This is a genomic window from Cellulosimicrobium sp. Marseille-Q8652 (assembly GCF_965112045.1).
This window is the reverse complement of sequence record NZ_CBCOPS010000002.1, coordinates 1,208,352-1,320,863: the sequence shown is the minus strand read 5'-3', so window position 1 is coordinate 1,320,863 and position 112,512 is coordinate 1,208,352. Positions and strand designations below refer to the sequence as shown.

At 73.4% G+C, this 112,512-nt stretch carries 109 protein-coding genes, 1 tRNA gene and 4 pseudogenes (2 of these 114 running past the window's edge); 63 read left to right on the top strand and 51 right to left on the bottom strand.

Annotated elements, in window-relative coordinates:
- The 3 genes in view from ACWPWV_RS15785 to ACWPWV_RS15775 are tightly spaced (each overlapping or abutting the next) and all read left to right on the top strand, a layout consistent with a single transcriptional unit that may run on beyond the window.
- Positions 1–167, top strand: partial view of a type III polyketide synthase gene (locus ACWPWV_RS15785; protein ID WP_454043892.1) — the end only. It extends 1,048 nt beyond the left edge of the window; only the last 167 of its 1,215 coding nucleotides appear in the window; its start codon lies off the left edge, out of view; it ends in the stop codon at positions 165–167.
- On the top strand, positions 164–715 hold the full coding sequence (locus ACWPWV_RS15780; RefSeq protein WP_454043891.1) for an isoprenylcysteine carboxyl methyltransferase family protein: 552 nt from the start codon (positions 164–166) through the stop codon (positions 713–715). Before ACWPWV_RS15785 ends, ACWPWV_RS15780 begins: the two co-directional genes overlap by 4 nt.
- A complete protein-coding gene (locus ACWPWV_RS15775; protein WP_454043890.1) occupies positions 712–1,839 on the top strand; it encodes an NAD(P)/FAD-dependent oxidoreductase in 1,128 nt (375 codons plus the stop codon). Before ACWPWV_RS15780 ends, ACWPWV_RS15775 begins: the two co-directional genes overlap by 4 nt.
- A gap of 48 nt (positions 1,840–1,887) precedes the next feature.
- Here the strand turns inward: ACWPWV_RS15775 and ACWPWV_RS15770 are convergent, their stop codons facing one another.
- On the bottom strand, positions 1,888–2,241 hold the full coding sequence (locus ACWPWV_RS15770; protein WP_454043889.1) for a hypothetical protein: 354 nt from the start codon (positions 2,239–2,241) through the stop codon (positions 1,888–1,890).
- Between the two features lie 130 nt (positions 2,242–2,371).
- On the opposite strand from ACWPWV_RS15770, the gene ACWPWV_RS15765 reads away from it, so the two are divergent.
- The 3 genes from ACWPWV_RS15765 to ACWPWV_RS15755 all read left to right on the top strand — a co-directional run bounded on the left by ACWPWV_RS15765 (position 2,372) and on the right by ACWPWV_RS15755 (position 4,075).
- The gene (locus ACWPWV_RS15765; protein WP_454043888.1) at positions 2,372–3,229 is read left to right on the top strand and encodes an SDR family oxidoreductase; all 858 of its coding nucleotides are present in this window, start codon (positions 2,372–2,374) and stop codon (positions 3,227–3,229) included.
- A 181-nt stretch (positions 3,230–3,410) separates the two neighbouring features.
- Entirely contained in the window at positions 3,411–3,641 is a 231-nt protein-coding gene (locus ACWPWV_RS15760; RefSeq protein ID WP_454043887.1) for a DUF6480 family protein, read from the top strand.
- 71 nt (positions 3,642–3,712) lie between these two features.
- Positions 3,713–4,075, top strand: a complete 363-nt coding sequence (locus ACWPWV_RS15755; RefSeq protein ID WP_454043886.1) for an ACT domain-containing protein — start codon at positions 3,713–3,715, stop codon at positions 4,073–4,075.
- A gap of 94 nt (positions 4,076–4,169) precedes the next feature.
- Here ACWPWV_RS15755 and ACWPWV_RS15750 read toward each other — a convergent pair whose 3' ends face one another.
- From ACWPWV_RS15750 to ACWPWV_RS15730, 5 genes are read right to left on the bottom strand one after another with little or no spacing between them, the layout of a single operon-like run.
- The gene (locus tag ACWPWV_RS15750; RefSeq protein WP_454043885.1) at positions 4,170–4,841 is read right to left on the bottom strand and encodes a GNAT family N-acetyltransferase; all 672 of its coding nucleotides are present in this window, start codon (positions 4,839–4,841) and stop codon (positions 4,170–4,172) included.
- Positions 4,838–7,123, bottom strand: coding sequence for a penicillin acylase family protein (locus ACWPWV_RS15745; RefSeq protein WP_454043884.1), 2,286 nt, complete (start codon positions 7,121–7,123; stop codon positions 4,838–4,840). Before ACWPWV_RS15745 ends, ACWPWV_RS15750 begins: the two co-directional genes overlap by 4 nt.
- A gap of 1 nt (position 7,124) precedes the next feature.
- Complete coding sequence (locus ACWPWV_RS15740) at positions 7,125–9,623, bottom strand: GNAT family N-acetyltransferase (protein ID WP_454043883.1); 2,499 nt, start codon at positions 9,621–9,623, stop codon at positions 7,125–7,127.
- A complete protein-coding gene (locus ACWPWV_RS15735) occupies positions 9,620–11,083 on the bottom strand; it encodes a lysine N(6)-hydroxylase/L-ornithine N(5)-oxygenase family protein (protein ID WP_454043882.1) in 1,464 nt (487 codons plus the stop codon). The genes ACWPWV_RS15740 and ACWPWV_RS15735 overlap by 4 nt, the downstream gene beginning before the upstream one ends.
- Positions 11,080–12,675 (bottom strand): pyridoxal phosphate-dependent decarboxylase family protein, encoded by a 1,596-nt coding sequence (locus ACWPWV_RS15730; protein ID WP_454043881.1) that lies wholly within the window; start codon positions 12,673–12,675, stop codon positions 11,080–11,082. Before ACWPWV_RS15730 ends, ACWPWV_RS15735 begins: the two co-directional genes overlap by 4 nt.
- A gap of 215 nt (positions 12,676–12,890) precedes the next feature.
- Between ACWPWV_RS15730 and ACWPWV_RS15725 the strand changes: the two genes are divergently transcribed.
- The 4 genes from ACWPWV_RS15725 (at position 12,891) to ACWPWV_RS15710 (ending at position 18,179) form a co-directional block, all read left to right on the top strand.
- Positions 12,891–14,567 (top strand): FAD-dependent oxidoreductase, encoded by a 1,677-nt coding sequence (locus tag ACWPWV_RS15725; protein ID WP_454043880.1) that lies wholly within the window; start codon positions 12,891–12,893, stop codon positions 14,565–14,567.
- A gap of 15 nt (positions 14,568–14,582) precedes the next feature.
- Positions 14,583–16,100 (top strand): ATP-binding protein, encoded by a 1,518-nt coding sequence (locus ACWPWV_RS15720; protein WP_454043879.1) that lies wholly within the window; start codon positions 14,583–14,585, stop codon positions 16,098–16,100.
- A gap of 258 nt (positions 16,101–16,358) precedes the next feature.
- Positions 16,359–16,832, top strand: a complete 474-nt coding sequence (locus ACWPWV_RS15715; protein WP_454043878.1) for an HNH endonuclease — start codon at positions 16,359–16,361, stop codon at positions 16,830–16,832.
- Between the two features lie 207 nt (positions 16,833–17,039).
- Positions 17,040–18,179 carry an endonuclease/exonuclease/phosphatase family protein gene (locus ACWPWV_RS15710; RefSeq protein ID WP_454043877.1) on the top strand — a complete coding sequence of 380 codons (1,140 nt, stop codon included), beginning with the start codon at positions 17,040–17,042 and terminating at the stop codon, positions 18,177–18,179.
- A gap of 55 nt (positions 18,180–18,234) precedes the next feature.
- Here ACWPWV_RS15710 and ACWPWV_RS15705 read toward each other — a convergent pair whose 3' ends face one another.
- Positions 18,235–19,293 carry a TIGR00341 family protein gene (locus ACWPWV_RS15705; protein ID WP_454043876.1) on the bottom strand — a complete coding sequence of 353 codons (1,059 nt, stop codon included), beginning with the start codon at positions 19,291–19,293 and terminating at the stop codon, positions 18,235–18,237.
- Between the two features lie 229 nt (positions 19,294–19,522).
- On the opposite strand from ACWPWV_RS15705, the gene ACWPWV_RS15700 reads away from it, so the two are divergent.
- Positions 19,523–19,867 (top strand): DUF6221 family protein, encoded by a 345-nt coding sequence (locus ACWPWV_RS15700; protein WP_454043875.1) that lies wholly within the window; start codon positions 19,523–19,525, stop codon positions 19,865–19,867.
- A gap of 53 nt (positions 19,868–19,920) precedes the next feature.
- Here the strand turns inward: ACWPWV_RS15700 and ACWPWV_RS15695 are convergent, their stop codons facing one another.
- The 3 genes from ACWPWV_RS15695 to ACWPWV_RS15685 all read right to left on the bottom strand — a co-directional run bounded on the left by ACWPWV_RS15695 (position 19,921) and on the right by ACWPWV_RS15685 (position 21,786).
- Positions 19,921–20,958, bottom strand: a complete 1,038-nt coding sequence (locus ACWPWV_RS15695; protein ID WP_454043874.1) for an alpha/beta hydrolase — start codon at positions 20,956–20,958, stop codon at positions 19,921–19,923.
- A gap of 101 nt (positions 20,959–21,059) precedes the next feature.
- Positions 21,060–21,431: a DUF5655 domain-containing protein gene (locus ACWPWV_RS15690; RefSeq protein ID WP_454043873.1), complete on the bottom strand. Its 372-nt coding sequence runs from the start codon at positions 21,429–21,431 to the stop codon at positions 21,060–21,062.
- Between the two features lie 73 nt (positions 21,432–21,504).
- Positions 21,505–21,786 (bottom strand): cytochrome b/b6 domain-containing protein, encoded by a 282-nt coding sequence (locus tag ACWPWV_RS15685; RefSeq protein ID WP_454043872.1) that lies wholly within the window; start codon positions 21,784–21,786, stop codon positions 21,505–21,507.
- Positions 21,787–21,819: 33 nt separating this feature from the next.
- Here ACWPWV_RS15685 and ACWPWV_RS15680 point away from each other — a divergent pair, with 33 nt between their 5' ends.
- From ACWPWV_RS15680 to ACWPWV_RS15625, 12 genes are all read left to right on the top strand, one after another.
- Entirely contained in the window at positions 21,820–22,014 is a 195-nt protein-coding gene (locus tag ACWPWV_RS15680; RefSeq protein WP_454043871.1) for a hypothetical protein, read from the top strand.
- A 186-nt stretch (positions 22,015–22,200) separates the two neighbouring features.
- Positions 22,201–22,587 carry a DUF1905 domain-containing protein gene (locus ACWPWV_RS15675; protein ID WP_454043870.1) on the top strand — a complete coding sequence of 129 codons (387 nt, stop codon included), beginning with the start codon at positions 22,201–22,203 and terminating at the stop codon, positions 22,585–22,587.
- 9 nt (positions 22,588–22,596) lie between these two features.
- Complete coding sequence (locus tag ACWPWV_RS15670; RefSeq protein ID WP_454043869.1) at positions 22,597–23,121, top strand: hypothetical protein; 525 nt, start codon at positions 22,597–22,599, stop codon at positions 23,119–23,121.
- Between the two features lie 505 nt (positions 23,122–23,626).
- Positions 23,627–23,830 (top strand): cold-shock protein, encoded by a 204-nt coding sequence (locus ACWPWV_RS15665; protein ID WP_251151039.1) that lies wholly within the window; start codon positions 23,627–23,629, stop codon positions 23,828–23,830.
- A gap of 160 nt (positions 23,831–23,990) precedes the next feature.
- Positions 23,991–24,497 carry a VOC family protein gene (locus tag ACWPWV_RS15660; RefSeq protein WP_454043868.1) on the top strand — a complete coding sequence of 169 codons (507 nt, stop codon included), beginning with the start codon at positions 23,991–23,993 and terminating at the stop codon, positions 24,495–24,497.
- Between the two features lie 19 nt (positions 24,498–24,516).
- Positions 24,517–25,353 carry a MerR family transcriptional regulator gene (locus ACWPWV_RS15655; RefSeq protein ID WP_454043867.1) on the top strand — a complete coding sequence of 279 codons (837 nt, stop codon included), beginning with the start codon at positions 24,517–24,519 and terminating at the stop codon, positions 25,351–25,353.
- 135 nt (positions 25,354–25,488) lie between these two features.
- Positions 25,489–26,838 carry a M12 family metallopeptidase gene (locus ACWPWV_RS15650; RefSeq protein WP_454043866.1) on the top strand — a complete coding sequence of 450 codons (1,350 nt, stop codon included), beginning with the start codon at positions 25,489–25,491 and terminating at the stop codon, positions 26,836–26,838.
- 11 nt (positions 26,839–26,849) lie between these two features.
- Entirely contained in the window at positions 26,850–27,809 is a 960-nt protein-coding gene (locus tag ACWPWV_RS15645) for an MvdC/MvdD family ATP grasp protein (protein WP_454043865.1), read from the top strand.
- Positions 27,806–28,144, top strand: a complete 339-nt coding sequence (locus tag ACWPWV_RS15640) for a hypothetical protein (RefSeq protein ID WP_454043864.1) — start codon at positions 27,806–27,808, stop codon at positions 28,142–28,144. Before ACWPWV_RS15645 ends, ACWPWV_RS15640 begins: the two co-directional genes overlap by 4 nt.
- A gap of 107 nt (positions 28,145–28,251) precedes the next feature.
- Entirely contained in the window at positions 28,252–28,830 is a 579-nt protein-coding gene (locus ACWPWV_RS15635; RefSeq protein ID WP_454043863.1) for a hypothetical protein, read from the top strand.
- Positions 28,827–29,597, top strand: a complete 771-nt coding sequence (locus ACWPWV_RS15630) for a glycosyltransferase family 2 protein (RefSeq protein ID WP_454043862.1) — start codon at positions 28,827–28,829, stop codon at positions 29,595–29,597. Before ACWPWV_RS15635 ends, ACWPWV_RS15630 begins: the two co-directional genes overlap by 4 nt.
- Positions 29,598–29,636: 39 nt before the next feature.
- Positions 29,637–30,830 carry an NAD(P)/FAD-dependent oxidoreductase gene (locus ACWPWV_RS15625; protein ID WP_454043861.1) on the top strand — a complete coding sequence of 398 codons (1,194 nt, stop codon included), beginning with the start codon at positions 29,637–29,639 and terminating at the stop codon, positions 30,828–30,830.
- Here the strand turns inward: ACWPWV_RS15625 and ACWPWV_RS15620 are convergent.
- On the bottom strand, positions 30,794–31,420 hold the full coding sequence (locus ACWPWV_RS15620) for a DUF4334 domain-containing protein (RefSeq protein WP_454043860.1): 627 nt from the start codon (positions 31,418–31,420) through the stop codon (positions 30,794–30,796). The genes ACWPWV_RS15625 and ACWPWV_RS15620 overlap by 37 nt on opposite strands.
- Before the next feature lie 115 nt (positions 31,421–31,535).
- On the opposite strand from ACWPWV_RS15620, the pseudogene ACWPWV_RS15615 reads away from it, so the two are divergent.
- Both ACWPWV_RS15615 and ACWPWV_RS15610 read left to right on the top strand, forming a co-directional pair.
- A pseudogene (locus tag ACWPWV_RS15615) lies at positions 31,536–31,799 on the top strand (alpha/beta fold hydrolase); the annotation flags it as partial.
- A gap of 88 nt (positions 31,800–31,887) precedes the next feature.
- On the top strand, positions 31,888–32,385 hold the full coding sequence (locus ACWPWV_RS15610) for a hypothetical protein (protein WP_454043859.1): 498 nt from the start codon (positions 31,888–31,890) through the stop codon (positions 32,383–32,385).
- Here the strand turns inward: ACWPWV_RS15610 and ACWPWV_RS15605 are convergent.
- Positions 32,352–33,848: an MFS transporter gene (locus ACWPWV_RS15605; RefSeq protein WP_454043858.1), complete on the bottom strand. Its 1,497-nt coding sequence runs from the start codon at positions 33,846–33,848 to the stop codon at positions 32,352–32,354. The genes ACWPWV_RS15610 and ACWPWV_RS15605 overlap by 34 nt on opposite strands.
- 115 nt (positions 33,849–33,963) lie before the next feature.
- Between ACWPWV_RS15605 and ACWPWV_RS15600 the strand changes: the two genes are divergently transcribed.
- On the top strand, positions 33,964–34,428 hold the full coding sequence (locus ACWPWV_RS15600) for a winged helix-turn-helix transcriptional regulator (RefSeq protein ID WP_454043857.1): 465 nt from the start codon (positions 33,964–33,966) through the stop codon (positions 34,426–34,428).
- Here ACWPWV_RS15600 and ACWPWV_RS15595 read toward each other — a convergent pair.
- From ACWPWV_RS15595 to ACWPWV_RS15580, 4 genes are all read right to left on the bottom strand, one after another.
- On the bottom strand, positions 34,392–35,288 hold the full coding sequence (locus tag ACWPWV_RS15595; RefSeq protein WP_454043856.1) for a phosphotransferase family protein: 897 nt from the start codon (positions 35,286–35,288) through the stop codon (positions 34,392–34,394). The genes ACWPWV_RS15600 and ACWPWV_RS15595 overlap by 37 nt on opposite strands.
- Before the next feature lie 4 nt (positions 35,289–35,292).
- A complete protein-coding gene (locus ACWPWV_RS15590; protein WP_454043855.1) occupies positions 35,293–35,868 on the bottom strand; it encodes a GNAT family N-acetyltransferase in 576 nt (191 codons plus the stop codon).
- Positions 35,869–35,873: 5 nt separating this feature from the next.
- The gene (locus ACWPWV_RS15585; protein ID WP_454043854.1) at positions 35,874–36,524 is read right to left on the bottom strand and encodes a hypothetical protein; all 651 of its coding nucleotides are present in this window, start codon (positions 36,522–36,524) and stop codon (positions 35,874–35,876) included.
- A 149-nt stretch (positions 36,525–36,673) separates the two neighbouring features.
- Positions 36,674–37,087: a VOC family protein gene (locus ACWPWV_RS15580; protein ID WP_454043853.1), complete on the bottom strand. Its 414-nt coding sequence runs from the start codon at positions 37,085–37,087 to the stop codon at positions 36,674–36,676.
- A gap of 112 nt (positions 37,088–37,199) precedes the next feature.
- Here ACWPWV_RS15580 and ACWPWV_RS15575 point away from each other — a divergent pair, with 112 nt between their 5' ends.
- The 3 genes from ACWPWV_RS15575 (at position 37,200) to ACWPWV_RS15565 (ending at position 40,157) form a co-directional block, all read left to right on the top strand.
- The gene (locus tag ACWPWV_RS15575) at positions 37,200–38,222 is read left to right on the top strand and encodes a helix-turn-helix transcriptional regulator (protein ID WP_454043852.1); all 1,023 of its coding nucleotides are present in this window, start codon (positions 37,200–37,202) and stop codon (positions 38,220–38,222) included.
- Positions 38,223–38,264: 42 nt separating this feature from the next.
- On the top strand, positions 38,265–38,555 hold the full coding sequence (locus ACWPWV_RS15570; protein ID WP_454043851.1) for a hypothetical protein: 291 nt from the start codon (positions 38,265–38,267) through the stop codon (positions 38,553–38,555).
- Between the two features lie 153 nt (positions 38,556–38,708).
- The gene (locus ACWPWV_RS15565) at positions 38,709–40,157 is read left to right on the top strand and encodes a DUF1254 domain-containing protein (RefSeq protein WP_454043850.1); all 1,449 of its coding nucleotides are present in this window, start codon (positions 38,709–38,711) and stop codon (positions 40,155–40,157) included.
- Positions 40,158–40,169: 12 nt separating this feature from the next.
- On the opposite strand, the gene ACWPWV_RS15560 is transcribed toward ACWPWV_RS15565, so the two are convergent.
- Complete coding sequence (locus tag ACWPWV_RS15560) at positions 40,170–41,387, bottom strand: AI-2E family transporter (protein ID WP_454043849.1); 1,218 nt, start codon at positions 41,385–41,387, stop codon at positions 40,170–40,172.
- 202 nt (positions 41,388–41,589) lie between these two features.
- Here ACWPWV_RS15560 and ACWPWV_RS15555 point away from each other — a divergent pair, with 202 nt between their 5' ends.
- A complete protein-coding gene (locus tag ACWPWV_RS15555; RefSeq protein ID WP_454043848.1) occupies positions 41,590–41,994 on the top strand; it encodes a VOC family protein in 405 nt (134 codons plus the stop codon).
- Complete coding sequence (locus ACWPWV_RS15550) at positions 41,991–42,293, top strand: winged helix-turn-helix transcriptional regulator (RefSeq protein ID WP_454043847.1); 303 nt, start codon at positions 41,991–41,993, stop codon at positions 42,291–42,293. Before ACWPWV_RS15555 ends, ACWPWV_RS15550 begins: the two co-directional genes overlap by 4 nt.
- Here ACWPWV_RS15550 and ACWPWV_RS15545 read toward each other — a convergent pair whose 3' ends face one another.
- Positions 42,294–43,142: a hypothetical protein gene (locus ACWPWV_RS15545; protein WP_454043846.1), complete on the bottom strand. Its 849-nt coding sequence runs from the start codon at positions 43,140–43,142 to the stop codon at positions 42,294–42,296.
- Positions 43,143–43,251: 109 nt separating this feature from the next.
- Between ACWPWV_RS15545 and ACWPWV_RS15540 the strand changes: the two genes are divergently transcribed.
- Complete coding sequence (locus ACWPWV_RS15540; RefSeq protein WP_454043845.1) at positions 43,252–43,629, top strand: VOC family protein; 378 nt, start codon at positions 43,252–43,254, stop codon at positions 43,627–43,629.
- 4 nt (positions 43,630–43,633) lie between these two features.
- Here the strand turns inward: ACWPWV_RS15540 and ACWPWV_RS15535 are convergent, their stop codons facing one another.
- The gene (locus ACWPWV_RS15535) at positions 43,634–44,302 is read right to left on the bottom strand and encodes a hypothetical protein (RefSeq protein ID WP_454043844.1); all 669 of its coding nucleotides are present in this window, start codon (positions 44,300–44,302) and stop codon (positions 43,634–43,636) included.
- A 125-nt stretch (positions 44,303–44,427) separates the two neighbouring features.
- A complete protein-coding gene (locus ACWPWV_RS15530; protein WP_454043843.1) occupies positions 44,428–45,300 on the bottom strand; it encodes a helix-turn-helix transcriptional regulator in 873 nt (290 codons plus the stop codon).
- Positions 45,301–45,401: 101 nt separating this feature from the next.
- On the opposite strand from ACWPWV_RS15530, the gene ACWPWV_RS15525 reads away from it, so the two are divergent.
- The 7 genes from ACWPWV_RS15525 (at position 45,402) to ACWPWV_RS15495 (ending at position 51,379) form a co-directional block, all read left to right on the top strand.
- Positions 45,402–46,166, top strand: coding sequence for an SDR family oxidoreductase (locus ACWPWV_RS15525; protein WP_454043842.1), 765 nt, complete (start codon positions 45,402–45,404; stop codon positions 46,164–46,166).
- An 84-nt stretch (positions 46,167–46,250) separates the two neighbouring features.
- On the top strand, positions 46,251–46,973 hold the full coding sequence (locus ACWPWV_RS15520) for a DUF2306 domain-containing protein (protein WP_454043841.1): 723 nt from the start codon (positions 46,251–46,253) through the stop codon (positions 46,971–46,973).
- Positions 46,974–46,996: 23 nt separating this feature from the next.
- Entirely contained in the window at positions 46,997–48,118 is a 1,122-nt protein-coding gene (locus ACWPWV_RS15515; RefSeq protein WP_454043840.1) for a sensor histidine kinase, read from the top strand.
- Entirely contained in the window at positions 48,115–48,765 is a 651-nt protein-coding gene (locus tag ACWPWV_RS15510) for a response regulator (protein WP_454043839.1), read from the top strand. Before ACWPWV_RS15515 ends, ACWPWV_RS15510 begins: the two co-directional genes overlap by 4 nt.
- Before the next feature lie 9 nt (positions 48,766–48,774).
- On the top strand, positions 48,775–49,575 hold the full coding sequence (locus ACWPWV_RS15505) for a LuxR C-terminal-related transcriptional regulator (protein WP_454043838.1): 801 nt from the start codon (positions 48,775–48,777) through the stop codon (positions 49,573–49,575).
- A 98-nt stretch (positions 49,576–49,673) separates the two neighbouring features.
- Entirely contained in the window at positions 49,674–50,768 is a 1,095-nt protein-coding gene (locus ACWPWV_RS15500) for an S-(hydroxymethyl)mycothiol dehydrogenase (RefSeq protein WP_454043837.1), read from the top strand.
- The gene (locus tag ACWPWV_RS15495; protein ID WP_454043836.1) at positions 50,765–51,379 is read left to right on the top strand and encodes an MBL fold metallo-hydrolase; all 615 of its coding nucleotides are present in this window, start codon (positions 50,765–50,767) and stop codon (positions 51,377–51,379) included. Before ACWPWV_RS15500 ends, ACWPWV_RS15495 begins: the two co-directional genes overlap by 4 nt.
- A gap of 63 nt (positions 51,380–51,442) precedes the next feature.
- Here ACWPWV_RS15495 and ACWPWV_RS15490 read toward each other — a convergent pair whose 3' ends face one another.
- From ACWPWV_RS15490 to ACWPWV_RS15475, 4 genes are all read right to left on the bottom strand, one after another.
- Positions 51,443–57,646 (bottom strand): GH92 family glycosyl hydrolase, encoded by a 6,204-nt coding sequence (locus tag ACWPWV_RS15490; protein WP_454043835.1) that lies wholly within the window; start codon positions 57,644–57,646, stop codon positions 51,443–51,445.
- Between the two features lie 140 nt (positions 57,647–57,786).
- A complete protein-coding gene (locus ACWPWV_RS15485; protein ID WP_454043834.1) occupies positions 57,787–58,572 on the bottom strand; it encodes an SCO1664 family protein in 786 nt (261 codons plus the stop codon).
- Positions 58,569–59,120 (bottom strand): DUF3090 domain-containing protein, encoded by a 552-nt coding sequence (locus tag ACWPWV_RS15480; protein ID WP_454043833.1) that lies wholly within the window; start codon positions 59,118–59,120, stop codon positions 58,569–58,571. The genes ACWPWV_RS15485 and ACWPWV_RS15480 overlap by 4 nt, the downstream gene beginning before the upstream one ends.
- Positions 59,121–59,197: 77 nt before the next feature.
- Positions 59,198–59,935 carry a histidine phosphatase family protein gene (locus ACWPWV_RS15475; protein ID WP_454043832.1) on the bottom strand — a complete coding sequence of 246 codons (738 nt, stop codon included), beginning with the start codon at positions 59,933–59,935 and terminating at the stop codon, positions 59,198–59,200.
- A gap of 118 nt (positions 59,936–60,053) precedes the next feature.
- On the opposite strand from ACWPWV_RS15475, the pseudogene ACWPWV_RS15470 reads away from it, so the two are divergent.
- The 4 genes and pseudogenes from ACWPWV_RS15470 to ACWPWV_RS15455 all read left to right on the top strand — a co-directional run.
- Positions 60,054–60,200, top strand: a pseudogene (locus ACWPWV_RS15470) (transposase); the annotation flags it as partial.
- A gap of 24 nt (positions 60,201–60,224) precedes the next feature.
- Positions 60,225–60,514 (top strand): annotated as a pseudogene (locus tag ACWPWV_RS15465) (IS3 family transposase); the annotation flags it as partial.
- Between the two features lie 137 nt (positions 60,515–60,651).
- The gene (locus tag ACWPWV_RS15460; protein WP_454043831.1) at positions 60,652–61,785 is read left to right on the top strand and encodes a DUF262 domain-containing protein; all 1,134 of its coding nucleotides are present in this window, start codon (positions 60,652–60,654) and stop codon (positions 61,783–61,785) included.
- Positions 61,786–61,791: 6 nt separating this feature from the next.
- Positions 61,792–62,310, top strand: a complete 519-nt coding sequence (locus tag ACWPWV_RS15455; protein WP_454043830.1) for a HEPN domain-containing protein — start codon at positions 61,792–61,794, stop codon at positions 62,308–62,310.
- A gap of 159 nt (positions 62,311–62,469) precedes the next feature.
- Here the strand turns inward: ACWPWV_RS15455 and ACWPWV_RS15450 are convergent, their stop codons facing one another.
- Complete coding sequence (locus ACWPWV_RS15450; RefSeq protein WP_454043829.1) at positions 62,470–64,287, bottom strand: glycosyltransferase family 4 protein; 1,818 nt, start codon at positions 64,285–64,287, stop codon at positions 62,470–62,472.
- Between the two features lie 348 nt (positions 64,288–64,635).
- Between ACWPWV_RS15450 and ACWPWV_RS15445 the strand changes: the two are divergent.
- Positions 64,636–65,022: pseudogene (locus tag ACWPWV_RS15445) on the top strand (hypothetical protein); the annotation flags it as partial.
- 7 nt (positions 65,023–65,029) lie between these two features.
- Here the strand turns inward: ACWPWV_RS15445 and ACWPWV_RS15440 are convergent.
- The 5 genes from ACWPWV_RS15440 to ACWPWV_RS15420 form a co-directional block, all read right to left on the bottom strand.
- A tRNA-Pro gene (locus ACWPWV_RS15440) sits at positions 65,030–65,106 on the bottom strand.
- Between the two features lie 57 nt (positions 65,107–65,163).
- Positions 65,164–66,531 carry an MFS transporter gene (locus ACWPWV_RS15435; RefSeq protein ID WP_454043828.1) on the bottom strand — a complete coding sequence of 456 codons (1,368 nt, stop codon included), beginning with the start codon at positions 66,529–66,531 and terminating at the stop codon, positions 65,164–65,166.
- Positions 66,528–67,172, bottom strand: a complete 645-nt coding sequence (locus tag ACWPWV_RS15430) for a GntR family transcriptional regulator (RefSeq protein ID WP_454043827.1) — start codon at positions 67,170–67,172, stop codon at positions 66,528–66,530. Before ACWPWV_RS15430 ends, ACWPWV_RS15435 begins: the two co-directional genes overlap by 4 nt.
- Before the next feature lie 426 nt (positions 67,173–67,598).
- The gene (locus ACWPWV_RS15425; protein WP_454043826.1) at positions 67,599–67,943 is read right to left on the bottom strand and encodes an Imm10 family immunity protein; all 345 of its coding nucleotides are present in this window, start codon (positions 67,941–67,943) and stop codon (positions 67,599–67,601) included.
- A gap of 50 nt (positions 67,944–67,993) precedes the next feature.
- Complete coding sequence (locus ACWPWV_RS15420; RefSeq protein WP_454043825.1) at positions 67,994–68,527, bottom strand: putative immunity protein; 534 nt, start codon at positions 68,525–68,527, stop codon at positions 67,994–67,996.
- A gap of 35 nt (positions 68,528–68,562) precedes the next feature.
- Between ACWPWV_RS15420 and ACWPWV_RS15415 the strand changes: the two genes are divergently transcribed.
- Positions 68,563–69,561 (top strand): hypothetical protein, encoded by a 999-nt coding sequence (locus ACWPWV_RS15415; RefSeq protein ID WP_454043824.1) that lies wholly within the window; start codon positions 68,563–68,565, stop codon positions 69,559–69,561.
- On the opposite strand, the gene ACWPWV_RS15410 is transcribed toward ACWPWV_RS15415, so the two are convergent.
- Positions 69,558–70,268 (bottom strand): hypothetical protein, encoded by a 711-nt coding sequence (locus ACWPWV_RS15410; RefSeq protein ID WP_454043823.1) that lies wholly within the window; start codon positions 70,266–70,268, stop codon positions 69,558–69,560. The genes ACWPWV_RS15415 and ACWPWV_RS15410 overlap by 4 nt on opposite strands.
- Before the next feature lie 56 nt (positions 70,269–70,324).
- A complete protein-coding gene (locus ACWPWV_RS15405; RefSeq protein ID WP_454043822.1) occupies positions 70,325–70,717 on the bottom strand; it encodes a hypothetical protein in 393 nt (130 codons plus the stop codon).
- A gap of 287 nt (positions 70,718–71,004) precedes the next feature.
- On the opposite strand from ACWPWV_RS15405, the gene ACWPWV_RS15400 reads away from it, so the two are divergent.
- The gene (locus ACWPWV_RS15400) at positions 71,005–71,334 is read left to right on the top strand and encodes a hypothetical protein (protein WP_454043821.1); all 330 of its coding nucleotides are present in this window, start codon (positions 71,005–71,007) and stop codon (positions 71,332–71,334) included.
- Positions 71,335–71,338: 4 nt separating this feature from the next.
- Here ACWPWV_RS15400 and ACWPWV_RS15395 read toward each other — a convergent pair whose 3' ends face one another.
- Positions 71,339–72,460: a DNA glycosylase AlkZ-like family protein gene (locus tag ACWPWV_RS15395; protein ID WP_454043820.1), complete on the bottom strand. Its 1,122-nt coding sequence runs from the start codon at positions 72,458–72,460 to the stop codon at positions 71,339–71,341.
- On the bottom strand, positions 72,457–73,095 hold the full coding sequence (locus tag ACWPWV_RS15390) for a dihydrofolate reductase family protein (RefSeq protein WP_454043819.1): 639 nt from the start codon (positions 73,093–73,095) through the stop codon (positions 72,457–72,459). The genes ACWPWV_RS15395 and ACWPWV_RS15390 overlap by 4 nt, the downstream gene beginning before the upstream one ends.
- A 235-nt stretch (positions 73,096–73,330) precedes the next feature.
- On the opposite strand from ACWPWV_RS15390, the gene ACWPWV_RS15385 reads away from it, so the two are divergent.
- The gene (locus ACWPWV_RS15385; RefSeq protein ID WP_454043818.1) at positions 73,331–74,098 is read left to right on the top strand and encodes a cohesin domain-containing protein; all 768 of its coding nucleotides are present in this window, start codon (positions 73,331–73,333) and stop codon (positions 74,096–74,098) included.
- Between the two features lie 53 nt (positions 74,099–74,151).
- Positions 74,152–76,005, top strand: coding sequence for an amidase family protein (locus ACWPWV_RS15380; protein WP_454043817.1), 1,854 nt, complete (start codon positions 74,152–74,154; stop codon positions 76,003–76,005).
- Between the two features lie 781 nt (positions 76,006–76,786).
- Here the strand turns inward: ACWPWV_RS15380 and ACWPWV_RS15375 are convergent.
- Positions 76,787–77,332: a PH domain-containing protein gene (locus tag ACWPWV_RS15375; protein WP_454043816.1), complete on the bottom strand. Its 546-nt coding sequence runs from the start codon at positions 77,330–77,332 to the stop codon at positions 76,787–76,789.
- Between the two features lie 266 nt (positions 77,333–77,598).
- On the opposite strand from ACWPWV_RS15375, the gene ACWPWV_RS15370 reads away from it, so the two are divergent.
- From ACWPWV_RS15370 to ACWPWV_RS15360, 3 genes are read left to right on the top strand one after another with little or no spacing between them, the layout of a single operon-like run.
- Positions 77,599–78,489 carry a hypothetical protein gene (locus ACWPWV_RS15370; protein ID WP_454043815.1) on the top strand — a complete coding sequence of 297 codons (891 nt, stop codon included), beginning with the start codon at positions 77,599–77,601 and terminating at the stop codon, positions 78,487–78,489.
- The gene (locus ACWPWV_RS15365; protein WP_454043814.1) at positions 78,486–78,836 is read left to right on the top strand and encodes a hypothetical protein; all 351 of its coding nucleotides are present in this window, start codon (positions 78,486–78,488) and stop codon (positions 78,834–78,836) included. Before ACWPWV_RS15370 ends, ACWPWV_RS15365 begins: the two co-directional genes overlap by 4 nt.
- 21 nt (positions 78,837–78,857) lie before the next feature.
- Positions 78,858–79,097, top strand: a complete 240-nt coding sequence (locus tag ACWPWV_RS15360; protein ID WP_454043813.1) for a hypothetical protein — start codon at positions 78,858–78,860, stop codon at positions 79,095–79,097.
- 19 nt (positions 79,098–79,116) lie between these two features.
- On the opposite strand, the gene ACWPWV_RS15355 is transcribed toward ACWPWV_RS15360, so the two are convergent.
- From ACWPWV_RS15355 to ACWPWV_RS15345, 3 genes are all read right to left on the bottom strand, one after another.
- Positions 79,117–79,659 carry a DUF4913 domain-containing protein gene (locus ACWPWV_RS15355; RefSeq protein WP_454043812.1) on the bottom strand — a complete coding sequence of 181 codons (543 nt, stop codon included), beginning with the start codon at positions 79,657–79,659 and terminating at the stop codon, positions 79,117–79,119.
- Between the two features lie 443 nt (positions 79,660–80,102).
- On the bottom strand, positions 80,103–80,720 hold the full coding sequence (locus tag ACWPWV_RS15350; protein WP_454044559.1) for an SCO6880 family protein: 618 nt from the start codon (positions 80,718–80,720) through the stop codon (positions 80,103–80,105).
- Positions 80,721–80,943: 223 nt separating this feature from the next.
- Positions 80,944–81,846, bottom strand: a complete 903-nt coding sequence (locus ACWPWV_RS15345) for a serine/threonine protein phosphatase (protein ID WP_454043811.1) — start codon at positions 81,844–81,846, stop codon at positions 80,944–80,946.
- Positions 81,847–82,027: 181 nt separating this feature from the next.
- On the opposite strand from ACWPWV_RS15345, the gene ACWPWV_RS15340 reads away from it, so the two are divergent.
- The 3 genes from ACWPWV_RS15340 (at position 82,028) to ACWPWV_RS15330 (ending at position 89,217) form a co-directional block, all read left to right on the top strand.
- The gene (locus tag ACWPWV_RS15340) at positions 82,028–82,339 is read left to right on the top strand and encodes a hypothetical protein (protein WP_454043810.1); all 312 of its coding nucleotides are present in this window, start codon (positions 82,028–82,030) and stop codon (positions 82,337–82,339) included.
- A gap of 304 nt (positions 82,340–82,643) precedes the next feature.
- On the top strand, positions 82,644–85,268 hold the full coding sequence (locus tag ACWPWV_RS15335; RefSeq protein ID WP_454043809.1) for a glycoside hydrolase family 43 protein: 2,625 nt from the start codon (positions 82,644–82,646) through the stop codon (positions 85,266–85,268).
- 55 nt (positions 85,269–85,323) lie between these two features.
- Entirely contained in the window at positions 85,324–89,217 is a 3,894-nt protein-coding gene (locus ACWPWV_RS15330) for a hypothetical protein (protein ID WP_454043808.1), read from the top strand.
- 154 nt (positions 89,218–89,371) lie between these two features.
- On the opposite strand, the gene ACWPWV_RS15325 is transcribed toward ACWPWV_RS15330, so the two are convergent.
- Genes ACWPWV_RS15325 through ACWPWV_RS15315 form a run of 3 tightly spaced genes read right to left on the bottom strand, consistent with a single transcriptional unit; the run spans position 89,372 to position 94,014 of the window.
- The gene (locus ACWPWV_RS15325; RefSeq protein ID WP_454043807.1) at positions 89,372–90,856 is read right to left on the bottom strand and encodes a family 43 glycosylhydrolase; all 1,485 of its coding nucleotides are present in this window, start codon (positions 90,854–90,856) and stop codon (positions 89,372–89,374) included.
- 54 nt (positions 90,857–90,910) lie between these two features.
- Positions 90,911–92,011, bottom strand: coding sequence for a substrate-binding domain-containing protein (locus ACWPWV_RS15320; RefSeq protein ID WP_454043806.1), 1,101 nt, complete (start codon positions 92,009–92,011; stop codon positions 90,911–90,913).
- Complete coding sequence (locus ACWPWV_RS15315) at positions 92,008–94,014, bottom strand: heparinase II/III domain-containing protein (RefSeq protein ID WP_454043805.1); 2,007 nt, start codon at positions 94,012–94,014, stop codon at positions 92,008–92,010. The genes ACWPWV_RS15320 and ACWPWV_RS15315 overlap by 4 nt, the downstream gene beginning before the upstream one ends.
- A 197-nt stretch (positions 94,015–94,211) precedes the next feature.
- On the opposite strand from ACWPWV_RS15315, the gene ACWPWV_RS15310 reads away from it, so the two are divergent.
- The 9 genes from ACWPWV_RS15310 to kduI all read left to right on the top strand — a co-directional run bounded on the left by ACWPWV_RS15310 (position 94,212) and on the right by kduI (position 104,113).
- The gene (locus ACWPWV_RS15310; protein ID WP_454043804.1) at positions 94,212–96,161 is read left to right on the top strand and encodes a DUF2264 domain-containing protein; all 1,950 of its coding nucleotides are present in this window, start codon (positions 94,212–94,214) and stop codon (positions 96,159–96,161) included.
- A 79-nt stretch (positions 96,162–96,240) separates the two neighbouring features.
- A complete protein-coding gene (locus ACWPWV_RS15305; protein WP_454043803.1) occupies positions 96,241–97,560 on the top strand; it encodes an ABC transporter substrate-binding protein in 1,320 nt (439 codons plus the stop codon).
- Positions 97,561–97,665: 105 nt separating this feature from the next.
- Positions 97,666–98,631 carry a carbohydrate ABC transporter permease gene (locus tag ACWPWV_RS15300; RefSeq protein WP_454043802.1) on the top strand — a complete coding sequence of 322 codons (966 nt, stop codon included), beginning with the start codon at positions 97,666–97,668 and terminating at the stop codon, positions 98,629–98,631.
- Positions 98,631–99,530, top strand: a complete 900-nt coding sequence (locus tag ACWPWV_RS15295; protein WP_454043801.1) for a carbohydrate ABC transporter permease — start codon at positions 98,631–98,633, stop codon at positions 99,528–99,530. Before ACWPWV_RS15300 ends, ACWPWV_RS15295 begins: the two co-directional genes overlap by 1 nt.
- Positions 99,531–99,535: 5 nt before the next feature.
- Positions 99,536–100,246 carry a DUF624 domain-containing protein gene (locus ACWPWV_RS15290; protein WP_454043800.1) on the top strand — a complete coding sequence of 237 codons (711 nt, stop codon included), beginning with the start codon at positions 99,536–99,538 and terminating at the stop codon, positions 100,244–100,246.
- A 52-nt stretch (positions 100,247–100,298) separates the two neighbouring features.
- Complete coding sequence (locus ACWPWV_RS15285; protein WP_454043799.1) at positions 100,299–101,474, top strand: glycoside hydrolase family 88 protein; 1,176 nt, start codon at positions 100,299–100,301, stop codon at positions 101,472–101,474.
- A complete protein-coding gene (locus ACWPWV_RS15280) occupies positions 101,471–102,424 on the top strand; it encodes a fumarylacetoacetate hydrolase family protein (protein ID WP_454043798.1) in 954 nt (317 codons plus the stop codon). The genes ACWPWV_RS15285 and ACWPWV_RS15280 overlap by 4 nt, the downstream gene beginning before the upstream one ends.
- On the top strand, positions 102,421–103,185 hold the full coding sequence (gene kduD, locus ACWPWV_RS15275) for a 2-dehydro-3-deoxy-D-gluconate 5-dehydrogenase KduD (protein WP_285821109.1): 765 nt from the start codon (positions 102,421–102,423) through the stop codon (positions 103,183–103,185). The genes ACWPWV_RS15280 and kduD overlap by 4 nt, the downstream gene beginning before the upstream one ends.
- A gap of 64 nt (positions 103,186–103,249) precedes the next feature.
- Positions 103,250–104,113, top strand: coding sequence for a 5-dehydro-4-deoxy-D-glucuronate isomerase (kduI, locus tag ACWPWV_RS15270; RefSeq protein ID WP_454043797.1), 864 nt, complete (start codon positions 103,250–103,252; stop codon positions 104,111–104,113).
- 111 nt (positions 104,114–104,224) lie between these two features.
- Here the strand turns inward: kduI and ACWPWV_RS15265 are convergent, their stop codons facing one another.
- From ACWPWV_RS15265 to ACWPWV_RS15220, 10 genes are all read right to left on the bottom strand, one after another.
- Complete coding sequence (locus ACWPWV_RS15265) at positions 104,225–105,403, bottom strand: zinc-dependent alcohol dehydrogenase (protein ID WP_454043796.1); 1,179 nt, start codon at positions 105,401–105,403, stop codon at positions 104,225–104,227.
- Positions 105,400–105,831 carry a hypothetical protein gene (locus ACWPWV_RS15260; protein WP_454043795.1) on the bottom strand — a complete coding sequence of 144 codons (432 nt, stop codon included), beginning with the start codon at positions 105,829–105,831 and terminating at the stop codon, positions 105,400–105,402. Before ACWPWV_RS15260 ends, ACWPWV_RS15265 begins: the two co-directional genes overlap by 4 nt.
- A 92-nt stretch (positions 105,832–105,923) precedes the next feature.
- Complete coding sequence (locus tag ACWPWV_RS15255) at positions 105,924–107,039, bottom strand: hypothetical protein (RefSeq protein ID WP_454043794.1); 1,116 nt, start codon at positions 107,037–107,039, stop codon at positions 105,924–105,926.
- On the bottom strand, positions 107,036–108,526 hold the full coding sequence (gene der / locus ACWPWV_RS15250; protein WP_454043793.1) for a ribosome biogenesis GTPase Der: 1,491 nt from the start codon (positions 108,524–108,526) through the stop codon (positions 107,036–107,038). The genes ACWPWV_RS15255 and der overlap by 4 nt, the downstream gene beginning before the upstream one ends.
- 85 nt (positions 108,527–108,611) lie before the next feature.
- A complete protein-coding gene (locus tag ACWPWV_RS15245; RefSeq protein WP_454043792.1) occupies positions 108,612–108,977 on the bottom strand; it encodes an iron chaperone in 366 nt (121 codons plus the stop codon).
- 72 nt (positions 108,978–109,049) lie between these two features.
- Positions 109,050–110,024, bottom strand: a complete 975-nt coding sequence (locus ACWPWV_RS15240; RefSeq protein WP_454043791.1) for an EamA family transporter — start codon at positions 110,022–110,024, stop codon at positions 109,050–109,052.
- Complete coding sequence (locus tag ACWPWV_RS15235) at positions 110,021–110,719, bottom strand: lysophospholipid acyltransferase family protein (protein ID WP_454043790.1); 699 nt, start codon at positions 110,717–110,719, stop codon at positions 110,021–110,023. Before ACWPWV_RS15235 ends, ACWPWV_RS15240 begins: the two co-directional genes overlap by 4 nt.
- Positions 110,716–111,489, bottom strand: coding sequence for a (d)CMP kinase (gene cmk / locus ACWPWV_RS15230; RefSeq protein WP_454043789.1), 774 nt, complete (start codon positions 111,487–111,489; stop codon positions 110,716–110,718). The genes ACWPWV_RS15235 and cmk overlap by 4 nt, the downstream gene beginning before the upstream one ends.
- 50 nt (positions 111,490–111,539) lie before the next feature.
- Entirely contained in the window at positions 111,540–111,902 is a 363-nt protein-coding gene (gene aroH / locus ACWPWV_RS15225) for a chorismate mutase (RefSeq protein ID WP_435736040.1), read from the bottom strand.
- Between the two features lie 44 nt (positions 111,903–111,946).
- Positions 111,947–112,512, bottom strand: the 3' portion of a protein-coding gene (locus ACWPWV_RS15220; RefSeq protein ID WP_454043788.1) for a pseudouridine synthase. The gene runs 433 nt beyond the window's last position; only the last 566 of its 999 coding nucleotides appear in the window; its start codon lies off the right edge, out of view; it ends in the stop codon at positions 111,947–111,949.

The window sequence follows — 112,512 nt, the reverse complement described above, 5'->3', positions numbered from 1 at the left end:
TCCTCGTCGCGTTCGGCCCCGGGGTGAGCACCGAGCTGGTGCTGCTGCGCCTCGACGGGCCGCCGCGTTCGGGCCCCGTCCGGGCGCGCGCCGCGAGCGCGGTCGCCACGGCCCGCCCGGGCTCGGCGAACCGGGCGGACGCGACGTCCGCGGAGGTCGCCCGGTGAGCCTCGCCTGGTACGTGGTGCTCGTCGGGGCCACCGCCGTCGAGCGCCTCGCCGAGCTGGTCGTCTCGGCGCGCAACGCGCGCTGGTCGTTCGCCCGCGGCGGGATCGAGACGGGCCGCGGCCACTTCCCCGCGATGGTCGCGCTGCACACCGGCCTGCTCGTGGCGTGCGTCGCCGAGGCCTGGCTCGCCGACCGCCCGTTCCTGCCGTGGCTCGGCTGGCCGATGCTCGCGCTCGTCCTCGCGAGCCAGGCCCTGCGCTGGTGGTGCATCGCGACCCTCGGTCCGCGGTGGAACACGCGCGTGATCGTCGTGCCCGGCCTGCCGCTCGTCGCCCGCGGGCCGTACCGGTGGCTGCGCCACCCGAACTACGTGGCCGTCGTCGTCGAGGGCTTCGCCCTGCCGCTCGTGCACACGTCGTGGGTCACGGCCGTCGTGTTCACCGTGCTCAACGCCGTGCTGCTCGCACGGTTCCGCATCCCCGCCGAGGAGCGCGCCCTCGACCTCCTGCCGCAGGCGGCCACCGGCACCGGCCCGGCCCGGTCGTGACCGAGCGCGTCGACGTCCTCGTCGTCGGCGGGGGGCCCGTGGGCCTCGCAGCAGCGGTCCACGCGCGCCGCGCCGGCCTCGACGTCCTCGTCGTGGACCGCCGCGGCGCCGTCGTCGACGGCGCGCTCGACAAGGCGTGCGGCGAGGGCCTGCTCCCGGGCGCCCTGCGCGCCGTGCGGGCGCTCGACGTCGACCCGGCCGGGCACACCCTCGCCGGGATCAGCTATCGCGGCGTGGACCGCCACGGACGGGTGCGCCACGCCGACCACCCGTTCGCGGCCGGTCCCGGACGCGGCGTGCGGCGCACGACCCTGCACGACGCGCTGCGTGCCCGCGCGGTCGAGGACGGCGCCGTCGTGCGGCACGCGACCGTGCGCGACCTGCGGCAGGACCACGACGGCGTCGACGTGACCCTCGCCGGCGCCGAGGTCGGCACCGGGACCGGGCACGTGCGCGCGCGGTACGTGCTCGGGTGCGACGGCCTGCACTCGACCGTGCGCCGCCTCGCCGGGCTCGAAGGAGCGCCGTACCGCGGCGCGGCGGACCGGTACGGGCTGCGCACCCACTACCGCGTCGCCCCCTGGTCGGACCTCGTCGAGGTGCACTGGGCGGCGCACGCGGAGGCCTACGTCACGCCCGTCGGGCCCCACCTCGTCGGCGTCGCGGTCCTCGGGCCACGCGCCGCCGACCCGCACCACCGGGACGCGGCGGACGACCCGCGGCCCCCGGGGACCGCGCCGCGGCTGGCCCCGTTCGGCGAGCTCGCGGAGCGTCTGCGAGGAGCCGAGGTCGTCGGCCGGGTCCTCGGCGCGGGACCGCTGCGGCGCCGGGCCCGACGGCGCACGGCCGGCCGGGTGCGTCTCGTCGGGGACGCGTCGGGCTACGTGGACGCGCTGACCGGCGAGGGCGTGCGGGTCGGCCTCGCCCAGGCGGAGGCGGCGGTCCGGCACCTGGACGACGCCGCGGCGTACGAGCGCGCGTGGGTGCGCGCGACGCGGGACTACCGCGTGCTCACCACGGGCCTGCTCGCCTGGGCCGCGAGCCCCGCGCGCGGTGCCATCGTGCCCGCCGCGAGCGCCGCCCCGTGGCTCTACGCGGCGGTCGTGGAGCGCCTCGCGCGCTGAGGCACGGCCCCCCACCCCTGGGGCCGACCTGCGGTGGCGCGCGGCGGGTCAGCGGCGCGGCTGGGCGGGGTTGGTCGGGACGCCGTGGGACGGAGAATTCTGCGCCGGTCCCTGCGTCGCCGGGCCGACGGGGCTCCCCGCGTCGGGCGCCGGGGCCCGCTGGGGCACGTCGGCCGTCGGGTCGCCGCCGGACGGCTCGGCGCCGCCGTCGAGCTGCTCCAGTCGCTGCTCGATCACGGTGCGGACGGGCAGCCGGTCGCCGTGGGCGCGCTCGTAGGCGAGCACCTGCTCGAGGCCGGCGCGGTCGAGGCTGCGGATGCGGTGCGTGACGGTGCCGAGCGACAGGTGGTCGTAGTCGGGCAGCGGCAGGTCGTCGTGGTCGGGTGCGGGCTGGTCGGTCATGCTTCCTCCCTCGGTCCGTGCGCCGTGCGGCGCTCCCCGCGACCGTAGGCACGGGCCCGCGCACCCGCACGCGTGCGGCAGGAGTCCCGCTCCGCGTGCGGGCGGGTCGGGCCGCGGCCAGGCTGGCGCGATGAGCCACGACCCCGCCGGCGCCCCCGACCTGGACCCGCGGACGTCGACCGGGCCCGGTGACGGCCCCGGTCGTCCCGTCGCCCTGGTGACCGGCTCGGAGTCGGGCATCGGCCGCGCGACGGCCGTCGCGCTCGCCGCGGCCGGCTTCGACCTCGCCCTCACCTGGTACGCGCCCGAGCGCGACCCCGAGCGCACGGCGCGCGAGGCGCGCGACGCCGGGGCGCGCGTCGTGCTGCGCCGGCTCGACGTCACGGACCTCGACGACCTCGGCCCGGCCGTGGACGAGCTGGTGGGCGAGCTGGGCCGCCTCGACGCCCTCGTCAACGTGGCGGGGACGGGCACGTCGACGCCGCTGCTCGACCTCGACCTGGCGACGTGGCGCCGCGTGCTCGAGACCGACCTCGACGGGCCGTTCCTCCTCCTGCAGGCCGCCGCACGGCACATGGTCGCCGGGGGGCGGGGCGGGCGCGTCGTCAACGTCACGAGCGTCCACGAGCACGCGCCCCGCGTCGGCGCGGCACCCTACTGCGCCGCGAAGGGGGGCCTCGGCCTGCTCACGCAGGTCGCCGCCCTGGAGCTCGCCGAGCACGGCATCACCGTGAACTCCGTCGCGCCCGGCGAGATCGCGACGCCCATGACGGGCCAGGAGGACGAGGACCCGCACACGACGCACCGCCCGGGGGTGCCGCTCGGGCGGCCCGGTGACGCACGCGAGGTCGCCGCGGTCGTCGCGTTCCTGTGCGGGCCGTCGGCCTCGTACGTCACCGGCGCGTCGTGGGCGGTCGACGGCGGCATGCTCCCGATGGGCCCGATGGCGGGCTCGCACCTGACCTCCGACGACTGGCGCCGCCCCTGAGCGCCGCGCGCGACCTCACGAGCCACCACGAGCCACACCGACCACACGACCCACGACCCACGACCCACGACCGACGAGGAGAGACCATGACGCACGGCAGCACGCCCGCCGACCCCGACCTGTCTCTTATACAATCTCCGAGCCCACGAGACGGACTCCTATCTCGTATGCCGTCTTCTGCTTGAAAAAAAAAAAATCGACGGGCCGCTCCCCCGCCGCCGACTTCTCCGCGACGGGCGACGTGCAGCCCGGCGAGACCCCGCCCGCGGAGGACCAGGTGAGCGCGCCGCAGGGCCACGAGGAGCACGGTCCGCACCGCGCGGTCCCGTGGGTGTGGATCGGGGTCATCGGGGGCGTCGCGGTGCTGACCGCGCTGTTCTTCGTCGGGTACGCCGCAGGGCTGCTCGACTGAGCGGTGACGCGGCCCGCGACCGTGCACCCGTGCCGGCGGCGCGTGTGGGCGACGAGCGCTAGCGTCCCCGGGTGCCCACCCTGCGACTGCGCGTCCTGCCCGACCGGTTCGTCCTCGCCCACGACCCGGGGGCGACGTTCCCCGAGGACGACGAGTGGGTCGCGCTCGTGCGTGCCCCGGAGGGGCTGACCGTCCTGCGGCACGCGTCCCCGTGGGGCGGCGACGGCGAGCGCTGGGCCGGGTTCTACGCCGAGCCGCACGGCCTCGACGTCCCGGGCGTGCTCGTGTCGCTCGTCGGCCCGCTCGCCGACGCGTCGGTCCCGGTGTTCGTCGCGTCGACGTTCCACGCGGACCTCGTCCTCGTGCCGCAGGACCGGCTCGAGGCGGCGGTCGACGCGCTGCGCGACGCGGGGCACACCGTCGCGCAGCCCTGAGCCGGGCCGCGCGCGGTCGTCCGGCACCGTGCCGGCGGCCACCGCCCTGCCGTCACCGTGCTGCCGTCACCGAGTTGGCGTCACCGACCTGGCGTCACCCCGCAGCGAGCGAGGTCGCGCGGTCGCGCGGCAGGAACGCCAGGAGGGCGTCCTTGTCACCGACGCGCACCGGCTCGCCGATCTCGAAGCCGAGGGCTCGCATGCGGGCGTGCGCGCGAGCGTTGTCGACGTCGGGCTCCACGACGACACGGCGCGCCGCCGGGTCGGCGAACAGGAACTCGACGAGGACGGCGCCCAGCACCGCCCACAGGTCCGTGCCGCGCGGCCCGCGACCGCCGAGGAGGAAGTGCACGCCGACGTCGCCGGGCAGCACGTCGTAGCACGCGCCGACCGGGTCGTGCTCGGGCTCGTACGTCTGCAGCAGCGCCACGGGCCGCTCGTCCCACCGCACGAGGAACGCGTGGTGCGTGGGCAGGGAGCCGACCTCGGCGTACAGGTCGCGCAGCTCCTCGCGCGGGAGGTCCCCGAGGCCCCAGAAGCCGGCCCACGGTCGGGTGACCCAGGCGTGCAGGACGTCGAGGTCGGCGTCGGGGTCGAGGACGCGGACGCTCACGCGGCCCGCGCCCGGCACCGCGCGCTCGAGCAGCAGCTCACCCGGCGCGCCCGTGGGCAGGCGCCCGACGACCGCCCCGGCCGGCGTGGCGCCACCGGGTGGCGTGGGCGACGGCACGGCCGGGGACGGCACGGCCGAGGACGGTGTGGTCATCGGTGCTCCTCGAGGTCGAGCAGGGTCCAGTCGGTGACGACCGGCACGGTCGCGGCGTCCGCCCACGCGGCGTGCTGGTCGTCGAAGTGCGGAGAGCGCGGGTCTCCGCTCGCGCCGAAGGGCACGCCCCACCGGCTCGCGTCCCGGTCGGCGAGGTCCCACACCCACCGCGCGACCGAGCCCCGCACGCACGTGTCGGTGACGCCCGGCGTGCTCGCGGTGCACCGGACGGTGTCGGTGTCCCCCGAGAGCGGCACCGGCCCGACCCGCGGCGCGTCGGCGCCCCGGACGTCGAGCAGCACGTGGAGTCCGAGCACCCGGTGCGTGTCACCCCATGTCGCGGCACCGTCATCGCCGGCCGTCCCCGACCGCACGACGTCCTCGAGCGCGGCCCACGCCTCCGCGCGGCCGTCGATCCCGAGCCACGACGCGCCCAGGACGGCGGGCAGGGCGTCCGCGACGCGCGCCGTCACGGAGAACCACGGCGCGAGGACCGGGTCGAGGCCGTGGGGCTCGTGCAGGGGCGCGAGCGCGGGGTGCGCGGCGACCCGACGCGCGAGCGCCGACCGCCACGCCGCGTAGAGGGCCGCGTCCGCGCTGTCGGCGTCCATGTGCCGGTCCCAGGCGAGCAGCCGTGCCGACGCGGCGCGTGCCGCCGCCCCGGGGAGACGTGCGGGGGGCGCGGCGTCGAGCCAGGCCAGGAGCGCGGCGGCGCTGCCGAGGAGCGTGTCGCCGTGGACGCGCCCCTGGTCCGCGGGCCCGAGCGGCCTCTCGGCGGCGTCGAGCACCGCGCGGACGCGGCGCGCCCGGTGCGGCGGGGCATAGGTGTGCCCGAGGGCGGTCCCCGGCCGGCGGGGCCGCTCGTTGGCGTCGACGGCGACGTCCTCGACCACGACGGCGTCCGGCAGCCCGACCCAGGACCGTGGCCGCGCGGCGTCGGACCACGCGGCCACGGGCAGCGCCCGCTCGTGGGGCGCGCGCTGCGGCACGCGCCCCGCGGTGAGGCTCAGCACGGTGTCCCGGTCCGCCGCCAGGACCCGGTTCACCGGGTCGACCCAGCCGGCGAAGGCGCCGGCGACGTCGTGCGCCGACCGGGCGCGCTGCAGGCGGCGCCAGGCGCTCACGCCGAGGTCCGCGTCGACCCGCGCCGCGAGGCGGACCGCGAACGTCCGGGGCGCGTCGTCCTGCGGCTCGTCGTCCTGCTCCGGGCCATCCGGCCCCGGCTCGCCCGTGACGACGACGCCGCGCCGCGTCTCCCACGTCTCGACCCGGTGCTCGACCGGTCCGCCCGCGGCACGCACCCGCACGGTCGCGGTCACCGTGTCCACGGGCTCGGGACCGTCCGGCCCCTGAGCCTGCACGGCACCGTCCGCCGTGCGCCGCAGCCGCTCGGCGAACACCTCGACGTGGTGGGCCATCGCGTTCGTGACGCCCCACGCCGCGTGGCCGGCGTGCCCGAAGTGGAGGACGCCGGGGACCCCGGGGAACGCGAGGCCGACGACGTCGTGCTCGGGGCACGCCAGGCGCACCTGCTGGTAGACACCGGGCAGCTCGAGCAGGCGGTGGGGGTCGCCCGCGAGGAGCGGTGCGCCGCTCGTCGTGCGGCCGCCCGCGAGCGCCCAGGCGTTCGACCCGGACGCGGGACCGCCGTCTGCGGCGAGCAGGTCGAGCACCCGGTCGACGGCGTCCGCCGGCCCGGGCCCGGTCGCCGCGGCGGACCGGCCGAGGGTGCGCGCCACGTGGTCGCGCCACAGCACGTGCGGGAACCCGGAGAACAGCACGTGCGCGACGAGGAAGACGCCCAGCGGCGCCCATGCGGGCCACGGCTCGTGCGGCGGCAGCTCGCCGCCGCCCGGCCACGACGCGTCCGCGAGCGCGTGCATCTCGGGGACGTCTCGTCCGCGCGCGAGCCCGGCGTCCACCCCGGCCGTGTACGCGTCGACCCAGGCGCGGTCGCCGTCCGCGAGCGCCGCGTAGGCGCGGCGGGCGGTGTCGGCGAGACGCACGCGGTGCGCGAACCGGTCCCACACGAGACCGGCGTCGCCCAGGCGCTCCGCGAGGCGCCCCTCGGCGCGCCACCGGTCCACCTCGATCTGCCACCCGCGGTCGAGCGCGGTCACGTAGCCCTGGCCGTGCGCGAGCGCGAGGTCGTCGCCCGCGCGCACGTGCGGGACGCCCCAGGAGTCGCGGAAGACCTCGAACGCTCCGGCCGCCGGCCACGGGCCCGGCCCGCCGCCGCGCGCCGGGTCGGGGTGGGGGTCGGGGGCGAGGTGCGGTGCCACGTCAGCGGCCTCGCGCGGCGGGGTTGGCGAGCGTGCCCGCGTACAGCAGCGACGCGGACTGGTCGGCGAGGTCGACCATCTGCAGGGTGTTGCGCAGCTGGAGCCGGTTGAGGCACGAGTGCGCGAACCGCTGGGCGCGCAGGTCCACGCCCGTCTCCAGGTCGGGGTGGTCGGCGCGGTGGTCGTCGAGGCACTCGGCGACCAGGGCCCAGAACCGGTCCTCGCCCAGCACCCCGTCGCCGGCGAGGATCGCGGCGAGGTGGCGCAGCACGCCGTCGAACACGTCGGTGAAGATCGCGAGCGCCTTCTCCGCGTCGTCGACGACGGCGCGCACGCGCTCGACGCCGGGCGGCAGGGCGCGCTCGCCGAGCACGGCGACCTCCTCGCCGATGTCCTTCATGACGGCGCGCACCACGACGTGGTCGCGCAGCACGAGGACGAGGTTCTCCCCGTGCGGCATGAAAGCGAGGTCGTGCGCGAGGAGGGCGTGCGCGAGCGGGCGCAGGTACGCGCGCAGGTACGACCGGACCCAGGCGGCCGGGTCGACGCCCGACGCGCGGACGAGGGCGGTGGCGTACGCGGCGCCGTCGGCGTCGCGGTGCAGCAGCGACGCCATGGTCGCGAGGCGCTCGCCTGGCGCGACGCGCGGCACCGGGCTCTCGCGCCACAGCGCGGCGAGCATCTTGCGGTGCGCCGAGGGCGTCGCGGTGCGGTGGTACACGTCTCCGGTGTACCCGACGGACGCGAGCTCGCGCAGCACCGAGAACCCGCTGCCGCCGAGCTCGGGGTCGCCCGCGACGAGGTCGGCGACCCAGTCGTTGATCGCGGGCGTCGCGCGCATGTAGGCGGGCGACAGGCCGCGCAGGAAGCCCATGTTCTGGATCGCGAGCGCGACCTTGACGTAGTGCCGTTCGGGCCTGGTGGTGTTGAACAGCGTGCGGATCGACTGCTGCGGCTGGTACTCGTCCGCGCCGAGGCCGACGGGCACGAGGTCGCCGCGCGCGACGTCGGCCGCGAACGTGATGGGCACGCGGTGCTCCCACTGCCACGGGTGCACCGGCAGGTACAGGTAGTCGGCCGGGTCGAGGCCCCGGGCGGCGAGGCGCTCCGCGAAGGCCGCGCGCTCGTCGGCGGTCAGCTCCGCGCCGTAGTGCGTCGCCTCGTCGAGCCCGGCGCCGAGCGCGAGGTGGGTGTGCGCGCGGCGCGCCGCGAGCCACACGAGGCGCACGCGACCGGCGTTCTCCGGGGCGTAGGCGCGGTACTCGGCGAGCCCGAAGCCGATGCGCCCGTTGTTCGCGACGAACGCCGGGTGCCCCTCCGTCATCGCCGCCTCGACGTCCTGGAAGGACGCGCCCAGCAGGTCCGCCGCGCTCGGTCCGCCGGCGGACCGCGCGCGCTCGAGCTTCGCCGTGGCGCTCGCGAGCGTGGAGGAGACCTCCTCGAGGTAGGTGGCGAGCAGGGCGTCGGGGATGCGCAGCGCGGGCTGGAGCTCGACGACCAGGTCGAGCACGTCGACCGGCGCGTCGGTCGGGGAGGCGTCCCGCCCGTCGTCCAGCACGGTGCGGCGCAGCGACGGCTCGTCGACCACCCAGTGCTCGAGCGCGTACCGCCGCGCGGTGAAGCGGTACTCGACCGTGCCGTCGCGGACCTGGAGCACGTACTGCCCGGGTCCGTCCGGCGTGACCGGCTCGACGAGGGTGCGCGGCGCGAGGAGCCGCTCGTGGGTCAGCTCGGCGATCGTCTTGGCGACGAGGTGACGGTGCGCCCGGTCGGCCAGGTCCGGCCGCAGGTGCGGCGCGGGGTCGACGCCGTCGCCGAGCGGGCTCGCGTCGAGGTCGGCGCGCGTGGCCACCGCGAGGTGCGCGCGCTTGCCGGGCAGGTCGACCTCGCGCAGCACGCGGAAGCCGGCGGCGGCGTTCTTCGCGGCGACCGCCGCGTTGCGCACGTCCGGCTCGACCACGACGCGGCGCGCGCCCCGCCCGTCCGGCGCGAGGCAGAACCGCACGACGGCGCCCATGACCGCGGACGTCAGCCCGTGCCGCACCGCCGCCGAGGCCGGCGGCGCGACGAGCAGGTGCATCCCGACGTCGCCCGGCTCGAGCAGCTCGACGGCCTCCGGCACGCCGGCGAGCGTCACGCGCGCCGGGTCGTACGTCTCGACGAGGAACGTGGGCGCGCCGTCCACGTGGCCGAGCCACGCGTCCTGGTGCGGGTCCGCGGCGACACCGGCGAGGTACTCGCGCACCCCGTCGACGTCCAGGTGGCCGAGCTGCCAGAACGCGGACCGCGGGTCGGCGAGCCAGCCCTGCACGAGCGCGGCGTCGCGCGCGGGGTCGACGGGATCGACGCGCACGTCCGCGCGACCCTCGCCGCAGCGCACCCGCACGGCGAAGGAGGCGACGGGCGCCACGCCCGTCGTCACGTCCGTCGTCGGGTCCGTGACCGTCCCGATGGCCGTCCCGGTGCTGGTCCCGGTCGTCGTCTCGGCCGTCGTGGTCATCGGGCCCCCTCCTTCGCGGTGGCCGTCCCGTCGACGGACGCGCCCGGTGGCGTCGTGACGGGGCGGGTGTGCTCGTCGTCGGGCAGGCCGAACTGCTGGAACGCGATGCGCTCCTCGACCGGGTAGACCTCGCGGCCGGTGACGGTGCGCAGCACGACGGAGTTGCGCCACGCCGCGAAGCCCAGGTCCGGCGCCGTGATCCCGTGCGTGTGCTCCTCGCCGTTGAGCACGTGCACGCGCCGCGCGGCGTCGACCGTGTAGTCGCGCGCCACGTCCAGACGGCCGAGCTCGTCGAACCGCAGCAGGTGGCGCACGGGGTCGAGGAACGCGGGGACGGTGGCGGCGTACCCCGTGGCGACGACGAGCGCCCGCGTCCGGCGCTCGACCTCGCGACCGAGCTGGGCGTGGCGCAGGCGCAGGACGTACTCCCCCGGGCCGTCCGTAGCGGACCCGAGCCCCGGGCCGGCCCCGTCGGCCGGCTCGTAGCGCGCGGCGACGACCTCGGTGTCGGTGAGCAGGGTCGTCGGGACCGGCCGGTCGAGGCTCAGGCGGTAGAGCGCGTCGTAGATGTCGTCGACCAGGTCGCCGCTGATCCCCTTGTACAGCCCGCGCTGCTCGCGCCCGAGGAGCTGGCGCAGCTCCAGCGGCAGGGCGTGGAAGTGGTCGGTGTACTCGGGCGACGTCATCTCGAGCGTCAGCTTCGTGTACTCCATGGGGAAGAAGCGCGGCGAGCGCGTCACCCAGTCGAGCCGGTAGCCGCCTGCGCGGCCGTCACCGTGGACGCCGTCGAGCAGGTCGCGGTAGACCTCCGCCGCCGACTGCCCGCTGCCCACGACCGTGACGGACCCGCTCGCGGCGAGCGCGTCGCGGTGCTGCACGTACTGCGCGCTGTGCACGAGCGGCCCGGCCCCCGGGTGCTCGCCCGCGGCGACCTCGTCGGCGAGCGTGCGGAGCGCGGGCGGCAGCACGGGGCTCGTGCCGACGCCCAGGACGAGGTGGCGACCGCGGTGCTCCTCGGAGGCGGTGACGCCACCGTCCGGGCCCAGGACCTCGGCCCGCACGACGAACGCGTCGGACGCCTCGTCGCGCGCGACGGCCACGACCCGCCGGCCCCACCGCAGCGACGGCAGCCGCTGCGCGACCCAGCGGCAGTACGCGTCGTACTCGGCGCGCAGCGGGTAGAAGGACTCCCGGATGTAGAACGGGTACAGCCGCCCGGTCGCCTTGAGGTACGCGAGGAACGAGTACGGCGACGTCGGGTCGGCCATCGTCACGAGGTCCGCGAGGAACGGGACCTGGATCGTCGCACCGTCGATCATCATGCCGGGGTGCCAGCGGAACTCCGGTGCCTGATCGAGGAACACGGCGTCGACGTCGTCCAGCGGCGCGGACAGCGCGGCGAGGCCCAGGTTGAACGGGCCGATCCCGACGCCGACGACGTCGTGCACGACGGCGGTCACCGGACCACCGCCGGGGCGTCGTCCGCGAGCAGCTCGTCGGTGTCGACGAGCGCCTGGGCGGTCGTGCGCACGAGGTCGAGCACGCGGCGCACGTCGTCGAGCGTGACGTCGGGGTTGAGGAGCGTGAGCTTGAGGCACGGCACGCCGTCGAGCACGGTCTTGGCGACGAGCGCACGACCCGACTCGAACAGCACGCGGCGCACGAGCGGCACGAGCCGGTCCGCGTGCTCGCGCGCCAGCCCCGCCGGCTCGTAGCGGAACAGGACCGTGGACAGGTCGGTGCGCGCGACGACCCGCAGGTCCGGGTCGTCCGCGAGGTCGGCGTGCACCGCGGCGGCGAGGTCGCACACCGCGTCGACCATGCGCCCGATCCCCTCGGCGCCGAGCGCCCGCAGCGTCGCCCAGAGCTTCAGCGCGTCGAACCGCCGGGTCGTCTGCAACGACTTGTCGACCTGGTTCGGCTCGGCGTTCTCGAGCGGGTTGAGGTAGTCGGCGTGATGCGCGACGCGCGCGAGGTCGGCCGGGTCGCGCACGAGCAGCGCGCTCGCGGACACCGGCTGGAAGAACGCCTTGTGGTAGTCGACCGTCACCGAGCGCGACCGCTCGATCCCGTCCAGGAGGTGGCGCCGCGTCGGGGAGACGAGCAGCCCGCACCCGTACGCGGCGTCGACGTGCAACCACGCGTCCGCCGCGTCGCACGCGTCGGCGACCGCCGCCAGCGGGTCGACGCAGCCCCGGTCGGTCGTGCCGGCGGTGGCCACGACGGCCATGACGACGTCGCCCGCCGCCAGCACGCGCGCGAGCGCCCCCGCGAGCGCCGCGGGGTCGACGCGTCCGTCGGCCCCGGCGGGCACCGTGACCACGGCGTCCTCCGCGAGGCCGAGCAGGAACGCCGAGCGCGCGACGCTGAAGTGGCTGGAGGTGCTCGTCAGGACGCGCAGCCGCGGGAGCACGGCGGAGCGGGCGGCGCCGCGGCGCCGCTCGCGCTCGACCGCGTGCTCGCGCGCGAGGAAGAGCGCCTGCAGGTTGGACTGGGTGCCGCCCGAGGTGAAGACGCCGTCGCCCGCCGCGTACCCGACGCGCTGCGCCGTCCACTCCACGAGGCGACGCTCCATGAGCGTCGCGACGGTCGACTGGTCGTAGGTGTCGACGGACGTGTTGACCGCCGCGAGCATCGCCTCCGCCCCGACGGCGGGCAGCACGACCGGGCAGTTGAGGTGCGCGGCGTACGCGGGGTCGTGGAACCACACGGCGTGCGTCGCGTAGAGGTCCGCGGTCTCGCGCAGCGCGGCGTCCGTGCCGACGCCCGGCGCGTCGAGGTCCACGGCGTCGACCAGCGCCGCGAGCTGGGCCCGCGACGCGCCGGACCAGGGCTGCGTCACGGCGGCGACGCGCGCCGCGACGTCGTCGACGACGGCGTGCAGCGTGGTCGCGTACGCGCCCGCGCTCGCCGTCGTGAGCAGGGACGAGGCGGCGGGGTCGCGCGACGGCGACGCGGCGCGAGCCGGGGTCTCGGAGGTCGCGACGGGCGCGACCGGCGCGACCGGCGCGACCGGCGCGACCGGCGCGACGAGGGGTCGTGCTGAGGGCATGACGAAGCTCCTCGGGACAGGGAGGAAAGGACCGGGCGCACGACGCGCACCGGGACGCTCTGAGGTTTGGCTTGCCTAACCTAGCGCACGGCGCGAGGGCGTCAAGTGTGGTCTGCGCCACGCTCCCCGCGTGGGCGCCGACGCCCAGCCGTGGACGTCCGCCGGCCCCGGGGAGAAGATGTCTGGGCCCGCACCGGGCCCTTCGAGGAGGACGCGTGGAACCGACCGCAGCGCCGTCACGACCCGCCATCGTCACCGTCGACGACGACCCCGGCGTCTCGCGCGCCGTCGCGCGCGACCTGCGCCGACGCTACGGCGACCGGTACCGGGTGGTGCGCGCCGAGTCGGGCGCCGACACGCTCGCCGCGCTGCGCGAGCTCGCCCTGCGCGGGGAGGACGTCGCCGTCATCCTCGCAGACCACCGCATGCCGCAGATGACCGGGGTGGAGCTCCTCGAGCAGGCGATGGACCTGTTCCCGGCCGCGCGGCGCGTCCTGCTCACCGCGTACGCCGACACGGACGCCGCGATCGAGGCGATCAACGTCGTCGACCTGGACTACTACCTCCTCAAGCCGTGGGACCCGCCCGAGGAGAAGCTCTACCCCGTCGTGGACGCCCAGCTCGAGGCGTGGCAGCGCACCGACCGTCGCCGTCCCGCCGAGGCCGTGGTGGTCGGGCACCGCTGGTCCGCGCGCTCGTCCCAGGTGCGCGAGTTCCTGGCGCGCAACCGCGTGCCCTACCGCTGGTACGCGTCCGACTCGGAGCAGGGCGCGCGGCTGCTGACCGCCGCCCAGGCGGACGCCTCGTCCCTGCCCCTCGTCGTCACGCCCGACGGCGAGGCGCTCGTCGCGCCCGACGACGCGACGCTCGCCGAGCGGGTCGGGCTCGCGACCACGCCGACCGAGGAGTTCTACGACCTCGTCGTCGTGGGCGGCGGACCGGCAGGGCTCAGCGCCGCGCTGTACGGAGCGTCGGAAGGGCTGCGCACGGTGCTCGTCGAGCGCACCGCCACGGGCGGCCAGGCCGGGCAGAGCTCGCGCATCGACAACTACCTCGGGTTCCCGGACGGCATCTCCGGCGCGCAGCTCGCCGACCGCGCGCGGCGCCAGGCGGTGCGGTTCGGGGCGGAGATCGTCACGACGCGCGACGCGATCGAGCTCGACGTCGCCGGCTCCGCGCGCAGCGTCCGCTTCCCCGACGGCACGTCGATCGACGCGCACACCGTCGTCCTCGCGTCGGGGGTGTCCTACCGGCTGCTCGACGGCCCCGGGCTCGGCGACCTCGTCGGGCGCGGCGTGTACTACGGGTCGGCGCTCACCGAGGCGGCCGCGTGCCACGACCAGGAGGTGTACGTCGTGGGCGGCGCCAACTCCGCGGGCCAGGCGGCGCTGTACCTCGCGCGGGAGGCGAAGCAGGTCACGCTCGTCGTGCGCGGCGACACCCTGTCGCGGTCCATGTCGGCGTACCTCGTCGAGCAGGTCGAGGCCCACCCGCGCCTGCGGGTCCTCACCCGCACCGAGGTCGTCGCGGCCGTCGGCGACGACCACCTGGAGCACCTCGAGCTGCGCGACGTGGACACCGGCGCGACGAGCCGCGTCGACTGCGGGTGGGCGTTCGTCTTCATCGGCGCCGCCCCGCGCACCGACTGGCTCGACGGCGTGGTCGCGCGCGACGCGCGCGGGTACGTCCTCGCCGGCCCCGACCTGCCGCACGACGGGACCCTGCCCGCCGGCTGGCCGCTGGAGCGCCCGCCCTACCACCTCGAGACGTCCGTCCCGGGCGTCTTCGCCGCCGGCGACGTGCGCGCCGAGTCCGCCAAGCGGGTCGCGTCCGCCGTGGGCGAGGGCGCGATGGCCGTCATGCTCGTGCACCGCTACCTCGAACAGCTCTGACCACCGGAGGACGCCATGACCGGCAGCACGCAGGACGGCACGCAGGAGGTGCCGGGGACCGCGGAGAGCACGAGCGGGTGGCTGCCGTGCGACGTCGACGAGCTGCGCTCGACGTTCCTCTTCGAGCACCTCACCGACGACCAGCTGGCGTGGTTGTGCCGCACGGGCCACGTGGAGCACGCGGAACCCGGCTGGCTGTGCCGCGAGGGCGACCCCGCCGAGCGGTTCTTCGTCCTGCTCGACGGCGGCGTCGCGCTGTTCCGGCGTGTCGGGAGCGACGACGTCGAGATCAACCGCACGCGCCAGGTCGGCGTCTACATGGGGGCGTGGAACGCCTACCTCGGCGACCGCCTCCCCCAGACCTACCTGCACAGCGTGCGCGTGCTCGAGCCGTCGCGGTTCTTCGTGCTCGCCGCGCCCGACTTCGCGAAGCTCATGACCGAGTGGTTCCCCATGGCGGTGCACCTGCTCGAGGGCGTGTTCTGGGGCACGCGCGACGCGCAGCAGCTCGTCGGTCAGCGCGAGCGCCTCCTCGCGCTCGGCTCCCTCTCGGCCGGCCTCACGCACGAGCTGAACAACCCGGCCGCCGCGGCCGTGCGCGCGACCGGCACGCTGCGCGAGCGCGTGGGCGCGATGCGCCACAAGCTCGCGCTCATCGCCGACGGGCCCTACGACCGCGCGACGCTCGCGGTCCTCATCCGCCTCCAGGAGGAGGCGCTCGAGCGGTACACCGCCGCGCGCGACGCGGACGTCGTCGGCGCGCTGGAGACCTCCGACCTGGAGGACCGGCTCACGGACTGGCTCGACGACCACGGCCTGCCGGAGGGCTGGCGCGTCGCGCCGGCCCTCGTGCAGGCGGGGATCGACGAGGCCTGGCTCGACCGGGCCGCCGGACGCATCGACGCCGGCGCCCTGACCGGCGCCGTGAGCTGGCTCGCGTACACCATCGAGACCGAGCAGCTCATGGCCGAGATCGAGGACGCGACCGTGCGCATCTCCTCGCTCGTCGGGGCCGCGCGCCAGTACTCCCAGCTCGACCGCGCCCCGTTCCGCCCCGTCGACCTGCACGAGCTGATCGACTCCACGCTCGTCATGCTCGACCGGGCGCTCGCCGGGATCGACGTCGTGCGCCGCTACGACCCGGCGCTGCCCGCCGTGCCGGTGTTCGCCGCCGAGCTCAACCAGGTCTGGACGAACCTCGTGGAGAACGCCGCGCAGGCGATGGGCGCGTCGGCCGACGGCCGGACGCAGGGCGAGGGCACGCTCACCGTGACGACGCGCCGCACCGACGACACGGCCGAGGTCGAGATCGCCGACACCGGCTCGGGGATCCCCGAGGACGTCCTGCCCCGCATCTTCGAGCCGTTCTTCACGACCAAGCCCGTCGGCCAGGGCACCGGGCTCGGCCTCGACATCTCGTGGCGCATCGTCGTGAACAAGCACCACGGCGACCTGTCGGTCACGTCCCGGCCGGGCGACACCCGGTTCGTCGTGCGCCTCCCGCTCGTCCCGCCGGCGGGGCCCGCGGCATGACGGGCGGTCGTAAACCGTGGACGTGGGGCCCTGGCGGGCATAGCCTGCTTTTCGTCCGGTCGAACCCGCCCGGACGCTCGACCGTGACGACCGACGAGAGGCAGGAGGACCGCATGGCGTACCCGTGGTCCACCGACCTGTCCCGAAGGGCGCTCCTCAGGTAGACGACGTCCGTCGTCCACCTGCTGAGCCGTCCCGGGGCACCGTTCTGGGGCGGCTCTCGTCGTCCCGGCCAGGAACGACGACAGGAGCGCGACCATGAGCGAGGTGGTCATCTACAACCTCGGCGGCAGCCAGGTGATCGGCCGCGTCTCGCTGCGGCACGCCATCCGCATGCTGCACCGGCGCGTCGCCGAGGTCCTGGAGGCGGTCGAGGGCGAGACGTTCGGCCCGTACCAGCGGCCGCGGTCCGTCGAGCTCGTCCGCTACGTCCACGCGCGGTGGGTGTACGACCGGCAGGGCCGCGTCCCGTACTCGCGCGCCGCCCTGCTGCGCCGCGACCGGTACCGGTGCGCCTACTGCGGCGGCACGGCGACGACGATGGACCACGTCGTGCCGCGCTGCCAGGGCGGGACGACGACGTGGCTCAACGCCGTCGCGGCGTGCGAGCCGTGCAACGCGGTCAAGGGCGGACGGACGCCCGACGAGGCGGGGATGCGGCTCCTGAGACCCGCTTTCGAGCCGACGTTCCGCGACATCTACCCGACGGCACCGGCGCCGCGCGCACGGTAGGTCGTCGGGACGCGAGCGGCTCGGTCGGTGGCGGTGACACCGGCCGAGCCTTGGCGCGACCCGGCCGAACCGCTCCCGACCCGCCGGTCCCCCGAGGACCGGACGTCCGGACCCCGCACGTCGCCCCTCTCCCCTGGTAGGGCGCCGACCGTTCCGACGCCCGTCGGGTCCCCGGCTCTGCGTCGGGGCGACGTGAGGGAGGCCGCCATGCCGGTCCGGGTCGGGGCGTACAACGTCGAGAACCTGTTCGAGCGGCCGCGCGCGATGCACGGCCCGATGGACGCCGGCGGCAACGAGGTCCTCGCGGCCCACGCCCGCGTCAACGCGCTGCTCGGCCTGGAGGTCTACACCGACGACGTCCGGGCCGAGGTCCTGCGGCACCTCGAGACGCTGGGCCTGCTCCGGTCCGACGCCGCGGAGTTCGCCGTCCTGCGCCAGGTCCGCGGCCGCCTCCTGCGCCGCACCGGCTCGCTGTCAGCCGGCACGGCGCGCACCGAGGTCGTCGCGACGGGGCGGGGCGACTGGATCGGGTGGGTCGACCTCGTCAAGGAGCGCGTGGACGAGCTCGCCACGGCGCACGCGGCGCGCGTCATCGCGGACGTCGACGCCGACGTCCTCGCCGTCGTGGAGGCGGAGAGCCGCGTCGCCCTCAAGCACTTCACGGACGCGGGCGTCGTCACCCGGACCGGCAGGCCGCTCTACCCCCACGTCATGCTCATCGACGGCAACGACGACCGCGGGATCGACGTCGGGCTCCTCACGACGCGCCGCCTCGGCATCGGCGGCATCCGGTCCCACGTCGACGACCGCGACTCGAGCGGGCGCGTCGTGTTCGGGCGCGACTGCCCCGAGTACGTCGTGCAGCTCCCGTCGGGCGCGACGATCACCGTCCTGGTCAACCACTTCAAGTCCAAGGGCTACGGCGTGCAGGCGGACAGCGACGCGACCCGGCGGCGGCAGGCCCGCCACGTGGCCGAGATCTACCGGCGGCTGCGCGCGAGCGGTCAGGAGAACGTCGTCGTCGCGGGCGACCTCAACGACACCCCCGACAGCGCCCCGCTGCGGCCGCTGCTCGACGGCACGGACCTGCGCGACGTCGCCGAGCACCCGGCGTTCGTCGGCGACGACCGGCCCGGGACCTACGGCAACGGCACCGCGAGCCAGAAGATCGACTACGTGCTGCTCTCCCCCGCGCTGTTCGAGCGCACGGTCGGCGGCTCGGTCTTCCGCCAGGGCGTCTGGGGCGGACGCAACGGCACGCTGTTCCCCCACTACGACACGATGACGTCCCCGGTGCACGCGGCGTCCGACCACGCGGCGCTCTACGCCGACCTCGACGTCGCCTGACCGCGCTCCGGCCCCCGGGGCACGTCCGCGCCGCGCGCGTCGCCGACCGACGCCGTCAGCCGTCCTCCTCGACCCGCTCGCCGACGGTGTGGACGACCACGACCTCGGGCTGCCACGGGACGAGCGTGTCGACGTCGGCCTGGAGCGTGTCGACCGGCGGGAGGTCGTTCGGCGTCCGCACGGCGACGACGAGGTCCTGCCCCTGCCACGTGACGCCCTCGACGACCGCTGCGGGGTCGTCGGCCAGCCAGTCCTGCGCGGCGGCCCGGGTCTGGCCCGCCCACAGCTCGGCGAGCGCGGCCTGCACCGTGTTCGCGACCATCGGGACGGCGACCACCACGAGCGCGACGCCCGCGACCACGTAGGCGCGGCGCACGCGTCGTGGGCCGTGGACGGCAGCCCGCTCCTCGGACGCCTCGGACGCGTACCCGGCACCCGTGAAGACGACGGTCGCGGCGATGACGAGAGCGACCGCGTTCGACGTGAAGAGCAGCAGCGCGCCCGCGGCGAGCGACGGCGCGCCGGCGCCGAGGCACACGCCGACGACGCCGAGCGGCGGGACGAGGGAGATGGCGATGGCGATGCCGGGCAGCACGTCGCCGAGATCGCGGCGCGCGAGCGCGATGGCGCCCGCGAACCCGGTCGCGAACGCCGCGACGAGCTCCGGCAGGCCGGGCGACGTCCGCCCGGTCACCTGGGAGTTCGCCAGGACGTGCGCGGTGTCCGGGAGCACCAGCGCCACGAGCCAGCCCAGCACGACGACGGTCGCGAGCCCGAGGACGACCGTCAGCGCGGAGCGTGCGACGAGCCGGCCCTTCGCCGTGACGATCCCGAGCCCGACGCCGAGGATCGGGGTCGACAGCGGCGCGATGATCATGGCGCCGATGACGGTCGCCGTGGAGTCGGTGACCACGCCGGCGACCGCGATGACGCCCGACAGGACGAGCATCACCCAGAACGCCGACGTCTTGGCCCGCGCGTCGCCCGCGTCGAGGTCGAGCCGGTCGGCGAGCTCGTCGAGCGGGCGTCGCTGCCCGGGCGGCACGAGCGCGCCCAGGAACGACGTCCGCCGCGCGGGGGCGGGTACCTGGTCGGGGACGGCCTTCGACGTCATGCTGCCTCCCTGGTGCGGGCCCGTCCGCCGGGCTCCCCGGCGGATCCGTGCCCGCCCCGACGACAGTATGGACCGGCTCCTGCGGCGGGCCCCGTACCGGCGCGCGACCCGGACGACGTGGCGTCTCGCCGAGCGCGCCGGGTGGCGCGTCGCGCGGCACGAGCCGCTCGGGTGGGCGTGGAGGTGGTCGAGCTCGTCACCACGGGCGCGCAGACGGGACACTGGTCCCATGACGCCCACCGAGTTCGTGCTCGCCAGGATCGCCGAGGACGAGGACGCCGCACGCGCCGCCGGGCCGGACGACGGCGGGGGCGACGCGACCGGGGCCGACGCGCACCGCGCCCGGTGGAGCCCGGCGCGGGTGCTGGCCGAGTGCGCGGCGAAGCACCGGATCGTCGAGCTCGCGCACGAGGCCACCGGCTACGACATGACGGTCGACCTCGAGCGGTCCAGCAGCGCCCGCGTGCAGAGCGGGGTCTCGTTCGTCGGCGACCGGATCCTCGAGGAGCTCGCCACGGCCTACGCCGACCACCCGGACTACGACGACGCCTGGCGGCCCGACCGGCAGCCCTGACCGGGCTGCCGCCGCGACCCGCCGCCGCCGGACCAGGACCCGCACACCTCGCGCTACGGCGCGGACGCCACCCGGTCGAGGGCCTCGATGCTCGCCGCGACGATCTGCGCCTGGGCGTCGGCCCGGCTGGTGCCGGGGACGCCGTCGCCCGGCTGCTCCCCGTAGTCGGCGAAGAACGCGTGGACGCCGCCGGGCACCTCGACGAAGCGGGCGTCCGACGGCAGGTCGGCGCGCGACGCCTCGATCCTCTCCGGGGTCGAGAGCCCGTCCCGGGATCCCCAGACCGACGTGACCGGCAGGTCCGCCGCGCTGAGGTCACCGCTCGGGTACGAGCCGTGCAGCAGCAGCCCGTCGACCGCGTCCGCGCGGCCCCCCGCGAACGACGACGCCACGACGCCCCCGAGCGAGTGCCCTCCGACGGCCCACCGGTCGACGCCGGCGAACGCGTCCATCGCCGCCGCCGACTGCACGGGTGACGTGAACGCGATGCCGAGAGGCACCTTGAGCGAGACCACCAGGTACCCGGCCTCCGCGAGCGGGCGCAGGACCGCCGCGGTCGCGCGGGCGTCGACGCGAGCGCCGGGCGAGTAGACGAGGCCCGTCGTCGGGTCGGCGTCGCGCGGCACGAACGCGTACCACCCCGCCTCGTCGCGGACCTCGACGGCGCCGTCGCTCTCGAGCGCCGCGAGCGCCGGCGCCGTCGCGACGAAGGGCCGCAGCCACACCACGGCCGCCGCGAGGACGACGAGGCCCGCGAACCCGAGCCCGGCGGCCGTCGCGCGCACGACCCGACGCCCCCGCCCGTGGTCGTGACGACGCCCGGTCGTGCCGGTCCGCGCCGCGGCGACCGTCGCGACGCCGAGGGCGACGCCCGCGACGGCGCTCAGCACGAGCAGCGCGGCGAGCGACCAGTGCTGGTGCGCGACGGCGTCGCCGGTCGTCGCCACGACCCGTCCCGGTGCGGCGACCAGCGCGACCGCGAGGGCGAGACGCAGGGCCGTGCGCACCCGCGCGGCCCGAGGTCTCCTCGGGATGGCCACCGGGTCGGCCGCGTGGCCGTCGTGGTCGTCGTCCTGCGCTGCCCGGGTCATCCGTTCCTCCCTCGGCCCGACGACGGCTGGCCGAGGGGCCCGGTCACGCTAGCAGCCGCCGCGCACCAGCCCGGCCCTGCCGGGGCGTGTGGCACGGCGCCTCAGCCCGCGTGCGCGTAGGCCTCGGCGAGCCAGGAGCGCACGTCGTCGTCGACGTCCGCGGCGTCGCGCAGCTCCACGTGGTGCATCCACACCGTCGGCGACGGGTGCGACACCTCCGTGAGCCGGTCCGAGTCGACGCGGCGCGGCAGCGGGATCGACAGCACCGCCGCGACGTCCGGGCGGACGTACCGGCCCGGGCGCCACACGTAGGCGAAGCCGCGGCGACGGCGGAACGCCACCTGGCTCGTCGAGACCTGCACCTCGGACGGCCCGATCTCGTCGACGGCGTCCGCGACGACCTCGAACAGCGCGAACCCGTCCGGCGCACCGTCGAAGAAGGTGCCGACCTCGTGCGCGCCCCCGTGCCCCATGCCTCCACGCTAGGTCGGCGCACGGACCCCTGCCGCTCGGGGTCACGGCGCCGCGCACCGGTCGAGCCTCGGGTCAGAGCATCCGCCGCAGCAGCCGGTCCCGGTCGACGAGCTGGTGCTTGAGCACGAGCGCGAGGTGGAGCGCGAGAGCCGCGAAGAACACGACGTGGCTCGCGACGTGCAGCCACAGCAGGTCGTCGTCGACGAGCAGCAGCGTGATCCCCGTGGCGGGCATGACGAGCAGCGTCGCGTACAGCGCCACCTCCGTCGCGTGCGCGAGGCGGCGCTCGCCCGGGCCGAGACCGGGCGCCCAGGGCGGGAGCGGTGTCAACCTCCGCCACACCAGGCGGACCACGGTGACGAGGAGGATCGTCAGGCCGAGCGCGACGTGCGCGGCGAGCAGCCCGTCGGGCTCGCCGTCGAGCAGGGACCCGAGCCCGCCGTCGTCCGCCCCGTCGTCGCCCCCGCGACCGCGCCCACGGCCCGGTCCCTCCCCGCGGCCCCTCCCACGCCCCTGTCCCCCGCCCTCGTCGTCGAGCAGGTACCCGACGACGAGCCTGCGCGCCGAGCGCCGCGACGGTGACCCAGTGCAGGGTCTTGGTCACGACGCCGTACCCGTCCGCGTCGTTGCGCATCCTCACCCCGGCATCATCGCGCGTCCGGTGCGCCGGTGGGCGCCCGACGCGGTGCGCACGGCGCCGATGAGTTCCGGCGTCGCACCGGGTCGTGAGGGCGACACGTCCCTGCAACCCCCGACCCGGAGGCCCCCATGCCGTTCGAGCCCGTCGTCCTCGACCACACGTTCACCGCGCCCGTCGGCGTGGACGTCAAGGGCGACACCTGGCCCTGCGTCGAGGTGCCCGGCGCGAAGGAGCTCTTCGGCACCGGTCGGTCCGTGCGCGTCGACGCGAGCGTCGACGGCGTCGCGCTGTCGAACGTGGGACTCATGCCCACGGGGAGCGGAGGTCTCATGCTGTCGCTGAGCGCGAAGGTCCGCGCCAGGCTCGGCAAGGACGTCGGCGACACGGTCACCGTCCACCTCGAGCGCCGGTTGGTTGAGCCCGTCGTCCTCGCCGGCCACGTCCGGGTGCGGGCGTGTCGGGGGCCACACACCGGACCCCGCACCCCGGACCGGGACGACCCGGCGGCAGACTAGGCTCGTCGGGTGGCTACCTTCTCCGCCGTGACCCGCCAGCACATCCTCTCCGCGATCGCCGAGTGCGACGACCGCGGCACCGAGAACTTCCTCGGCGTCTACGGGTTCACGCCGTCGGTCCGCGAGACGCTCGACCACGAGGGCCGGACGTACGACTCGAAGGCGATCCTCGGCGTCGCGCACAAGCACGCGACCGGCCGGACAGCGACGGCCGAAGAGCTCGACGGCAGCAGGATCGACGCGACGACGATCCTGCGCAAGCACGGCTTCGGCTTCGAGGCGTACGGCCCGGTGGCCCACCACCCCGTCCCCGGGCGGTGGGGCGGTCGGCGGCGGCTGTCGCAGACGCCCGTCGCCGGAGGGGTCATGAAGCCCGGCGGGCAGATGGGTGCCGGCCTCTCCGGTTCCGCGGCGCGGCGCGGACCCGGAGAGGCCGGCACCCATCTGCCCGACGTGCTTCATGACCCTTCCGGCGACGGGCGTCTGCGACAGCTGCGGCTGACCGTCCCACCGCCCGGGGACGGGTTGGTGTAGCCTGGGGATCGCGCTCGGGTCACGGGACCGCCATGGAGACATGGATCCCGCGACGTCCTTCGATCCTCAGCTCCGACGCGAGGACGTGCGCGCAGGGCAGCAGAGGCTGCCTCCGACGATCTCCGCCCACACCGCGCGCGGAGCGAGAGCAGAGAACATCACCACCTCCACCCTTGAACATCCCACGACCGCTGCTGCGGCCGTGGGCCCCTCCCGACCACAGCCCGTGCTGCGCCGGGTCGACGACGACCTCTGGGTCGCGACGTCCGACGGCGAGTACGCCGGCATGGTCACGCGGCTCGACCGCGGGTTCCAGGTCCACGACCGCTACACGCGGCCGACGACCGTGGTCACCGCGCTCGAGCAGGCGACCTCACACCTCGCGGCACCGACCGCGAGCCCGGCCGGGTCCTCCCGACCCCGCCCCCACACCCGTCAGCGCCCTCAGGGGCGTGACAAGCGGACCCACGTTCGTGGGACGCACGTTTCAACGAGAGAAGACATCATGGCTACTGGCACCGTGAAGTGGTTCAACGCCGAGAAGGGCTTCGGCTTCATCGCCCCCTCGGACGGCACCGCCGACGTGTTCGCCCACTACAGCGAGATCGCGGCCACCGGCTTCCGCTCGCTCGAGGAGAACCAGAGCGTCTCCTTCGACGTCACCCAGGGCCCCAAGGGCCCCCAGGCGACGAACATCCAGCCTCTGTGACGTGAGGGTCCTCGCCGCCCACGGCGGCGGGGGTCCGACCAGCGAAGGGCCGCGCAGCGCGCGGCCCTTCTGCGTCCCCGCCGACGTCACCGACCACGGCCCCGCATCCCCGTCCCAGGGCACTTGACCCTGACGCGACGTCAGGGTCGACGGTGGACGCATGACCGACACCTACCCTGCCTTCGACATCAGCCCCGTGCCCGAGCCGTCCGAGGACGCCACGGCCCCGGAGCACTTCCGCGGCATCTACGGGATGCCCATGTTCGTCACCGTGCCCACGGCCGACCTCGCCGCGTCGGTCGACCTGTGGACCCGTGGCCTCGGCTTCTTCGAGCTGTTCGCCGTGCCGGGGCAGATCGTGCACCTGCGCCGCTGGGCGTTCCAGGACGTCCTGCTCGTCCCGGGCACGCCGCCCGCCGAGACGCCGGCGCTCACCGTGAGCTTCTCGTGCGTGCTGAGCGAGGTCGACACGATCGTCGCCGCGTGCGAGCGGCTGGCGCCCGGTTCCGTGACCGGGCCGCGCGCGATGCCGTGGAACTCGGTGGAGATCGAGGTCCGCACCCCCGAGAACGCCCGCGTCGTCATGACGGCGGCGAGGCCGTTCCGGCCCGGCAGCGACGAGGCACGCTTCCTGCGGGACATCGGGATCGAGGCGCCGACGACGTGATCCCTGCGACACTCGGAGCATGACCTCGGGCACCGCGGCGCACGACCGACTCGACCACCCCGGCCGCGGACCCGGTGACCGCACCGTCGGGGAGACGGCGGCGCTCGTCGGCGTCACCGTCCGCGCGCTCCACCACTGGGACGCGATCGGCCTCGCCCGCCCGTCCGCGCGGACGTCCGCCGGGTACCGGCTGTACACCGCGTCGGACGTCGCGCGCCTGCGGCGCGTCGTCGCCTACCGCGAGCTCGGGATCGCGCTCGAGGTCGTCCCCCGCCTGCTCGACGCCCCGGCGGACGACGCCGTCGCCGCGCTGCGGCGCGAGCGTGCCCTGCTCGACGACCGCATCGCGTCGATGGAACGGACGGCGGCCGCGCTCGACCGGCTCGTCGAGGCGCGCGAGCGGGGTCTCCTGCTCACCCCGGTCGAGCAGGTGGCGATCTTCGGCGAGAGCTGGCAGCCGTCGTGGCCCGGCGAGGCGCGCGAGCGCTGGGGCGAGACCGCGCAGTGGGCGCAGCACGCCGAGCGCTCGGCCGAGCGCACGCCCGACGACTGGCGCCGGATCGCCGCCGAGGTCTCCGCCCTCGAGGACGACCTGTCCGCCGCGTGCCGCGCCGGCGTCGCGGCGGGCAGCACGAGGGCGGACGCGCTCGCCGAGCGGCACCGCGCGTCGATCGGCGCGTACTTCGACTGCACCCTCGCGATGCACGTGTGCCTCGGCCGCACGTACACCGACGACCCCGGCTTCCGCGCGCACTACGACGCGCTCGCGCCGGGGCTCGCCGGCTGGCTCCGCGCCGCCGTCGAGGCCAACGCCCGCGCGCAGGGGGTCGACCCGGACTCGGCCACCTGGGGCTGAACGAGGCCCTGCGCCGGGTCCGCCCGCGGGCGCCCGCATCATCGGTGCACCCGGGGCCCTCCCTCCTTCCGGGAGCATCGTGCCCCTGGCCGCGCCGAGGACGGACTCGTCGCGGCGCTCCGGAGGGAGACGGTCATGGTCGAGAAGAAGGCCCCGTCAGGCGGACGGTCGGGCACCGCGAAGAACCGGCGCGCGACGCCGGGCAGATCACCGGGCGTCGGCGAGCACCTGTCGTGCGAGCAGGCCGCCGGACCGGTCGGTGGCACCGCGCTCATCGACGGCTACGGGTTCGCGTCCATGCCGGTCGTGTGGGCGGAGGTCGACGGGCTCGCGATCGTCGAGGGCGACATCGTCATCGGCACGGTCGAGGAGGCCGTGGCGCGCGACGTCACGACCCTCACCTCCGACGAGGACACCGACGTCGCGCACGCCGTCGGGATCAGCGGCGCGCAGTTCCGGTGGCCGAACGGCGTCGTGCCTTTCGAGATCGACGGCGGGCTCGCCAACCCGTCGCGCGTGCACAACGCGATCGCGCACTGGCACGCGAGGACACCGCTGCGGCTCGTCCCGCGCAACGGCGAGGCCGACTTCGTGCGGTTCGTCGGGGGCGGGGGCTGCAGCTCGGCCGTCGGACGCCGCAGCGGACGGCAGGACATCACGCTCGGCCCGGGATGCACGGTGGGCAACACGATCCACGAGATCGGCCACGCCGTCGGCCTGTGGCACGAGCAGTCGCGCGAGGACCGCGACGCCTTCGTCCAGATCAACTTCGCGAACATCGAGGACGGCAAGGCGCACAACTTCAACCAGCACATCAGCGACGGCGACGACCTGGGCGGCTACGACTTCGGGTCGATCATGCACTACCCGACGACGGCGTTCTCCAAGAACGGCCAGCCGACGATCGTCCCGATCGGCGCCGTGCCGGCCGGGACCGTCATCGGGCAGCGCGACGGCCTCTCCCCGGGCGACCTCAGGGGCCTGCGGCTCATGTACCCGGGGCTGTCGTGGCCGAAGCCGGTCTTCAAGGACGTCATCAAGGAGCCGGTCGGCGACGTCGGCGAGATCGCGACGATCAAGGAACCGCTCAAGGACGTCAAGGAGCCGTTCAAGGAGATCGTCAAGGAGCCGCGCGACGAGGTGGTCAAGCCGCTGCGCGACGTGCTCAAGCCCGTGCGCGACCCCGGTCCGACCATCCGGGAGGTGGTCGAGCCCATCCGTCCGGAGCTTCCCGTCGTCAACCCGGCGATCAACCCGGTGCTGGGGCGCTCGCTCCCGTTCGTCCTCGGGCGCGACAGCGACTTCGTGAGCCGCTACCAGGCGGCGGTCGCGCAGCAGTCGGGCGTGGCCCAGGACGCGGGCGCGGGCACGACGTCGGCGGCCGACCTCGCGGTCGTGCTCGCCGAGGTCGTCACCGCGCTCGACGCCGTCCGCGCCTCGGTCGCGGCCCTGGCCGAGCAGGCCGCGGCCGAGGCCGGGCTCTGAGGGGGCGGACGATGATCCTCGTCGTCAGCTTTCCCGACGACGACCACACGGCCGTCGTGGTCGAGCGCCTGCGGGCGCTCGGCCACGAGGTCGTCGTGCTCGACACGTCGACCCTGGGCACCACGTCCTCGCTCGAGCTCACGTACGGGACCGGCGAGCCGGCGGGGATGCGGCTCGTGGCGGACGGCGTCGAGCACGACCTGCGCGGCGCGACGACGGGCTGGTGGCGTCGCCTGCGCGGCCTGCCCCCGGACCCGTCGATCACCGACCCGGCGGCCGCGGGCTTCGCGAGCAGCGAGCTCGCCGAGGTCTTCGAGGGCGTGGTCGCGTCGCTGCCGCTGCGCTGGGTCAACGACCCGCGGTCCGACGCCGACGCGCACCACAAGCCGTGGCAGTGGGCCGTGGCCGCCGACCTCGGGCTCGCCCTGCCGCGCACGGTCGTCACGCGCGACCCCGCGCGGGCGCACGAGTTCGTCGCCGCGGCGGGCCCGGGCCACGTCGTGACGAAAGCCTTCATCGCGCGGCTCGACGCGTGGAGAGAGACCCACGTGCTCGAGGCCGACGACGTCGAGCGGCTCGACCAGGTGCGGTTCGCCCCGACGATCCTCCAGGAGTACGTCCCCGGCGTGGACCTGCGCGTCACGATGGTCGACGGCGAGGCGTTCACCACCGAGATCGACGCGACGGCGACGAGCCTGCCGAGCGACATGCGCATGGTGCTCGACGAGGCGACGGTCCGGCCGGTCACCCTCCCCGCCACCGTGCTCGGCCAGGTGCGGGCGCTCATGGACCGGCTCGGGCTCGTCTACGGGGCGGTCGACCTGCGCCGGAGACCGTCGGGCGAGCACGTGTTCTTCGAGGTGAACCCGGCCGGGCTCTGGCTGTTCTGCGAGCACCTCACCGGGCTGCCCGTCACGGACGCCGTCGTGGAGGCGCTCGCGTCCCGGGACCGTGTCAGAGTGGTCGCATGACCACCCTGTTCGGCACGGTCGCGCTCCCCGACGACGCCCCCGCGGGTGCCGCCACCGTCCGCGTCTCCGTCGAGGACACGACCCTCCAGGACGTCGCAGCGGTTCGTCTCGCCGAGGCGGTGCTGCCCGGCGTCGACCTCACCCCCGGCGGCCGCGTGCCGTTCGCGATCGACGTCGACGCCGCACCGCCGGGCGCGACGGTGCGCGTGCACGTCGACCTCGCCGGCGACGGCGAGGTCGCGGGCGGCGACCTGCTCACGGTGCAGGCGGTGCCCGTGGACGTCCTCGCCACGTCGCCCGGCGCTGCGGGCGAGGTGCCCGTCCGCACCGTCTGACCGCCCGACGCCCTGCGAGGAGACGGGCGATATGTGACGCTGGTCCACCACGCCGTCGACACCCACCACACCGACGGCACCGTCCCCTCGGCCGCGAAGAGGTCCGCATGTCCAGCACCGCCACCGCCCGCCGGGTCCTCGCCCCGGCGGACGTGGTGCGCGTCGCGGCCCTCGTGAGCCTCGTGGTCGCCACGGTCACGCTCGGCGGGATCGCCGGCGCGCTGTTCCTCCTCGTGCTCGGTGGCGTCTCGGTGCCGCGCGCGCTCGCCCTGCCAGCACCGCTCGACGTCGCGTACGGGACGTCGCTGATCTTCGCGGCCTGGGCGTCCCAGCTGAAGTGGTACGACGCCGTGGACTGGCTCGACCTCGCCGTGCACCTGGTCTGCACGGGGCTCATCGCGGCCGTCGCGTACCTCGCGCTGGTCCGCTGGGAGCTCCTGCCGGGCGCTGCGGCGACGCCCGCGGCGCGCGCGTCGGCGGGTGTCGTCGTGGTGACGGCCGGGCTCGGCGCGATCGCGGCGATCCTCTGGGAGGTCGGTGAGTGGGCCGGCCACAACTACCTCGACGACGGCATCGGCGTCGGGTACGACGACACCGTGACGGACCTCGCGGCCGGGCTGCTCGGTGCCGTCGTCGCGGGGCTGGTCCTCGCCCGTCGCGGACGACGTCCCGAGGTCCGGTCATGACGCCCGGCGGCGTGCCGACGGTCTCGGTGGTCGTGCCCGTGCGCGACGACGCCGCGGCGCTCGACCACCTGCTGTCCCTCCTCGCGCGCCAGACCGTCGCGCCGCTCGAGGTCGTGGTCGTCAACAACGCGTCGTCGGACGACTCGGCCGCCGTCGCGCACCGGTGGGGCGCGGTCGTCGTGCACGAGCCGCGCGTCGGCATCCCGGCCGCCGCCGCGGCCGGCTACGACACCGCCAAGGGCGACGTCATCGGTCGCCTCGACGCGGACTCCCGGCCCGACGCGCGCTGGGTGCAGACCGTGGTCGAGCACATGGCCGCCGACCCGACGCTCGACGCGATGACCGGGACGGGTCGCTTCCACGACCTCCCCGTCGGGGTACGGACCGTCGCGTCGGTCGGCTACCTCGGCGCGTACTACGTCCTCACCCACCTCGCGCTCGGCCACACCACGCTCTGGGGGTCCTGCATGGCCGTGCGCACCGGCACGTGGGAGGCGGTCCGCGAGCGCGTCGTGCGGGACGACGCCGAGGTCCACGACGACCTCGACCTCGCGTTCCGGCTCGGCCCCCGGCGCCGGACGCGCCTCGTGCGGTCGTGGCGGGTCGGGGTCTCGGCCCGGTCGCTGCGCGGCCGGAGCCAGCGCCGGCGCCGGATGGACCGCGCGTGGCGGACGCTGCGCCTCAACTGGGACGTCTCCCCGCCCTGGGAGCGCTGGCGCGACCGGTGGGCACCGCGCCCAGCGGCGAGCGCGCGCGACCGCTCCTAGCGTGGACCTCCCCTGCCACCCAGCGGAACGGTCCCCCTCATGAGCTCACCCCGGGCGCACGACGTGCTCGTCCTCGGCGGCGGCAACGCCGGCCTGTCCCTCGCCGGTCGCGTGCGACGCGACGGCTGCCGCGACGTCGCGGTCGTCGAGCCGCAGGACGTGCACCGGTACCGGCCCCTGCTCTCGTACGTCGCGTCGGGCATGGCGACGCTCGACGACCTCAGCCGGCCGCAGGACGACGTGGTGCCCGACGGCGTGCTGCGCTACCGGAGCCCGGTCGTGTCCGTGGACGCCGAGCGCTCCGTCGTGCTCCTCGCCGACGGCACCGAGCTCGGGTACGGCGACCTCGCGGTGTGCCCGGGGTCCGAGGTCGACTGGGACGCGGTCCCCGGCGCCGAGGAGGCCGTCGGGACGCCGTCGGCGTCGACGAGCTACCTGCCCGAGCTCGCGGCGAAGACGTGGGACATGCTGTCCGGGCTGACCTCCGGGCGCGCGGTCTTCGCGATCGCGTCACGGCACGTGCCGTGCTTCCCCGTGGGGCTCAAGCCGCTCTTCGTCGCCACCGACCACTGGCGACGCACGGGGGTGCTCGACGCGATCGACGTCGAGCTCGTCGTCGAGTCGCCGCGTCTCGTCGACGACCCGCGGGCCGAGCGGGAGCTGCTCGCGGCCGCGCACGACTACGGCGTGCGGATCCGGACGAGCACCACCGTCGAGTCCGTCGACGCGACCGACCGCACCGCACGCCTGCGCACGCCCCACGGCGTGGACACGACGCACTACGACGCGCTCTACCTCGCGCCGCCGCACCGGGCGCCGGGCTGGATCGCGCAGAGCGGGCTCGCGACGGCCGCGAGCGACGGCTTCGTGGACGTCGACCCGGGCACGCTGCAGCACCGCAGCTACCCGCGCGTCTGGGGGCTCGGTGACGCGGCCGCCGTCGACGCGATGCCGTCGGGCGGCGCCCTGCGCCGCCAGGTCCCGGTCGTCGCGCGCAACATCCAGGCCCGCCGCAAGGGAACCTCCATGAGCGAGTACGACGGCTACTCGGTCGCGCCCGTGACCACGTCGCGCAGCGAGCTGCTGCTCGCCGAGTTCGACCGCGAGCGCCGCCCCGAGCCGACGACGCGGCTCGTCGACCTCGCCCGCCCGCGCCGCAGCCTTCTGCTGTTCGACCGGTACCTGCAGCCGTCGATCTACTGGCGCCGGCTGCTCCAGGGCAAGGTGCCCTGACCGCCCGCACGGGTGCGGCGCAGGACGAAGAAGAACGGCCGCGCCAGGCCGCGCGCGTCCATGAGCCCGACGAGGGTGTCGTCGTCGACGGCGCGCAGGACGTCGTGGACCGGCAGCGCGTCGTAGACCATGGCCGCGGTGACGACGCCGCGGTGCTCCACGCGGCGCACGCGCGCCCTCGGTCGACGGGTCCGGACGAGCGGCAGGACCGCCCGGACGGCGCGCGCGACGCCCCGGCGGCGCAGCAGCCCGGCGCCCCGCAGGACGAGCGGGAGCGGCGCGAACGCCGGGTCGACGCCGACCACGCCGCCGCGGTGGTGCGCGAAGAGCAACGGGTGCGCGGAGTCCGGGCCGTCGAACCGCTTGCCGTACCACCCGAGCGCCTCCAGGAGCCCGTCGAGCCGGTGGCCGGTCGGGAGACCGGATCCCCTCCAGGTCCCGAGCAGGTCCTCTACGCCGACCGCGGGCAGCGCGTCGTGGAACGCGAGCGCCGCGGCGCTCGTCGTGCCGCGCTCGAGCTCCGCGAGCGCCGCCCGCCGCTCCGCCGGCCCGGGCGCACCCGCTGTCCCTCCCCGCTCCGACACCTCCACCCGTGCATCCTCACCGACCGTCGCTCGCCCCGCGCGTCGGCGGTCCGGCGCTCCCCGGAAGGAGCGAGCCCTCGGAGCGATTGCCGGTGACCCGGGGCGACCGCACGCTGGAGCGATGACCTTCCCCCGACTCACCGCGCTGCGCCGCGGCCGGCTCACGTTCGACGTCCACGACGCCGGCCCCGAGGGCGGCGACCCCGTCGTCCTGCTGCACGGGTTCCCCGAGGACTCCTCGACGTGGGACGCGGTCGCGCCGCGCCTCCACGACGCCGGTCTCCGCACGGTGGCGCTCGACCAGCGGGGCTACTCCCCCGGGGCACGACCGCGCGAGCGCGCAGCCTACCGCCTGGACTTCCTCGTCGCCGACGTGCTCGCGGTGCTCGACGCGACCGGCCCGGCCCACGTCGTCGGGCACGACTGGGGCGGGAACGTCGCCTGGGTCGGTCGGCGCGTGGGCGCCGGAGCGGGTGCGGGGCCTCACGGTGCTGTCGACGCCGCACCCGCGGGCGCTGACCCGCTCGCTCGTGCGGTCCGACCAGGCGCTGCGCTCGCTGTACGTCGGCTTCTTCCAGCTCCCCGGTCTGCCGGAGGCGGCCCTGGCCCGCTCGATGCCGTCCCTGCTGGAGCGGTCCGGTCTCCCGCCCGAGGACGCCGCCCGGTACGCGGAGCGGATGCGGGAGCCGGGCGCGCTGCGGGCGGCGCTCAACTGGTACCGGGCGCTGCCGCTCGCGCGCCGGGGCGTGGGGCCCGTGCACGTCCCGACGACGTACGTGTGGGGCTCGCGCGACGCCGCGCTCGGGCGCTGCGCCGCCGAGGACACGGAGGCCCACGTCCTGGCGCCCTACCGGTTCGTCGAGCTCGACGCGGGTCACTGGCTGCCCGAGACGGTGCCCGACGTGGTCGCGGACGCCGTGACGGGACCGCCGGGCGATCAGCGCACGACGGACGCCGGCTCCGGGACCTGACCCGCGGCGTCAGGCGCACCGCCCGCTCCACGCCGCCGGCGGCGGGGTGCGCCCATGACGACCGCGGCCAGGGCGTAGGCCACGACGGAGACCCAGAGGGCGGCATGGAAGGCGTCGAGGCCCGCCTCCGCGCCGGTGCGGTCACCGAGCGCGAGGACGCTGACCGCCGTCGCCGCGGAGATGCCGACGGCGGCGCCGAGCTGGTACGCCGTGTTGAGCACGCCGCCGGCCACGCCCTGCTCCTCGTCGCCGACGCCCGTGGTCGCGGCGATGGCGAGCGGTCCGTAGACGAGGGCGAACGCGACGCCCAGGAGCACCATCGACGGCACCATGACGGCGTAGGTCCAGTCGAGACCGGACGCGAGGAACCACGCGGCGGCGACCGCCCCCGCGACGAGGCCCACGACGATGACGCGCGGCACGCCGAAGCGGGCGACCAGGCGCGGCGTGAGGGCGGGCGCGAGCACCACGTCGAGCGCCATGAGGAGCATCGCGAGACCGGTCTGCAGCGGCGTCCAGCCGCGCAGCTCCTGCAGGTACAGCGTGAGGAGCACCTGGAAGCCGTAGAACCCGCTCGCGAAGAGCACGGCCGCGACGTTCGCCCGGACGAGCTCGGTCGAGCGGAAGAGCCGCAGCGGCAGGAGCGGGTGCTCGACCCGGCGCTGGCGCGCGACGAACGCGGCGAGCAGACCGGCGCCCCCGGCGAGGGCGGCCACCGTCCACGGCACGCCCTCGCCCGGGTGCTCGAGGCGCACGATGCCGACGGCGAGCAGCACCATCGCCCCCGTCGCGAGGACGGCACCGAGGACGTCGAGCGTGCCCCGGCCGGGCGTCGGGGCGTCCCGGCGGATCGTCACGACCGCCAGCGCGAGGAGCACGACGGCGAGCAGGACGGGGGCGAAGAACACCCACCGCCAGTGGATCGCGGCGAGCAGTCCGCCGACGACAAGCCCGAGCGAGAACCCCGCCGCCCCGGCGGCCCCGTACACGACGAGCGCGCGGTTGCGCCGCGGCCCCTCCGCGAACGACGTCGTGATGAGCGACATGCCGGCGGGCGTGAGGAAGCCGGCCGCGATGCCCGTGACGAAACGGGACACGAGGAGCATCCAGCCGTCGGTCGCGAGACCGCCCAGCCCGGAGAACAGGAGGAAGACGACGAGCCACAGCACGAACATGCGGCGCCGCCCGAACAGGTCGGCCGCGCGCCCGCCCAGCAGCATGAAGCCCCCGTACCCGACGACGTAGGCGGTCACGACGCCGCCGAGCTCTCCCGTGGCCAGGCCCAGGTCGGCGCGGATGCCGGGCAGCGCGACGGAGAGCATCGCGATGTCGCTGCCCTCGAGGAAGATCGCGCCGCACAGCACGAGGAGCAGCCCCCAGTCGCGCAGCGTGAAGCGCGCCTCGGGCCGCGCGCCCGCTCGGGCCGTGCCCGCTCGAGACGTGCCGGTCGTCGGGTCGGTCATGACGTCCCCTCTCGTGGCGGTCGTGCGCGATGCGGTGCGGCACTCGTGGGCACCGCACGGCAGATACCCGGTTACCTCTTGATACCGACCCCATCGTGGGACAGGATCAGGAGGTATGGAAGACGGCACATCCGACGCACCAGGTATCACGACGGATACCGTGCCCGCGCGGCGCTCGGCGTCGAGGTGGGAGACCGACGTCGACGTCTGGCAGTGGGACGCCCGCGAGGACTGCGAGGTCCGCCAGATCCTCGACCGCATCGCCGACAAGTGGTCCCTGCTCGCCATCGCGATGCTCGACCGCCGGGTCATGCGCTTCACCGAGCTCAAGCGCGAGATCGACGGCATCAGCCAGCGCATGCTGTCCCGCACGCTGCGCCAGCTCGAGCGCGACGGCATCGTCGAGCGCACCGTGCACCCGACCGTCCCGCCGCGCGTCGACTACGCGCTCACCGAGATGGGCCGCTCGCTCCACGCGACGACCAAGGCCCTCGTCGTGTGGACCGAGGCGCACCAGGAGCGCATCGCCGCGGCGCGCAGCTCCTACGACGAGCGGGAGGCGGAGCTGCGCGACCTGTGACCGCGGCCCCGGAAGACGTGCTCGAAGGTGCGCTCGGCGTTCGTCCGGTACGCCGCCCGGGCCCGCGGGTCCTCGAGCGCGTACTCGACGTCCTCGAGCCACGTGCAGCGTGCGTGGAACCAGACTCGTGCCTCGTCGTCGGGGCCGAGCGGCCCGTCGAGCCGCTCGGCGACGCGGAACGCCGGCCCCGGACCGAGGTCGCGCAGGATCCGGCCGGCGTCGCGAGCGGGTTCCGACCGCGCCGCGTCGGTCCAGTCGATGACGCCGGTCACGCCCCCGTGCGCGTCGACGAGGACGTGCTCGGCGCCCAGGTCGTCGTGCTGCGCGACGGTCCGGGTCGCGTTCGGCGGTGGCGGCTCCGCGAGGAACGCGGCGACCGCGTCCGCCTGCTCAGGCGTGAGCGACGCCCGCACGAGGTTGAACGACCGCACCGCCTCGCGGTGCCACGCCTCGGTCGGCTGGTGGTCGAGCGGCAGGTCGAGGCGCGGGGCGACGCGCCGCAGCGCCGACAGCACGTCCACCAGGGCCGCCTCGACGACGCCGCTCGCCCGGTGGGGCCGCAGCAGGAGGGGCTCCCCCGGCAGCCGCCGGTAGACGAGGATCCCGAGCTCCGGCTCGTGGGCGACGGGGACCGGGGTCGGCACCGCCGTCGCGTCGGCGAGCGCGCGCAGGAGGGCGACCTCGCGCACCACGGCGGCCAGGTCGTCCGAGCGACGCACGACGTGGTCGCCCACGGCGTAGGTCGTGTTCTCCTGCCCGCGAGAGACCGTGCGCACCGGTGCGGTGGCCGGCCACAGCCGGTGCCGCGCGCCGATCTCGGCGAGCACCGCGCGATCCTCGGCGTCCTGGTCCTTCGACACCCGCTCATCCTCCCGCGCGGCGCATGAACCAGCAGCGCACGCCGAGCACGTCCGACGCCCCGACGATGTCATAGCCGAACCGGCGGTAGAAGCCGACGGCCTCGGGCCGGTCCGTCTCGAGGTAGCCGACGGCGCCCGACGCGTCGAGCGAGCGCGCGTGGCGCGCCAGGAGCACGCCGCCGATCCCCCGGCCGCGCAGGTGCCGGTCCACCGACACCGGCCCGAGGTGCACGTGCGGCTCGACGGGATCGTGCCGCGCCCACTCCCCCGTCCAGGCCAGCAGACGGGCGGCGACGCGCGGCCCCTCGGGGACCACCGCGGCGAGCAGCCGCAGCCGCGAGCCGGACGACGGCCGGCACCTGCCCGGCGGCGCCGAAGCGGCGACCCCCACGAGCGTCCCGTCGTGCTCGACGACGTCGACGTCTAGCCGGGGGTCCGCGACGAGGACGCGCACGAGGCGGGCGTGCGCCCGGGCGGCGTCGGCCTCGACCGTCCCGTAGACGACCCGGTGCAGGGGGTTGTCGGCCATGCCGCGCCCGAGGAGCGCCGCGACGTCGTCGATCATCACATCGTCGCCCATCGCGCTCACCGGCCGGTCGCGGTCGCCGACGTGCTGACGATCCGTGCCCGGTACATCCGCAGGTACGCGACGAACGCCCCCACGGCGGCGAGCACGCTGAACCCCATGCGGGACCGCCAGTGCCACGTCTCGAACTCGCGGGCGACCTGGGCGAGGTATTCGGGCGGGTGCACGGCGAGTCCCTCGACGAACATGATCTCGTTGCGCGGCCAGAAGTAGAGGATGGACGCGACGCCCTCGCCGACGGCCATCGCGAGGCTCAGCAGCAGCCACCACCGCGCGTCCCGCTGGCGCCAGCACAGCAGCAGCGCCGCGACGACCAGGGTCCACGAGAGGAACCCCAGCGGCGGGAAGACGTCGGACGGGCCGCTCACGGCGAGGAAGTCCATCGCCAGCTCGAGCGACGCGGGCGGGTCGCTGAAGACGTTCGGGTAGATCATGAACGTCTCGAGCACGACGGCGCCCAGCAGGATCATGGCGACCCAGGCGTAGGCCAGCGCGACGGCCCGGGCGGCTGTCCCCCAGCGGCCGTGGAGCCACCCGGCTCGCGCCGGCCTGCCCGCCACGTCCGTCGTGGGATGCCCGTTCTCCGTCGGCCGGTTCTCCGTCGGTGGGTTCTCCGTCTGTCGGTTCTCTGTACGTCGGTTCTCCGTCATGGCAGCGACGCTAGGAAGGCGCCGCCGCCGCCGCGTCGGCCTGGCGTCGACCCTCCCGTCGACTCGGCACGACGTCGCGGGTCGCCCGTCGTCGACACGCCGCCTCGACGGCCGACGACGAGCGACGACGGCGCCCCCGCCGCCACGGGTCAGCGGCTCGCGGCCACGTCCAGGACCCAGGTCACGCCGAAACGGTCCGTGAGCATCCCGTAGACCGGCGCCCACGCGGACGATGCCAGGGGCGCGACGACGGTCGCGCCGTCGACGAGCTTCTCCCAGAGACCCGTGACCTCCGCGACGTCGTCGCCGCGCACGGAGACGAAGAACGGGGCCTCGCCCGGGCTCCACGGCCGGTCCGCCGGGACGTCGTACGCCATGACGCGGAAGCCGTTCGCGGCGGTGACCTGGCCCCACACGACGAGGTCGGCCTCCGGAGCATCAGGCCCGGCCAGGTCGCCGTACGTCGTGACGACGAGGTCGCCGCCGAACACGGAGCGGTAGAAGGTCAGCGCGGCGCGCGCGTCGCCGCGGAAGTTGAGGTGGGGGGTGGCGGACACGGTCATCGGGTGCTCCTCGGTGCGGGTCGGCGCCGGGCGGGATCGCCCGGCGTCTCGTGACGATGTTCGCGACGGATGCGGACAGGTAGCGCCCGCATCTCCCGGCAGGATGGGATGCATGGCCGAGACCTCCGCCCGCACGCTCCTGCTGCTCTCGCTCCTGCAGGCGCGGCGCGACTGGCCCGGTGCGGCGCTCGCGGAACGGCTCGGCGTGGACCCCCGCACCGTGCGCCGCGACGTCGGGCGCCTGCGCGACCTCGGCTACCGCATCACGGCCTTCCGCGGCCCCGACGGCGGGTACCGGCTCGACGCGGGTGCCGAGCTGCCGCCGCTGCTGTTCGACGACGAGCAGGTGGTCGCGCTGACCGTCGCCCTGCAGACCCTGGCCGCGAGCGGTGCCGGCGCCGGGCTCGAGGAGGCGGCGGCGCGCGCGCTCGTCACGGTGCGCCAGGTGATGCCCGCGCGCCTGCGGCACCGCGTCGACGCGGTCGAGGTCACCGCCGTGCCCCCCGGGCAGAGCGGCGCGTCCTCGGTGGACGTCGAGGTGCTGCTGGCCGTCGGTGCCGCCGTGCGCGCGAGCGAGGTGCTGCGGTTCGACTACACGACGCCCCGCTCGGCCGCCGCGTCCGCCGTCGAGGAGCCCGACGGCGCGGCCCCCCGGCGCGTGGAGCCGCACCACGTCGTCGTCTCGGGCGGGCGCTGGTACCTCGTCGCGTGGGACCTCGACCGCGACGACTGGCGCACCTTCCGCGTCGACCGCATCACGCCGCGCACGCCGACCGGGCCGCGGTTCCGGCCGCGAGAGCTGCCGGGCGGCGACGTGCGGTCCTACGTCGCGTCCCGGTTCCGCGGCGCCGAGGCCGTCGACGACGGCGGTGCCCACGGCGGGTGGCCCTGCTGGGGCGAGGTCGTCCTCGCCGCTCCCGCGGCACGGGTCACGCCGTTCGTCGACGACGGCATCGTCGAGGACCTCGGCCCGGACCGCTGCCGGGTGGTTCTCGGCTCGTGGTCGTGGACCGCGCTCGCGGCGCGGCTCGGCGCGTTCGACGCGGACGCCCGCTCGGTCCGCCCCCGCGAGCTCGCGCAGGCGTTCGCCGCGCTCGCTCGTCGCTACGAGCGTGCCGCGTCGGAGGCGCCATGAGCGCCGACCGGTGTTCGAACAGACGTTCGATACGATGGGCCCATGGGAACCCGCCGACGCCCGCCCGGCGGCAGGCCGTCGGGCATCGAGAACGTGCCGCTGCGCGACAGCGCCGACGAGGCGCCTGCGCTCGCGCGCCGGGACACCGCGATCGTGCGGCCCGAGGAGGCCATCCCCGTCCGCGCCTGGATCACCCAGCGCCAGTCGGGCGAGGCGCACGTCGACGGCGAGGCGATCGCGTGGGCAGGGCGCCAGGTGAACGTCCGGTACGTCGACCGGCACGGGCGGGAGGGCTGGGCGTGGCTCTGGGCGGATGCGGTCGAGCGCCGGTGAGCACGAGGGAGCCGCGGGTGAGCATGCCCGGGAGGACCCGCTGCGGGTGAAGTGCTCCTCTCCCGGTCGCCCCGGGGCTCCCGCAGCCCTACGGTCGCGACAGCCGGGCGCCGACGGGGCGCCGGCCGCACCGTCCGGACGAAGGGCACCGCGATGACCAAAGCTCCCCAGCACGCACAGGAGGACCCGCTCGCCGCGGTGCTCGCCGCCGTGAGCACGCCGTCACCCCTCGACACCCCGCTCGGCCGGTTCGAGCTCGTGGACGGCGTCCCGACGCCCGAGTCGGTCGACCGCCTGTACGCGTCGCTCGACCTCGTCCGGGGCATCGAGGCGTACCTGAGCGCGATCCCCGGCGCGTCGCTCGTCGCGATGCGGCACGGCTTCCGCAGCCTCGGCCTCGTGCGGTCGCAGCAGATCGGGTACACCGAGCCGCGGGCCGACTCGCACGGCATCTTCCTGACGGCCAACACCGAGACGACGTACGGCACGTTCTTCTTCGACCTGCGCGAGACGGGACCGTTCGTCATCGAGCCGCCGCAGCAGTCCCTGTGCGTCGTGGACGACTTCTGGTTCCGGTACGTCGCCGACATGGGCCTCGCCGGGCCGGACCGCGGCGAGGGCGGGCGGTACCTGTTCCTCCCGCCGGACCACGACGGCGACGTCCCGGACGGCTACTTCGTCTACCGCACGCCGACGTTCACCAACTGGGTCGTGCTGCGCGCGCTGGGCGGCGTGCCCGCGATGAAGGAGACGCGCGTCTACCCGCTCGCCGACGCGGCGAACCCCCCGGAGACGGAGTTCGTGAACATCGCCGGGGCTCGCGTCAACACGGTCCACGCCAACGACGCGTCCTTCTTCGACGAGGTCGCCGAGATCGTCGCCGAGGAGCCGGTGGGCTCGCTCGACCCGGAGCGCGCGGGCCTGCTCCGTGCGGTCGGCATCGAGCACGGCCGGCCGTTCGCGCCGAGCCCGCAGCTGCGCGCGACGCTCGACACCGCCGCGCGTACCGCCGCGGCGATGAGCCGCGCGCTGGTGTACTCGCCGCGCGACCCCGAGGCCCCGATCGCCCCCGGGTCGAGCTGGCTCAACGGGTTCCTCGGCGGCTCGTACGAGTTCCTCGCCGACGGCGCGCGCCTGCTCGACGCCCGCACGCAGTTCCACTTCCTCGCGACGGTCGTCACGCCGGCGATGGCGCACGCCCAGGTGGGCGCCGGATCGGCCTACGCGTACACCGCCCACGACGCGGACGGCGGGATCCTCGACGGCGCGCGCACGTACCGGCTGGTGCTCCCGCCGAACCCGCCCGCGAAGAACTTCTGGTCCGTCGACGTCTACGACACCCAGACCCGGTCGCTCCTGCAGACCGCCGACCCGCACCCGAGCGTCATGAGCCTCACCGGCACCGTCACCGGCGAGGAGGACGGGAGCACCGTCCTGTGGTTCGGCCCGGAGCCGCCCGCGGGGCGCGAGCAGAACTGGGTCCAGACCGTGCCCGGCAAGTCGTGGTTCCCCATGCTGCGCCTGTACGGACCGCTCGAGCCCTGGTTCGAGAAGTCGTGGCTCCCCGGCGACCTGGAGCCGGTCGAGGGTCCCGCCGCCTGAGCCGCCCCTCGATCAGCCGGTCTCCACCGCCTCGCGTCGCTTCTGCCGCGCGAAGCGCGCGGGCAGGTCCGGGCCGTCCCACACCTGGATCGCCCGCCAGATCGACGCGGCGATGGGCACGGCCAGCACGGCTCCCGTGAGCCCGGCGAGCACGGTCCCGGCGGTCAGGGCGATGAGGATCACCAACGGGTGCAGGCGCAGGGTGCGGCCCATGACGACCGGCTGCAGCAGGTCGCCCTCGAGCTGGTTGACCGCGATGACGATCGCCACCACGATGAGCGCCTCGACCGGCCCCACGGCCACGAGCGCCACGAGCGCGCAGAGGACGCCGGCGAGCGTCGCGCCGACGAGCGGGATGAAGGCGAGCAGGAACACGAGCACCGAGAGCGGCAGGACGAGCGGGACGCCGACGATCGCCAGGCCGATCCCGATCGCGACGGCGTCGACGAGCGCGACGATCGCGGTGCCGCGCACGTACCCACCGAGGGTGCGGACCGTCGTGCTGCCGATCCGCTGGCCGCGCTCGTACCGCGCGCCCCGGAAGGGCCGGAGGAGGAACTCCCAGATCTGCGGGCCGTCCTTGAGGAAGAAGAACAGCACGACGATCATCACGAAGAACCCGGCGACGAAGTCCACGGTCTGGGAGACTCCGGCCAGGGCGCCCGCACCGACGGCGTCGGACTGCAGGAGCCCGACGACGGAGTCCCGCACCGACTGGATCTGCTCCTCGGTGATGTCGAACGGCAGGTTCTGGACGTACACCTGCAGCTCGTCGAAGCCCTCGATCGCCTGGTCGCGCAGCTCGGGCCACTGGTCCACGACCGCGACGACGATCAGCCAGAGGACGCCGGCGAGGACGGCGACGAGGGCGATCAGCGCGATGACCGTCGCCAGGGACGACGGCACGCCCTTGCGGCGCAGGAGCACCACGAGCGGCGAGATCGCCGCCGCGAGCACCAGCGCGATGAGCACCGGGATGACGATGAGCGTCAGCCGCGTCAGCGCGAACACCGCGACGGCCATGAGCGCGACGATCGCGAGCACCTGGAGCGACCGCGTCCCGGCGCGACCGACGCCGTCGGCCCACAGCTGGGACGCCGTCCGCGTCGGCGGGGCAGCCTCACCTCGCGCGCCCACGCCGGCGTCGTCGACGGGCTCCCGCACGACGACCGCCGTGTCCTCCGCGCGCTGGTCCGCGCGCTCCCGCGTCCGACGTCTGCCCAGAGCCATGCCGTCTCCCTCTCGTCGCACGTGTCGCGGGCAACGGTGCCACGCCCTCGGGTTGCCCGCCGCTTAGGCCGTGCCGACCGTCCTGATCCAGATCAGGGGGCGGCGGCTTCCCGGGTGCCGTTGCGGCTCGACCGGAGCACGACCCAGCACGAGCGTGCGCCCGGGTCTTGACGTCGCACTTGCATTTTGCAAGTATGGGCAGATGAGCCTCTTCCTCACCTGCCCGGTCGAGAGCGTCGAGCGCGCCACGGCCTTCTACACCGCCCTCGGATGGACCTTCAACACGGAGATGTCCGATCACAACGTGTCGTGCTTCGCGATCGCGCCCGAGCAGTACGTCATGCTCGGCAGTCGCGAGATGTACGCGAGCGTCGGCGGGGTCGAGGAGGTGATCGGCGGACCCGACACCCCCTCGAAGGTCACGGTCTCGTTCGACCTCGGCAGCCGCGAGGCGGTCGACGAGCTCGTCGAGCGCGCCGCCGCGGCCGGGGGACGGATCGGCGACACCGACGACTACCCCTTCATGTACCAGCGCCAGTTCGACGACCCGGACGGCTACCACTACTCGCCGTTCTGGATGAAGCCGGACGTCGACCCGACCGCGTGAGCGACCTCGCCACGGCCCTCGACGTCGTCGGAGCCCGGTGGGCCCTGCTCATCGTGGACCGGCTGCTCGACGGACCGCAGCGCTACGGCGACCTGCAACGCGACCTCGGAGCGCCGACCAACATCCTCGCGACCCGGCTGCGCGAGCTCGAAGCTGCCGGCGTGCTGTCCCGCCTGCCCCTGCGGCACAACACCCGGGCCTACGCGCTCACCGATCGGGGGCTCGCCCTCCGTGGGGCGATCGTCGCGCTCCGACACTGGGGCGCCGAGGAGGCCCTACCTGGATCACGTCGGACGTGATCAGGACGGCCTGCCACGGAGTCCCGGCACGCCGGACCCGGCCACGTCCTCGCCGTCTGCGACGGCCGTCGCGGCGTGCCGGACGGCATCGTCGAGGGACCGCACCGCGCGCGCCCGATCTCCCCTCTCGGCACACGGCTCCAGCGCCCCGAGCCGCTCGTACTCGTCGTCGAGCGCGACGAGGAGTCGGAGCGTGGAGGTCTCGAGCTCGGGCCACTGCTCGTCACGATGCAGCCCCGCGAGCTCGCGCAGGGCGGGCGAGTCCATCCCGAGGACGAGCGCCTCGGTCGCCGATCCCGTCAGGCGGTCACGGTCACGGTCGATGTCGTGCAGCCACAGGCCCCAGGCGACCATCAGCTCGTGCGTCATCGCCCGTGCGGCGTCCCGCTCGACGGCGACGAGCGGCCACCAGTGGCGCTCGCCGAGGTGCTCGCGTGCCGCCGCCGCGTCGAACCAGGTGCCGTCCACCCGCGGGCGCGCGCTGCCGAGAACCCGGTGCACGGCGAAGTGCGCGACCGGCGCCGGCCACGCGTAGGCGGTGCCGGTGGGGACCGTGTTCCGCACGAAGCCCAGCGGCGTCGTCTCGTGCGGCCGTCCGAGCACCGTCCGGACGAGGCCGTCGAGCGCCTCCCCGGCCTCCTCGTCGCCGACGGTCCGGGTCGGCAGGTCCCAGCCCGCTCGGCCGCCGGTGCGCGGGACGCAGAAGACGCGGCGCGCATCGTCACGGATCAGGAGGCGGACGAGAGCCGTCGGGTCGGGCACCGGCTCGTTCTCGTCCAGGAGGACGACGTCCGCGCGGCCGCCCGGCGGCAGCCAGGGCGCACCGGGCCACGAGCACAGGGTCAGCACGGGCGTCACGGTACCGCGGAGGACGGACGGCCCCGCTCGCAGCTCACCCCTCGCCGTCCGCGTCAAACGGGGGTGCGCCGGTGTGCCTCAACTCCCTAGAGTGCGAGGCATGGCATCCCGCATCAGTGAACTGGTGATCGACTGCGCCGACCCCGAGCTGCTCGCGCGGTTCTGGTGCGACGTCCTCGGCTACGTCGAGCTCGACCGGGACGACGAGTCGATCGAGATCGGCCCGCCGGGCGCCGGGTTCGGCGGCCTGCAGCCGACCCTTATCCTCAGCCGGACCAGCGACCCGCGGCGCGGCAAGCTCCCCCTGCACATCGACGTCAACCCGGTCGACCGGGACCAGGACGCCGAGCTGGAGCGGCTGCTCGCGCTGGGCGCGCGCCCCGCCGACGTGGGGCAGACCGGTGACGAGTCGTGGCACGTCCTGGCGGACCCGGAGGGCAACGAGTTCTGCCTCCTGCGCAGGCGGCTCGAACCGTGACCGGTCAGTCGTCGCCGTCGAACAGGCCGCCGTCGAGCAGCCAGTGGTAGCGCAGGCGGAGCGCGCGCTCGGTGCTCGCGAGCAGGGTGGCGACGACGAGCGCGACGTTGACGGTCCCCGAGAGGTGGACCGGTGACGTGAACGTGCCCACGTTCTCGGCGACGGGCGGGATCTGCGAGATCTGCTCCACGATCTGCGGGACGCCGAGCACCAGGGCGACCACGAGGACCGCCCACGAGACGAACCCGATCGTCCGGCTCACCCCCGGGTGCCGGTGGTCGAGACGCGCACGGCGACCCTCCGCGGAGGCCGGGTCTGGCGTGAGCTGTCGTTCGGGGCCGCCGTCGTCCGGGACGTAGTGGCACCGCCGCATCCCGTACCCGCTGGCGACCACCTCGATGGTCCCGCCCGTGACCGGGAACTCGGCCGGGAGCTTGGACGTCGCGTGGTGCCGGCCGTCCCGGTAGAGCCGGGCCCGCACCTCGCCGTCGTCCGAGTCGCCCCAGAGGCGGACGTCGACCGACCACGTCTCGGGTCGACCGTCCTCGGCGGTGAGCCGGAGGTGGAACAGCGTGCGCGACAGGGGCTGCCACCACCGGAAGCGTGGCAGGGAGTGCCCGTCACCTGGCTTGAGGCGTCGCGCGGCGCGCTGTCGCTTCCAGTTCGAGAACACCCACGGCACCGTAGCAAGCCACGGCGAGATGTGCCGTTCGTCCCGCCGGGTGCGGACGGCCGTAGCGCACGGCCGGTCCGTTCAGCGCTGTCCGGCCACCCGGTGGCGGTGGAGCGCGACGGCCGTCACCGACCCGCGGACCGCACCGCCGGCGGCGCGACGGCGAGGTCCTGGCTCCCCAGGACGGCGAGCAGCCGGATCTTCTCGGCCGACTCGGTGCCGGGCGCCGCCGTGAGGACGAGCAGCGCCTGCAGCTGGTCCTCGGTGAGGAGCACCTGGCAGTCGACCTCGATCTCCCCCACCTCGGGGTGCACGAGCACCTTGTGGTCGGTGAACCGCCGAGCGACCTCCTGCCGCGCCCACAGCTCGACGAACTCCGGGCTCGCCCGTTCCAGCGTCGTGACGAGGTCGGCCGCGCCCGACGACGGTCCAAGAGTCCCGAGCGCGGCGCGCAGGCTCGCGACGAGCGCCCTGCCCTGCCGCGCCCGGTCGTCCTCCGGGTAGACGGCGCGCGCCGTCTCCGGGTGGGCGAACCAGCGGTAGATCTCGCTGCGCTCCCACCCGGTGTACGCGGTGGCGTCGCCGTAGAGCGCGCGCGCGAGGTCGTTCTGCGCCAGGGTGCGCCCGAGCGGGTCGATGATGAGCGCCGGGGTGTCGGAGAGGCGGTCGAGCACGCGCTGGAGCGCCGGGGCGACGTGGCCCGTGTCGACCGTGCGGTCCGGGACACCGTGGCCGGCGACGCGGTACAGGTAGTCGCGCTCGTCGTCGGTCAGGCGCAGCGCGCGGGCGATCGACGCGAGGATCTGCGTGCTCGGCTGCGGGCCGCGCTGCTGCTCCAGGCGCGTGTAGTAGTCGGTCGACATGAGCGCGAGCTGCGCCACCTCCTCGCGGCGCAGTCCCGGTGCCCGACGGCGCAGCCCGGGTCCCAGCCCGACGTCGCCCGGCTGCAGCGCCTCGCGGTGGCGGCGGAGGAAGTCGGCGAGCGCAGCACGGTCCATGGGTCCCATGGTGGTCGGCGGCCGCGCGCTGTGCCAGGGATCGCCGGTCCCCCGTTCGACCGTCTCTGCCGCGCTCACCGGAACGTCCCGAGGATCGAGGCATGGACATCACCACCAGCACCGTCTTCATCCCCGGCGCGACGAGCGGCATCGGCCTCGCGCTCGCCGTCGCGCTCCACGAGCAGGGCAGCACCGTCGTGATCGGCGGGCGTCGCACCGAGCTGCTCGAGCGGGTCGCCGCCGAGCACCCCGGGATCGACACCGTGCGCATCGACACGACCGACCCCGAGAGCATCGCGACCGCCGCGAAGGAGGTGCTCGATCGCCACCCCGACCTCGACACGCTCGTCGCCATGGCCGGCATCATGCGCGTCGAGGACTGGCACCACCCCGACGGCTTTCTCGCGACCGCCGAGGAGACGTTCACGACGAACGTGCTCGGCCCGATCCGCCTCGTCGGTGCGTTCGTCGAGCACCTGCAGACCCGACCGCACGCCACGATCGTCACCGTGTCGTCCGGCCTCGCGTTCGCCCCGCTCAAGGCGACGCCGAGCTACGACGCCTCCAAGGCCGCGATCCACATGCTCAGCGAGGCGCTGCGCCTGCAGCTCGCCGACACGAGTGTCCGCGTGACCGAGCTCGTGCCGCCGTCGGTCGCGACCGACCTCCTGCCGACCCAGCGCACCAGCCCGATCGCCATGCCGCTCGACGACTTCGTCAGCGAGGTGATCGACCTGTTGCGCACACAGCCCGACGCCGACGAGGTCCTCGTCGAGCGCGTGAAGTTCCTCCGCCACGGCGAGGCCCGCGGCGACTACGCCGACGTCGTGCGCACGCTCAACGCGGCCGACCCGCACGGACGCTGAGTCCGAGAAGACGCCGAGCAGGGCGAGAAGGTTCGGCCACATGGCCGAAGCGCCGGCGTGCCCGGTCGATCCACGATCGACCCCATGGACACCGCACCCGCCGTCGCCCGCACCGCTCCGAGCACTCCTCGCCGCACAAGACGCGGGTCGTCCCGCAAGAAATGGCTCGTCGCGGCCGGGCTCGTCGCCCTGGCCCTCGTCCCGTCGCTCGCGGGCGGCGTGCGGCTCGGCGAGATCGCCTCGGGCGCGCCCGAGACACCCGCCAACGCGCGCTTCCTCCAGGTGCCGCTCCCCGTCGTCCTGCACATCATCGCCGCCGTCGTCTACGCCGTACTCGGGGCGTTCCAGCTCCTGCCAGGCCTGCGCCGACGCCACCTCGCGTGGCACCGCGTCGCCGGGCGCTACGTCCTCGTGCCGGCCGGACTGGTGGTCGCGGCGTCGGGGCTGTGGATGACGGCCTTCTACGACGTGCCCCCGGTCGACGACGGGCCGCTCACCGTGTCGCGCTACGTCGTCGGGATCGCGATGCTGGCCTCCCTCGTGCTCGGCGTGCGCGCGATCCTGCGGCGCGACGTCCTCGCGCACGGGGCCTGGATGATCCGCGCGTACGCCCTGGCGCTGGGTGCTGGCACCCAGGTGCTCACGTCCGCGCCGTTCGTGGTGCTTTTCGGCGAGCCCGACGCCTTCTGGCGCACCGTGCAGATGGACGCCGGGTGGCTGATCAACGTCGTGGTCGCCGAGTGGGTGATCGCGCGCCGCCGGGCCACCGCCCGTCGCCGGCCGCGTCGCGCCGTGCCCGCCGCCTGACCGCGGGGGCTAGCATGCCGAGCGTGCGACGCCGGCTGCGGGACCTCCTCGGACGTCCGGCGGCGCCCGGTGACCGCGGACCGAGGGCACGGGACGCCGTGCTCGTCATCGTCCTGGCCGGTGTGGCGGTCCTGGAGAGCGTCCTGCGCGCCGACCTCGACTGGCCGGTGGCGTCGGCGCTCGTCGCGGTCGCCCTCGTGGCGACCCTGCCGTGGCGGCGCAGCCGCCCGCTGCTCGTCGTCGCACTCACGACCCTCGTCGGCGCTGGGTTCCAGGTCGCCCAGGCGGCCGCCGGCACCGGGCCCGACGGGCTCGCGACGATGCTCGCGGTCCTCCTCGCGCCGTACGCCCTGTTCCGCTGGGGGTCGGGCCGCGACCGGGTGCTCGGCGGCGCCGTGCTCGCGGGCAGCCTGGTCGTCTCCGTCGCGCTCGGCGGCGAGGGCGTCCAGGGCGCGGTCGCGGGGGTCGCGCTCGTCGGTGGCGCGTGCCTCGTGGGGGCGTTCCGGCGTGAGCGGGTCGCGGCCCGCGCGAGCCAGCTCGACGCGGTCCGTGCCGCGGAGCGGGAGTCGCTCGCCCGCGACCTGCACGACACGGTCGCGCACCACGTCTCGGCCATCGCGATCCGCGCGCAGGTGGCGGCGACGGACCCCGACGACGCGTCCCGGGTCACCGCGTCGCTGGACGTCATCGAGCGCGAGGCGCAGGCCGTGCTCACCGACATGCGCTCGCTCGTCCGCCAGCTCCGCGCGCCGGCCGGGCTCGAGCCGTCGCCCGGCCTGGCGGAGCTGGCCTCCCTCGCCGATCCCGGCCCGCCCACCGTGACCGTGCGCCTCGACGACGCCGCGACCCCGCCCGACATCGTCGCGTCAAGCCTCTTCCGCATCGCGCAGGAGGCCGTCACCAACGCGCGGCGGCATGCCCGCGGCGCCACCGCGATCGACGTGACCCTCACCGCCGACGCCGACGCGGTGCAGCTCGTCGTCCACGACGACGGTGCGGGCGCCCGCACCCCGCCCGGGACAGGGCACGGGCTGCAGGGGATCTCCGAACGCGCGGCGCTCCTCGGCGGCGAGGTCATGGCGGGCCCCGATCCCGACGGTGGGTGGACGGTCCGCGCCCGGCTCCCGCAGCGGGCCGACGCATGATCCGCGTCCTCGTCGCGGACGACCAGGAACCGGTGCGCACCGGTCTGCGGATGCTGCTCGACGCGCAGCCCGGCATCGAGGTGGTCGGCGAGGCCTCCGACGGCGCGGCCGCGGTGGAGCTCGCGCGCGAGGTGCGGCCCGACGTCGCGCTGCTCGACATCCGGATGCCTCGCCTCGACGGCATCGAGGCGACCGCGCTGCTCGCCGGCCCGGACGTCCCCGACCCCCTCGCCGTCGTCGTCATCACCACGTTCGACCTCGACGAGTACGTCTACGGCGCGCTGCGTGCCGGCGCGAAGGGATTCCTGCTCAAGGGCGCGAGCCCGCACCTGATCGTCGAGGCGCTGCACGCCGCGGCGAACGGCGACGCGCTGATCTCCCCGCGCATCACGACGCGGCTGCTGGCGGAGTTCGCGCGCCCGTCAGGGCGGCCTCGTCAGCCCGTGGCACCGCTGAGCGAGCGCGAGGAGCAGGTGCTCGCGCTGCTCGCGGCCGGCCTGACCAACGACGAGATCGGCGCCCACCTCTACCTCTCGCGCGGCACGATCAAGACCCACGTCGGCGGCGTCCTCACCAAGCTGGGGGTGCGCAACCGCGTCGAGGCGGCGATGTGGGCCTACGAGTCGGGCCGTCGTGCGCGTGGGTAGGCTGCTGGGATGCGGGGTCCATCGGTCGACGCGGGTGCCGGGGCGGAGCACGCCGAGGTCGCGCTGCGGTCGGTGCTGGCGGTCCTGCGGTCGGGCGAGCTCACCGACCGGACAGCGCGGATCAAGGCGGAGCAGGTCGCGGTCGACGCGCTCATCGCGCTCGACCGTGAGCCCCCGACCGCGACCGGCCACCTCGAGCCCGCCGTCGAGGCCTTCGAACGACTGCGCTCCGAGCTGAGCACCCTGACGCGCTTCGGCCCGCTGGCGATCGACTTCGTCCAGCCGCCGGCGAACGGCCGGGCCGTGCCGACGACGATCGCCGAGAGCGCACGCTCGTGCGTCCGGGTGGCGCTCCTCGCCCAGGTCGGCGAGGCGTCGGCGACCCGGGCGCGGGTGCAGTGGGACTGCGACGGGACGAACCTGCTCGTCGACGTCCATGACGACGGGCCCGGCACGGCGAGCCGGGAGGACGACCGCTTCCGGCCGATCGCCGAGCGCGTCGAGCGGCAGGGCGGCACCTGGACGCTCGACGCGACGCCCGGCTGGGGCGGCCACCTCCACCTGCGGTTCCCGCTCGACGAGACGCCGGCCCACCACGACAGCATCCGTCCGGAGCTCACGGAGCGGCAGAACCAGATCCGCTCCCTCATCGCCCTGGGCCGGACGAACCGCGAGATCGCCGACGAGCTGTCCATCAGCGCGAACACCGTGAAGTACCACGTGTCGGCGATGCTGCGCGTGGTCTCCGCGCGGCGCCGCGCGCAGCTCGTCACCGGAACCGGCGACGGCCCCGACTACCCGATCGGGTAGTCCGTGCCGCCCTCGCGGGTAGTGCTGGTGCGGGGCCGGCCGACGTAGGTTCGAGTCGGACGGTGCGGGAACCCCCGCCCGAGACCCGAGGAGGACAGTTGGCTCACCGCGTGCAGGGTGTCGTCGCGCGTCGCAAGGACGCGCCGGTCACCGTCGAGACGATCGTCGTCCCGGACCCCGGTCCGGGTGAGGCGCTCGTCAAGGTCCTGACCTCCGGCGTCTGCCAGACCGACAAGCACTACGTCGCCGGCGGTGTGGGCGACGACTTCCCGTACCTGCTCGGCCACGAGGCGACCGGGATCGTCGAGGCCGTCGGCGAGGGCGTGACCGAGGTGGCCGTGGGCCAGAAGGTCATCCTCAACTGGCGCGCGGTCTGCGGGCAGTGCCGCGCGTGCCGCAAGGGGCAGCCGCAGTACTGCTTCGACACCCACAACGCCACGCAGAAGATGACGCTCGAGGACGGGACCGAGCTCTCCCCGGCGCTCGGGATCGGCGCCTTCGCGGAGAAGACGCTCGTCGCCGCAGGCCAGTGCACGCCGATCGACGGCGACATCGCGGACGAGCAGGACGCCGCCGTCGGCCTCCTGGGCTGCGGGCTCATGGCGGGCATCGGCGCGGTCCTCAACACCGGCGAGGTCCAGCGCGGCGAGTCCGTCGCCGTCATCGGCTGCGGCGGCGTGGGCACGGCCGCGGTCGCGGGCGCGCAGCTCGGCGGGGCGACGACGATCATCGCCGTCGACGTCACGGACGACAAGCTCGCGACGGCTCGCGCCCTGGGCGCGACGCACACCGTCAACTCCACGACGGAGGACGCCATCGCGCGGATCCGGGAGATCACCGGGGGCTTCGGCGCCGACCTCGTGATCGACGCCGTCGGCATCCCCGCGACGTACCGCCAGGCGTTCGAGGCGCGCGACCTGGCCGGCCGCGTCGTCCTCGTCGGGGTGCCCGACCCCGGCACCACGATCACGCTCCCCCTGGACGAGGTCTTCGGCCGGGGCGGCTCGCTCAAGTCCGCGTGGTACGGCGACGCCCTGCCCTCGCGCGACTTCCCGATGCTCGTCGACCAGTACCGCCTGGGCCGGCTCGACCTCGACGCCTTCGTCACCGAACGGATCGGGCTCGGCGACGTCGAGGCGGCCTTCGACAAGATGACGCACGGCTCCGTGCTGCGATCGGTGGTGGAGCTGTGAGCGCGCGCATCGAGCACCTCGAGACGTCCGGCGTGTTCACCCTGGACGGCGGCTCGTGGGACGTGGACAACAACGTGTGGATCGTCGGCGACGACGAGGAGTGCCTCGTCATCGACCCGGCCCACGACGTCGACGCCGTCGTCGCGCAGGTCGGCGAGCGACGCGTCGTCGCCGTCGTGCTCACGCACGGCCACGACGACCACGTGTCCGAGGCGCCGAGGATCGCGGCGTTCCTGGGCGCGCCGACGTACCTGAACCCGGCGGACCTTGCGCTGTGGCACCGCGCGCACCCCGACCGCTCCCCCACGCACGAGCTGTGGGACGGCGACACGATCCAGGTCGCCGGGCTCACCGTCGAGGCGATCCACACGCCCGGTCACACGCCGGGATCGACGTGCCTCCTCGTCCGCGAGGGCCTCGACACGCCCGTGCTGTTCAGCGGCGACACCCTGTTCCAGGGCGGCCCCGGCGCGACGGGCCGCTCGTTCTCGAACGAGCGCGTCATCAAGGACTCGATCCGGCGCCGGATCTTCACGCTGCCCCCGGAGACGGTCGTCCACACCGGCCACGGCCCGACGACGACCGTGGCCGCCGAGGCTGCCGCGTTCTGACCCTGGTGCCCGGTCGGGGTCGGCGGGTCCTGGACCCACCGACCCCGACCGGCGCGTGCGGCGTCAGCAGGTCCGCGCGGGGTAGGCCACCTCCTGCGTCGTGCGCTGGCCACCACCGGACGGCACCGCCGTGACGGTCACGCTGCCCGCCTCGACGGTCTTCGCGCGCGCGGAGAACGACTGGTAGGCGTTCTTGCCCGCGGCGACCCCGGAGAAGGTCTTCGTGCCGAACGGCGTCGTGACGCCGACGTCGAGCGGCCCGGTCCCCACGTTGGTCGCCCGCACCGCGACGTGGACCGTCCCGGCGAGGCACCGGGTCTGGACCTCGACGCGGACCTCCGGAGCCTGCGGCGTCGCGGCGATGAGAGCGCTCAGCGCGCTGGCCTGGGCCCGCCAGTCGAAGACGTTCGGGTGCTCGGCGGACTCGCCGCCGGCCCAGCGCACGCCGAGCCGGTCGCCCGCGGCCCGGTCCTGCGACCAGATGGTCGCCGCCTGCCGGTCTACGAACTCCTGGTACTCCGCAGAGCCCGTCGTGTCGTTGAGGTCCATGAAGTACCGCATGAACACGCCCTTGAACTGCTTGCCGTTGTCGTCGCACGTGCGGTCGAGCGCGTCGCAGCTCTCGGTCAGCACGCCGTCGACGACGAGCGCGTCCGAGGCCAGCGCCGCGTCCGCGAGCCGCTCGGCGGTCTCGAGAGGCTCCGCATCACCGGTCGCACGGTGGAGCTCCAGGCCGGCGCCGATGGCGAGGCCCTGGTTGTAGCTCCACACGGTGCCGCCGTTGTTGCGGCAGTCGGCCGTGAGGCCGTCGTTGACCAGGCCGTCGGCGGTGATCATCCCGCTCGCGGTGAGCCAGTCCCACCCGGTCTGCGAGCGCTCGAGCCACGTCGTGTCCCCGTCGATGCGGTTGTGGAGCTCGGCCGCGAGCCGGACGTAGAGGCCGTTCGTCACGGCGTTCTTGTACGTCCGCTCCGCGTCCCACCACACCCCGCCGTCGCACGTGGACTCGTCCCAGTAGCCGTGGACGTAGTCGCCGATGACGACGGCCATGTCGAGGTACTTCTGGTCGCCCGTGAGGTCGTAGGCCGCGATCCACGCCAGTCCCCACCACGCGGAGTCGTCGATCGCGCGGCTCGTGAAGTTGCCGAGCAGCTCGTCGCCCGACATCTCGCCCGCCGGGAACGGCGCCTTGTTCCGCTCGAACGTGCGGTCCACCTGCTCGAGGTAGCTCAGGTCGCCCGTGCGGCTCATGTAGTCGACGACGGTGTGCGTCGCGACGGCGGAGTTCCACCAGCTCGACGGCCACCACGCCTTCTCGGGGTCGTAGTCGCCCATGAGCGTGCTCGCCGCGCTCGCGGCGCGCTGCGCCGCGGGCGGGTTCTCGACGAGCGCGGTCACGAGCGGCAGCAGCACCTCGCGCGCGTGGTCGCTCACGTCAGCCGGAGCGGCGTCGGCGACGGTGCTGCGCAGCGTCGCGAGCGTCGTGGCCAGCGCGTCGGCGTGCGCGCCGTCGAGCTGCTCCTGGGCGGTCCCGACGAGGTCGACGAGCGCCTGCGCGGTCGCGTCGGCGACGTCACCGCTGCGCTGCAGGGCCCCGACCTGGGCACGGATCTCGTCCAGGCCGGTGCTCGCGGAGAGCCACTGCGACAGCAGCAGCGTGAGCTCGGCCCGCGTCTCGTCGTCGAGCTCCGAGGCGACCGTGGTGTCGACCGCCGCACGCAGCGCGCGAAGCTGCGCGACGACGCCCGCGGCGTCGTGCGCGTCCTCGGCCCCCTGCGCCGCGTCGACGATCGCCCCGAACCGCTCCGCGGTGCCCGCCGGGATGCGGCCGGCGTCGAGAGCGGCGTCGATCGCGTCGGTGAGCTCGCTGACCTTCGGGGTGTGTGCGAGAAGCTCGACCTCCGAGAGCGTCGCTGCCCCGCCCGTCGACGCCGTGACGTGCAGCCGGTAGTGCCGGTACACCTGCGGGTCGGCGATCGAGAACGCGCGCGTCTCGCGACGGTTCGCGAACGACTGGTCCGTGCGCTCGTCGAGCGTCGTCCAGGTCTGCCCGTCCGTCGAGCCCTCGAGCGTCCACGCCGTGGGGTCCGCGCCGTCGGCCGCGGCCGACGTGAGCGTGTACATCCGCGCCCGCGCCGTGGTGCCCGTGAGCTCGTACGTCACCGGCGACGAGCCGATCGCGAGCTCGGTCGAGGAGGTGTCGTCGAACAGCACTGCGCCGTCCGCACCCTTGTCGCCCGTCGTGGCCGTGCCGGACCGCGCGACGTCGGCGAGCGGGTCGGGCAGGTCGTCGCCCTGCGTGATCGACGGCGGGGCGTCGTCGGCGCCGGTGCCCCACGCGGACGGCGTCGGGCCCATGTCGAAGACGATCGTGCCGCCGTCGGCGAGCTGCTCGTGCGTGAGGTGGGTGGCCGACTGCTCGACGCCGTTCACCGTGACGCCCTGCACGTAGATGTTCTCCGCGCTGTTCTCCGGCGCGTCGATCACCAGGTCCTTGCCGTTCTCGAGGTGGATCGTCGCCTGCGTGAACAGCGGCGAGCCGATGACGTACGACGGGCTGCCCATCTGCAGCGGGTAGAAGCCGAGCGCGCTGAACAGCCACCACGCCGACATCTCGCCGTTGTCCTCGTCGCCCGGGTATCCCTGGCCGATGTCGTTGCCCGTGAACGAGCGGGCCATCGCGGTCCGCACGGTCTCGGCCGTCTTCGAGGGCTCGCCCGCGAACGCGTACATGTACGGGATGTGGTGCGCGACCTGGTTGCTCAGGCCCCACTGGCCCTGGCGGATCGCCTTGGCCTCGCGCATCTCGTGGATCACGCCGCCGTACGAGCCGGGCTTGGACGCCGTCTCGGGCGTGGCGAAGAACTCGTCGAGCTTCGCGCCGAGCGCGTCCGTGCCGCCGTACAGGTTCGCGAGGCCCCGGCCGTCCTGGACCGCGTGGAACGCGAAGTTCCAGCCGTCGGTCTCGGTGAACTCGTTGCCCCAGACCTCGGGATCGAAGTCCGCCGCGGACTGGCTCCACGAGCCGTCCTCCTCGCGGCCCCGCAGGAAGCCCGTGGCCGGGTCGAACAGCGTCGCGTAGTTCAGGGCCCGGTTCAGGTAGTACTCGTAGTTGTCCGCGTACTCCTGGTGGCGCGGGTCGTCGTCGCCGCTCGTGTCGAGCAGCTTCTTCGACATCGTCGCGATGCCGTAGTCGTTGAGGTAGTCCTCGAGCGACCACGACGCGCTCTCGTGCGTCGACGTCGGCGTGTAGCCGAGGAACGTGGCCGGGTCGAGGCCCTTGCGGCCCACGCTCGCGCTCGGCGGCGCGGTCGAGGCGTTCTTCAGCGCGGCGTCGTACGCGCCCTGCACGTCGATGCCGGGGACGTCCTTGAGGTAGGCGTCGGCGAACGCGACGTCCGAGCTCGTGCCCGTCATGCTGTCCGCGTAGCCCGGGGCCGACCAGCGCGAGATCCAGCCGCCGTCCTCGTACTGCTGGACGAACCCGTTGACCATCTCCCCCGCCTCGCTCGGATAGAGCAGCGAGTAGGCCGGCCAGGCGGTGCGGTAGGTGTCCCAGAAGCCGTTGTTGACGAAGACCTTGCCGTCCTCGATGCGCGCGCCGGTCGTCGTCGCCGTCGTGCCCTCGGGCGCGGGGTCGCCGGACGCGGAGGACTGCACGACGTGCCGGTAGACCGGGTCCGCCGCCGTGCCCGTGTTCTCGTAGCCCGAGTTCGGGTAGAGGTTCAGCCGGTACAGGTTCGAGTAGAGGGATGTCAGCGTGTCGTGGTCCGCGCCCTCGACCTCGATGACGTCGAGCGCGTCGTCCCACAGGTCCTGCGCGCGGTCCTTCACCGTGTCGAACGTGTCGCCCGCGGCGATCTCCAGGTCGAGGTTGTGCTGCGCCTGCTCGACGCTCATGAGCGACGTCGCGAGGCGCAGGGTCACGACCTTGTCGTCGGACGTGTCGAACGTCAGGTAGCCCGTGACGTCGCCGCCACCGCCACCCGTGAGCTTCCCGCTGGCGGTAACGGGCCGGTCGACCTCGCCGTAGACGAACATGCGCGTCATGCCGGCCGAGCTCCCCGGCGTGCTGACGTCGGTGTAGCCGGAGACCACGCCGTCCTCGGCGTCGAGGGTGAGCCCGCCGTCGTCGTTCACGTTGTCGAAGATCAGGTTCGACTCGTCCCCCGTGAACGTGAACCGGAGCATCGCCGCGTGGTCCGTCGGCGCGATCTCGGTGCGCATGCCGTTGTCGAACGTCACGCCGTAGTAGTGCGCGCGGGCGATCTCGGCGTCGTGGTCGAAGGTCAGCGCGCGCCGCGACCGGTTCGCGTCCGGGGTCCCGGTCGACGGCATCACCTGGAACGTCTGCCGGTCGCCCATCCACGGGCTCGGCTCGTGACTCAGCGAGAACGCCTGGATCGACGGGCGGTTCTGCTCGTCGTTGCCCTTCTGGTACTGGTAGAGCCAGCGGTTCGTGCCCGCGTCCGTGGCGGGGGTCCAGAAGTTGAACCCGTGCGGGACGGCGGTCGCGGGGATGTTGTTGCCCCGGGAGAAGTCGCCGCTGGAGTTGGTGCCGCGCGTGGTGACCACGTAGTCGGACGGGCGCTGCGCCGTCGGCTCCTCGGGGTCACCGGTGACCTCGACGTCGTCGATCCAGCCGCTGAAGTCCGCCGGCCCGGCCGGGTTGTCGTAGCCGACGAGGATCCGGTCGATCGTCCGTCCCGCCGCGACGTCGCCGATGCGCGACACCACGGAGTTCCACTCGTTGACGTAGAGCGCCTTGCCGTCGCCCTGGCCCTGCGGGCTCAGGCCGATGCCGCGCGAGTCGACGGCGGCGAGCTCGCTCAGGTACGTGCCGTCCGTGAACGCCAGGTCGACGGCGGCGTAGGTGCTCGCGTACGCGAGGTCGTTCTCCGACGCCTCGGGGAAGATCATGTACGACAGCTCGGTGTCCTCGCCGACGGGGACGTCGACGTCCAGGACCTTGTCGTAGGCGAAGCCGCGGCCGTCCGCCGTCTGGCTCCCGGCGTAGTGCAGCGCACTCGTGCCCGTCCAGCCGACCTCCGACCGCGAGTTGTACGCCGCGCTCGGGCCGGACCCGACCTCCGCGGTCATGTTCGTGGCCGCGAGCGCCTCGGTCGCGAGCTGGAGCTCGGCGAGCTGGGTGCCGTCGCTCCCGCTGTTGGACGTGATGTCGAGACGGTAGAAGCGGTACTCGCCGGGCGTCGTGACGGTGTACCCGCGCGTCTGGAACCGCTCCGAGAAGGTCTGGTTGCCGCGCGTGTCGAGCGTCGTCCAAGACGTGCCGTCCGTGGATCCCTCGAGCGTCCAGGCTCGCGGGTCGCGGCCCGGCGCGTCGTTCGCGGACGACAGCGCGTACGCCTTGACCGTCGTCGCCGCGTCGAGCTCGTAGGTGATCCGCGCGGTGCGCGCGCCCGCGAGCCACTTGGTCGCGACGTCGCCGTCAGCGAGCTTGTCCGCCGACTCGTTCGGCGGGTTCTCCCGGTTCGCCGTGACCTTGACGACGTGGTCGGTGACGTCGCCCGGGAAGTCGACCGTCCCAGGGGTCAGGCGGCGGACCGACGTGCCGGAGATGACCGTGTCCACGGCCGCGGCGTCGTGCGTGCGGATCTGGAACTGGGGCGTGCCGCCGCCCGAGGCGGGGCGCGCGAAGTCGACGGTGACGGTCCGCGGCTCGTCCGTCAGCGTCACGTACTCGCCGCCGACGTCGGAGCCACCGCTGTAGACGTTGAGGAACACCTTGCCCGACCCCGTCAGCGTCGCCTGGGCGCGCATCGTGACGCCGCGCTCGAGCGTCGGCATGGGCACCTGCACCCACGTCTCGCCCGCCGCCTCCATCGCCCAGTGCTGGGCGGGGTCGCCGTCGGGGGTCGTCGCGTCCTCGAGCGTGCCGGGCACCGAGCCCACGCCGTTCTGGAACGGGCCCTCCCACGCGAGCTCGTCCGTGGCGCCGCCGAGCGCGTCGTCGCCGCTGGGCGTGCTCGGGCTGCGCTCGAGCACCGAGGTGCCCACGACGCCGTCGACCCGCGGGCCCCCGGGGCCGGTCTCCGGCGTGCTCGTCCAGTCGAGCGGCTGGTCGCCGGACTCGAAGGACGTCGAGAAGTCGCCGGGGTCGGCGGCGTCGGCGGGCGCCGCGTGCGCGGCGACCGACCCGGCGACGAGCGTCGTGCCGCTGAGCAGCAGGCTCAGGGCGACGGTCGTGGCGGTCGCCCTACCGGCGTTCTCCCGGAGCAGACGTGGGTGCGTTCTGTGAAGCGACATCGATGTCCTTCGTTGGAGGGCGGGCGGCGGTGCTCGCGGGTATGACAGCGCTGACACACGAGACGGTGCCAGACGATCGGGAGGGCGTCAAGAGGATGAGGGCTGCGCCGCGTCACCTCAGCGCGACGACGGGGACCGACTCAGAACAGCGGCCACGGGACGGGCGGCATGCCCGCTTCCGGGTGCGGGAAGCGCGCCGTGCGCAGCAACTGGTCGCAGCGAGCGGCGAGGGCAGACACCTCGTCGTCGGACAGCAACCCGCCCAGCCGACGACCGAGGTCGCCGTCGACGTCTGTGCCGAGGTCCGCCCGGAGCCGCGTGACGCCGTCGAGCTCGTCGGCTTCGAGGCTCGCCCCGACCCAGCCCCAGAGCACCGTCCGCAGCTTCGGATCGACGTGGAACGTCACCCCGTGGTCGACGCCGAGGCGTCGCCCGTCCGCCAGCGGCAGGACGTGACCGCCCTTGCGGTCGGCGTTGTTCACCACCGCGTCGAACACCGCCATGCGCCGCAGCGCCGCGGAGTCCTCGTGCACGAGGGCCACCGGCCGGTCGTCCTCGTCGACGCCCTCCAGCACGGCCCGCACGCCGTCCTTCGGCACCTCGTCGGTCGGCACGACATCGACCGGGGACTGCGTCCCGTCGATCTCCTGCCAGAGCTGCACCATGCCCGGACCCATCGGCCCGTCGCGCAGCCACGTGCGCGGCACGATCCCCCAGCCGAGCGCCTCCGAGACGAGGTACGCGGCGACCTCCCGGCCGGCCAGGGTGCCGTCCGGGAAGTCCCACAGCGGGTTCTCCCCCGCGACCGGCTTGTAGACGACGTCCACGTCACCGATCCGGGCGCGGAACGTCGCGTTCGAGGCGACGCGGATGCGTCCGACGATCTCGATCGACGCCTCGTCGAGATCGACGTGCGACGACGTCACGCCTGGTCGGGCAGCGCGCACTCGTGCCCGTCGGCGTCCATCGGCTGACCGCACCGTGGGCAGAGCGGACGGCCGGAGCGCACGACGACGCGGGTGCGCTGGGCGAATGCGCGCGCCGTGCCGACGGGCATCTTGACCAGCAGCACCTCGGCCGGCTCGGGCTCGTCGCCGTCCTCGTCCTGCTCGGGGTCGCCCTCCACGAGCGGGTACGCCTCGACGACGACCTGCGCCGTGCGGGGGTCCCAGCTGAGCCGCATGGACCCGGCGCGGAACTCCTCCTCGACCGGTTGGTCGAGGGGGTCGTTGTCGATCAGCTCCGCGGGCACGTCGGCGGGGATGGTGTACCGGTTGTCCGGGTCCGCCATCAGCTCGTCGAGCAGGCGCTGGATGGTCTCGGCGAGGACGGCCGACTGCTCCTTCTCGAGAGCGACGCTGGCCGTGCGGGTGCCCGATCGGGCCTGGAGGTAGAAGGTGCGGGACCCGGGCATCCCGACGGTCCCGACGACGACGCGGTCGGGCCAGTCGAACTCGTGGACGAGAGTGGGCATGCGTCCACTCTACGAGCGCTCGCGCGCTCCGTCAGGACGGCTTCCGATCGCTGGTCACGACGGCTGGAGGTAGCTCGTCAGGATGCCGACGGGTCGCTCGGCTCACTTGGGTCGCTCGGGTCGTCTGGCTGTCCCGGACCGGCGCCTCCCCCGACCGGCGCGTCCCCGACCGGCGCGACCGTGCGCAGCCACGAGAGGTCACCGGCGTCGGTGTTGACGGCCACCACCTCCGGCCGGTGCTTCCCGTACCGCACGATGGAGATCGACGCCGGGCCGACGACGATGCGTTGGAACAGGTCGAGGTGCATCCCGAGCGCGTCCGCGAGAACAGACTTGATCACGTCGCCGTGCGAGACGACCGCCCAGACGGCATTGGGCCCGTACTCCGCCTCGACCTCGGCGTCGTGCCGGCGGATTGAAGCGACGCTACGGGCCTGCATCTCCGCGAGCGACTCGCCGCCCGGGAACGCGGCCGCCGACGGCTGCGTCTGCACGACCGACCACAGCGGCTCCTTCGCCAGGTCCTTGAGTGCGCGTCCCTGCCACTGCCCGTAGTCGCACTCGGTGATGCCTCGCTCGGTCACCTGTTCTGGCGCACCTGCTTGGCACTCGAACAGGACGCGAGCGGTCTGCCGACACCGTTCCAGCGGGCTGGCCACCACCCGGGTGAGCGGTACACCGGCCATGCGCTCGGCCGCGCGGACGGCCTGTTCACGCCCGACGGCGTCCAACCGGACTCCGTGCGCGCGACCCGCGAGGATCCCTCCGGCATTCGCGGTGGTGCGGCCATGGCGGACGAGGAGGACTGTGGGCATGCCCTGAGCCTAGGGCGAGCGAAAGTTCTTCAGCCGCCGCATCGACCGAGGGGACTGCCCCAGCATCGGTTGACTCCTGAAATGTGAGGACTGTGGTCCTCGCTGGAAGGATGTCCCCGTGCCCAAGCCCTATCCCGCCGAGTTCCGTCGTGACGTGGTCGCCGTTGCCCGTCAGGGCGGTTCCATCGCTCAGATCGCCAAGGACTTCGGAATCACCGAGTCCTGTCTTCGTAACGGGCTCAAGGCCGCCGACGTCGAAGACGGCGTGCAACCCGGGGTGACGAAGCAGGAGCAGGCCGAGCTGCGTGAACTCAAGCGGCGCAACCGTCAGCTCGAGCAGGAAGTCGAGACCCTTCGCCGGGCGGCGGCGTACTTCGCCAAGGAGATCTCCCCAAAATGACGTACCCGCTGGTCGGTGACCTGGCCGCAGACGGGATCCCCGTCGCGGCGGGCTGCCGGGTGCTCGGGTTCTCCAAGCAGGCCTACTACGCGTGGAAGGCCCGCCCCGTCCCACCCGCAGACCTGCAGCGCGCACACCTGATCAACACCGCATGGGACGTGCACCGAGACGACCCGGCGGCGCGTCCACTCTCACTGCGAATCGATCAAGACGGGATACGACCCACGGCCGAAGGTCTGCCGCCCGACCAACCCAGAAGTTGGGAGACACGCCCTAGCTCCCACACCGCAACGTTCGACGGCGGTACCCTCAGGCCGTGAGCGACGACGTGGCGATGGAAGTACCGGGCGACAACTCCTCCTTTGATGCGGACGATGTGGCCGAAGAGGCCGCCGTCGACCCCGATCCCACAAAGGTCGCCTATACGACCACGGATTTCGACGTTGAGGGACTCGTTCGCAGGCTTGGACGCAACGACATCCGAATCCCCACATTCGGGGACGAAGAAGCGAGTGACCACGAAGAAGCGCCCATAGAGACGGCGCGATTCCAGCGACCCTTCGTGTGGAGCAAGGCCCAGATGGACCGATTTATCGAGTCCCTCCTACTGGGCTACCCCATTCCCGGAATCTTCCTAGTTCAACAGAGCGATCGCAGCTACCTAGTACTCGACGGTCAACAGCGACTGCGCACACTCAATGCCTTTTTCGAGGGAGTTGTGAACAAGAAGGAGTTCGCCCTCCAGTATGTCGGAGAGAAGTTTAAGGGGTTGACATACAAGACGTTGGGCACCGACCAGCGCCGCATGCTAGAAAATACATTCATTCAGGCCACCATCGTCCAGCCGGACGGCTCGCCAAGCTCGCTGGACGCCGTGTATCAAGTTTTCGAACGCTTAAACGCTGGCGGAACACAGTTGACTCCACATGAGATTCGAATCGCCCTCTATGCTGGTGCCTTTGTCGAATGGATCACGCAACTGAGCCGCTCCGAGGAGTGGCGCAACCTCTACGGACCACCTGCGCGCCACCTACGCGATCAAGAATTGATCCTGCGCGTGATTGCGCTCGTCGTATCGCCGGGAACCTATAAGCGGCCGCTCAAGAAGTTTCTCAACGACTTCATGGCGGAGCATCGAAATCTCAACGGACTCGACCGCGAATCTCTCGATCTGAGGTTCAGACGAGCAGCGCAATTGGTCGCCCAGGGGCCAGGACCGCAATCGATCCGACCTAGCGGCACGGCAGTGAATGCGGCGCTCACCGAGGCTGTCATTGTCGGCCTGATGCGCGGGCTCGAAGCGAGCCAGCTCTCCCCCGCGCAGGTAGAGGCGGGCATGGCGCGGCTCCTCGCAGAGACGGAACTCCCGGGCGTGATCGAGCGGGCAACAGCGGACGAAGATAGCGTCAGGAAGCGTATTGCGCTCGCGACGCGAGCGTTTGCGCGTTAACTGGAAATGACGTCGCAGCAATGGCCGCCCTGGGAGATAACGAGCTCGCTCTCGAACCTCGAGCAACTTCGCCAGTTTGTCGAGGATCCAAAGTCACACGATATCGGCGCGGAGCCTCTCGGATGGATGTCGCGCCTGCTAGTAGTCCGAAGCTGCGGCTATCTGGAAAAGGCGGTTGCCGAGTGCGCGCGAGGTTTTGTTCGGGAAAAGTCCGGCGGAATGGTTCGATCTTTCGGCTTAACGTGGCTCGAGCACTCAAGAAATCCCAAACCATCCGCGCTCACGGAACTGCTCGGACGCTTCGACGCTGCTCTCGAGGAAGAGTTCCGCGCGTTCGTTTCGGCAAACGATGCCTTCCTCGAAAAGGAGTTGTTCGTTCTCGTGAACGTTCGGAACAGAATCGCGCACGGCGAGAATGAGGGCGTGAACCGTGCGCGGGCGCTGACGTTGAGCGCGGTAGCCGAGGACGTCGCAGACTGGTGGATCTCCGCGCTCAACCCCTATTCGCGGGGTACTTCAGCCTAGCTCCCACCGTTCGTCAGTAGCGTGTTGCGACCGATTCATCGTCGCACTTGCGCTGAAGGAGGCGAGGTTCCGGCTCCGGTGCACAGATCCATTACGCGCAGTATTCCTAGATGTGCCCTACATCGCGCAGCGCCGCCAACCAGGGAAACACTCGCATGCTCAGCCGAGATTTTCGACAGCCTCCAGCAACTTATCGACGGCATCACTCCAACTGACCACTCTCGCCAAGCTCTCCCGGAGGGCGGCCGCCCGCTCCCGCGCATCCTCGGGCTTTCGGAGGAGTTCCACGATGGCATCCGCCCATACGTCGGCAATCGGGCGCCCTCCCTCAGCCGTGACTATCGGCAAGATGGAAGTAGGGCTCGTGTCGAGCTGACGAAGCCGGAGGAACATCGCAAGTCCAGAGTTCTCGCTGATAAGTACCGGGACTGCACTTGCGACCGCTTCGTAGGCCGCCAACCCGAAACCTTCGTGGCGTGAAGGCAATAGCACAACCTTCGCCTGGGCGAGATCCAAAACGACGTCCTCTTCGGAGTTCGAGTAGGGGCGGAGGTCATACTCCACCGCACCTTCGAATATTGTGTCCAGTCGTCCGGCGACCTTTTCCTCAGTTTCCCGCGGGACGCCGCGAATCACCAAGTGCGGCGGATGGACCTTGGTCCCCCAGTTCCTCCTAACCTTGAGCAGCGCCTCGGCTGCAATGTCAATTCCCTTTGAGTGAAAGTCATCTGCGCGCCCGACAATGAGTACTGAGTTCCTGACTGGCGCATCCCCCGAGCGACTAATGTACCCGTCGCGCAAGCCCGGCACTAAAGATAGGACCGGAGGACGTTGCCCCCCGCTGATCAGGTCGTCGCTTATTGAGTCTGCCAGCAGGGGGCCCACTCCGACCACGAGTGAGGCGGACTGCGCAAGGTCGCGTTCGAGGCCTCGACGTTCGTCTGCCTTCTCCATCCGAAAGGGGTCTTCGGCGGTTCGCTTGGCCGCCTCGAGCTGCCCGGCCGCCGTATGGACAAAGTGTAGTCTCCTCGCCTCTGGGAAGAACTCTTGCTGCTGCGCTGCGGCAAAGGGCCCGAGAATGCGCCCATGACCGACGATGAAGTCGGGCTTCCAGCTCGACACGGGCAGGATCGGACGCAAGGTTAGGAGCGAATGCCTACTTAAGCCGGGGATCCGGGCAGGGGTAACCAGGGCGACGCCAGCATCCGACGCGCTCCGCACGTCTTCATCGGTCGCGATTGGGACCATCGTTACAACGTCGCATCCTCGGGTCGCCAACGCGGTTGCCAGCTCGCGGTTCACCGTCGAAATACCACCAAGGCCCGAGCGCCACTCGTCGGCTACGAACAGAAATCGACGCCCGTTCGAAGGATGCACGTTTGGGCCGTCGCCCGAATTCTGGTGCGCCGGTGAAAGCGAACGAATTATTGTCGAGATCGCGTCGGAGTCTACAAGCTTGGCGTACAGAGTGCCATGCTCAGTCGACACACTTTCCGATTCGACTTCGCCGAAAAGAGGCAGCCACCGCATGCCGGCGTCTACATAGCCAATAACGACCACATCGTAGCCAACGCCGTCGAGACTGCGGAAGAGTGGCGATAGAAAACGAACAAAATCTTCAACGTTGGGTCGGCCAGAAATCAGGAGGATAGCGCCAAGCACGAGTGGGTCTCTAAATGCGCGCCTCGTCTCAACGCTGGCAGCTAGTAGCTCAGCGACTCTATTGCGAGCGTTCTTGGCGAAGTTCGCCGAATTGACGACCTTGAGTTCGATAGCGATCGGCGCGCTGCCGTCGCGCGTGATGACCAGGTCGGGCCCCCGGACAGCACCGCGGCGCTCGTACGCCGATGCGCCTAGAATTTCCGAGATTGCAGTCTCGATACCGCGCGCGCGTTGATGTAGCCTTTCCGAGCCGCCGGCTCCGGTACCCCATTCTTGCAGCGTATGCGTCAGCCACACTTCGGTATTCGCTTCCACATGGGTGATGCTATGCGAGCCGGCGCCAAGTCTGCCATCGGGTCGACCCGATCGAACGTGCGGCGATCCTGTAGCGCCTCGCGCGGACAGCCAGGCGTGGAGCACGGGCGCCCGCACGGCCTAACAGCACGCCTGCGGACCTGCTGTCCACGGCGACAGTCCCGACTCGTCGGCACTCCGTCCAGTCGTGTCTTCCACGTTCTAGTCGGACCAACGCCGTGTCCGCCCGGTTCGACGCTGCCAAGTCGATACGATCTAGCCAGTCACAGGCGACTCGAGGGAGTAGCTGAGCGAACTGGAGTTTCGCAAGCGACGGAGGATTGCATACTGTGCTATTCATCCAGCTCGGGGCACCGGTCCCTGCCCCACGAGGCCACCCCCGCCACCACCTAAACCGCCAGACCCAAGACCGGCCCCGGCACCGACCGGACCACCGACACCCACGACCGCATCCGCGAAGACCGCGTCTCTGTCACGGGCACCGTCACCCTGCGTCACGCCAGCCGCCTGCACCACATCGGCATCGGCCGCACCTACGCCGGAACCTACGTCCTGCTCCTGGTCCACGACCTCGACATCCGCATCATCGACCGCGCCACCGGCGAGATCCTGCGCGAGCTCACCCTCGACCCCGCACGCGACTACCAGCCCACCAGCCGACCACCCGGGCCTACCCCGAAACGACGAATGGCCGAACCTACGAAACGTAGGTCCGGCCATTCCGATGTCCTGTGACATCACATGGTCGGGCTGACAGGATTTGAACCTGCGACCCCCTGACCCCCAGTCAGGTGCGCTACCAAGCTGCGCCACAGCCCGTGGCTGGATCACCGGGCAAGATCCGTGCGGACCGGACCCCGTGAAGCCTCGGATACTCTACCCCATCCGCACCTCGTCGAGAGCACCGTTTGTCCCGGTCGCGGCTGTGCGGTCGGTCTCGACCCCGGGCTCCAGCGACGTACGCCGCTCCCCCGTCGGCAGATGCGCCCGCCACGCGAACGCGACGACCACCAGGCACGACGCCGCGATGACTAGCCCACCGAGGAACATCTGCGCGTACGTCCACCGCACGGACAGCGCCGCGAGCGCCACCGGCACGCAGAACCCGACGTACGTCAGCGAGTAGTACACGGCGGTGAGCCCGGCGAGGTCGTCGGGCGTCGCGATGCGCTGCACCTCGCTGAGCCCTGCGACGAGTGCGAGCCCGTAGCCGGCACCGAGCACCATGGCGGCGACGAGCGCCGTCGGCAGGTCGAGCCGCGCGCTGGCGAGGGCGCCGAGCCCCATGCCGACCACGACGATCGACATCGCCACGACCGACGCCCGGGCGCTGTGCCGGGTGTCGATGAGCCGGCCGAGCACCTGGATCCCGACGCCGCACCCGAGCCCCAGCACCGTCATGAGTCCGGAGAACGCGATGGGCGCGCTGCCCGCGCTGGCCGTGACCAGGCCGGGCAGCACGGCGTACGCGCTGCCCGCGCACCCGAACACCCAGGGCGCTACCGGCACGACGACGCGCAGGAACCGCCGGTGCGCGACCGCCGGGACGCGCAGGTCGTCGAGCAGACGGCCCCGCTCCGCACCGTCAGCGCCTACCCCAGTGCCGAAGCGCGTCTCGGGGACGCGCAGCACCCACACGCCCGCCACGACGGCGAGCGTCGCGTGCAGGAGGTAGGCGGCGTGCGTCGGCCAGGGCGCCCACTGCGCGAGCACCGCGGCGACGCCGGCCCCGACGAGGAACCCCAGCGTGAGGGCGAGGCCCGCGCGCCGGGCGCCGGACCCGCCGTCGGGCACGCCGGACTGCTGCGCCGCGGCGTCGCTGAGCTCCTTGACCCACGTGGTGCCGACGGCCATGACGAGCCCGAGCGCCACCCCGCACAGGACGCGCCCGGTGGCGAGCAGCGCGGCCGACGACTCCCCCGCCGCGAGGACGAGCGAACCGACGAGCGCGACCGGCGCGGCGGGCAGGAGCAGGGGTCGGCGCCCGTACCGGTCGGACAGCGGACCGCCGAGCAGCAGCGCCGGCACGATGCCGAGCACGTACGCGGCGAGCAGCGCGTCGACCGTCACCGCCGAGAAGTGCCCCACCTCCCGGTACATGACGAGCAGCGGCGTGAACTCGTTGCCGCCCCACGCGACGACGGCCATGACCAGGGCGACGGGCAACCAGGCCCGGTGCCCGACGCGCGGAGCGGTCGCCGTCTGCCGGCTCACCTCGGTCGGGGCGTCGGTCGCGCGGCTCACAGGCCGGTCCGCGCGTCGTCGAGGTGGCGCTGGATCCGACGCTTGTAGGTGCGGGTGTCGCGGGCCTCGAGGGCGTCGACGAGCGCGCGGTGCCCGGCGACGAACGTGGCGGCGCGACTCTCGTCCCAGCGGACGCTGTGCGCGACCATGCGCTGCTGACGTTCGCGCAGGCTCGTGTGGAAGGCCGTGAGGAGGTCGTTCCCACCGGCGGCGACGATCTCGGCGTGGAACCGCGCGTCGAGGGTGGCGTACTCGGCGACGTCGCGGTCGGCGACGGCGGCCTCCTGCGCGACGACGAGGTCGCGCAGCAGGGCGACCAGGGCGGTGAGCTCGCTCTCCGGCAGACGCGCGACGCCGAGCGCCGCGTGGGTCTCGACGAGCAGCCGCGCGTCGAGGACGTCGTCCACCTCCCCCGGCGCGATCGGCACGACGAGCGCCCCCCGCTTCGGGTACAGACGCAGCAGACCCTCTGCCTCGAGCCGCAGGAACGCCTCCCGCACCGGCGTGCGGCTCACACCGAGCTGCTCGGCGATCTCGCCCTCGCTCGTCATCGACCCGCCAGGAAGGCTCCCGTCGAGGACGTGTCGCTTGACGTGACGGTAGGCCTGCTCGGTCGCAGAGCCGCTGGTGGTACGAGGCATAGATACATGATGCATCCATGTTGTCGACGACATGACGCGTTCCGGCGCTGGCGGAGCATGACCCTCGCCACACGCGCATCTGCTCCCTCTGGCGTGGCGAGCCGCTACGAAGCGCTCGACGTCGTCCTGTCGTGGATCGCGGCGGGATCTTCGTCGGCAGCTCGCCCTCCGAGAGGCCCAACGCGTGACCAGCCGGCTCGCGCCGCTCCATGGTCAACCTACGGCGCCGACAGGATCTTGCTCCAGGTCCTCCCGGAGAACCGCGCGTGGCGCTCCAGGCGGTCTGCCACGGGCCGAAGCGCTCGGGGCCACGCGATGCTCATCCGGTATCGGTGCACGATCCCCTCCACGAACTGGCGGCGATCACGCCACGGACGCGGTGCTGTTCTCGCAGCGATCGTGCTCTGGGCGTCGAGCACGCCGTGGTCATGCGGTCGGCGCCACGATCCGGGGCAGGTGCTGCTCGACAATGCCGACTGCTGCATCGTCCACGACGAGCTCGACCAAGCTCGGCAACTCGAGCGCCGCTGCTGCGTCAGCGTTCAGCTCCAACGCGAGGACATCGCCCCGCATGTCGAACCGAACGAGCCCGCCGTAGTGCACGGCGGCACCACCACGGACGATCGCGTAGGTGTCCTGGCCCAGGGCCACGTCCTGCGGATCGTGAGCCAACGAGCGTTGAAACTCGATCGTGTCTCCCGACTCCACGTCGAGCAGCACGATCGCCTCGTAGTTGTCCTCGATGCTGCGCGTGAAGCCAACTCTGATCACAGGCGGGATTCTGCACCATCGCGCGCGTAGACCGCCCCTGGACCGCGGCCTCAGCGCCGCAAGGCAGCGTCGAGCACCCGGAGGAGCTCGCCGATGCGCCCACCGCCCTCAGGAGCCTCCGGGTACCGGCGCAGTACTGCGACGACGAGCTCCGGCGCACTCGCGTGCGCGCGATCCACCCACTCGTCCCCGACCCGGCGGTCGTCGCCTGCGTCGAGCTCCGCCGCACGTGCCGCGTACGCCGCGGAGCCGAGGATGTGCTTCACCTGGGTCGCCTGGGCGAGAGGATGCAGGAAGGCAGCAGCGGCCGCGTGGCCCGCCGCCCGTGCGGCCTCGGCAGCGGCGGGCGTCGCGGCCTCCTTGGCCGCCGCGAGCGCGGCGAAAGCAGCCCTCCTGAGCGCGTTGGTCCGCTTGCCACCCTCCGCGAACGAGAGCGCCGTGTCGATCGCCTCCCGCGGTCGCGGTTCGTCGGGATGCTCAGTCGTGAAGAACGGCATCGCTGTCGTCGCGCACCCTGCCGCGTAGCCGGTGACCGCGCGGATGTCGTCCAGGCTCAGGTCGACGTGCTGCGGCGACGTGGTCATGCGCGCCATCCTGCCCGTCTGGGATGCTGGCGGCCATGGACGACCGATTCCGCGACTGGCCTCGCCTGGGGACGAACGAGGTCGACCCGGGCGCATTGTCCGCGCCCGGCGGCCGATTTTCCGAGGTGCTCGCAGATCTGGGCGTCGACGGCGCGACTGCGCCCGGGGCGCCGGACGACGGGTGGCGCGTCCTGCGCATCGACACGCAGGGCGTCACGGTGGTCGGCGCGCCGTCGCGGCCCGACAGGTCCCGCTGGCGCATCGCGTCGGTCTCGACCGCCGAGACCGACGGTCGCCGAGACTGGGCCGTGCACGGCACCGAGGTGATGCTGCGACCGAGCAAGGCAGAGCTCGGCCGTGGCCTGTGTCTCCGGTGGCCGGACGCTGTCAAGGACTCTCCGGACCTCGACCGGCTCGCGATCGACGTCGTCAACACAGGTCAGGAGCGCTGGGCGCCGGAGGACGACCACGCGTTCGTCGCGGTCGGCGTCGTACTCCCGGTGACCGCAGCAGGCGCACCTGACCCACCGTTCGGTTTCGGCTACGTTCGAGGGCGGCATCCGGCCGTTCCTCTCGATCCTGGTGAGTACGCGCGACTGCCCCTGGTGGTGTCCTCGTCGCCACAGGACCACGAGGAGCCCGGTCCGCAGCACGTCGTTGCGCTCCTGCCAGAGCTCGGCCTCACGACCGCCGATCCGCTCTCGCTCACGTTGACCGCGGAGCAGGTGGCCCGCCGTCGACGGCCCCCGCCCCAACTTCCGGACGCCGAGATGCTCCGACCACGCCTCGCCGAGGCCACCGCGCTCCTCAGCGCGCGGGCGGCTCTCCATCAGGTGGTCGATGCCGTGCTGACCGCCCCGTCAGACGACGCGGCGGTCGCGCGTATCAGCGATCTGTTGAGCTGCGACCCTGTGATCGCCCGTCGCGTGTACAGCGCACCGTTGCGGCGCTTTCGCTCGCAGGAGCATCTCATGCAGAACGTCGTGGAGTGCCGACAGGACGTCGAGGATGCGGAGAGTCGTTCTGCGGTCTAGCCCGGCAGTCCCTCAGCGGTCATGCTTCGGCGCAGCGGAACGTGCCGACGCCACATCGCTCGGTAGTTGCGGTATCCGCGCAGCAACCACAGCACGAAGCTGGTCACCGCAGCCATCACGCCGACGGCGATCGCCCATCCCGCGGCGTCGGTGAGCGCCCAGATGACGCTCCCCCACAGGAGCCCGACGAGCACCGACTCGACGACGAGGATGAGCATCATCGAGCTCGCGAGCATCTGCGTCCGGTCCCGCGACGCGAACGGGAAGTACGTACGGTTGGCCCCGGCCAGGTCGTCGGCGGGCGACATGAGGAAGTACCTCTCGACGCCCGGGTCGAGGTCGACGTACGCACCCCGCAGCCGGTTCATCGCGAGCACGTGGGCTAGGTCCTCCTCGGCCGTGGCGAACACGCGCAGCTGCGTCACGCCGCCGAGCAGGGCCAGCAGGAGCAGCACGCCGATCGCGACGGCCGCGAACCCACCCCGGAAACTCGTCGCGTTGCCGAGCACTCCCAGCCCGAAGACCCCCGCCGAGACGAGCGTGAGGAAGATCGCGATACGCGTCAGCACCTCGCTCTGCGTCGTCGAACGCGACGCGAGAAGGCTCCAGTGCTCCGTCGCGAGGATCTGCGCGCGCAAGGCACGCTGCGCGTCCGTCAGACGCGCGACGTCGTCGCCTTCGGCCGGCGCCGACCCTGCCGTCGCCATACGAGCATTGTCCACCCGTGCCAGTGGGCAGCCCGTCGCGGCACTGCTCCGCGGTCTCAGCCCTCGAACACGACCAACAGCTCCCGGCTCACGCCCAGCTCGGCGATCTGAGCGAGAACCGCTGTGTGCTCCGCAGGAGTGAGCTCGACGACGAACGAGCTCCCGGTGTCGTCCGCCGACACGACGATGTCTCCGCTGCTGGCGACCCCCGTCATCGCGATCGTGTACGGCGCGATCGCCGCGGCCAGGTCGAGGTCGCGGTCGACGCTCGGGTTGAGCCGGACCGTGACGCTCGGCGCCCAGCCGAACCGCTTCGCGAACCGGCCACGCTGCTCGACGGCGCGGTCGGAGAGCTCCGCCATCGCCCACTCGACGTCGGGTGGCCACGGGTCGTCCGAGTACACGTCGACATCGATGGAGGTCAGCCGGTCGTGGAGCACGTGCAGCACCGCGCGGCAGAGTGCTTGTCTCTCGTCAGCACTGGCGCCATCGCGCGCCATGAAGCTGGCAGCCGTCCCTCGTGACCTCACGGAGGAAGGGTGACAGATCGAGCGCACGTTCGGACGGTCAATCCGGCCGGGAGCGCGGTGTCGCCGTGGAAGACTCTGCCCCCATGAAGGCCCCGCAGGCGTTGCCGCTCGACGAGACCACTGCTGCGCTCCGCGCTCTGGCGGCCAGGTGGCAGGAGCAGCTGACCGGCCGCGGGAGCGTCTCCCCGCCACACGACGAAGGTGGCGTGGAAGGGTTCACGGCGAGCTCGCCGTCGGACGGCACGGTGGAGATCTGGGTGATGCACGACGCCGACGGTGTCGTCGTCAGTCTCGGCGGTGCTCCCGGCTGGGAGCTGCCCCGCGAGCAGGCCAGCGTCGACGTGGTCGAGGCGATCATCGCCGCGGCCGTCGAGGGGAGGATCGAGGTCGGCACAGGACGGGGGATGCGCTCCTACCGCGTCCCCATGCCGGACGGTTCGGTCCGCGAGGACACTGCCGAGGGCTTGGTCGCCCTTCTTCTCGCCATGCCGTGGAAGCCGCGCCTCCGGTGGACGACAGCCGCTCCCTACGCCTGACGCCTCAGTCCATTCGCGGACGAAGCCGCAGCGGACGGTCGAGAAGAGTGCCGAGCCACCCGACCTCGTCCGCGAGCGCCCCGGCCGCCGTCACGTCGGCGGCCCACCGGGCGCCGTCGAACCACGTCACCGCGACGTCGTCCCTGGACACCGCCCACGTGCCCGCGACGACGCCACCGACCACGACGAGGTTCGCCCCGCGGCTCACGGCCTGGCGCTGCTCGGGCGGCACGACGTGCGCGTCGGCCGTGCCCGGGCCGAGCACCCACTGGTCGTGTCCCGGGAGGAGGCGCACGCTCGTCGACGGCCGCGTCGCGGCGAGGGCATCCGCGTGCTCGCGCAGCACCGTCGCGGGCTCCCCCTCGACGTCGACCTCGGCGAACCGCTCGGCGAGGTCCGCCCACCACCGGCGCACGCGAGCACGACCGGCGCCCAGGCCCTCGCCGAGCCAGTACTGGACGTGCGCCTCGGTAGCGGGACCGTAGGTACCGACGTACGCGAGGACCGCGTGGCGACCCGCCTCGTCGAGGTCGGGCCACGGCGTCCAGCGCGGGTTGGTGTCGAGCCGCCGGAACGTGGGCTCCTGGCCGCGCGACGGCCCGAAGCTCATGTCGCCCTGCCACACGAACGGCTTGAGGAACGTGTGCGACGGGTCGGCGAACGCTTGCCGCAGGTGCGCGTACGCGGCGTCCCGGGCGACGACGTCGCCGAGCTCCGCGCGGGTCAGCGGCCCGTCGCTCAAGGCGTCGCGGACGACCTCGCGCAACCGGGGCCAGTCCTCGGGCTCGAGGCGGTAGTACTCGCGCCAGGACGGCCGTTCCCACATCCGGCCCGCCGCACGGAGCGTGAGGTAGGCGCCGCCCTCCTCGGGCGTCACGACATGCGTCGCCCCACGGAAGGCGTAGACGGCGAGCAGCTCGCCGTCGGCGAGCGCCCGTGCGACCTCGCCCTGTCGGGAGGTGTGTCGGGACGCGACCTGTCGGGCCCGGACCGCGAGCTCGACGTCGGACGCCGCCGGCACGGCGCCGAGACGGCGCACGACGTCGGTCGCCGCCATGTCCCCCAGGGGGTCCAGGAGTTGCCGGCGCAGGCGCCAGGCGAGCGCTCGCGCCGGGTCGGTCCTCACGACCGCTGCCTCCGCGTGAACGTGAGGTGCGTGACGCCGCTGGGCGCGGAGACCGCCTCGACGGCGTAGTCGTCCTCCAGCGCCTCCAGCCCGTCCCACACGCGGACGCCTCGGCCCAGCACGATCGGGACCTGGACGAGGTGCATGTGGTCGACGAGCCCGGCGGAGAGGAAGTCGCGTACGACGGTCGCCCCGCCACCGATGCGGACGTCCTGTCCGTCGGCTGCCGCCTGCGCCACCTCGAGCGCCGCGGGCGGCGTCGCGTCGAGGAAGTGGAACGTAGTTCCGCCGTCCATCTCGATCGACGGTCGCGGGTGGTGCGTGAGCACGTAGGTCGGGGAGTGGAACGGAGGGTTCTGGCCCCACCAGCCCGTCCAGTCCGGGTCGTCCTGCCACCCGGGCGGCCCGAACTTGTTCGCGCCCATGATCTCGGCCCCGATGCCTCGGTCGTGCTGCGCGGCGAACGCACCGTCGACCCCTGCCGACCCTCCGCTCGCGTCCCAGTACCGGGTGGCGAACATCCACTCGTGCAGCCGTTCCCCGGCGTGGCCGAACGGCGCCTCCAGGGACTGCGGCTCGCCAGTGGCGAAGCCGTCGAGAGAGATGGACAGGTTGTGGATCCTCGTAAGCGGCATGTGCGTGCTCCTCCGTCGGGGCGGCGTGGCGAGAGGCCGGCCGCCAGGCAGTCCGACCGCGGCGACCGCCGATTCTCATCGCGCGTCGCGCTCCGGGCTCGACGCCGGGAACGACTGCGGCTTACACGCAGGAAACGACCGGGAAACAGCGGCCTGTGAGCATCACTCGCGGCGGGCACCCTCTCACGACCCGAGCGCCGGTGCGCCCGCCGCCCGAGGAAGGAACCGCTCCCCCATGACCCACACCCCCACGCGCCGTCGGGCACGACGACGCGCCACGCTCGTCGGCGGCCTGACCCTCGCCGCGAGCCTGCTCACGGCCCAGGCAGCCCAGGCCGCCCCGTCCGTCGCCGACCTCACCGTCGACGCGCCCGCCACCGTCGAGGCCGGCGAGCCGATCGAGGTGACCGTCGCCGTCGCGGGCGCCGCCGACCTCTACGCCTACGACCTCGCGGTCGCCTACGACCCCGAGCTCGTCGCGTTCGTCGAGGACAGCGCCGTCACGCCCGACGGCGGGTTCTCCGACGCGACGGACGACGGCGCCGGAACGGTCGCCATCGCGCACACGCGTCTCGGCACCTCGCCGGGACTGGAGGGCGACGTCACGCTCGCGACGCTGACGTTCACGGCGCTCGCCGCGGGTGACGCGGTCTTCGACGTCCCCGTCGTCACGCTCGTCGGCACCGACAAGGAGACCGTCACGCTCGAGGACGCCGGCACGGCGACCACGACCGTCACGGCCGTGCCCGTCCCCACCGACGAGCCGGGAGAGACGACGCCGCCCACCGACCCGGGCACGACCGACCCCGCGGACGACGACGCAACCTCTGACCCCACCTCACCCGCCACGTCCGGCGCGGGCGGCACGGACGGCGGCGGCTCCGGCGGCCCGCTCGCCTCGACGGGCGCGAGCGTCGCGGCCATCGTTGCCGGCGCCGTGCTGGCCATCGCGACCGGCGTCGGGATCCTCGTGGCACGCCGTCGGGCGGTGGCGTCCCGATGAGCACGCACACCGCCACGACCGTCTCCGCGCACCACCCCCGGAAGGACCGACCCGTGACCCTCACGCACCGCCGCGCGGCAGGGGGCGTCGCCGCGCTGACGCTCACCGGCCTGGTCGTCGGCCTGGCCGCCGCCCCGACCGCGACCGGTGCCCCCGCGCCCGCCGCACCCGGCACGTTCCTCGCGCCGTACTACACCGAGCTCGACCTCACGGGCGACCTCCAGGTGACGGCGGACGACCTCGCGGTCGTCGCCGCGAACCTCGGCCTGACCGCGCAGGACGAGGGCTGGAAGGACGTCGCGCTCGTCGACACCGACGCGGACGGCGCCCTCACGGTCGCCGACCTCGCCGCCGTCTCGCAGCGCATGGTCTACGACGACGGGCCGTTCGAGCTCGTCGAGGCGTCCGTCGTCGACATGCAGGCCGCGATGAACGCGGGCGTGACGACGTCCGTCGAGATCACGCAGGAGTACCTCGACCGCATCGCGGCCTACGACCGCACGCTCGTCGACACGTCCGAGGGCGGCCGCCCGCTCGCGTCGATCGTCTCGACGAGCACGGTCGCGCTCGACGCCGCGAAGCAGGCCGACGCGGTGCGCGCGTCGCAGGGCATGACGAGCATGCTGCTCGGCGTGCCGGTCGCGGTGAAGGACAACTACGACACGAAGGACATGCCGACGACCGGTGGCTGCGGGTGCTGGGACGCCAACCAGACCGCGACCGACGCCGCGATGGTCGACGGCCTGCGGGCCGACGGCGCCGTGCTCCTCGCCAAGGCCAGCCTCGACGAGTTCGCGTTCGGCTTCGAGTCGCAGTTCTCGTCGTTCCAGGCGGCCGGCTCCGCGACGTACGTCGCGAGCCCGTACTCGACGAGCCGCACCGCCGGCGGGTCGAGCGGCGGTACCGGGGCAGCCATCTCGGCCAACCTCGCCGGCATCGGGTTCGGCACCGACACGGGCGGCTCGATCCGCGTGCCGTCGTCGTACAACCAGCTCGTCGGCGTGCGCCCGACGACCGGCCTCGCGTCCCGCGACGGCATCATCCCGCTCGCGCTGAGCCAGGACACGGGTGGCCCGATGACGCGCAGCGTCACCGACGCGGCCGTCGCGCTGGACGCCGTGGTGGGCGTCGACCCGGCCGACCCGGTGACGTCGCGCCAGGAGGGCGAGGTCCCGGCGTCGTACACGCAGTACCTCGACGCCGACGCGCTCGACGGCGCCCGCATCGGGTACGTCCCGTCGATGATCGGCACCAACGCGACCACGGTCCGCCTGTGGGCCGAGACCCGCGCGACGCTCGAGTCGCTCGGTGCGACCGTCGTCGAGGTCACCCCGCCGACGTCGTACTCCGACGTCCTGCCGCGCGGCTTCGCGAGCGTCGTCGGCGAGGGCTCCGGCTCGACGAACGAGTTCAAGCACGACCTCGACGCGTACGTCGCGAACCACCTCTCCCCCGCGGTCGAGGCTCGCACGCTGTCGCAGATCGTCGACTCGGGCCGCTTCGTACCGTCGCGCCGCGGCACCTACGAGTCCCGCGGGGCGATCACCGAGGAGACGTACCAGGCGTGGGCCGGCCCCGAGGGCACGCACACCAAGGTGCTCGCCGAGGGCAAGACGCTCGTCACCGGGATGCTCGACGAGCTCGAGCTCGACGCCCTCGTCTACCCGAGCGGCAACCCCTACGGCACGATCGGCACCAACCTGCGACTCAGCCCCAACACGGGGATGCCCGCCGTGACGGTGCCGATGGGCCAGGCGTCCGCGACCGAGGCCATCCCCGACGCCGGCGTGAACCTCGAGCTCCTCGGTCGGGACTTCGACGAGGGCCCGTTGCTCGGCCTCGCGTACGCGCTCGAGCAGGCGACGCAGGCGCGCACGAGCCCGACGCTCTACGGCCCGCTCGGCTGAGTCTCGTCCCAGCAGTGCCCGACGACGGCCGGTCCCCTTGGGGCCCGGCCGTCGCCTTGTCTTCGAAGTGAAGTTCGGCCTGGAACAGCTTGCGTGGTGTCCGCCGAGCGTTCGACGCGCTGCTACGACCCGCGGGGCGCGGCGCTCAGACGCGCGCACGCGCGCAGGCAAAGACCAGCGTACGAGCCGCATCGAAGGCTCGGCGGGCACCTGCCTGATCTGCGCTGCCCGGGCCGGACCTGCAGGCGCGCGTCGCGGTTGACCTGCGCACCGACCAGCTCCGGTACCTGCTGGGGACGTAACCTAAGGAGACCTGGGTCACAGAGTGGCGAGTATGACGGCGCACGAAGGTCGGCCGACGAAGAACTGCGTCGCCGGCGCCCGAACCCAGCTAAGCGACCGAGCAACGCGGGAAAGTACATCGGCGGCGCCGTGGGTGCCGTTGCCATCGACGCGCTCATCACGATGTGCCGCGCACAGGGCAGTGGAGAATGTGACGGTCTGATCGACGGGAGCGCTAGTTTCGAGCAGTGCTGAGCACCTATCGGCCGGTGGTCCGGCTCATTGCCAATTCTCCCGCGTCAAGATCGTCTCAGAGGCGGCTCTTGCATCCGCAGACGTGTCGGCCGGCAATGGCGGGTCGCTCGACAGGTGCTCCGTCCACGCCAGTTGGACCAGCGGTTGCGTCTCGTCAAAGAGGCCACCTGCGACGTCGTCCGAGAGTGAGAACCGCGGATCGCGCCGCACGATCTGTTTGACGAGATCGCGGTCGAGATGCGGCTTAGATGCGACCAAGGAGTTCGGTCTTCTTCGCTTCGAACTCAGCGTCAGTGAGGATTCCAGCCTCGTGCAATTCCTTTACTTTGCGCAACTGGTCCATGACGTCGTCACCGCCCGTGCTGGGTGTCGTGGGAGCGGAAGGCGGTACGGTTGCAGCACCGCCTTGGATACGATCGCGGACCGTATCAACGAGTAGCTTGCCGAATGTCTTGTCGACGTTCTTGATCTCCGCCTTGTTGTTCGACACGTAGACCGTGACGGACCCGAGCATCACGCCGGACTTCCACTGGATCGAGGAGATCTTTTCGATCGGAAAATCCTCGTTGGTCGAGGACATGATGCCGTCCTTGGTGAACAGCAGCCGCCGGTCGGTGAGGGTCAGCAGACCGGTGGCGTTGCCGTACGTGCCGGATAGGAGCAGTTCGACCCGTTCTCCGTCCCAAAGGTGGCTCTCGAGCTTCTTCAGCTCACGGCCAGAGCCGACCGTACTTGCGAGCTTTGATGCTGCCGCCGCGATGTCGTCGCGCAGGTCGTCATGCTTCGCCATAGCAACATGGTGCGCCGTCGACCGGTGTCGCGCATTTCGTCCAGCTCCCGGGGGCTTAACCGGCGCCGCTGGCCCCCGCAGGGCCGGGGCCCCAACCACCGGAGTTGTTGCAGGGCGGGGAGCGAGTGCTACCGTCTTCGGCATGGTCGCCGCCTGACAGGCGGGCGACCCGGTCCGAGACGAGTGCACCCGTGGTGTCGTCGCTAGGTGGACCGTGCGCCGTGCGCAGCCAACCAGTAGGCGTTGTCATGCCTCACAGCGGGTCCATGACAGCGCAGGGCGCCGCGCAGAGGAGTACCACGATGGACAATCGAACTTACAAGCCGCACTCGAAGCGGATCCACCACGCCACCGGCTTCGACCTCCACGAGATGCAGGAGCGGGTGGCCGCCGCGGCACCGCGCACGGACACCCCGAAACTCTTCGCCGCGCTGTACGGCAACCGCTCCGACAGGGACCACCTCTCGTCGGAGTTCCAATTTGGGTGCCTGGCGGACCAGACCTTCGACTCGGTCGCGGATGCGCAGCAGTGGCTCTCGGACCACGGGCCCAGCTTCGGGCGAGAGTTCGCCGACGACTCGTCGATCGAGATCCACTACGTCCGCATCGTCTCCACATTGCCGGACGAGCCGTACGTCGACGGCACCTCAAACCCGTTTCCTTCGCTCGACGAGCGGTTCACTCCAGTCGACCCATGGCAGTGGGTGAAGATCGCGCCTGCGCGCATCACGCGGTCCACGACTTGGTGGTCGCCATGCCACCACCCGGGCGACCAGGTCGGCCGTGGCCGCAACCTCGTGTTCTGCCGCGCGTGCGACACACGGCTTCTTCCCGGCGGCTACCTCTCGCTACCGCTTCCGCCGAACGTCCGGGCCGAGCAGACGTGCTCCAAGAGGCAATGCGACGGCTGGGCGACCGCCGCGCTCTTCGAGCGCCACGTCCCCGACCGCGACCTTTGCGGCCTCGCCGACACCAGCTATCTCCGTGGAAGCGGGCTCTTCTGCCTCCAGCACGCCGAGTCGGAGATCGCGGACATTCCGACGCCGCAGCAGCTCCTCGAGATGGGCATCGATGTTGAGCGGTGCCGCGCGCACGGGAAGCAAGTGGAGACCTTCGTCGACTTCGCGCCCGTGTCGGACGTCGAGGCGCAGCAGTGACCAGGTTCAGCCTCGATGCCCTCGACGCCGTCACGGGCGCAAACCACGTCCGCGACGCAGCAGATTCCGCACTCCGCAACGCGGTCAAGACCGCCCGCGATGCCGGCGCGAGCTGGACGGAGGTCGGGCGAGCACTCGGCATCAGCAAGTCCGAGGCCCGAGCTCAGTACAAGCACGCCAAGGGGGCCGTCTATCTCGACGAGAAGTCCCTGGTCCAGCTCGTCTTCCTGGCCGACCACTGGCGCTGCGACCTCGAGACGGCGCTCAGCCGGGTTGTTCGCGCCAACTCCAGAGACCACCGCGAGCACGACGAAGGTCACGCAACCACGACCTCGTCGACGGCGTGAACTAGGCGTAAGGAGACAACGGTGAGCAAGCTTCGAGTGGTGGAGGGCAACGCGTCGTATCGGCGCGATGCTGACCTGGACGAGACCGCGAAGGCGCTGACGATGGCTGAGCACCGGATGCATGTGGCGGCCTCGATGGCCGGCGGACGAGCCGGGGTCGCGGAAATGCGTACGTTCTCCGTCGACGGGGTCGTGCTCATCCGATATCGCGCACGCCTGATCCCGTCCGGGAGCTGGGCGGGTGGCGACCGCACCCGGTGACACGGCGCGCCCGGTCTCTTCACGCTCCGGGACGGAGCTCACGGACGTCGGGGAACATGCCCTCGGGAGGCGCAGCGTAGGGCAGCGGGGAGCCGGGGGTGTTGCGGTCGTGCGGGCCGTCGACGGGGCCGAACGGGCCGTTCTGGGGGTCGAGCAGGACGGCCATGTGGTGGTCGGCGTGGTCGCGCCACCACACGCTCATGCCGGTGGCGGGGTCTTGGCGCAGGTGTTCCCATGCGCGCCAGAGCGCTTCGAGGCGGATCACGGCCTCGTCGTACTTCCACCACTCGGCGGCCCAGACCCGGTGCTCGCCGCGGCCGGCGATGTGGCGCCGGTAAACGTTGCGCAGGCATTCGCGCACGAACTCGTCGACCGACCCGTAGTAGAGCGCCGGCGTCCCGTCGTCGACCGCCTGCTCGACGGCGACGGGCCGTGCCTGGTCGATGGCGACGGCGAGGTCCTGGACGGCATGGTGGACCACGGCGGCGGCGTCCTCGAGCTCGCGCTCCCGGGCGCTGACCGCGGCGGTACGCCGGGCGAGGGTCCGGCGCGCCTTCTCCACGTCCTCGGCCGCGGCGACACGCTGCCACGTCGCCTTGGTCTCGTCGCCGGAGTAGTCGGTGACCTTGGCCTCGGCGACGCGCAGGACGCCCCGGCATCCGCGAGGGCGTCGCGTGCGCAGTCGAGCTGGGTCGTCGTGCGCGCGTGTGTCGCCAGCGTGCTCTCGAGCGTGGCCCGTGCCTCGACAACCTCGGGCGGCTCGACGTCCGCCGAGGCTCTGATGGGCGGACCGTCGTCGACGTCGACGGGATGGGCCCGATCGCCGGCTCGTAGTCGTCGGTGCCGCAGTCGCTCACGGTGCCTCCTTGAGCGGTGTGGCGGCCGCGACGGTCGCCATCTCGTTCTGTGCTTCGCGCAGGGTGCGCTTGGCCTGCGGGTCGTTCGCGGCGATCGAGGCCTCGACGGCCTCACGGTGCGGGCCGGCCCTCCACGGGACGGTCCGAACTAGGGTCGGGCGGGCCCCGGAGCCCAGGACGACGGCGCGGCCAGGGCAGCGCCGCGAGGTCGGCCACGTCGAGGGATGCGTTCGCGGTGCAGCCGCTGGGCGACCGTGCGCTGCCCGCGTCCCGTCGATGTCGAGGAGATGAGCCGGTCGTAGTCCTGATCACGCGCGAGAGGTCCTCGAGCAAGTTCGCCTCGCTCACCCGGAACTCCGCGGCCCCGTCGGTCCGACTCGACGATCGACGCGGCGCGCGCCGCGTCGACAGGCGCGTACAGCAGGGTCACGCGCTTGCGCGTGATCTCGCGGTGCGCGGACGGCAGTCGGGCAAGGTCGCCCGATTGGACGTCGCCGAGGGGTGCTGACGTTATCGCCCACGTGCACGAGTACGTCAAGTCGTGGCGGTAGCGGCCCGGGACGCTACTGCCACTGACGCGTCGACGTCGGGCCAAGACAGCTCGGCGGGCTCGCCCGTCGCGTGCGACTCGTCGATCAGCAGAGCGGCAGCCGGGTCGTCGGCGATGCGGACCGCCTCGCACAGGTCCTACGCCGACAGCGGGTGCGCCGCACCCGAATCGGTCGCTTGCAGGCAGGCCGTGAGGCTGGGCAGGTTCGCGGCCCATCTCCTCGGGCTTGCGCTTCCTGCCACCCATCCGGTCCTCCGCGATGAACGTGATGGCGACGTGCGCCGTCACAGTCGACGACCCGGCCCAGTAGCGGTCGACGACCTGGAGGAGCATCTGCCAAGCGAGCTCGGGCGCGCCGTCGTCCAGGTTCATCTCGACCTCACGACTCAGACCCGACCCGGAATCGGGCGCCAGTCTCCACCGACGACGGGCCGCGGTCCTACCTCGGCAGCGATCCCGCTGCGGGCTCGCCGTACTGTGTGTGAATATCACCGTCGACCAATCGCCAGCAGAAGTCGTTCATCCGCGCGGCGGCGAGAGCGTGCCGGGCGAGGATGCCCGCCACCGGCGCCGGCACGTCGGCCGGGACGTCTCCGCTCGCGCACCGACGGACGTAGGCATTGCGCGCCACGGGGCCACCGCTGGTCGGCATCGACACCCTGCACACGGTGGTCACCAGCCAGTTCACCAGTCGCATCGCCGCGTAGTCGGCGTCGTGCTCGACGTTGCGTGCGACGAAGTCGCGCTCGGCGTCTGTCAGGTCGAACCGCGGCGACGTGGCGAGCCCGAAGTCCACGAGGTAGATCCGCTCGTCGTCGGCCCGCATGTTGCCGAAGTGGCCGTCCAGGTGCAGCAACTCCCGGCCGCGCAGGAACGCGACGGCCTCGAACAGCTGTTTCTCGAGCCGCTCAGCCCGGGCCGCCGGGTCGTCCAGCCAGTCGGGCAGCCGGTCCGGCAGGTGCTCCAGGAAGAGCACGAGGCTGGAGGTCGCGTCGGCCAGCTCCTCGAACCGGGTCCGCACCGCCGGGTTGCCGCCGAACTGGTCGACGACCGCCTCGATGTCCGCGTGCTCGGCCGCGACGGGCGGGCGACCCGGGAGCACGCGCCAGTGATGCAGCAGCGCGAAGGACTCCGCCTCGCCGGCGAGCACGCCCTCGGTGAGGATCTCGTTCGCCGCCAGCTCGCGCCACGCGCCGAAGCCCGGGCCGGCGAGAGGGTGCATGCCGTATTGGCAGGACATCGGCAGGTCGAAGAGGTTCGCCGTGCTGCGCGGGTGGGCCAGCTCCCGGTCGGTGATCGGGACGCGCTTCGCGAACACCGGGACACCGTCGATGTCGAGCACCGAGGAACCGCCACCCACACCGACCTACCCGGCGTCGACCGCCTCGAGCAGCGCAGCCAGCTCGTCGTCGCCGCGGGCTGCGAGCGCCGCAGAAACGAGTTCGTGGCGGGCACCTCGCAGGCTGAGCATCACGTCATTCTGCCGTCACCGCGACGGGCACGGCATCGCTACTCTGAGCCGCGTGAAGGACTGGGACTACGTCGTCGACACGGTGCTCGCCAAGCCTGGGCTCTTCGTCGGCTACTCGGACTTCGACCGCGTCGCGGCCTTCGTCGAGGGCTTCGGGACCGCACTGGCCGACGGCACGCTCGCACGCTTCCGGGGGTGGCTCGCGCGTGACGCCCCGGACAGTCCCTTCGACTGGCCGGAGATGCTCCGACAGGAAATAGCGCTCACCGTCGGGCCGGCCGTGGGTGATGAGCAGGTGATCGCCCATCTGCGAACGCGCCTGAGCGACTTTCTCTCGAGCCCCATGGCCGGGGACAGGGCGTAATGCCAGCACCGACCGCGACGGCAGGCGGCTGAGGCCGCCCACCACAGGATTCGAGTTGGCAGGTGCTTCCCGTCGAGCTGGCTGACGACGCCGCCGTCGTCACGGACGGCGCTGACCTCCGGCGCGCAGTCGACATCTGCCGACCGACGGCGCGTGTTCGTTTCCGTTCAGGTCGCGGCACTCGGTTGACGGTCGGTGTGGCAGAACATACTTTCGGACACGAACGAACGCTGCTGCTCGTGAACAAACATAAACGATCATGGGAGATCGTCGCGGGCAGAGCGGATGATCGAAGGAGATCCTCGTGCCCGACGCTGCCGCCGGACCCGCCCACCACTTGCACCACCCGACCTCCGCACCCCCGCGTCGTCGTCGACGCCTCGCCCCGACCCTCGCCGCCGCGACCGCACTCGTCCTCGGCGGCTCGCTCGCCGCCGTCGCCGTACCGGCGACCTCGTCCACCGCCGCGACGGCGACCACGGCCACGGTGACCCCGACCGCACTGCCCGCCGCCGCGCCGTCGGGCACGGTCCCCGCGCCGGACGGCTCGGTCTGGAACGACGCCGACGGCAAGGCGATCAAGGCCCACGGCGGCTCGGTCGTCACCGTCCACGAGGAGGAGGTCGGCCTCGACATCACCGGTGACGGGACGACCGACCAGGAGGTCCACCTCTGGTACGGGGAGGACAAGACGCACGCGACGCGCCCCGTGGACGGCGTGCGCGGCTACTGGTCGACCGACCTCACCACGTGGCACGACATGGGCCGGGTGCTCCCGAGCCACCAGCACTTCACGCTGCGCGTCAACGCGGCGGGCACCGCCGTCGAGGTCGACCCCGCGAAGGTCGACGCGCTGCAGGCCGTGGCGAACAAGACCGCGCCCGACGCGACCTCGACGCAGGAGCAGATCGACGCTGCCAAGGCCTTCGTCGAGCCCTACGTCGAGACGTGGGCCGACGAGGACGCCGGCGTCGCCGCGACGTACGACGAGGCCGCGCTCGCGAACGCGTCGTACCGCCTCAACGGCAACATCAACATCATGGAGCGTCCCAAGATGCTCTGGAACGCGAAGACGAAGAAGTTCGTCGTCATCTACCACGCGGACGGGCCGCTGGCCGACAACGCCGACCTCGTGAGCTGGGTGCGCGGCGGCGGCGACCCGGCGAACCAGAACGTCGGGTCCCGGTACTCGCGGGCCGAGATCGGCTTCGCGACGTCGGACACCCCGTGGGGCCCGTTCAAGCTCGTCAACACGACGAAGATGAACTGGGCGCCGGGCGTGCCGAACGCGGGCCGCGAGGGCGACTCGCGCGACATGACGATCTTCCAGGACACGGACGAGCACACGGTCGACCCGGTCGCCGACGACGCCTACGCCGTCTACTCGTCCGAGATGAACAAGTGGATGTACGTGTCCCGGCTCAACGCCGAGTACACCGGGCCGCTCGAGACGGGCAGCGACGCCACGCTCGGCGAGGACTTCTCGAACCGCGTGCTGCCGGACTTCTCGCGCGAGGCGTCGAGCGTCTTCAAGCACGACGGCTGGTACTACATGCTCACGTCGGGCACCGACGGCTGGGCCTCCACGCCGGTCGTCGCGTACCGGTCGCGCTCGATGATCACGCCCACGGAGGCCGTCGTCGGGAACAACGACCGCCACCCTGCCACCGGACAGTGGGAGCGGCTCGGGAACCCGTGCGTCGGCGACGCCGCGCGCACGGGAGTCGGGACCGCCGACCCGGTCGAGTGCTTCGACTCCCAGCCCACGTTCGTCATCGCGATCGACCAGGAGGCGGGCCGCTTCGCGTACATGGGCGACCGCTGGATCACCGAGGCCAACGGCTCGGCGGGCGAGCGCTCGCGGTACGTGTGGGCGCCCATCCAGGTGAAGGACGGTCGCGTGACCGTCGAGAACGTCGGCGCCTGGGACCCCGCGAACACGACGCTGTTCCACCCGCTCGAACCGGTGACCCCGCTCGAGTTCTCCGCCCACGTCGACGACCGCGACGCCTTCGACCCGACGTTCGACGTCACCGTCGACGGCGAGCGGTACGACGACCTCACCGCCGACTGGAGCACCGCGAGCCTCGACGCCGCGTTCGCCACGCGGGGCACGCACACGCTCGTCGGGCACGTGGCCGGGGACGGCCCGCTCGCCGGGCGGTACGTCAGCGCGACCGTCCAGGTCGACGGCCCGGCGGACGTGTGCCGCGAGCCCGGCACGACGGTGAGCGCGTCGTTCCACCAGACCGAGTACGGCACCATGCCCGCGTCCTTCGCGTGCGACGGCAACCCCTCGACCGCGTGGTCCACGTGGGCGGGCGGCACCGGCAAGAAGGACCGTGTGACGTTCACGGTCGCCGCGGCCGAGCAGTGGCGCCTGGACGCCGTGCGCCTCACCAACACCGAGGGCACGATCACGGGCATCGGCGTCGAGTACCGCGACGCCGACGGCGTGTGGCGCCCCACCACCGCGAGCGCCGTCGCGCCCGCCGCCAACGGCACCCTCACCACGGTCGGGTTCGACGCGGTGGTGTCCGACGCGCTGCGCCTGACGTTCGACACCCCGGGCTCGTACCTGAAGATCAGCGAGCTCTCCGTGGCGGGCAGGGTCCCCGGCGAGGAGCCGGTCGACCCGGAGCTCGCGGTCGCCGTCCAGGCCGAGGTCCGCTGCCTCGCCGGCAAGGCCTACGTCGCGGTCCGTGCGACGAACGACGACGAGGTGCCCGTCGACGTCACCCTCACGACGCCGTTCGGCGCACGCAGCGTCGCGGACGTCGCCCCGGGCAAGAACGCCTACCAGTCGTTCGCGACCCGGCAGGCGAGCACCGACGAGGTGACCGTCACCGTGACGGCGAGCGCCGACGTCGACGGCCGCACGGTCACGACCGAGCGCGACCTCACGACCTCCGCCGCGCACTGCGGCTGAGCCTCCCCCACCACCCCGCACCATGTCGCCGGTGCCGGCGACAGGAAGGCACACCATGAGACTCCACGCCCCACCCGGCGGGCCGAACGGGCGCGCCCGCGCGGCGACCGCCGTGACGACGGCGCTCGCGCTGTCGGTCACCGGCCTCGTCGCCGCGACGCCCGCGGCGTCGGCCCCGAGCACCCCGGCCGCGCCGTCGACCACCAGCGCGCTCCCGGCCGACCTGCCCGAGCTGCGCTTCGACGACCCGTCGATCGACTGGCAGCAGATCCTCGTCGACGGCGAGGACGTCGAGCGCCGCGCCGACGGCACGCCGTTCAACGTGTTCGGCGGCTTCGGCTCCGTCTCGTGCAACAACACGGGCAACCTCCTGCTGGACTACAAGGAGGAGAACCCCGAGGCGTACTGGCGCATCATGCACCTGATCTTCGACCCGGAGACGGGTGCGGGGCTCAAGCACATCAAGGTCGAGCTCGGCGCGGACAACAACACGTCGTCGGGCACCGAGCCCGCGACGAAGCGCAGCGCCGACGAGCCCGCGAACGTGCTGCGCGGCTCCGGCTTCCACTTCATCGCCGACGCGCTGTCCATCAACCCGGACATCGAGACCGAGGCGCTGCGCTGGGGCGAGCCGTCGTGGACCAAGACGGACCCCGACCTGCGCTACCAGTGGTACAAGGAGACGATCGACGCCGCGTACGACACGTACGGCGTCGAGTTCGACTACATGTCCCCGTCGCAGAACGAGATCGGCGGGAGCTTCCACCAGGCGTCGATCGCGCCCGAGCTCGCGTGGACGGTCGACTTCGCCGAGCGCCTCGAGGAGGACGCCGAGGCCGAGGACGCGCGCTACGACTACGGCGACATCAAGATCGTCGCGCTCGACACGTACCGCAACGTCGAGCCGGTCGCCGCGGCGATCCTCGCGAGCCCGGCGGCGCTCGAGCAGGTCGACGCGATCGGCTACCACTACGACATCGCCGGCGGGCCGAACCTCACGCGCCTCAACAAGGAGTTCGGCATGGAGGTGCTGTACTCCGAGGGCGTCGCCCCGATGATCGACCCGGAGTACCGCATCAACGCCGAGCCGGCGCGCGGCGGCATCGGCGGCACCGTGGGCGCCGTCGACATCGCCGACCGGTTCATCAACGCCTACCGCTGGAGCGGCGCGGGCGACAACCCGGCGCACATGACGTCGTTCCTCTTCCAGCCCGCGGTGAGCGCGATGTACGAGGGCACGCAGTACTCGCCCAAGCACCTCATCCGCGCGTCGGACCCGTGGTCCGGCTACTACGAGGGCGGAGTCGGCGTCGCGCTCGTGCGCCACTTCCACCAGTTCGCCGAGTCGGGCTGGGAGTACGTCGAGGGCGCCACGTACGGCGACGGAACCAAGGGTGACGGTGGCACGAACGTCGACACCTCGACCCGCACCTACATGACGCTGCGGACGCCCGCCGCGGACGGCGGCGAGCCGGACTTCACGCAGGTGCACGCGAACAACACGAAGACCGCGCGCCACTTCGAGGTGAAGGTCGCCAACCTCGGCGAGCCGCGCCCGCTCACCGTGTGGGAGACGCGCGGTCCGGACGCCGGCGAGGAGTACGACGCCAACTGGCTGCGGCCGACCGGCTACGTCGAGCCCGTGCGCACCGAGACGACGGACGGCGTCGAGTACGCCGTCTACCAGGTCGAGATCGCGCCGTACTCGATCCAGACGCTGTCGACGCTGCCCGAGGGCGTGCACGGCACGACCGCGGCCTACGACCGCGCCGACTACGCCTCGCCTGCCGAGGACACCGCGCTCGAGCTCCCGTACACCGACGACTACGAGTACGAGGGCTACCCGACGGCCGACGTCAACGGCGTCGAGATGGGCTACGTCGAGCGCCGCGGCGGCTCGCCGCGGTACACGGCGGACCAGAACGGCGCGTTCGAGGTCGTCGAGGGCGACGGCGAGCGCGGCAACGTCATGGTGCAGAAGATCCACGCCGAGAACCGCGGCTTCACGTGGGACGTGTGGGGCAGCCACGCGCAGAACAGGCCGTCCACGGCTCCCCCGGCCACCGTGCTGGGCGACCACTCGTGGGCGAGCTACACCGCGTCGGTCGACTTCCGGCTGGACACGCAGGTGCGCGACGCGAACCTGCCGAACTACGCCGGGCTCGGCGTGCGCCAGCACGTCCCGACGGGCGAGGACCTCGCGACCTACACGGCCCGGGTCTACGCCGACGGCACGTGGCAGCTGCGCAAGCTGGGCACCGCGGTCTCGTCCGGCAAGATCCCCGGCTTCGACGCCGACGCGTGGCACTCGCTGTCCGTCGAGGCGCGCGACAACGTCATCACGGTCACGCTCGACGACGCCCCGCTCGCGCGGTACGTCGACGCGAGCACCAACCCGGTGCTCACCGGACGCATCTCGATCGTCAGCGGGTACTACAACACCCAGTACGACGACCTCGCCGTCACCCCGATCGAGGGCCAGGCCTGGGAGTCCGTGAAGATCGACGACGCCGACCCGCGCATCTCCTACCCCGGCGGCTTCGCCTACACGCAGGCCGGCTACGCGCACCTCAACCGCACGCAGCACGTGCTCGCCACGGGCCGCTCGGCGGTGTTCGAGGTCGACGGCACCGGGTTCAACCTGTTCGGCGCCAGCGGCGCCGCGACGATCGACGTCGCGGTCGACGACCAGCCCGTGCGGACGGTGAACGTCGGGTCGACCGGCGACCGCCAGACGTCGTACTGGCAGCGCGGTCTCGACGGCTCCACGCCGCACACCGTGACGGTCACCGTGCGCAGCGGCACGTTCACGCTCGACGGCGTCGACGTGCTCGTCGGCGGCGCGCCGCCGGTCGTCACCGACCCGGAGACCACCCCGGTCACCGTGGCCGAGCCCGTCGCGCGCCTCGCCACCTCGGTGGGCGATGTCCCCGAGCTGCCCGAGACGGTCCGCGCGACGTCGCAGGCCGGCTCGACGATCGACGCCCCGGTCGAGTGGTTCGTGCCCGCCGGCGCGTTCGACACCCCGTACGCCCTGGTGAACGTCACCGGGACGTTCACGGGCAACGAGGCGCTCGCCGTCACGGCGCAGGTCGAGGTCGTCCCCGACGGCCTGCAGTACTTCGTCGACGCGAACGCGCCCGCCGTCCCGGCGGCCACCGCGTTCCCCGCCGTCAAGGGCTTCGTCGAGGCGCAGGGCGGCGCGCTGCGCAACGCCGAGCCGGACGCGCTCTGGTCCGAGGCCGCCGGCTGGGGCCGGGCCGCGAACTACTCGGCGAAGGGCCTGCTGGGCCAGACGCCGTACGACAAGATGCGCGAGACCGGCTGGTACACCGCCGGCACCTCGACGCCGCTCGTCTACCGGTTCACGCTCCCCGCCGGCACGTACACCGTCTCCTCGGGACACACCGAGTGGTGGAACGTCGGCAGCGGCAAGGCGCGCAACATCCAGACCTCGGTGTCCTGGACGGGCTCCGACGGCCAGGCCGTCACCGTCCCCGTGGGCAAGGTCGCGTTCCCCAACGGCAGCTCCGGCCGCTCGCAGGTGCTCTCGGGCGAGTTCACGCTCACCGAGCAGACCGTCGTGTCGTACACCGTGGCGAACGACGGCGGCACCGAGGCTCCGGCCCTGTCCTGGCTCGGGATCGCGGGCGACGAGGCCGAGCAGGGCGTGGCGACGACCGCCGTCGTCGAGACGCGCTGCCTCGCCGGCAAGCCGTACCTCGCGGTCCGCGTGACCAACGACGACGAGGCCCCCCTCGACGTCGAGGTCGCCACGGCCTACGGCTCGAAGTCCTTCGCGGCCGTCGCGCCGGGCAAGAACGCCTACCAGACGTTCGCCGTCCGCACCGCGCCCGCCGAGGGCACCGTGACCGTCACCGCCCGCACCACGGACGGCGACGACCGCGAGAGCGTCGAGGAGGTCGCCCACGCGGCGCCCACCTGCTGACCCGGCACGGCCCACACGGCCCAGCACCACTCCCGCGCGGGGCCGGGCCACCGGCCCCGCGCAGGACCTGTCCGATGCGGCTCACCCCCCGTACCGAGCCGGTACGGGGGGTGAGCCGTCTCCGCACGAGGGGGCGCCGCGCAGCCCGGCCCTCTCAGGCGCGCGGCGGCGACTCCGGGCTGCCGGTGTACGCGAAGGCCTCGACCGTGACCCGACCGCTCGCGCACGAGAGGCCGACCATCCGCCCGGTGAAGCCGCCCGCGACCTCGGTCGACAGATACCGTCCGTCCACGCGCGCGAGCTCCTGCGGCCCGTCCGCACCGTGCAGCACCGCGACGACCTCGTCCGGCCCGCGCCGGTTGCTGTACTCGTGCGCGGTCGACGCCTGGGTGCGCAGCTCGAGCTCCGCGCCGGGGGTCGTGACCGCCTCCGCGAGGACGGAGACCGCCGGCCCGATCCGCGCGACGACGCGCACGACGTCGCCCGCCACCTCGAGCGTCACCGCGTGCTCCGGGTCGACGCGCAGCTCGAGCCCGCCGACGCCCTCGGCGGCGTCCACGCGCGCGCGGGCGCTCGACACCCGGTGCTCCTGGCGGCGGCCCACGAACGACCGGTCGTCGGCGGTCCGCGGCACGAGCCGCCACGCGCCGTCGGACCACGTGAGCACGTCGCCGGGGAACGCGCTCGCAGCCACCCAGTCCCTCGGGAGGCGCACGTCCCCGAGGGTGCTCTCGACCGCCGGGGTGGCGTGCGGCTGCAGCGCACGGCCCACGCGGGGCCAGCCGTCGGCCCACGAGACCTCGGCCGCGAACGTCTCACGACCGAGCACGTGCCACCCGGGGAACCGCCCGTCGGGCCGGACGCCGAGGAAGACGGCGGCCCACGAGCCGTCGGGGCGCTGCACGAGGTCGGCGTGACCCGTGTTCTGCACCGGGCTGCGCGTCCCGCGGGCGGTGAGCACCGGGTTGTCCGGGCACGCCTCGAACGGCCCGTTCGGCGTGGATCCCCGCGCGACCGTCACGGCGTGGCCGTGCCCCGTGCCGCCCTCGGCGATGAGCAGGTACCACCACGACCCGACCCGGTACAGGTGCGGGCCCTCCGGGTGCTGCCCGCCGGTCCCCTGCCACACCGTGCGCGGCGCGGTGAGCAGCTCGCCGGTCGTCGGGTCGAGCTCTGCCTGGACGATCCCGCCGTCGGACCACGTGAGGTAGCACGTCCCGTCGTCGTCCCACGCGAGGTCGGGGTCGATCCCCCCGGCGTCGACGCGCACCGGCTCGGACCACGGCCCGGCCGGGTCGGTCGCGGAGACGAGCAGGTGCCCGGGACCGTCGTTCACGTTCGTCGTGACGAGCCAGAAGCGCCCGTCGTGGTGGCGCAGCGTCGGGGCGTAGATCCCGCCCGACGGCCCGGCCTGCGCGAGCGCGAGCTGGGACGGGCGGTCGAGGGCGTGGCCGACGAGCTCCCACGCGACGAGGTCCGGCGAGCGGAAGACCGGCACGCCCGGCGCGTACTCGAAGCTCGAGCACGCGAGGTAGTACAGGTCCCCGACCCGCACGACGGACGGGTCGGGGTGGAACCCGGCGAGGACCGGGAGGGTCGGCAGGGACGGGCGGTCGGGCTCGGCGAGGAGATCAGGCACGGGCACGACCCTGGCACACGCCGACCGGTCGACGCGAGGACCGCGCCCGGACGGTCAGGCGCGCCCCGCGGCCACCCGCCCCGTCGACTCCCGCACCACGAGCTTCGGGCTGATCGCGACGCGGTGCACGGGCCGCGTCGGGTCCGCCAGGCGCTTCGCGAGCAGGTCCACCGCGGCGTGGCCCACGGCCGCGCGCGGAGGGCGCACGGCGGTGAGGGCCGGGCTGAAGAGCCCGGCGACCTCGTCGTCGTACGCGACGACGGACAGGTCGCCCGGGACCGACAGCCCACGGTCCTGCGCGCTCTGCACGATGGCGAAGGCCTCGGGGTCGGAGTGGGCGAGCAGCGCCGTCGTGCCCGAGGCCACCGCCGTGTCCACGACGTCCGCGATCGCCTTCGTGAACTCGGGCTTGTGCCGGTCCGGCGCGAGGCGCTCGAAGTGCTCCTCGGACGACAGCCCCAGGTCCCCGCACGCCGCACGCCAGCCCGCGGCGATCTTGCGCGACGTCGGCGACTGGCGCGAGAGCACGAGGCCCACCCGGCGGTGGCCGAGGTCGGCGAGGTGGTGCACGGCCATGAGGGCGCCGAGCGCGTGGTCGGACACGACCGACTCGAGCGCCTCGCGGTGCGGCGCGAGCGCCGCCTCGCGCTCGACGAGCACCGACGGGACGTCGGTGCGCGCGAGCCACTGGACGAGCTCCTGCGCGTGCGGGCTGTCCGTGCGGGGTGCGAGGATCAGCCCGCGCAGGTCCTCGCCCTCGACGAGCCGCTCGATCGTCGGGCGCTCGTCCGCCACCTCGTACGACGACCCGCGCAGCACGACACGCAGACCGTGCTTGCGCGCCTCGGCCTCCATGCCCCGCACGACGCCCGGCCAGTAGTAGTCGAGCGACGGCACGAGCACCCCGATCGTCGCGGTCGGGGTGCGCTCCGTGCCGCCCTCCCGGCCGTCGACGGGCACGGCGCCGCCGTGCACGCGCGCGAGCAGCCCCTCGCGCTCGAGCTGCGCGATGTCGCGGCGCACGGTCACGGCCGTGACGCCGAGCTCGTCCGTCAGGTCCGCGACGCGCACGACGCCGTCGCGCTCGAGCGACGCGAGCAGGTGCGCGCGCCGTTCGGCAGCGAGCGGCGCGCGCTGCATCTCCTCCGTGGTCACAGGGCCCCCTCCTGGGTGATGGTGTCGTCCTGCTCGACGACGAGAGTCAGGTCGGTCCGGTCCGTCACGTCGATCGTGACGCGGGTCAGTCGCTCGCCCCAGACCTCGGTGAGCATCGGGTCGTCGAGGGTCCGCACAGTCACGTCGACCGGGACGTCCTCGGGCCAGCGCACGACGACGGGCGTCGCACCACCGAGCGGGACCACACGCAGGAGGCCCGGTGACGTTGTGACGTCACCGGCCACCATGAGGTGCACGACCGCCGCTGCGGGAGCGGCCGCGCCGAGGTCCCACGCGTCGTGGACCGTCACGCAGGCCCGGCCGCGGTCTCGCTGACCACCGCGGTCCTCGTCGTGGCCCGCACCACGCACGAGGCGTGCGGTGCGGCGCCACGTGGCGAGCCCGTCCACGGGATAGGCGCCCGCGAGGTCGAGCGACAGCGCGGCCTCCCCGGCGACGACGTCGCGCGCCGCGAACCCGGCACCGACGCCCTGCGGCGTGCCCGCGATCTCGGGCACGTTGTGCCACGAGCTCTGCATGGTCCAGATCGCGTACCGGTCGGGCCCGAACGTCTGCGCGGTGTACGTGGGCCGGCCCGCGTCGACGAGCACGGGGACGCCGTCGGACGCGACGACGAACGACCCGACGTCGTTGTGGTTGTGGTGCTCGCCGTTGTGCCCGCCCTTGATCGCGAGCGTCAGACCCCGGGGGGTGCCCGCCCGCTCGCGCGCGAGGAGCACCTGCGTCGACGGCAGCCACACGTCGCGCGGCAGCGGCGGGTCGGCCGGCTCGGTGGCGAGCCACTGCGCGTCCGTCGCCGCGCGCAGCAGCCGGCCGAGCCCGGAGTCCTCGTCGGCGACCGGCTCGCCCGGCACCCGGTACGACGCCGCGTGGCGCAGCGCGTGCTCGTCGCCGGCGCGGCGCGCGGCCCGGTGCAGCGCGTGCCACGGCTGGCCCGCAGGCGGTCGCGCGCGGCCGTCGGCGAGGTCGAGGTACCAGTCGCCGCCGAGGTGCATGCGGTGCGGGAAGGCGACCGTCGCGCGCAGCGCGGGCACCGGGCTCTCCGGGTCGAGGGCGTCGAGCGCACCGCCCGTCGCGTGCGCGAGCACGTCGAGCGCCTCGATCGCGCGGCACGCGCCGTTCCACCAGTACTCGTAGCCCTCGTCGATCGCACCGTCGGCGGGGAGCACCGCGACGTAGCGGTCGAGGCCCTCGACCACGAGGTCCACGACGTGCGCGCGCAGGTCCGCGTCGGCGGGGTCGTCGAGGAGCCGCAGGGCGGCCACGAGGACGTTGCCGTGGATCCAGGGGTTCCAGTTGTGCACGTCGCCGTCGAGGCCGATCCAGTGCCAGTCGCGGCGCGCGACGAACGGGTCCAGCACGCGCTCGCGCACCTCCGCCCGGAGCCGCGGCCGCAGCCCGGGATACCGGGCGTCGAGCGCGTCGCCGAGCACGTGGTCCGCCCAGGCGAGCTGGCCCGCGACCTCCCCGGCGCCGAGGTCGAGGAACGGGCGCGCGCGGTCGGGCAGCACCCAGCCGCGGGTCGCGAACGCGTCGTCGTGGGCGGGCCAGCACCACGTGCTCTGCTCGCACACCGCCCAGATCCCGTCGGCGACCTCGTCGACCCACGGGTCGTCGAGCGTGACCGCGGCCGCGACCACGGCGCGCGAGAGCCGGCGCTGCCGGCCGAGGACGAGCTCCTCGTGCCCCGTGCGGTCGCCGTCGCGGTGCAGGCGCGCGGCGGTGCTCGCGAGCGGCAGCGGCCAGGGCGTCCCGCGCTCCTTCTCGGCCCGCACGAGGACCGCCGCGACCGTCTCGGGGTCGACGCCGCCCGACGCGCTGCCGGCTCGCGGCGACCAGACCGACCGGTCCGTCGCCGGCGCGACGGGCAGGGCGTGCGCGGGGTCGACGAGGACGTGGGCGAGGGCGGCTCGCCGCTCGGGCGCGGACGCGACCGGCAGGCCGAAGGCCGCGCACAGCGGGCCGGTGAAGTGGGTGGGCATCTCTCTCCGTCGAGGTGGTGACCGCTCTATCGTCATCGATCAGAAGCGATCATAACAGAAGGGCAACGCGCTTGACAGCGTCCGTTCCTGAACGTTTGACTGCGGAAGTGTTCGGTGAACGATCACATCACGTGATGGGCATCACCGGCCACGCACCGCAGGCCGCACGAAGGCGCGCCGCCACGACGGAGGACACGATGACGTACGAGAGCACCCGGTCGGAGCCGACCGCGTCCCTCGCCACGAACCCCCTCACCGGGTGGGACCGTGCGCGGTGGGCGGCCTTCGGCGACCACCTGCTCGCGTCCGCCCTCCCGTTCGCCTCGCCCGGCCACGCCCGCATCACGCTGCCCGGACCGGAGGGCGGCTACGGCCGCGCGGTCGACGGGCTCGAGGGCTTCGCGCGCACGTTCCTGCTCGCCGGGTTCCGCCTCGCCGGCGAGCGCGGCGCCGACCCGCACGGCTACGCCGAGTGGTACGCGCAGGGCCTCGCCGCCGGCTCCGACCCCCACGCGGAGGACCGCTGGCTGAGGCTGTCGGAGCACGCGCAGGCCAAGGTCGAGGCCGCGTCGCTCGCGCTCGTGCTCGACCTCACCCGGGAGTGGATCTGGGACGGCCTGTCGCCGCTCGTCCAGGAGCAGCTCGTCGACTACCTCGCGGAGGCCGTCGGCGACGACACCTACCCCCGCATCAACTGGGTCTGGTTCCGCCTCGTCGTGCAGACGTTCCTGCGCTCGGTCGGCGGCCCGCACTCGCTCGACGAGATGACCGCGGACCTCGCGACGCACGACTCGTTCGAGCGCGCCGACGGCTGGCTCGCCGACGGCGCGGAGCGCGCGTACGACCACTACGCCGGCTGGGCCCTGCACCTGTACCCCACACTGTGGGCCCGCATGCGGGGCGCGCAGGACCTCGCGGCACCGCGCCGCGAGCGCGACGTGCGGCTCCTGGACCGTTACCTCGACGACGCGCTCACGCTCGTCGGCGCCGACGGCTCGCCGCTCCTGCAGGGCCGCTCGCTCACGTACCGCTTCGCGGCCGCCGCCCCGTTCTGGGTCGGCGCGATCGCCGAGGTGCCCTCGCACTCCCCCGGCCTGCTGCGCCGCGCGGCGTCCGGCGTCGTGTCCCACTTCGTCGAGCGCGGCGCGCCCGACGAGCGCGGCCTGCTGACGCAGGGCTGGCACCACGAGTGGCTGCCCATCTCCCAGTCGTACACCGGTCCCGGTTCCCCGTACTGGGCGAGCAAGGGCCTGATCGGGCTCGCGCTGCCCGCCGACCACCCGGCGTGGACCGCGACCGAGGAGCCGCTCCCGGTGGAGCGCGGCGACGTGCTGCGCGCCGTCGCGGCGCCCGGGTGGGTCGTGAGCGCCACGCGCGCCGACGGTGTCGTCCGCGTCCTCAACCACGGCACGGACCACGCCCGCGAGGGCGACCGCGTCGGCGACTCCCCGCTGTACGCACGGATCGGCTACTCGACGGCGACCGCGCCCTGGTCCGACCCGGCGAGCCGCACCTCGCCCGTCGACCAGAGCGTCGCGCTCGTCGACGCCGACGGCCGCGCGACGCACCGCACGGGCTGGCGCGCGCTCGAGGCGCACGTCGACGACACGGCCGGCCAGGCGCCGGTCGGCGTCGCCGGGTCGGTCGTGCGCGCGCACTGGCTGGACGCCGAAACCGGGGGCCGCGACCACGGCCACGGGCTGCCGGGGGTCGCGACCGACGCCGGCACGCTCACCGTGGTCTCGCTCGTGCGCGGGCCCTGGGAGGTCCGGCTCGTGCGCGTCGACGAGCTCGCCGAGCACGCGGACCCGGCGACCGTCCGGCTGCGCGTCGGCGGCTGGCCCGTGGTCGACGGCGACGGCCTCACCGCCACGCTCGTCCCCCTCACCGCGCCCGACGCCCCCGTCACCCGCGAGCGCCGCACCGACGCCTCGCCGCTCGGCCACGAGTCCGCGGTCGACGTGGTCGACCTCCCGGTCGAGCCCGGCCGCTGGCACGCGGTGCTCGTCACCCTCGCGGGACCCGCCCGCGACACCTACCCCTCGGCACCGCACCGCACGGTCGGCGCGCCCGAGCTCACGTCGGCAGGACGCACTGCCCTCGTGCACTGGCCGGACGGAGAACGTACGCTCGCCGACCTGCCCTGACCCACCCCGACCGCCGACCCCACCGGCGGGAGGACCAGGCCCGACGTCCGGCCGCCCGACCCGAAGGGGAGCAAAGGACATGAAGCGCACGACACCGATCGCGATCGGCACGGCTGCCGTGGTCGCCCTCACGCTGACGGCCTGCGGCGGAGGTTCCGGCGAGTCCGGTGGCGACGCCACGGCCGACGGCCCCGTCACCCTCACGCTCGCGGGCTGGAGCCTGGCGTCCACGCCGGAGTTCCAGACCATCGCGGACGCGTTCCACGAGGAGAACCCCGACGTCACGGTCGAGGTCAAGGAGTACGCCGCCGGCAACGACTACGACACGCAGATGACGGCCGACCTCGCCGCGGGCACCGCGCCCGACATCTACGTGCTGAAGAATCTCAAGAACTTCTACACGTACCAGTCCGGCCAGCAGCTGCTCGACGTCTCCGACGTCGCGGGCGAGCTCGACGGCGACACGAGCGGCGTCGACGCCTACGAGGCCGACGGCGCGACCTACGCGGTGCCCTACCGCCAGGACTCGTGGATCCTCTACTACAACCAGGACCTCTTCGACGAGGCGGGCGTCGACCAGCCCGACGGCTCGTGGACGTGGGACGACTACACGCAGGCCGCGAAGGACCTGACGACGGCGTTCCAGGGCTCCGGCTCGACGGCGACCGGCACGTACCAGCACTCGTGGCAGTCCACGGTGCAGGGCTTCGCCCTCGCGCAGAGCGACGGCGCGTCGCTCGACAGCGCCGACTACTCGTTCCTCGAGCCGTTCTACGAGCGCGCGATCGAGCTGCAGGACGCGGGCGCCCAGCCCACGTTCGGCACCGTGACGACGAACTCGCTCACCTACCAGGCGCAGTTCGGCACGCAGCAGGCCGCGATGATGCCGATGGGCACGTGGTACGCCGCGACGCTCATCGCGCAGCAGGAGAACGGCGAGGCCGACGAGTTCGCGTGGGGCATGGCCCCGATCCCGCAGGTCGACGAGTCCACGACCGGCACCGACGCCACGCCCGTGACGTTCGGCGACCCGACCGGCCTCGGCATCAACCCCGCGATCGACGAGGAGAAGGTCCAGGCCGCGAAGGACTTCCTCGCGTTCGCCGCGGGCGAGGGCGGCGCCGCGGCGCTCGCCGAGATCGGCATCACGCCGGCGCTCTTCTCCGACACCGTGGTGGACACGTTCTTCGGCCTCGAGGGCGTCCCCACGGACGACCTGTCGAAGTTCGCGTTCTCGACGCACGAGACCAAGCCGGAGAACCCGGTCGCGCCGAGCACCGCCGCCGTGCAGAACATCCTCAACGACCTGCACACCGCCGTGATGTCCGGGTCCACCCCGATCGCCGACGCGATCCCCGAGGCCGAGAACCGCGCCTCGTCCGAGGCCGGCATCGGCTGACGCCTCCCGGTACCTCCGCCGCACCCGACCGGGGCGCCGCGCCGCTGACCGCGGCGCCCCGGCCGGGCCGGCACACCACGATCTTCCAGACACAGGAGTCCCACGATGTCGACCATCGCCGCCGACGCGCGGTCGCAGCCCGGGACGGACGGGCCGGCCACGCCGTCCCGACCGCCGACGAGCCGCCGCCGCGCCGGAAGCCGCCTGAAGCTGCGCAACACCCTCGTCGGGTGGAGCTTCATCCTGCCGAACTTCATCGGCTTCGCCCTGCTCACGCTCATCCCCGTGATCGTGCTGTTCTACATCTCGTTCACGAGCTGGAACGTGTTCGGCGCGGCGCAGTGGATCGGCCTCGACAACTTCGAGCGCCTCGTCGGTGACGCGAGCTTCCACACGGCGCTGCTCAACACGCTGTACTACGCGGCGATCCACATCCCGCTGACGCTCGCCGCGTCCCTGGGTCTGGCGCTCCTGCTCAACCGCAAGCTGCGCGGCGTCGCGTTCTTCCGCACCGTCGCGTTCTTCCCCTACATCACGTCGATCGTCGCGATCGCCGTCGTGTGGAACATGCTCTTCAGCCCCGAGTTCGGGCCCATCAACCAGCTGCTGCGCGCCGTGGGCGTCGACAACCCGCCCGGGTGGACGACGTCGAGCGCGTGGGCCATGCCCGCGGTCATCCTCGTGAGCGTGTGGCGCGAGATGGGCTACTACATGCTGCTGCTCCTCGCGGGCCTGCAGACGGTGCCCGCGCAGCTCTACGAGGCGGCGCGCATGGACGGCGCCAACGCGTGGCAGCGGTTCTGGAACGTCACGCTCCCGGGCCTGCGCCCGACGATGTTCTTCGTCACCGTGATGCTCACGATCGGCAGCTTCAAGATCTTCGACCTGATCCTCGTCATGACCAACGGTGGCCCCGGGCAGTCGACCCTCGTGCTGAGCCAGTACATCTACCAGAAGGGCTTCGTGGAGAACCAGTTCGGCTACGCGTCGTCCGTCGCGGTCGTGCTGTTCTTCATCTGCATCTCGGTCACCATCGTCCAGTTCCTCGTCAACAAGAGGAGGGAGGCGTGATGGCCACGCTCGACACCCCTACCCCCGCCGCCGCCCCCGTCGCGCTCACCCCGGAGCCCCGCGCGCGCCGCGGCCGCGCGACCTCCGTCGCGGGCCGGACCGCCGGGTACGTCGCGATGGCCGTCGCCGCCGCCGCGATCCTCCTGCCGTTCTTCTGGATGGTCATCTCGTCCCTGAAGAACAACAACCAGGTGTTCACGATCCCGATCCAATGGGTCCCGGACCCCGTCGTCTGGCAGAACTACCTCGACATCTGGTCGCGGTCGAACATGACGTCGTGGCTCAAGAACACGCTCATCCTGTCCGTGACCGTGACGGTCCTGCAGGTGCTCACGGGCAGCTTCGCGGCGTACGGCTTCTCGAAGATGCGCTTCCGCGGGCGCGACGTGCTCTTCCTGCTCTACATCGGCACCATCGCCGTGCCGTGGCAGTCGTACATGATCCCGCAGTTCATCATGCTGTCGGACGCCGGGCTGTCGAACACGCTCTGGGCGATCATCGCGCTGCAGGCCTTCGGCGCGTTCGGCGTGTTCCTCATGAAGCAGTACTTCGAGACGATCCCCGAGGAGCTCAGCGAGGCCGCGCGCATCGACGGCCTCAGCGAGTACGGCATCTGGCGGCGCATCATGATGCCGCTGTCCGTCCCCGCGATCGCGAGCCTCACGCTGCTGACGTTCGTCAACACGTGGAACGACTACCTCGGGCCGCTCATCTACCTGCGCAGCCCCGACCTGTGGACCGTCCAGCTCGGGCTCAAGTCCTTCATCGGCCAGTACAACGCCGAGCACGCGCTCATCATGACCGGCTCGGTGCTGTCCGTCCTGCCGATCGCGATCATCTTCCTCCTCGGCCAGCGCTACTTCGTCGAGGGCGTCGCGTCGACCGGTCTGAAGGGCTGACCCCGATGGCCACCTCTGCGCACGCGCCGCGGCGCCGCCTCGTCTCGCACGAGACGTACGAGCTCGTCTTCAGCACCGTCTACGCGGGCCTCGCGACGAACCTCCTCGTCGTCGTCGCGTGCCTGCCCCTCGTCGTGCTCGCCATGACGACGGACCCGACGGCGTCGTGGCCCGCGCTCGCCGTGCTCGCGCCGTTCTGCACGCCCGGCGTCGTCGCCGCGTTCGGCGTGTTCCGCGCGATCACCGCGGACGGGTCCGCCCAGGTCGTGCGGACGTTCTGGCGCGGCTACCGGCAGCACTGGCGCCGGTCCGTCGCGCTCGGCGCGCTGGGTACCGCGCTGGTCGTCGTGCTCGCCGTGGACGTGCGCGCCGTGTGGGGCCACGCCGTCGGCGCGGTCGCCATCCCGGTGTTCGTCACGCTGATCGTCCTGACGCTCGTGACGTCGCTCGTCGCCGCCGCCTCGCTCGCCGACCACCCGGAGGCGCGGCTGCGCGACCTGCTCCGGGCGTCGCTGTTCGCCGGCGTCCGGCGCTGGTACCTCACGCTGCCCGCGCTGCTCGTCCTCGCGATGCTCGGCTCCGTCGTCGCGGCGCGCCCCGCCGTCGGGCTGGGCCTGGCCCTCGCTCCCCTGCTCTTCGTCGCGTGGGGCGGCGCCCGCTACGCGCTGCACTCCGCCCTCGGCACGGTGACCGCACCGGCCGCGGCCCCCCGCTGACCTCTCACCGACCGTCGGTCGCTCCTCGGCACCGACCAGAAGGATGTTCCTGATGACGCTCGCCACCGGGCTCGCCACCGAGCTCGCACCCGCCGTCGACGCCGCACTCGCGACCGTCCGGCGCAACATCGCCGCGTTCGGCGACCTCTACCCCGACGACACGACCGCCGGCAACCTCTACCCGCCGCGCCCCGCCACGCCCGAGTTCGCCGAGGGGGCGAACCGCGGCTGGACCACGAGCTTCTGGCCCGGCATGCAGTGGCTCGCCTACGAGCTCACGGGCGACGAGGCGTTCCGCGCGGCCGGCGAGCGGCACGTCGCGGACTTCGCCCGGCGCGTCGACCAGGGCGAGGACCTGCACACCCACGACCTCGGCTTCCTCTACACGCTGTCGTGCGTCGCGCCGTGGCGCCTGCTCGGCGACGGGACCGCGCGCGCCGCGGCCCTGTCCGCCGCCGACCACCTCATGGTCCGGTTCCTCGAGCCGGCCGGGATCCTCCAGGCGTGGGGCGACCTGTCCGACCCGGCCCAGCGTGGCCGCACGATCGTCGACAGCCTCATGAACATGCCGCTGCTCACCTGGGCCGGCGAGCAGACCGGCGAGGAGCGCTACCCCGACGCCGTGCGCCGCCACACCGCACAGCTCGCGCGCCACATCGTGCGCGAGGACGACACGACGTTCCACACGTTCTACTGGGACCCCGTCACGGGCGAGCCCCTGCGCGGCGGGACCGAGCAGGGTGCGGGCGACGACTCGTGCTGGGCGCGCGGCCAGGCGTGGGGGATCTACGGCTTCGCCATGAACCACCAGGTGACGGGCGACCCGGAGCTGCTGCGCGCGTCCCGGCGCTGCGCGGACTACTTCCTCGCGCACCTGCCCTCCGACGGCGTCCCCTACTGGGACCTCGTCTACACCGACGGCAGCGACGCGCCCCGCGACAGCTCGTCCGCCGCGATCGCCGCGTGCGGCCTGCACGAGCTCGCCGCAGTCGAGACGGACCCGGAGCGCCGCGAGCGCTACGCGACCGCCTCGCTCGACATGCTCCGCGCGCTCGTCACGGGCTACACGCCGGCCGCCGAGGGCGTCGAGTCCGACGCGCTCCTGCTCCACTCGGTCTACGACGCGCCGAAGAGCATCGGCGTCGACGAGGGCAGCCTCTGGGGCGACTACTTCTACCTCGAGGCGCTCGTGCGCCACACGCTCCCGGGCTGGGTGAGGTACTGGTGAGGCTCGTCACGCACGTCACCGCCGGCGCCGAGCGTCCCGGCGCCCTCGTTACCGATGGCGACCGCGAGCGCCTGCTCGACCTCTCGCCCGCCCTCGGCGACGGCGTCACGGTCACCGACGTGCTCGCCGACCCGGCGCTGACCGCCCGGGCGCGCGACGCCGTCGGGCAGGCCGCGGCCGACGCCACCGCGCTCGCGGCCCTCCCCTGGGCCGACGACGCGCGGCTCGCTCCCCCGGTCCGCCCCGGCAAGATCCTGTGCCTGGGCTACAACTACCGCGGCCACGTGCCGGACGGGCAGGACCCGACGACGGACGACCCGGAGTTCCCGGACGTCTTCGTCAAGACGCCGAACACGCTGAGCGGCCCGCACGACGTCGTCACCGTGCCCCCGGTCGCGGACGACGTCGACTACGAGGGCGAGGTCGCCGTCGTGATCGGACGCCGCGCGCACCGCGTGGGCGTCGAGGACGCGATGGACCACGTCGCCGGGTACGCGCTGTTCGACGACGTGTCGGACCGCTCCTGGCAGCGCCGGTCGAGCCAGTGGACGATGGGCAAGTGCCTCGACGGCTTCGGTCAGCTCGGGCCCGCCGTCGTCACGGCGGACGAGGTCGCCGACTTCCACGACCTCACGGTCGAGGTGGTGCGCGACGGCGTCGTCACCGTGTCGCAGAGCACGTCGACGATGGTGTTCCGGCTGCCGTTCCTGGTGCACTACCTCAGCCAGGTGATGACCCTGGAGCCGGGCGACGTCATCTCGACCGGCACCCCGCAGAAGCTGCCAGCGGCGCTCGCCGCGCACCGCCCGCTCGGGCACGGCGACGCCGTGACGGTCCGGGTGGCGGGGCTCGGCGCGCTGACGACGCGCTTCGCCCGACCGGACCCGGAGACCTCGGGCGCGGCCACGACCGCCGACCCGGCCACCTCGACCGAAGGAGTGCCCGCATGATCCTCGACCAGTTCCGTCTCGACGGGAAGGTCGCCCTCGTCACGGGCACGAGCCGCGGGCTCGGCCAGGGCGCGGCGGTCGCGCTCGCCGAGGCGGGCGCCGACGTCGCGCTGCTCGACCGCAGCGTGCCCACCGAGACGATCGCCAAGGTCGAGGCGCTCGGCCGCCGCGTCCACTCCGTGCAGCGCGACCTCACGACGGCGACGCCGGCCGAGCTCGGCTCCGCGGTCGCCGAGGTCGAGGAGGCGCTCGGCGGCGTGGACGTCCTCGTCAACAACGCGGGCACGATCCGCCGCGCGCCCGCGGCCGAGCACCCCGTCGAGGACTGGGACACCGTGCTGACCGTCAACCTCGACGCCGTGTTCCACCTGTCGCAGGCCGCCGGCCGCCGCATGCTCGAGCGCGGCGGCGGCAAGATCGTCAACGTCGCCTCGATGCTGTCGTTCCAGGGCGGCATCCTCGTGCCCGGCTACGCGGCGTCGAAGCACGCCGTCGCCGGTCTGACCAAGGCCCTCGCCAACGAGTGGGCCGCGCGCGGAATCAACGTCAACGCGATCGCCCCCGGCTACATGGCGACCGACAACACCGCGCCGATCCGCGCCGACGAGGCGCGCGAGCGCTCGATCGCCGAGCGCATCCCGGCCGCGCGCTGGGGCACGCCCGCCGACCTCGCGGGCGCGCTCGTCTTCCTCGCGTCCGACGCCGCCGCGTACGTGCACGGGGTGATCCTCCCCGTGGACGGCGGCTGGCTCGTGCGCTGAGCCGCCCGACCGACCCTTCCGAAGCCCGACCGAGCACCACCCGCACCACCAGGAGAGCAGACCCGTGGAACAGCGTTACGCCACCAGCCCCGAGCAGATCACCGGAGCGACGACGCAGGAGCTGCGCGACCGCTTCCTCGTCCAGGACCTGTTCGTCCCGGGCGAGGTGAACGTCACCTACACCCACCACGACCGTGTCGTGCTCGGCGGCGCCGTGCCGGGCGACGCCCCGCTGCCGCTGCCGACGTACGACGAGATCCGCAGCGAGTACTTCCTCGAGCACCGCGAGGTCGGCATCGTCAACGTCGGCGGCACGGGCACCGTGACGACCGACGGCGAGGTGCACGAGCTGCCGAAGGGCGCGTGCCTGTACGTGGGCCGCGGCGTGCGCGAGGTCGTCTTCGCGAACGCCGAGGGCTCCGCCGACGGCTCGGGCGGGGACGAGGGCGGTGCGGAGCGCGCCGCGTTCTACCTGTTCTCCGCGCCCGCGCACACCGCGTACCCGACCGTGCTCACGCTGCCGGGCCAGGGCACCGTGCGCGAGCTCGGCGACCAGGTGACGTCGAACCGCCGATCGCTCAACCAGTACATCCACGAGAACGGCGTGAAGTCCTGCCAGATCGTCATGGGCGTCACGTCACTGCACCCGGGCAGCATGTGGAACACCATGCCGGCCCACACGCACGACCGCCGGACCGAGTGCTACCTGTACTTCGACGTGCCGGCCGACGCGCGCGTCATCCACCTGTGCGGGCAGCCGACCGAGACGCGCCACCTCGTGGTGGGCGACCGCGAGGCGGTCATCTCCCCGAGCTGGTCCGTCCACTCGGGCGTCGGCACGGCCGCCTACTCGTTCGTCTGGGCGATGGCCGGCGAGAACCAGTCGTTCGACGACATGGACGGCTTCCCCGTCACGTCGATGCGCTGACGCCCGCCTCCGGGGCAGCACGCGTGGAGGGTGCCGAACCCCGGGTCACGGGTCGATCCGGTCCGGGTCGACCCGTGACGCGGGGTTCGGCCGTCGCGGTGGCCCGTCCGCTCAGCCGTTCGGGAGGAAGACCGCGCGCACGCAGCCGTCCTCCTTCGTCTTGAACATCTCGTAGCCGCGCGGCCCCTCCTCGAGGGGCATGACGTGCGTCGCGAGGTGCTCCGTCACCAGCTCCCCGCGCTGCATGCGCTCGAGGAGCATGGGGATGTACCGCTGCCCGTGCATCTGGGCCCCGCGGAGCGTGAGCCCCTTGTTCATCGCCGCGCCGAGCGGGAACTTGTCCGCGAGCGCCGCGAAGACGCCGAGGACGAACACGCTCCCGCCCTTGCGGCAGTGGTAGATCGCGTGCCGCAGCGCGGTGGGCCGGTCGGTCTGGAGCCGCAGGTACTGCTTCGTGCGGTCGTACGCGTCCTCGAGCGGCGACCCGCCGCCCGCCTCCATGCCGACGGCCTCGATGCAGACGTCGGGCCCTCGCCCGGCCGTCGCCTCGAGCAGCGCCGCACCGACGTCGTCCGTCCCCTCCCGCAGCGTGTCGCAGCCGACGTACCGGCGCGTCATCGTGAGGCGCTCCTCGAGCGGGTCGATCACGAAGACACGCTCGGCGCCGAGCAGCATCGCGGCGCGCGCGGCCATCTGGCCGACGCCGCCCGCGCCCCACACGGCGACGACGTCGCCCGGCGACACGCCGCCGAGGTCGGCGCCCGTCCAGCCGGTGGCCGCGGCGTCGGACGCGAACAGCGCCCGCTCATCGGTGACGTCCCCCGGGACGGTGAAGGCCCCGACGTCGGCGAAGGGGACGCGCACGTACTGGGCGTGCGAGCCCATGTAGCCGCCCATGGCGTGCGAGTACCCGTAGCAGCCGCCGGGCGCGAAGCCCCACAGGCCCTCGGTGATCGCGGGGTTGCGGTTGCCGTTGTCGCACAGCGAGTACAGCTCCTGGCGGCAGTACCAGCACTGCCCGCACGCGACGAACGACGACACGACGACGCGGTCGCCCACGCGGTGGTTGCGCACCGCCGGACCCACCTCGACGACGTCGCCCAGGAACTCGTGGCCCAGCACGTCGCCGGAGCGCATGAAGGGGATGTACCCGCCGAGCAGGTGCAGGTCCGACCCGCACGTCACCGTCCGGCGCACCTTGACGATCACGTCGCGGTCGTCGAGGAGCTCGGGGTCCGGGACCTCGCCGACGGAGAGCTCGTTCACGCCCGTCCACTGCAGCGCCCTCACAGCCGTCCCTCCTTCCCGGCCCGGCGGATCGCGGTCTCGAGCGGCAGCGCGGTGAGCGTCCGACGTCGCACGAGCGGCTCGTCGGGCGGCATGACCGTCCCGGTCTCGAGCAGCTGCTTGGTGAGCCGCAGCGCCTGGCGGGCGTCGGCGACGTCGACGTCGTCCGGTCGCTCGACGGTCAGGCGCAGCTCGGTGCCGAAGTCCTTCGGCGCGGGCTTCGTCTCGAGCCGGACGGCGTCACCGAGCTCGACGAGCGGTGCCGGGCGCGACCGCTCGAGCTCGGCGCTCAGGGCGTCGTGGGGCCGGTGCACGGTGACGGCGAGCACCCGGGGGCCGCCCGTCCGTGCCTCGTCGGCACGGCGGCGTGCCCACCAGGTCGCGGCGCCGGCGGCGGCGGAGAGGGCGAGAACTTTCGCGGCAGGTCTCATGGGCAGGCTCCGGGGGACGACCGGCAGACGACCGGTACGACGGGCTCGCGCGGGCTGCTGCACGCGGGAGGCGGAGCGCCTCGTGCAGCAGGCTAACCCTGTCGGCGCTCGCTCGCCGGGTCGGCGGTCGGGCGGGACCGTGCGGACGAGCCCCCGTGCCGACGCTCGTCGTCCCGCCCCAGCGCCGCCCCGAGCGCGGCGAGGACGAGGAGGTCCACCACGAGCCCCGCGACGCCGACCCACTGCAGGGCCCGGAACACGAGGAGCTGCGTGAGCAGGAGGGAGACGAGGACGCCCCGGCGCACCCACACGGCCGCGGCCCGCCGGTCCCCCGCGCCGCGACCTCGGGAGCGCACCACGCCGACGACGACGCACGCGACCGTCGCCGCGACCCCGGTGACGATCCCGAGACCGACCCAGGTCGGCACGTCGATCCCGCCGGTCAGCACGCGGACCCCCGCGGCGAGCGACCCGGCCGAGACGCCGAGGACCGCGACGACCACCACGACCGCCGCCCAGCGCCGCTCGAGCGCCGCCGTGAACCACGACGACGCGCGGTCCACCAGCGCGCGCACCGGGTCCGGGAGGTCGACGGGGTCGCGCGGGACCGCGTCGACGAGCGCCGCGACCTCGCGGGCCGCGGGCTCGCCCCGACCCAGCGCGAGGAGCGCCCGGGCCTCCTCGCGCGCGGAGTCCGTGAAGCCGCCCGCGACGCCCGCGACGGCGCGGTCGGCCGCCACGGCGAGGTACTCGGCCGGGTGGTGCCGCCGTCGTCCGTGCAGCGCCTCGGCCACGAGCACGAGCACGACGACGGTCGCGTAGATGAGGGCCGCCGTCGGCTCGTAGAAGTAGTCGTTGTCCGCGGTGACGAACTTGCCGATCTCGTCGACGAACAGCCCGAACCCGATCCCGCTGAGCACCGCCCCGAGCGACCGGAGCGTCGGGCCGACGAACGACAGGAGCACGACGACGCCGAGCGCCATCCCGAGCCCGCCCCAGAGCACGTGCGCGACGTGCAGGTCGTCGCCGCCCACCTGCGGGTACCCGGAGGCCGCGAGGAGGAACCGCGTGACGAGGACGGTCGCGACCGCGACCACGAGGAACGTCACGACGTGGCGCACCGCCGCGGTGTCGCGCACGACGCCGAGCCGCAGCACGCGGCCGCGGCTCGCGACCCCGCTGCGCGGCCCGGTCGGCGGCTCGGTCACCGCTTGCGCTTCTCCCGCACCCGCACGCTGATCTCGAGGGGCGTGCCCTCGAACCCGAACGTCTCGCGCAGGCGACGCTCGATGAACCGGCGGTAGCCCGCCTCGAGGAAGCCCGTGGCGAAGACGACGAAGCGCGGCGGGCGCGTGGACGCCTGCGTCGCGAAGAGGATGCGCGGCTGCTTGCCACCGCGCAGCGGGTGCGGGTGCGCCGCGACGAGCTCGCCGAGGAACGCGTTGAGACGCCCCGTGGGGATGCGCATGTCCCACGAGTCGAGCGCGCGCTCCATCGCCGGGACGAGCCGGTCCGTGTGCCAGCCCGTGCGGGCCGAGACGTTGACGCGCGGCGCCCACTGCACCTGCACGAGGTCCTTCTCGATCTCCCGCTCGAGGAACGGGCGACGGTCCTCGTCCATGAGGTCCCACTTGTTGTACGCGATGACGAGCGCGCGCCCGGCGTCGACGACCTGCGAGATGACGCGCGTGTCCTGCTCGGTGAGCGGCACCGACGCGTCGACGAGCACGACCGCGAGCTCCGCCTTCTCGATGGCCGCCTGCGTGCGCAGGGACGCGTAGAAGTCGGCGCCCTTCGTCTGGTGCACGCGCCGCCGGATGCCGGCGGTGTCGACGAGCACGTAGGGCACGCCCTTGATCTCGACGAGCTCGTCGACCGGGTCGCGCGTCGTGCCCGCCGTCTCGTCGACGACCACGCGCTCCGCGCCCGCGATCTTGTTGAGCAGCGACGACTTACCGACGTTGGGCCGCCCGATCAGGGCGACGCGGCGCGGGCCCGTGGGGCGCAGCTCGCCGTGCTCCGACTCCGTCGGCAGGGCCTTCATCGCGGCGTCGAGCAGGTCACCGGTGCCGCGCCCGTGCAGCGCCGAGACGGGGTGCGGCTCGCCCAGCCCGAGGCTCCACAGCGACGCCGCGTCGGCCTCGCCGGACTGGCCGTCGACCTTGTTGGCGCACAGCACGACCGGCTTGCCCGACTCGCGCAGGAGACGCACGACGCGCTCGTCCGTGGCCGTCGGGCCGACGGTGGCGTCGACGACGAAGAGCACCGCGTCGGCGAGCGAGATCGCGACCTCGGCCTGCTCGGCGACCTTCCACTCCAGGCCCGCGACGTCGACCTCCCAGCCGCCCGTGTCCACGAGCGTGAACCGGCGACCGGCCCAGTCCGCCGGGTAGCTCACCCGGTCGCGCGTGACGCCCGGCTTGTCCTCGACGACCGCCTCGCGACGGCCGAGGATGCGGTTGACCAGCGTCGACTTGCCGACGTTCGGGCGTCCGACCACGGCGAGCACCGGCAAGGGCGCCTCGGGCTCGTGCTCCTCGAGGTCGAGGTCGTCGGCGTCGATGAGGGCGAGGTCGGTGTCCTCGAGCTCGTAGTCCTCGAGTCCGGCGCGCAGCGCGCGCTCGCGCGCCTCGTCGTCGACGGTGTCCGTGGACCCGTCGGGCGTGCCGGGCTGGGCCTGGTCGGGTGTGGTCATGGGGACCATTCTCCCAGGAGTGCGCGCACTCTCCGAACGCGGCGAGGACGTCGCCGCGCGAGCCGGGTCGGGACGTGCGGGCGCGTCAGCCGACCGCTCCGTGATGACGGGCCGCGAGCCGCGCGACGACGTCGCGCACGACGTCGTCCGGGACCGGCTCCGCGAGCGGGAACCGGAGCGTGCCCTTGCCGTCGCGGTACCGCGCGATCCGGCGCGCGAGGTCGTCGTCCTCGTCGTCGGGCACGGGGTAGAGCGAGACGTGGTGAGCCCAGCCGGCGAGGTAGACGACGTACCGGTCGTCGAGCGTGAACGTCGGGATCCCGTAGCTGATCCGCTCGCCCAGCCCCTCGACCGTCGCGTGGATCACGCCGCGCAGGTGCTCGACGACCTCGCGCGTCGCCGGCGCGAGCGACGCCACGTACTCGTCGACGGTGGTGACCTTCTCCGCCATGGTGCTCCCTCCCCCCGCTGGACCCGCGCGTCGTCGCGCGGACCGTGCCGCCCGGCGCGGATACGCGTGAACCTACTCCGCGTCGGCCGGACCGGCGCGCCGGGCGACGTCGCCCGCCGGGGCGAGCGCCGCCCGCTCCGTCCCCGCGAGGCGGACGAGCACGATGCCCACCACGACGAGCACCCCGCCGAGGCCCTGCACGACGCTCGGCACCTCACCGAGGAGCAACCAGGCGATGAGCACGGCGAACAGCACCTCGGAGAGCCCGACGAACGACGCGAGCCGCTCCCCCGCGCGCACGGTCGCGGCGACGCCCGACACGTACGCGAACGCCGTCGCGACGAGCACGACGACACCGAGCGGCACGAACCAGGGCACGGTGGACCCGAGCAGCGGGACGTCCACCAGCGGGGCGCGCAGCGGGAGCAGCCCGGTCGCGCCCACGGCCGCCAGCGCGAGCGCGCCGACGCCGAGGCCGGACGCGGCGAGCGCGACGGGCGGGACCGTCGTCGGCCGGGCGGAGAGCACGAAGTAGGCGCCCAGACCGACCGCGGCGCCCAGCGCGAGGAGCACGCCCAGCGCGTCGAGGCTCGCTCCCCCCGGGTCCACGACGAGCACGAGGCCGGCGACGGCGACGGCGCACCCGGCCAGCGTGCGTCCCGGCGGCACCCGCCGCGTGCGTGCCCAGGCGAGCCCCACGAGCAGCACGGGCGCGAGGTACTCGATGAGCAGGGCGACGCCGACCGGCAGCCGCTCGACGGCCGCGAAGTAGCACAGCTGGGTCGCGGCGACCGCCACGAGCCCGAACCCGAGCACGAGCCGCCACTCGGCGCGCAGCGCACGACGGCTCCCGCGCAGGGCGAGGGCGGCGAACGGCGCCAGGACGAGCGCCGAGCACAGCGCGCGGGCGAGGACCGCCGCGCCGGGGGTCCATCCCGCCTCGAGCAGCGGCTTGACGAACGGTCCGGACGCGCCGAACGCGAGCGCCGACGCGAGCCCGAGCAGGACGCCCGTGCCGGGCCGGTCACCGACGGCGACGACGCTCACGGCGTGAGGCGTTCGCGGTTCGGGTCGTCCAGGGGCAGGGCGATCCCCGAGCTCGCGACGGTGTCGGCGACGAGGACGGAGAGCTCGTGCCGGATCCGCTCGTTCGCGTCCTCGAGCGCCTGCTTGCCGCTCGTGCCGGGTGCCCGCTCGACCACGACCGGCGTCCCGAACCGCACGACGAGGCGCCGCCGCAGGCCGGGGACGTGGTTGACCCCCTCGCCGGTGCGCCGGGTGCCGAGGACGGCGACGGGGACCACCCGCGCCTGTCCGTTGAGCGCGAGCCACGCGACGCCCGCGCGCGCGGACGTGGCGTCGCCCCGGCCACGGTTCCCCTCGGGGAACACGCCGACGGCGCCGCCCCGGCGCAGTACCGCGAGGGCGGTCGAGAGCGCGCGCCGCCCGCCCTCGCGGTCCACGGGGATCTGCCCGGCGGCACGCAGCACCGTGCCGACGGGGCCGACGAACATCTCGTCCTTGACGAGCACGTGCAGCGGCCGCGGCGCGACCCCGAGCACCAGGGGTCCGTCGACGACGCCCGTGTGGTTCGCGGCGAGCACGACCGGCCCCTCGGTGGGGACGTTCTCGGCGCCCTCGACGCGCGTCGCCCACACCACGCGGGCGAGGAAGCGCCCGACCCACCGCGACCACGCCGGTCCCGCGGGCGACGGGACGCGGGGTGCGGGCGCGCCGCTCACGGCGCGGGGCGGGGGCCCACCGCCCGACCGGTCGTGCGCCCCACGACGGCCAGCACCGCGTCGACCGTCTGCGGGAGGTCGAGGTCCGACGAGTCGACCGTGGCGACGCCGTCCGCCGCGACGCGGAACTGGGAGACGGTGGAGTCGTCGCGGTCACGACGCAGCACCTGGTCCTTCGTCGCCTCGACCGCCGCCGCGTCGGCGGTGCCGTGCACGTCGAGCGAGCGGCGGGCGAGGCGCGCCTCCTCGCTCGCCGTGAGCAGGACGCGCACGTCGGCGTCCGGCGCGACGACCGTCGTGATGTCCCGGCCCTCGGCCACGACGCCGCGTCCTGCCGAGAACCCCGACGGGCCGCGCTCCGCCTCGATGACCGCGCGCTGGACGCGACGCAGCTCGGCGCGCACGTCGAGGTTCGTCGCGACGGCGCTCACGGCGGTGGAGATCTCCGTGCTGCGGATCGCCTCCCCCACGTCGGTGCCGTCCACGTGGACGGTGGGGTCGTCGGGGTCGAGGCCCACGGCGAGGGGCATGACGCGCACGGCGCGCGCGACGGCCACCGTGTCGTCCAGGTCCTCGCCGCGGTGCAGGCACCACCACGTCGCGGCCCGGTACATGGCCCCCGTGTCGAGGTACGCGAGGCCGAGGCGCCGGGCCACACCTCTCGCGACGCTCGACTTGCCCGACCCGGACGGCCCGTCGATCGCGATCGTCAGCGGAGCGGCGGCGCCGCCCTCCGCGCGGGCGTCGGTGCCCGGCGTCCCCTGCGTCATCTCGTCTCCTCCTCGCGCGTCACCGCGCGTGCTCACCCGGCCGGCCGTGCTCACTGGGCGAGGTCCCGGCGCAGCGCGGTCGCGCCGTGCAGGTACACGTGCTGGACGTCGGCGCGGTCGACGTCCAGCTCGGCGTGGGCCATCAGCCGCACGACGCGCGGCAGCGCGCCCGGGACCGCGATCTCCGTCGCGCACATCAGGGGGACGTCCCCGAGGCCCAGCTCGCGTGCGGCCGCGGCCGGGAAGTCGGACACGAGGTCGGGCGTGCACGTGAAGAGGATCGAGATGAGCGCGGACGTGTCGACCCGGTTCGCGTCGAGCACCTCCTGCACGAGCTCGCGGGTGCGCGCGAAGAGGTGCTCGCGCTCGTCGGCGTCGAGCTGGGTCGCGCCCCGGATGGCCCGGACCGGCATGGGTGGTGCTCCTTCGTGCGGTGGTGCGGACGTCTCGCCGGACCTCAGAGGTCGACGGCGGACATGAGGGTCCCGAGCTCGGTGCGCCCGAGCACGCGCGTCGTGCCGGGGCGCAGGTTGCCGAGCGCGATCGGGCCGATGCGCGTGCGCACGAGACGGGTCACCGGGTGGCCGACCTCCTCGAACATGCGGCGCACGACGCGGTTGCGGCCGGAGTGCAGCACGATCTCGACCATCGTCTGGTCGGCGACCTGGTCGACCACGCGGTAGGAGTCGGCGCGCACGACGCCGTCCTCGAGCTCGATCCCGTGGAGGAACTTGTTCGCGACGTTCCCCGGCAGCTTGCCCTGCACGGTCACCAGGTAGGTCTTCGCGATCTCGTGGGACGGGTGCGCGAGGCGGTTGGCCAGCTCGCCGTCGTTGGTCAGCAGGAGCAGGCCCTCGCTGTCCGCGTCGAGCCGACCGACGTGGAACAGCCGCTCCGAGCGGTCCGCGACGAAGTCGGTGAGCGACGTGCGCCCGTCCGGGTCGTGCATCGTCGACACGACGCCGCGCGGCTTGTTCAGGGCGAGCGTGACGCGCGACGTGTCGAGCTGCAGACGCAGGCCGT

Bases quoted from the DNA above. Each gene is read 5' to 3' on its own strand.
- ACWPWV_RS15770 (WP_454043889.1), bottom strand. From the start codon at position 2,241: ATGACCGACCAGCCCGCACCCGACCACGACGACCTGCCGCTGCCCGAC.
- ACWPWV_RS15765 (WP_454043888.1), top strand. From the start codon at position 2,372: ATGAGCCACGACCCCGCCGGCGCCCCCGACCTGGACCCGCGGACGTCG.
- ACWPWV_RS15750 (WP_454043885.1), bottom strand. From the start codon at position 4,841: ATGACCACACCGTCCTCGGCCGTGCCGTCCCCGGCCGTGCCGTCGCCC.
- ACWPWV_RS15740 (WP_454043883.1), bottom strand. From the start codon at position 9,623: ATGACCACGACGGCCGAGACGACGACCGGGACCAGCACCGGGACGGCC.
- ACWPWV_RS15730 (WP_454043881.1), bottom strand. From the start codon at position 12,675: ATGCCCTCAGCACGACCCCTCGTCGCGCCGGTCGCGCCGGTCGCGCCG.
- ACWPWV_RS15720 (WP_454043879.1), top strand. From the start codon at position 14,583: ATGACCGGCAGCACGCAGGACGGCACGCAGGAGGTGCCGGGGACCGCG.
- ACWPWV_RS15715 (WP_454043878.1), top strand. From the start codon at position 16,359: ATGAGCGAGGTGGTCATCTACAACCTCGGCGGCAGCCAGGTGATCGGC.
- ACWPWV_RS15710 (WP_454043877.1), top strand. From the start codon at position 17,040: ATGCCGGTCCGGGTCGGGGCGTACAACGTCGAGAACCTGTTCGAGCGG.
- ACWPWV_RS15705 (WP_454043876.1), bottom strand. From the start codon at position 19,293: ATGACGTCGAAGGCCGTCCCCGACCAGGTACCCGCCCCCGCGCGGCGG.
- ACWPWV_RS15700 (WP_454043875.1), top strand. From the start codon at position 19,523: ATGACGCCCACCGAGTTCGTGCTCGCCAGGATCGCCGAGGACGAGGAC.
- ACWPWV_RS15695 (WP_454043874.1), bottom strand. From the start codon at position 20,958: ATGACCCGGGCAGCGCAGGACGACGACCACGACGGCCACGCGGCCGAC.
- ACWPWV_RS15690 (WP_454043873.1), bottom strand. From the start codon at position 21,431: ATGGGGCACGGGGGCGCGCACGAGGTCGGCACCTTCTTCGACGGTGCG.
- ACWPWV_RS15675 (WP_454043870.1), top strand. From the start codon at position 22,201: ATGCCGTTCGAGCCCGTCGTCCTCGACCACACGTTCACCGCGCCCGTC.
- ACWPWV_RS15665 (WP_251151039.1), top strand. From the start codon at position 23,627: ATGGCTACTGGCACCGTGAAGTGGTTCAACGCCGAGAAGGGCTTCGGC.
- ACWPWV_RS15660 (WP_454043868.1), top strand. From the start codon at position 23,991: ATGACCGACACCTACCCTGCCTTCGACATCAGCCCCGTGCCCGAGCCG.
- ACWPWV_RS15655 (WP_454043867.1), top strand. From the start codon at position 24,517: ATGACCTCGGGCACCGCGGCGCACGACCGACTCGACCACCCCGGCCGC.
- ACWPWV_RS15650 (WP_454043866.1), top strand. From the start codon at position 25,489: ATGGTCGAGAAGAAGGCCCCGTCAGGCGGACGGTCGGGCACCGCGAAG.
- ACWPWV_RS15645 (WP_454043865.1), top strand. From the start codon at position 26,850: ATGATCCTCGTCGTCAGCTTTCCCGACGACGACCACACGGCCGTCGTG.
- ACWPWV_RS15640 (WP_454043864.1), top strand. From the start codon at position 27,806: ATGACCACCCTGTTCGGCACGGTCGCGCTCCCCGACGACGCCCCCGCG.
- ACWPWV_RS15635 (WP_454043863.1), top strand. From the start codon at position 28,252: ATGTCCAGCACCGCCACCGCCCGCCGGGTCCTCGCCCCGGCGGACGTG.
- ACWPWV_RS15630 (WP_454043862.1), top strand. From the start codon at position 28,827: ATGACGCCCGGCGGCGTGCCGACGGTCTCGGTGGTCGTGCCCGTGCGC.
- ACWPWV_RS15625 (WP_454043861.1), top strand. From the start codon at position 29,637: ATGAGCTCACCCCGGGCGCACGACGTGCTCGTCCTCGGCGGCGGCAAC.
- ACWPWV_RS15605 (WP_454043858.1), bottom strand. From the start codon at position 33,848: ATGACCGACCCGACGACCGGCACGTCTCGAGCGGGCACGGCCCGAGCG.
- ACWPWV_RS15600 (WP_454043857.1), top strand. From the start codon at position 33,964: ATGGAAGACGGCACATCCGACGCACCAGGTATCACGACGGATACCGTG.
- ACWPWV_RS15590 (WP_454043855.1), bottom strand. From the start codon at position 35,868: ATGGGCGACGATGTGATGATCGACGACGTCGCGGCGCTCCTCGGGCGC.
- ACWPWV_RS15585 (WP_454043854.1), bottom strand. From the start codon at position 36,524: ATGACGGAGAACCGACGTACAGAGAACCGACAGACGGAGAACCCACCG.
- ACWPWV_RS15580 (WP_454043853.1), bottom strand. From the start codon at position 37,087: ATGACCGTGTCCGCCACCCCCCACCTCAACTTCCGCGGCGACGCGCGC.
- ACWPWV_RS15575 (WP_454043852.1), top strand. From the start codon at position 37,200: ATGGCCGAGACCTCCGCCCGCACGCTCCTGCTGCTCTCGCTCCTGCAG.
- ACWPWV_RS15570 (WP_454043851.1), top strand. From the start codon at position 38,265: ATGGGAACCCGCCGACGCCCGCCCGGCGGCAGGCCGTCGGGCATCGAG.
- ACWPWV_RS15565 (WP_454043850.1), top strand. From the start codon at position 38,709: ATGACCAAAGCTCCCCAGCACGCACAGGAGGACCCGCTCGCCGCGGTG.
- ACWPWV_RS15560 (WP_454043849.1), bottom strand. From the start codon at position 41,387: ATGGCTCTGGGCAGACGTCGGACGCGGGAGCGCGCGGACCAGCGCGCG.
- ACWPWV_RS15555 (WP_454043848.1), top strand. From the start codon at position 41,590: ATGAGCCTCTTCCTCACCTGCCCGGTCGAGAGCGTCGAGCGCGCCACG.
- ACWPWV_RS15540 (WP_454043845.1), top strand. From the start codon at position 43,252: ATGGCATCCCGCATCAGTGAACTGGTGATCGACTGCGCCGACCCCGAG.
- ACWPWV_RS15530 (WP_454043843.1), bottom strand. From the start codon at position 45,300: ATGGACCGTGCTGCGCTCGCCGACTTCCTCCGCCGCCACCGCGAGGCG.
- ACWPWV_RS15525 (WP_454043842.1), top strand. From the start codon at position 45,402: ATGGACATCACCACCAGCACCGTCTTCATCCCCGGCGCGACGAGCGGC.
- ACWPWV_RS15520 (WP_454043841.1), top strand. From the start codon at position 46,251: ATGGACACCGCACCCGCCGTCGCCCGCACCGCTCCGAGCACTCCTCGC.
- ACWPWV_RS15510 (WP_454043839.1), top strand. From the start codon at position 48,115: ATGATCCGCGTCCTCGTCGCGGACGACCAGGAACCGGTGCGCACCGGT.
- ACWPWV_RS15505 (WP_454043838.1), top strand. From the start codon at position 48,775: ATGCGGGGTCCATCGGTCGACGCGGGTGCCGGGGCGGAGCACGCCGAG.
- ACWPWV_RS15490 (WP_454043835.1), bottom strand. From the start codon at position 57,646: ATGTCGCTTCACAGAACGCACCCACGTCTGCTCCGGGAGAACGCCGGT.
- ACWPWV_RS15480 (WP_454043833.1), bottom strand. From the start codon at position 59,120: ATGCCCACTCTCGTCCACGAGTTCGACTGGCCCGACCGCGTCGTCGTC.
- ACWPWV_RS15475 (WP_454043832.1), bottom strand. From the start codon at position 59,935: ATGCCCACAGTCCTCCTCGTCCGCCATGGCCGCACCACCGCGAATGCC.
- ACWPWV_RS15455 (WP_454043830.1), top strand. From the start codon at position 61,792: ATGACGTCGCAGCAATGGCCGCCCTGGGAGATAACGAGCTCGCTCTCG.
- ACWPWV_RS15430 (WP_454043827.1), bottom strand. From the start codon at position 67,172: ATGCCTCGTACCACCAGCGGCTCTGCGACCGAGCAGGCCTACCGTCAC.
- ACWPWV_RS15420 (WP_454043825.1), bottom strand. From the start codon at position 68,527: ATGACCACGTCGCCGCAGCACGTCGACCTGAGCCTGGACGACATCCGC.
- ACWPWV_RS15415 (WP_454043824.1), top strand. From the start codon at position 68,563: ATGGACGACCGATTCCGCGACTGGCCTCGCCTGGGGACGAACGAGGTC.
- ACWPWV_RS15410 (WP_454043823.1), bottom strand. From the start codon at position 70,268: ATGGCGACGGCAGGGTCGGCGCCGGCCGAAGGCGACGACGTCGCGCGT.
- ACWPWV_RS15390 (WP_454043819.1), bottom strand. From the start codon at position 73,095: ATGCCGCTTACGAGGATCCACAACCTGTCCATCTCTCTCGACGGCTTC.
- ACWPWV_RS15385 (WP_454043818.1), top strand. From the start codon at position 73,331: ATGACCCACACCCCCACGCGCCGTCGGGCACGACGACGCGCCACGCTC.
- ACWPWV_RS15375 (WP_454043816.1), bottom strand. From the start codon at position 77,332: ATGGCGAAGCATGACGACCTGCGCGACGACATCGCGGCGGCAGCATCA.
- ACWPWV_RS15370 (WP_454043815.1), top strand. From the start codon at position 77,599: ATGACAGCGCAGGGCGCCGCGCAGAGGAGTACCACGATGGACAATCGA.
- ACWPWV_RS15350 (WP_454044559.1), bottom strand. From the start codon at position 80,720: ATGGGCCGCGAACCTGCCCAGCCTCACGGCCTGCCTGCAAGCGACCGA.
- ACWPWV_RS15330 (WP_454043808.1), top strand. From the start codon at position 85,324: ATGAGACTCCACGCCCCACCCGGCGGGCCGAACGGGCGCGCCCGCGCG.
- ACWPWV_RS15315 (WP_454043805.1), bottom strand. From the start codon at position 94,014: ATGCCCACCCACTTCACCGGCCCGCTGTGCGCGGCCTTCGGCCTGCCG.
- ACWPWV_RS15310 (WP_454043804.1), top strand. From the start codon at position 94,212: ATGACGTACGAGAGCACCCGGTCGGAGCCGACCGCGTCCCTCGCCACG.
- ACWPWV_RS15305 (WP_454043803.1), top strand. From the start codon at position 96,241: ATGAAGCGCACGACACCGATCGCGATCGGCACGGCTGCCGTGGTCGCC.
- ACWPWV_RS15300 (WP_454043802.1), top strand. From the start codon at position 97,666: ATGTCGACCATCGCCGCCGACGCGCGGTCGCAGCCCGGGACGGACGGG.
- ACWPWV_RS15295 (WP_454043801.1), top strand. From the start codon at position 98,631: ATGGCCACGCTCGACACCCCTACCCCCGCCGCCGCCCCCGTCGCGCTC.
- ACWPWV_RS15290 (WP_454043800.1), top strand. From the start codon at position 99,536: ATGGCCACCTCTGCGCACGCGCCGCGGCGCCGCCTCGTCTCGCACGAG.
- ACWPWV_RS15285 (WP_454043799.1), top strand. From the start codon at position 100,299: ATGACGCTCGCCACCGGGCTCGCCACCGAGCTCGCACCCGCCGTCGAC.
- kduD (WP_285821109.1), top strand. From the start codon at position 102,421: ATGATCCTCGACCAGTTCCGTCTCGACGGGAAGGTCGCCCTCGTCACG.
- ACWPWV_RS15260 (WP_454043795.1), bottom strand. From the start codon at position 105,831: ATGAGACCTGCCGCGAAAGTTCTCGCCCTCTCCGCCGCCGCCGGCGCC.
- der (WP_454043793.1), bottom strand. From the start codon at position 108,526: ATGACCACACCCGACCAGGCCCAGCCCGGCACGCCCGACGGGTCCACG.
- ACWPWV_RS15245 (WP_454043792.1), bottom strand. From the start codon at position 108,977: ATGGCGGAGAAGGTCACCACCGTCGACGAGTACGTGGCGTCGCTCGCG.
- cmk (WP_454043789.1), bottom strand. From the start codon at position 111,489: ATGACGCAGGGGACGCCGGGCACCGACGCCCGCGCGGAGGGCGGCGCC.
- aroH (WP_435736040.1), bottom strand. From the start codon at position 111,902: ATGCCGGTCCGGGCCATCCGGGGCGCGACCCAGCTCGACGCCGACGAG.